Consider the following 87,639-nt stretch of genomic DNA (forward strand, 5'->3'; position numbering starts at 1 on the left):
TTTTGCTGCTTTTGATGGCAGTGTAGTTCCATGTCTGCATCCATGCTGCAAAATTGTCCGGCGCCCAGCCTGATCCAAATCCTACAGGATCACTTTCGTTATAGTAGGTGCTTGACTGTATGTGGTCTGCATAGAGCATAAATTCAGTATTTCTATCATTTGAACCTACATTGACATCATAGAAAGTAGGCTGAAGCGCATACATTCCGGGATTGTTTATTCCTTCCAGTGCAATATCATAAGCCTGCTGGAAATACCATTGTGCATTATGCCCGTCAGGATCATTTCTTGCCACCTCGGGATAAGTTGGGATATTATTGGGATTCTGAAGCCACCATCCGTAGGTAAGATACGCTTTGGCAAGCATAAGTCTTGCTACATTTTTAGTCACCCCTCCTGTTACTCTTGGTGATGAAGGCAAATTCTCTATAGCTTTTTTGAGATCGGCAAAAACAGTTTTTGTGTATACTTCCGGAACATTATTTCGTACAGAACTGGTAGATGGCAAAGTGTTATATTTCAATTCTCCTGCCCCTAGATCCAAAGGAACTCCTCCATAGGTCTGAACCAGCATGAAATAGTAAAATCCTCGGAAAAAACGGGCTTCCGAAATCATAGATTCTGCAATGCCGAATCCCGGCCCTTTTTCAATAATTCCGTTGGCTGTATTGATATACGGGAACACAGAATTCCAAACCATACTTGTAGGAAAAGTATTCGAATTGATATTTCCGTTTCCTGACATATCCAGTTCTTTAAAGTTACCATCAGCACTTTGTGCCCAGGTAGATTCATCAGTTCCGTTCTGACAATTACTCATAAAGTATCCGTTACCGTACAATAATCTCAGCTGTCTGTATAAAGCCGTAAATCCCTGATTAACGCCATCCGGTGTATTAAAATAATCAGCTGTATATATGGATCTTGGCTGCTCATCAAGAATTTCATTACAACCTGTAAACGTTAAGGATAAAAAGATGGCTCCCAATACCAGTTTTTTGTTAAAATTTATCATGACAGTACAGTTTTAAAAGGTTAAGTTAAGTCCCATTAAGTAATTTCTTGTGGATGGGTTGTTGGTTCCAATAACAAGCTGGCGGTTTTGATATCCGCTTACTGCCTGGTTTTCGTTTCCGAAAGAGTTAGGTTCCGGATCCATTCCTGAGAACTTATGATAAGGAGAAAATAATACAACAGGATTGGTTACGGTAAAGTAAATTCTTAAGCTGGTGATTTTTAAATCCTTTAAAAAATCTTTATTGACATTATAGCCTAATGTAATGGTACGAAGCTTAAGATAAGAAGCATCAAACATCGCCAAAGTAGAAGAGTACTTCGGATTATCACCACTCAGATGGCGCCCAGGACGCGGAAAATAAGCTCCTGTATTATCTTCTGTCCAGTAATCTACATCCACGTTGTTCCCTCTACCTGTTAATCTGTTAAGATAACTTGCGGATCCGTAAATGGTACTTACCAGGATTCCTCCGTGCTGAAAGGCTCCTACAGTACTCAGCTCAAAATTCTTATAGGCAAAGCGCATATTAAATCCTCCCTGGAATTTCGGGGCTGTATCAAAAATCTGTCTGTCGTCAGGTCCTATTGCCCTTACCGGTGTTCCGTCCGCATTATAGCCTCCTGTGTAGAGAACTTTAATGGATCCTATGACATCTGCTGCGGTTCCCGGCTCCAGAATATTCTGATAAGGGTCACCAGCCTGCCAAAGACCAATGTATTGATAATCATACAATGAATTAATATTATGGCCTACAAACCATAGGTTATTGACGTCACGCTCTGTTCCAGATGCAAGAGATAAAATTTTGTTTTTATTGGTATAAAAATTAACTCCTGCTTCCCATGTAAAGCCATCCGGATTATCAAAAATAACACCGTTTAAGGAAACTTCCAGCCCTTTATTTTCTGTTTCCGCTACATTGGAAACGATTGATGACCAACCGCTTGTCGCCGGAAGACTCTTCTGTGTCAAAAGGTCGAATGTATGTGTTTTGTAATATTCTACGCTTCCCGTAAGACGGTTGTTCAATAACCCGAAGTCTACTCCGTAGTTTTGTGTCTTTGAATATTCCCATCCTAAATTGGGGTTGGGCGGCTGATTTCCATAGATCCCTGTACTTCCTGCACTTCCAAAATTGTAAGGAGCTACACTAAATCGTCCCATAGTAGAATACGGATCTACCGCCTGATTGGAAGTCTGTCCCCAGCCGGCTCTGAATTTAAGGAGATTAATTGCTTTGATATTCTGCATGAAGGATTCGTTGGTAACGTTCCATCCTAATGATAATGCAGGATAAGTATGCCATTTGTTGCCTGGAGCGAGTCTGGAGGATCCGTCAGCACGAAGTGTTGCTGTCAGCATATACTTGTTATCGAAAGTATACATTATTCTTCCCATTGTTGAAAGGAGACCTGTCTTCCAATAAACCTGGTCTTCAGGTCTTACTGTAATATCAGCCTGTGGTGACTGCCCAAGGTTATAATACTGAAAAAAGTCAGCTGGGACGTTCTTTGCACTCATGTATGAGCTTGTATACTTATTCTCTTCTGCAGAATATAATGCTACGGCATTGATCTTATGTTTGCCGAATGTGCGGTCATAAGTTAATAGGTTTTCCAATACCCAGTGATAAGTCTGATTGTTACCTTTTCCCGCAGCTGACGGTCCAAGAGGGTTTGTATTAAAGACTCCTACACCGGTGTAATTTCCACTGTTTGAAGTACGGAAATCCAAACCAACATTTAACCTGTATTTCAATCCTTTAACTGGAAGGCTGGCCTCTCCGTAAAGGTTGTTATAGGATGCAAAAGATTTGGTTTCATCAATATATTTGTCTCCAAGGCCCTCTAAGCTTCTTCTGGTATAAATCCATGTCTGATCGATTCCGCCTGCGGTACTCATTACTCTCTTCGGGCTTCCGTCCGTATTGTAAGGATCGGCGATGGGAGAATATCCCAGAACGGCTCCCGGATTCACCCCGTTTCCTTCTGATACAGAATAGTTTGTATTGGTTGTAAAACCGAATTTAAAGATAGAACCCACCTTCTGGTCAATGGCCATTCGAAGGGCAAATCTTTCATAACTTTGAATAGGGATCAATGCATTTTGCTTGAAATATGACAGGCCAACATTATAATTTCCTCCTTCTGTTCCGCCTGAAACCCCGATATCGTGACTGGTCATCATCGCCGGTTTATAGTACAGGCTTTGCCAGTCTGTATTGACATTGCTGTTTTCATCAGCCCCGTTAGAATACAAAGGTGTTGTATTTCCTGCAGGAATCGCGTAAGCACGTAACTGCGCAAACTTAGGACCATCCATCATAGGATATTTTGAAAACAAGGTCTGGACTCCTGTAAATGTGTTGTAGGTGAATTTGGGTTTCTGGCCTTTTGCTCCTCTGTTTGTAGTAACGAGAATAACACCGTTTGCTCCTCTGGATCCGTAGATCGCTGTAGCAGAGGCGTCTTTCAGGATATCAATACTTTTGATATCACTTGAACTTATATCTCCCAGTGATCCCACAAAAGGAATACCATCCAATACAATCAACGGGTTATTATCCCCCGTCAGAGATCTTGTTCCCCTGATACGGATCTGCATGGTGGCACCCGGTTTTGTGGAGGTCTGTGAAATATCAACACCTGCCGTTCTTCCCTGTAGTGACTGGGTAATATTGGCAGAGGGCACTTCACGCAGAGCATCTCCTTTTACAGTGGCTACAGAACCTGTTACAGCTTCTTTTCTCTGGGTCCCATATCCTATCACAACAACTTCATCTATTTTATTTTCTTTAGCTACTGTATCTTTTTTAACCTGTGAATATGCTATGCCGGAAGGCAATAAAGTCATTGCAAAAAATAATGCCGCTCTATTGCTTTTATTGAAATAAAATCGGTTCATAATTATTATTTTAATATTAGTTGTTGAATAAAAGGCTATTTAATAATTATAATGAATAAAAATCCTTAGTGTTTACAAGCCTCTTATTTTTTTATTATATATACATATTCACGATAGCTTCAAACAATTCCTGTTTTCCGCTCTTTGGCTGTGGTTCGCCGATTTCGTGAGCTATTCTCTGAAGATCTTCCAGTGTAAGTGTCCCCTCCTCGAATGCTTTTCCGTTTCCGTTATCAAAAGAAGCATAGCGGTTTGTTCTCAGTTTTTTATAATCCGAATTTTCAAGAATGTCTGCCGCTGCAAGAAGACCTTTGGCAAAAACATCCATTCCCGAAATGTGGGAAATGAATAAATCTTCAGCATCAATGGAATTCCTTCTGATTTTAGCATCAAAGTTTACTCCTCCGGCTCCCAAACCTCCAGACGGAAGCAGTACAAGCCATGCCTGAACCATGTCATAATAATCAATCGGGAACTGATCTGTATCCCAGCCGTTCTGATAATCTCCCCTGTTGGCATCAATACTTCCTAAAAGCCCTGCATCTACAGCAACCTGAAGCTCATGCTCGAATGTATGACCTGCCAGTGTAGCATGGTTAACTTCGATATTCAGCTTGAAATCTTTGTCTAATCCGTAATGTCTCAGGAATCCGATTACTGTTTCGGAATCATAATCATACTGATGCTTGGTAGGCTCCATCGGTTTTGGCTCAATCAGGAAAGTTCCTTTAAAGCCCTGCTGACGGGCATAATCTCTTGACATAGAAAGGAAACGGGCCAGGTGGTCTTTTTCACGTTTCATATCGGTGTTTAAAAGGCTCATATATCCTTCTCTTCCGCCCCAGAAAACGTAATTCTCACCACCAAGTGCTATGGTTGCATCTATTGAATTTTTCACCTGGGTTCCTGCACAGGCCACAACGTCAAAATTCGGGTTGGTAGAGGCTCCGTTCATGTATCTTTCATGCGTGAAAACATTGGCTGTTCCCCATAAAAGCTTAATTCCTGTTTCCTGCTGCTTTTGTTTTGCATATTCCACAACAGTCTGCATATTCTTCTCGTATTCCTTCCAGTTATTGGCCGGATCTACCAGATCAATATCGTGGAAACAGTAATAATTGAAGCCCATTTTAGACATGAATTCAAATCCTGCATCCATCTTATGCATTGCTCTGGTTACAGCATCATTTCCGATATCCCACGGATGGTGGATTGTAGGTCCTCCGAACGGATCACTTCCGTTTGCACACAGGGTGTGCCACCATGCCATCGCAAATCTGGTCCAGTCTTTCATAGGTTTTCCCATTACGATCTTTTCAGCATCATAATATCGAAATGCCAACGGGTTCTTGCTTTCCTTCCCCTCAAACTTAATTTTTTCAATACCCGTAAAAAACTCTTTTGTACCTGTTAAAGTGTTCATATTTATTTGATTATTTTTAATTTGTTTTTAAATTTTTGCGTAGAGATTCCCTTCTCACTGATTCTTAAAAGTCAGTAAGAGGATGAAAATACTGTTGTAATCGTCTAGATTATTTCGTTAAGATGATGTTTCCATCTGGCATAGGCTTCTAAATATTGTTCTTGTTTTTCGTGTTCAGGCTCTATCACCGCTATTTTTTCAAGTGAAGAAAATGCTTCTCCGGAATCTGAATAAAATCCTATTCCCATTCCTGCAGCTCTTGCTGCTCCTACCGCTCCATCGGTATCATAAAGTTCAATAACTGCATTGCTGACACTGGAGAGCGACTGGCGAAAAATTGAACTTAAAAACATGTTGGCATTTCCTGCACGGATCACCTGGATATCCATTCCGATATTTCTCATGATATCCATTCCGTATTCATAAGAGAATACAATACCTTCCTGCGCCGCACGCAGAATATCTCCCTTAGCATGTATGTTGAAATTAATTCCGTGAATCGAACAGCTTGTATCTTTGTTTTCCAACACCCTTTCAGCTCCGTTTCCAAAAGGAATAATACTTAATCCTTTTGCACCAATAGGTGAAAGTGAAGCCATATCATTCATGTCACCATAAGAAGAAAGTGAGGTTGCGAAATTATGCTTTAACCAGGAATTTAAAATGCCGGTTCCGTTGATACACAGTAAAACTCCCAGTCTGATCTGTTCCGGTGTATAATTGACATGGGCAAATGTATTTACTCTTGATAACTTATCATATTCCAGCTGGTCCAAAACTCCATATACCACTCCCGAAGTTCCTGCTGTAGAGGCAATTTCTCCCGGATTAAAAACATTCAGGGAAAGAGCATTGTTGGGCTGGTCTCCTGCCCTGTATGAAATAGGTGTACCTTCTTTTAAGCCTAATTCCTCCGCTGCTGGCCTGGAAACGGTTGCCTGGATTCCAAACGTCGGGACAATTTCAGGAAAAAAGCTTTTCGGGATCTCATAGTAGTTTATAATATCTTCCGAAATACAGTTGTTTTTAAAATCCCAGAATATTCCTTCTGATAATCCCTCAATTGTCATTCCTATTTGTCCCGAAAGTCTCATTGCAATATAGTCTCCCGGAAGCATTATTTTATCTATCTTTTCAAAAATTTCAGGTTCGTTTTCTTTTACCCAGGCAAGTTTTGATACCGTAAAATTTCCTGGTGAGTTTAAAAGATGTGAAAGGCATTTTTCTTCTCCTATTGTTTTGAACGCTTTTTCCCCATAAGGCACAGCACGGCTGTCACACCAGATAATTGACGGTCTTAAAAGGTTCTGGTCCTTATCTACCAGAATCAGACCATGCATCTGCCAGGTAATTCCAATACCTTTAATATCTTCAGCATGTACTCCGGATTCATGCATAACAGCTTCATGTGCCAATTTCAGATTGGTCCACCAGTCAACCGGGTTTTGCTCTGCCCATCCCGGATTTATAGCAGTGATTTTCATCTCTTTTTTGGGAGAAAATTCAGAAGCAATCACTTTTCCGCTGGACGCCTCAACGAGACACACTTTCACAGAAGAACTGCCAATGTCATAGCCTAGTAAGTACATAATTTTTTAAAAGGGTTATTTTATAAGTTTTGTATTGTTTTTCTTGTAAATCTTAGCATCAAACCTGTAGTATCTTGCTGCGCGGTGTGATACATCTTTTTGAATTTCGTCCAAAGGAACAATATAGGGGAATGAAGATATTTTTTTATGAAAATTCTTAATATCAATATTTTTTTCATTTAAGGCACTGTAGAGCTGATAAAGCTGTCTTATGGTAAATCTTTTAGGCAGCAGCTCAAAAATAATGGAAAAATCAGATTCAATCCATTTTCTGATCTCCATCAAAGATTCATCGATAATTTTATTATGATCAAAAGGCAATGCCGGAACCTCACCGATAGGATACCAGTCTACAGTATCATATTTTGTACTGTTGATCTTATGGTCTATTTTACAAAGAGAAAGATAGGCCACTGTAATGATCCTGTCTATATGATGTTTGTATTCCTGATCCATCCATTTGATATCATGTGCATTGCTTGCTCTCATAGGATCAGCAAAGCATTTGAACTGTTTGAGAACCATTTTTTTAATCCCTGTAAGTTCATGAAGTACCCTTTGTGCAGCATCATCTACATCTTCATCACTGAAAATCAAGCTTCCTGGAAGTTTGATCTGTTTTTCCAGTGGTACATCATCAATATGGCGTTGTACTAATAATATGTTCAACCGATTTTCGTGGTCAAATCCAAAGACAACACAATCTACAGAGACATAGGTATGAATAAAGTTCTGATTCATTAGTTCGTTAACATTTTGGTAACATTACAAATATAAAAATTCATCTGAATAAAAAAAATAAATCTATCATTATCTATTGCTTATCAATACGTTACATATCGAATTTTTATGATATGAATTGAATAAAAATTATGATAAGGTTATCATTAATTTTACACTTTCTTATTTCATAAGGCATATATTCACAATTAGTTGCAATACCAGAATACCAGAAAACTGATCATTTTTTTTGAATAAATTTTATGATAAGAAGAATCGTAATTTTTTCGTTTTATCTGCAAAAAAAAATGTAAAAAACACACTTTTCATTATTAAATAGCTACTAAAACCACCCTTTTCTTTACCAATTTTCGTGGTCTATCAGAAAAAGTTTTATAAAACAATGAATTTGCAGTCAAGATTATCGTTGGTGAAGGAACGGTAAAAGTTGCTGAAAAGAAAAAGCAATTACAGAAAAATAAGGAAAACTATATTCAATTGAAGAGAAATGGATAAAGAATGAATTGACAAGGATACCTATGGCTGCTGTTATTCTATCTGCAGTGCAGAGATTATAACCCTGAAAGCAAATACTGAAAAATTGAGTGCCGATAGAAATCTTGCATTTGAAATACCGGAAAATAAATTGGATCTACAGACAGACCTATATGATTTATCAGAAACAATTTAAAAAAGGGAATTTGCTTAAAAATAAAGGAAAAGGATTGTACAAAAAAAGAGGGTCTTTTAATAAAAGACCCTCTTAGCGGAGAGAGAGGGATTCGAACCCCCGGACCTGTTACAGTCAATAGTTTTCAAGACTATCGCAATCGACCACTCTGCCATCTCTCCTGAATAACGGCTATACCGTTGTTTTCAGTGGTGCAAATATAAAACGATTTTACAGTTCTGCAAAACTTTTCCGGGAGAAATTTTAACGAAGCTTAATAATAGACTTAAAATCAGGCGAATTATTTTTAGAGCGCTTTGACTTCTTCTCTGTCTACTATGGCAATGAAACTGTTTTTTATAAGATCCGATGGATACACAAACTGATCTCCATTTTCTCCCTTTACAACAATGGCTGCCTGTTCATCGTTCAGGCATTTGTCCAGCTGGCTTTGCATTTCATTCAATCTTCCATCCGGAATTTCAATGATATAGGTTCCTGTGACGTGTTTTATTTTTATGATTTTACTGTGCATATTAATTTTTTGATTGGGATTTAAATTTAAGTATTTTCTCTGAAAATATAAAGGATTGAATTTTCAATCATAGAAAGATTTGCATTTTGCAAATTTTGATAATTGGGACATTCCCTCTCCTTCAATTTTTCCTTTTCGTTTCCCCATAATGGTATTAATTTAAAAATTTAATCAAAAATAATTACTCATTCTTCTAGTGATGGCGACTATAAATCTATTTTTAGAAAAATATTATTCAGTCTACTTTTAAATACTTAATACAAACTTAAATTAGTTAATGCTGTCTCGTTCTATTATTTAAACACAAAAGGCACAAAGCTTTTAAATTATTTAAACACTTTAGAGTACTTTAGTTTTAAAAAGTTTTACTAGTCTGAACATAAGAAGAGCACAAAAGCAGAAAATCAAAGATTTTCATAAAACTTAAGTGTACTTCCTGTACGCAATACATTCAACTTAAAATAACTAAAGTGTTTAAGAAAGCTTTTGTAACTTTTGTGGTCGATATATATCTTTTTAAACCACCCCGTCAAAAATTCTTTGAATTTTCGCCACTCCTCCAGAGGAGGGAATGTGATCCCACCAATTAAAATTTTTGTGGTAAGAATGGATAGAGTGAAATAAAAAAAGCGCACCCACCGGGTACGCTCTGTATTGTAAAAAACTGAATATTAATGTAATTCAGCCAGGTATTTCTCTGCATCCATCGCAGCCATACATCCGCTTCCTGCAGCGGTAATCGCTTGTCTGTAAATATGATCCTGAACATCTCCTGCAGCAAAAACTCCCGGAAGATTCGTTCTTGTAGATCCTTTTTCAGTAAGGATATATCCGTTTTCGTCAAGGTCAATCTGTCCTGCGAAAATATCTGTATTCGGTTTGTGTCCGATGGCGATGAAAATACCTTCTACATCAACGGTAGAGGTTTCCTGCGTTTGGTTGTTGATGATCCTTGCTCTTTCTACAAGGCTGTTTTCACCTTCAATACCAATCAGCTCATGATTGAATTTCACTTCAATATTCGGAGTGTTTTCCACTCTGTGGATCATTGCTTTAGAAGCTCTGAAAACGTCTTTTCTTACCAGCATGGTAACCTTTCTGGTAAGCTTTGCAAGATAAGTCGCTTCTTCAGCTGCTGTATCTCCTGCTCCTACTACTACCACGTCTTTTCCTCTGTAAAAGAATCCGTCGCACGTAGCACATGCCGAAACACCGCCTCCTGCATATTTCTTCTCATCGTCAAGGCCAAGATATTTTGCCGTAGCTCCTGTAGAGATAATCACTGTTTTTGCCAGAATTTCCTTGTTTCCGGCATATAATTTGTGAACACCGCCGTTTTCCTTAGAGAATTCAGCTTTGGTGATCATTTCATAATGAACTTTAGTGTCGAATCTTTCCGCCTGTTTCTGAAGGTCCATCATCATTTCAGGTCCTGTAATCCCTGCCGGATACCCTGGAAAGTTATCAACTTCCGTAGTTGTTGTTAATTGTCCGCCCGGCTCCAAACCTGTATACAGTTCAGGTTTTAAGTCTGCTCTTGCTGCATATATTGCCGCTGTGAAACCAGAAGGTCCAGATCCAACGATCACACAATCTAAAATATTTTGCTCCATAAATTTACTTTGTTCAAAAAGATTTTAATTCAGTCCGCTAATTTCGTAATTTTTAATGTTTTATTAAAGTATTTTTAATGATACTTGTCAATATCAAATATGTGAACTGTCGATAAATTGTTTGTGTTTCGGAATGCAGGTTATAATGTGCGGTTACAGATTATTTTCATTTTCTCAGTCCTAAAAACTCTTATACTCTCCCACTTTCAAACCCATCAACTCCTTACACCTTCATCTTAATTTTATCCACGTTGATAATCTTATACACCAGTTCCTTAATCAGTTCAGCTTCTCCCATATTAACGGCACCAAGTCCCTTTCCTTTCATATCAAACTCTCTTAATATGGAAATCACTCTTGTCGCATGTTTTAGAGGATACAGTCTTGCACTTTCTGCATAATCTTTAATAAAATAAGGATTAACGCCCATCTGCGAAGCAATAACCTGTGGCGGCTGCCCGGCCATTGTCTGGTAAATAATCACATTGGAAAAGTAGCTGTAAAGGCTTGCCAGCATCATAACAAAAGGATTGTTCTTTGGATTTTTACCCATAAAATGAGCAATCTTAAAGGCTGCATCAGCATTTTTGGTCCCTAAAGCCTTCTGAAGTTCAAAAACATTATATTCCTTGCTGATCCCGATATGGTTTTCCACGATTGTCCCATCCAGTATTTCACCTTCTTTAAGAATGATCTTCAACTTATTCAGTTCGTTGGCAATTCTTGAAAGATCATTTCCCAGGTATTCTGCAAGCAAATGAGAAATATTGGGAGCTGTTTTAATTTTAAGTCGTGTACATTCATCAGCAATCCATTTCGGAAGATTGGTATCTCTCACAGATTCGCTTAGGAAAAGAACCTTTGCTTTGTCCAAAGCTTTTGTGGCTTTTTTTCTGCTATCCAGTTTCTTATGCTTATGGGCAAAAACCAGCACGGTGGATGGTACAGGATTTTCAACATAGGCTTCCAGAACTCTGTTTTCCTCTTCATTAAATTTCAGATCCTGAGCTTCTTTTACAATGATCACCTGCTTGTCCCCCATCATCGGGAACTGTCTTGCCAGGGAAAGAATTTCCTGATAGGAAGTATCTTTTCCGTATACAACGGTCTGGTTAAAAGCTTTTTCATCTTCCTCCAGAAAGTCATGTTCTAACACTTTTACAACAGCATCAATAAAGTAAGGTTCTTCTCCGTGGAAAAAATAAATAGGTAAAACTTCTTTATTTTTAATATTTTTGAGGATTAAATCTAATTCTTTCATCTTATTAATGGAACTTCCAAAACTGAATTTTCAGGAAACTTTTGATTTTAAATTCAAGAAAGACAAAGATAAGTTTTTTATTTATGACTTGATCCGCAAAACTTATCTTCTCCTTACCCCTGAGGAATGGGTAAGGCAGCACTGGGTACACTATTATCTTACCGTAAAAGCCTATTCCCGGTCGGCAATTATAACCGAAAAAAAGATCCTGCTGAACGGTCTTACCAAAAGAATAGACCTGCTTGTTACCGAAAAAACAGAACCCATTATCCTGATTGAATGCAAGGCGCCACAAATTAAGCTCACAGAAAAAACATTTGAACAGACCGCGCGGTACAATTCCATTATCGGAGCGAAAGAAATTATCCTGACGAATGGGCTCCAGCATATCAATGCGTACTATGAAAACGGGCAGTATCAATTCTATAAACCGGAGTAAACTTTCTCACCACAAATTTTTAATTGCCGGGATCACATTCCCATCCTCCGGAGGGGTGGCGAAAATTCAAAGAATTTTTGACGGGATGGTTTAAAAAGATATATATTGACCACAAAAGTCACAAAAGCTTTTTTAAACACTTTAGTTATTTTAAGCTAAATGTATTGCGTACAAGAAGTACACTTAAGTTTTTATGAAAACCTCTGATTTCCCACTTTGCGCTCTTAGCACTTTCAGAATGATAAACTTTTGAAACTAAAGTGATCTAAAATGTTTATTAGTAAAAACTTTTGCGACTTTTGTGGTTAAATAAAATTTAAAAAATTTAAAAATATATATGGAAATTAAAAATATCATATTCGATTTTGGCGGCGTACTCATGGATTGGAACCCCAGGTATTTTTTTAAAGACTATTTCAATGACGATGAGAAAATGGAATACTTTCTTGAAAATATTGCCCAGTCGGAATGGAATGAAGAACAGGACCGAGGAAGAAGCCTGGCAGAAGGCACCGATATTCAGGTGAAAAGATTCCCTGAATGGGAAAAGGAGCTCAGAGCTTATTATGACAACTGGCCTGTAATGCTTAAAAGTGATATTCCACAGAACGTAGAGATTTTAAGACGCTTAGGAAATACAGATTATCAATTGTTCGGGCTTACCAACTGGTCTGAAGAAACTTTTCCTTATGCTTTGGAAAATTACGATTTCTTCAGGCTTTTTGATGGAAAGATCGTGGTTTCTGGAACAGAAAAACTGATTAAGCCGGATCCGAAAATCTGGCATGTTCTGCTGGAAAGATATGATCTTAAGGCCAATGAGTCTGTTTTCATCGATGATAATCCTAAAAATATCGAAATGGCCGATTCACTGGGGTTTATTACCATTAAAATCGATCCGGATACTGATCTGGCAAAAGAACTGGCAGATCTGGGAATTCAAGTCTGATAAGCATTTGGTTTATAATAACCTTCATCCTCAATATAAGTTATTTTCTGTAATTTAGTTGAGGATTTTTTATTCATTCTTAGTCAAAACTATTTAACATCTACTAAATTACAGAATATGATACGCAACCTATTATTAACAGCATGCATGATGAGTGCAGGGATTGTTTTTAGTCAAAAATTAAAATCCGTTTCCTATCAGGACGGTTCTCAGAAACTCAACGGCCTGGTTACTTCGAACGCCGGCAAAAAACTTCCGGGTGTGCTGATTCTTCCGGCCTGGAAAGGTATAGACGATGAAGCCAAAACCGCTGCCGCTGAGCTTGAAAAGCAGGGTTATATTGCCTTTATTGCCGATATTTACGGTGAGGGAAATATCCCGGCTGACAATGCTTCTGCCGGCAAAACGTCCGGATATTACAAACAGAATTATGACGCTTACCAGAAACGGATTTCCCTGGCTTTAGAACAATTGAAGAAAAATGGGGCAATTGCTGATAAAATTGCCGTGATCGGATACTGTTTCGGCGGAACTGGAGCTTTAGAATCTGCGAGAGGAAGTCTTCCGGTTGTGGGAGCTGTTTCTATCCACGGAAGTATCGGAAAGGATCAAACCAGAAAAAACGGACCTATTTCTACAAAGATTTTAGTGGAAAATCCGGCTGATGATAAGGGAGTAACGCCGGAAGACTATAACAACTTAATCAAAGAAATGAACGAGGGCAATGCAGATTGGCAGATCATTACTTATGCCCATTCAAAACATACGTTTACCGATCCGAAATCACCGGATTACAATGAGGTAATGGCCAAAAGAGCGTGGAACCATACGCTACTATTCCTGAAAGAGATATTGAAATAAATTCTTTTATTTCAGTGTAACAAGGTAGCAATTTAACAGTACAGCAATACTTACCAACGAATCGGATTGGTATATTGTTACACTGGCACATTGGTTGATTTGCAAATATTTTATCTTATTTAAAAAGATGCTTCGACTCCGCTCAGCATGACAACGCTAATATTAACTGTATTTTTTTTACTGTCATGCTGAGCAGAGTTAAAGCATTATATTACGTAATGTGGTGACAACAAATAAGCAAAATCCGGTAAGCATTTACTCTAGAACCCTCAAACCCTCCGACTCTCAAACTCTTTATTCTTCCCTGTTTACCAGATCCATAGAAAACGCCGGAAGGCAGATGGCAATATATTCGCAGGGTTCTGAGAAAGGGTTGCTGTAACGCACTCTTGCTCCTTTTTCTATTAAAATACTCTGTCCTTTTTCAAGAATAATGATTTCCCCATCTATCTCAAACTGTTTTTTTCCTGAGATAATAAGGGTAAACTCATCGAAATCCGGAGTCTGATGCGGCTCACTCCAGTCCGGTGGTGCTACCATGTGGGCAATGGAAACATTTGAATTTCCTGTAGAATTTCCCCAATGCTCCTCAATCAGTTTTCCGTCTGTGGTAGGAACTACAAATGGTGATTTTTGGATCTTATATTTTTTCATGAATGGTTTTCTTTTTCGATTTCATATACAAAATTAGTTCGTGTAGGCTCTGCATAATAGGCCACTTCCTCTTCTGCGATCTTTTTGCCACCAATTCTTTCCAAAGCAGTCTGGGAACGGAAATTTTCTTTCCCGATATGGAAATGTACTTTGTCTACATACTGGAAGATATAATCAAGCATCATTTTTTTTACTTGGGGATTGATTCCTTTCCCCCATGATTTTGTCCCATAGAAAGTATAGCCTATGAAAATACGGTTTTCGTTTTCATCAAAATTGTAAAAACGTGTACTTCCCAAGACATCACCGGATGATTTTTCAATAATCTTAAAAGCTCCTTCGCTTTCCATCGCTCCTTTAAAAAAGGATTCAAAAACTTCTCTTTTATAGCGGTCCGGATTCGGGTGCTGCTCCCAAACTCTGGGATCGGAGGCTACTTCGTATAAAGACTCAAAATCCCCTTGCTGTAAGGGGATTAGCTTATATTCCTGGTTTTCTAAAACAGGCTGAATTGAAAATTTCATTGTTTAGCTTTTGGTTTTTGCTGCTTCAGCTTCTATTTTCTTAATTTCTTTCAGCTTATCTGCGATCTTAATGACAGCATCTGGTTTTGCCGGTTTCAAAGCAACTTCTGCCTGAGCCATATCCCATTTAATAACAAGGTTACCCGAGTTTTCATCAGTTGGATTCAGGGTGATTTCAAACCACTCCTGCTTGTCAGCCAGTTTGTTCACCGGTACGGTTACATCTACCACATCCTGTTTCGGATCATAGGTATAAGCACCCCATTGCTGGAAATCTTTATTTAATATCACTTTCCATTCTTTTTCTGTGGGAACAATAAAAAGCCCGTACGTTCCTGCCGGAACCATTTTTCCACCAAAATTAACAGACTGTCCGAATGTGATTTTTGTAGATGAGTTCGCGCCTGCCCGCCAAACCTGTCCGTAAGGAACCAGCTCTCCGAAGATCTTACGCCCTTTCACTCCCGGTCTTCCGTAATCAATGCTGATTTTAGACATAGAAAACTGCTGTTCTACCCTCTGACGCGGACTTGCTGCCGGTACTGAGTAATCCTGAGCAAAGCTTAAAGCCGAAGCTGATAGGCAAAGTGCAAATAGTAACTTTTTCACGTGTAAATTTTTGCCTAAATTTACAAAAATCAAAATAAAATAGCCTTCTCTAATTCCAATAATTTTTGCTTTCTCCAGATTCCTCCTGCATAACCTACCAGATCTCCATTTGAACCTATTACACGATGGCAGGGTATCAGAATAGCAATTTTATTGATGCCGTTTGCTGTTCCCACTGCACGTATGGCCTTAGGATTTCCCAAAAACTCTGACTGCTGTTTATAGGTTCTGGTCTCCCCCATCGGAATTTCACGCAGAAGCTGCCAGACCTTTTCCTGAAAAGCGGTTCCGGTAATGTAAAGGGGAACATCAAAAGTTTGTCTTTTCCCTTCAAAATACTCTTCTAATTCATTTTCAAGATGTATAAAATGTTTGTGATCTCCTTGTTCAATATCAGCTTTTAATGCTTTTGATAAGAAGGTAAACTGTTTTTCAAAATTCTTCCGGTCGGTAAACTCAAGAAGGCAGATTCCTTCTTCAACGGCACAGGCCGCCATTTCTCCCAGCGGAGTCTGTATTGTTTTACGGTAAATGATTTCCATAGACCTAAAATTAATAAATATTTGGAATCTTTACTCAAAAACCTCAGCTCACTGAAAGGATTTTTTCTGCCTGACGAATATGTCTTACGTTATGATAAATCACAAAACGAAAAGTATCTCCAAGCTTCAGCCTGATGAGCTTTGAAATACTGATGCCGGTCTTAACGGTATTAAGATCAGTCTCTTTTGCTTTTTCCAGCAGTTCTATTAATTGACATTGCTGCTTTATAAACTCTTTTATGACTTCCTTATCCAGCTGGCTGTGTACCGGATTCATATTTTTGAAGGTTTTCATTTTGTTAAGCTTTTCCTTGGGAAGCATGCTTTCTGCAAAATAATTCCCCAGTATTCCCGCCTTAAAAACAGGTGCGGGAGAAGTTCTTGAAGAAGAAATTCTGTGGCTGATTTCCGGAATATAGAAATTCCCGTAACGGTTAAGATGCTCGAGGCATTCCAATACACTCCAGCTTTCATTTGAAATTCTTGAATTGAGCTTATCATCGGGTTGCCGAAGGAGATCCTCTGTGTATTGTATATGTTTCTTAGTGAGTGTTTTCAGTTCATCCAGTAGTTGTGAGGCGGAAATTTTCATTGATGATTTTTAAGCAAATTTCGGGATCATTTTTTTCTTAAATCTTGACTGAACTCAAGATTTTTTGAGCCTGGACAAAGTTTCCGGAGACATCCTGAGATAGTTGGCAATGTATTTATTGGGGACTTCCTGAAACAGCTTCGGGCTTCTTTTCAATACTCTTTCAAAACGTTCCTTTGGCGAATGGGTCAGCAGGTCTTTTTCTCTTTCGATCTGCTGCAGGACGAGATCTTCCAAAACACCGGCCCAAAATTTTAAATTCTCTTCACCGGACTGAATGAAGCTGTAGAAATCCTTTTTTGCAGCTATTTTTACAGTTGATTTTTTTATCGCCTGAATATAAAAATCTGATGGCTTTCCTGAAAGGAAGGAATCCAGCGAAACAATAATATTCCCGGTATATCCGAAACGGATGATTCTTTCCTCATTTTCGTCCATCATAAAGATCCTGACGCTTCCGTTTTCTATAAAATAAATATCGGTATCTGTACTTCCTGAAATCTTCAGAAATTCATTCCGTTTGAATTCTTTTTTCTCCCAGTGAAGACCACTGTTAAGCAGCTTTTGAATCATCTGATTTTAGTTTTTGCTGTTCCAAAGATAATGGGTAATTTTAAAATTCCGGAATTTAACCCATAATCACATCAGAATGTTCAGAAAACTAAGCATTATATTACTGCTTTCCGCAGGTCTTTTCAGCATCAATGCACAGCAGACGATCCCGTTCAGAATAACAAAACACAATAATATCATCATCAAAACCCTGGTGAATAAAAAGGACTCTCTGGATCTGATGTTCCAGATCGCTATGGAAGATGCGTCGATCTCTCCGGAAAGACACCACAAAGCAGATCATATTATTTTTGATAAGGATGATGTAAGTAATAATAACACGGTACAGATCGGGAAGATGAATTTAAATAATGTCCGTTTTTTCAATAATGAGCTGACGGGCCATGAAGCAGATGGAAAGATCGGAACAGGAATGTTCTCTGGAAAATCATTTAAAATAGATTATGACAACAGCAGGTTTGAAATTTATGATAAAAAACCGGATTTAAAAGGTTACCAAAGCATTATGCTGTTCAATGAGAATGGACAGTTTTTTATTAATGCAGATAATGTCATTGATGGCAAGCAACAGCAGGAAGCCTATTTTCTGCTGCAGTCCGGATATTCCGGGGCTATTCTTTACAGCAACGCTTTTGCAGAAGAAAAAGAGCTGGATAAGCTTTTAAAGATAACTTCGGAAAAAACCATGAAGAACTCTGCCGGAGAAAGTATTGTAACAAAACAGGGAATTCTCCCGTTCTTCAAGCTGAATAACTCTGTTCTGAGGGATGTACCTGCGGGCTTTTTTGCGGGAAAACGTAAAACGCAGGCGGTCAGTTATCTGGGGGCAGATATGCTTAAAAGATTCAACTGGATCTTCGATGCTGACAGAAAAAAAGTGTACATTAAGCCGAGCAAGTATTTTTCTGAGCCTTATTATAAAATGAATTAACGGAGTTATTTAAAATAAGATAGCTCCTTCCAGCTCCAGGAGCTTTTGCTTTCTCCAGATTCCTCCGGCATATCCCACCAGTTCGCCATTTGAGCCTATTACCCGGTGACAGGGAATAATGATCGCAATTTTATTAATTCCATTTGCCGTTCCTACAGCGCGCACGGCTTTAGGATTGCCCAAAAATTCGGATTGCTGTTTGTACGTCCGGGTTTCTCCTATGGGTATTTCAGTCAAAAGCTGCCAGACTCTTTTCTGAAAATCTGTTCCGGTGGTAAAAAGCGGCACATTAAATTTCGTTCTTTTTCCCTCAAAATATTCATTGAGCTCATCTTCCAGCTGTTTAAAGTGCTTATTCTCGCCCTGAACAATTTCTGCATTCATCGCTTTGGACAGCCGGCTGAGTTGACGGTCTATATTTTTTCGGTCTGTAAATTCGAGCAGGCATATTCCTTCTTCGGATGAACAGGCGAACATAGGACCTAATGGGGTCTCCAGCCTTTTCATATCTATAATTTTCCGGCGAACTGTATGTTTAGGTGTCGTGCCAATCACATCTTTAAAGCGTTCATTAAAGCCGCTTAAACTTTCGTAACCTGATTCCAGCGCTGCTTCCATAATGCTTCCGCCATTTTTTATTTTCTTAAATGCTTTATTCATTCTGAATTCTCTCTGAAAAGCCTGAAAAGTCATTCCATGGTTTTTCAGGAACCAGCGCCTGATGGTTACCGGCTCAATATTTCTTTTGAGAAGGTCTGCATCTTTGATTTTTAATGATTCGTTCTGCTGAAGTTCATCCAATAAATCCTGAATATACCTGGGTGTTTCATTCAGTTTTTCAAGCGGTCTGCAAATTTTGCACGGTCTGTAGCCGTTTTCTATCGCTTTTTCTGTATTGATGAAGAATTCTACATTTTCTCTTTTGGGCTTTCTGGCTGTACAGGTTGGACGGCAGAATATACCCGTAGTTTTTACAGCCATCCAGTAAATGCCTTCAAATGAGGAATCTTTTTCTAAAGATGCCTGATACATTCTTTCTTCTGTAAGCTTTATCATATCTAAAAAATTGGGGAAAAGCTCCCGGTCTCACCGATGTTTTTTAGTGCCGTTTCCAATTGTCCATAAATATAACCATTTAAGAAATTTCCGGATGAAATTCTTTTAACACCCAGCCTTTTCAGGGTATTAAAATCCGGAAGTTCAGGCATGGCCATAACACTGAACGGAAGTTTTGCGGCATCGGTAAGGCGTTGAATATCCTGTGTTTCAGTAATACAGGGAACAAAAATCCCGTCTGCTCCTGCTTGTTCTATGATTTTCATCCGCTGCAAAGCTTCTTCTGCTGCATTGTCTACACCGAGCAGAAACGGATCTATTCTGACGTTGACGAAAATCTCAGTGTTCTGTTCTTTTAGTTTTTGAATAACTGCATTTAATTTATTAAAAAAATCGTCTGCACTTAATAATTTTCTGCTACCATCAACAATAACACTATCCTCTATATTGATCCCGACAATGCCAGCCTTAGCCAGTCTGGAGATGTTTGCTGCAATCTCGTCCGTGGTTTTTCCATAACCGCCTTCCAGATCTACGGATAAAGGAATTGATATGGATTTTACAATTCTTCCAATGATATAAAAATATTCATCAAAGCTTATATTTTCACCGTCTTCGTATCCGAGGCTAAATGCTACAGCTGAACTTGAAGTTGCTACTGCCTGGTAGCCCAATTTCTCATAAACCTTAGCACTCTGAACATTCCAAACGTTTCCTATCAATAATGGCTCATTCTGCTGATGCAGTTCTCTGAATTTCTGTATTGCTGTCATTTTATTTTTTTATCAAAAGTAATATGGATGCTGCTTTTATGCAACCGAAAAACGGACAAGTATTTTTAATAAAAAACCCCGCAAGAAAACTCACGGGGTTTGAATATATTCTTTGGTTCCGAAATTACATCGTCTCCATTTTGAAACTCATGCTTTCAATGACTTTCAGGATGGCTTCTACTGTGTCCATTGAGGTTAAACAAGGAACTCCGTTTTCCACACTCATTCTTCTGATCTGGAATCCGTCTCTTTCTACCTGTTTTCCTTTGGTCATGGTATTCACTACATACTGCACTTTTCCTTTCTGGATCAGGTCGATAAGGTTCACATCGTCTTCTCCTATTTTGTATCCGATCTTGCAAGGAATCCCTTTTTCTTCAAAGAATTTAGCCGTTCCTTCCGTGGCCCAGATTCTGAAGCCAACTTCATGGAATCTTGCCGCCAGATCTGCAGCTTCCTGCTTGTGCTTATCTGCTACTGTGAACAAAATAGAGCCGTGAATCGGAACTTTTCTTCCTGCTGCGATCAGTCCTTTGTAAAGAGCTTTCTCCAATGTTGTATCTTTCCCCATTACTTCTCCTGTAGACTTCATTTCAGGTCCCAAAGAGATATCAACCTTCGTCAGCTTTGAGAAAGAGAATACCGGAACTTTTACAAAGACTCCTTCTTTATTCGGAACTAATCCGTTTTTGTACCCTAAATCTTTCAATTTCTGACCTAAAATTGCTTTCGTTGCCAGGTTAGCCATCGGTACTTCAGTGATTTTAGATAAGAAAGGAACTGTTCTTGATGAACGCGGGTTCACTTCAATCACATATACATTTCCTTCGAAAAGAACGTACTGGATGTTCATTAAACCAATCACATTCAATCCTTTGGCCAGTCTCTGGGTATAATCTACCAGAGTATCGATTTCCTGCTGCGAAACGTTCTGAGGCGGATACACAGCGATTGAATCTCCGGAGTGAACTCCCGCTCTTTCGATATGTTCCATAATTCCAGGGATAATGACTGTTTCACCATCACAGATTGCATCAACCTCAACTTCCTTTCCTGTAATATAGCGGTCTACCAAAACCGGATGTTCCGGGCTGGCATCTACCGCAAATTCCATATAATGAGCCAGTTCACTTTCAGTATAAACAATTTCCATTGCTCTACCTCCCAGAACATAACTTGGACGAACCAAAACCGGATATCCGATCTCACTGGCTATTTTAATGGCTTCTTCTTTTGATGTTGAAGTTTTTCCTAAAGGTTGTGGAATTCCCATTTCCTGAAGGGCTTTTTCAAATTTGTCCCTGTTTTCAGCCCGGTCTAAATCTTCCAGTGAAGTTCCCAGAATTTTCACTCCGTAACTTGCCAGTTTATCTGCTAAGTTGATCGCTGTCTGACCTCCGAACTGAACCACCACTCCCATTGGCTTTTCAAGATCAATGATATTCATTACATCTTCCTCCGTTAAAGGTTCGAAGTATAATTTATCTGAAATCGAGAAGTCTGTAGAAACCGTTTCCGGGTTGTTGTTGATGATAATAGCTTCGTAACCCATCTCCTTGATCGCCCAAACCGAATGAACTGTAGCATAGTCGAACTCTACTCCCTGTCCGATTCTGATAGGTCCTGAACCCAGAACGACCACCTTTTGCTTATCCGTTACTACACTTTCATTTTCTTCTTCATAGGTTCCGTAGAAATAAGGGGTTTCACTTTCAAATTCCGCTGCACATGTATCTACCATTTTGTAAACCGGTATCACCCCGTTTTCTTTTCTGAAATTATAAACCTCTCTCTGAGAAGATCCCCATAAATGAGCGATATTCTGATCCGAGAAACCTAATTTTTTAGCCTGAACTAAAGTTTCTTTATCGAGTTTATTTGCCGCAATTACTTTTTCAAAATCAACAAGCTTCTTTAATTTCCAGATGAAGAATTTATCAATTTTGCTCCATTCCACAATTTGTTCCCAATCGTACCCTCTTCTCAGAGCATCACAGATAATGAACAGTCTTTCATCGTCACAAACTCTGATTCTTCTTTCGATATCTTCGTCCGTTAAAGCGGCAGCCTGTTTTGTTTTTAATCCCAAGTGTCTTAAACCTGTTTCTAAAGAACGAACAGCTTTCTGTAATGATTCTTCGAAGTTTCTTCCGATGGCCATTACTTCTCCGGTCGCTTTCATCTGTGTAGACAATCTTCTGTCCGCTGTTTCGAATTTATCGAACGGGAATCTCGGGAATTTTGTCACCACATAGTCAAGGGCTGGTTCAAAACATGCGTATGTTTTTCCTGTTACCGGGTTCATGATTTCGTCAAGTGTTAATCCTACTGCAATTTTTGCTGCAATTTTCGCAATCGGGTATCCTGTCGCTTTACTTGCCAAAGCTGATGAACGGGAAACCCTAGGGTTCACCTCGATGATATAATAATTGAATGAATGCGGGTCTAAAGCCAGCTGTACATTACATCCTCCTTCAATTCCTAAGGCTCTGATGATCTTTAGGGAAGCGTTTCTCAATAACTGATACTCTCTGTCAGAAAGTGTCTGAGAAGGCGCCACTACGATAGAATCTCCCGTGTGAACTCCTACCGGATCTATATTTTCCATGTTACAAACCACAATTGCATTGTCGTTGGCATCACGCATTACTTCGTATTCAATTTCTTTGAAACCTGCAATTGATCTTTCAATAAGACATTGCGTCACCGGGCTGTACTTTAATCCTAATTCAGCAATTTCTTTCAGCTCAGCTTCGGTAGAGGCAATACCTCCTCCTGTTCCTCCCATCGTAAAGGCAGGACGAACAATCACCGGATATCCTATTTCTTCAGCAAAACGGATTGCTCCTTCTACTGTGGTAACGATATCTGATTCCGGAACCGGCTCGTTCAGCTCTCTCATCAGCTCACGGAAAAGATCTCTGTCTTCCGCTCTGTTGATCGCAGAAAGTGTCGTTCCTAAAACTTCCACTTTGCATTCTTCAAGAATTCCTGATTTTTCCAATTCTACCGCCATATTCAGTCCCGTCTGGCCTCCAAGCGTCGGTAACAAAGCATCGGGACGTTCTTTTCTGATGATGTGGCTTACAAACTGAAGGGAGATCGGCTCGATATATACTTTATCCGCGATTTCCACATCCGTCATAATGGTTGCGGGGTTCGAATTAATCAGAATCACCTTGTAACCTTCTTCTCTTAAAGACAGGCAAGCCTGCGTTCCTGCGTAATCAAATTCAGCTGCCTGACCGATGATGATGGGTCCTGAACCGATTACTAAAATTGTTTTTATATCTGTACGTTTTGCCATTTTTCTTTTTATTGTAGAGTCAGGATTCTAGAGCCAAGAGCCAAGATTCCAGACTTTTATTTTAAATTATTTTTAAACGAATAAATCATTCTCTGAATTTCAGAAACTTCACTTAGTAAACCATTTATTTTTTCTTCTGGTAAAAGATTTAATTCTTTAATCAAAATCAGCTGTGTCTGCAGTTCAAAAGCTGAACCCAGGGCAACTGCCAGAAAATGATTAAACTCTTTACTTCCATTTCTGCCGGAACCTTCCGCAATATTCGAAGGAATAGAAACTGCAGATCTTTTAATTTGAGACATCAAACCAAACTTTTCATCATTACTAATCTCCTGACAGATAATGTAAACATTTTTTGCCAGTACAATAGATTTCTGCCAGAAAAGTAGTTTCTCAAAGTTGTGCATCTGTAGTCTATTAATCTTGTTTTTGCGTCCTGATTCTTGATTCTTGATTCCTGATTCTTGATTCCTGATTCTTGGTTCTTATTTTTTGAATTCTTCCATTAAATCAATGAACTCATCAAACAAATAATTTGCATCTTCTGGGCCCGGGCTTGCTTCCGGGTGGTACTGAACGGAGAAGCAAGGGTGGATCTTGTGTTTCAGACCTTCATTGGTTCTGTCGTTTAGGGCGATGTGGGTCTCAATTAAGTCTGTTCCTTTAAGACTTTCCTGATCTACAGCATATCCGTGATTCTGAGAAGTGATAGATACTTTGTTTTTTTCAAGATCCAGTACAGGGTGGTTTCCTCCGCGGTGTCCGAACTTCAGCTTGAAAGTTTTTGCACCACAAGCCAAGCCTATCAACTGATGTCCCAGGCAAATTCCGAAGATCGGAACTTTCCCTAGTAATCCGCGGATCATTTCTAAAGCCTGAGGGTTATCTTCAGGATCACCGGGACCATTTGAAAGCATAATTCCGTCCGGATCCATCAATAGGATTTCTTCTGCTGATGTGTCGTGGGAAACTACAGTGATGTCGCAGTTTCTTTGAGACAGTTCTCTGATAATTCCTAGTTTGGAACCAAAATCGACCAACACGACTTTAAATCCTCTTCCCGGATTGGCGTAAGCTGTTTTTGTAGAAACGGTTTCCACCTGATTGGTTGGGAAAGTTGTCGATTTCAATTCTGCAACAACTTCATTTTCATCCGCCTCTACGTTTACAATTTTTCCTTTCACCACACCTGAATTACGAAGAATTCTGGTGAGTCTTCTGGTATCAATTCCAGAAATTCCCGAAAGGTTTTTCTTTTTAAATAATTCATCTAAAGTGATCTGAGTACGGAAATTGGAAGGAAAATCGCAAAGCTCCTTTACAATAAGTCCTTTAATCGCCGGCTCGATACTTTCATAATCATCACGGTTAATACCATAATTTCCGATAAGCGGATAGGTCATACAAACAATCTGACCGCAGTATGACGGATCGGAGATCAACTCCTGATAGCCTGTCATTCCGGTATTGAAAACTACTTCTCCGGCCGTTTCCAACTCTGCTCCGAAACCTTCTCCATGAAACACTTCACCGGACTCCAGTATTAATTTTTTCTTCATTTTATTTATCTCTTTATTCTATTTTATTCTGTTTTTAACCACCCCGTCAAAAATTCTCTGAATTTTTGCCACCCCACCAGAGGAGGGGAATTTTTGTCGGTTCAAGATCTGAAATCCGAAAGCCGAACCTTATTTAAAGGTATACCCTGCTTTTTCCAAGGTTTCTTTCAAAATTGCCATTCTTGCGAATACGCCGTTCTGCATCTGTTTAAAAATTCTTGAACGTTCACATTCTACAAGGTCTGTATCAATCTCCACACCTCTGTTGATTGGAGCGGGATGCATAATGATCGCACTCTCTTTCATTGCTTTTTCTCTTTCTTTCGTAAGACCATATTTTCTGTGGTATTCGGAAGCAGAGTAACTTATTTTTGCATCATGTCTCTCATGCTGGATCCTTAGCAGCATCAGCACATCCACTTCAGTTATTAGCTGATCAACCGGCAGGTAGGTTCCATTAATTAAAGCACCTTCATCAAACCAGTCTTCAGGTCCTGAGAAATATACTTTAGCCCCTAATTTCCTTAATGCTTCTGCATTAGAATTGGCTACACGGCTGTGCTTTACATCACCAACAATCCCTATTTTCAGTCCTTCGAATTTTCCGAATTCCTGAAAGATCGTCATCAGATCCAGCATGCACTGGGACGGATGGTTTCCTGTACCGTCTCCTCCGTTGATCACCGGAATATTGATGTTGCTTAATTCTTCAAAATACCTGTCTTTTTTATCTCTGATCACCACCAGATTTATTCCAAGGCTTTCAATGGTTTTCACGGTGTCATAAAGACTCTCTCCTTTGTTTACAGAACTGTGGGAAGCATCAAAAGGTACTACCTGCAGTCCCAGCTTTCTTTCTGCGATATCAAAACTTGTCTTTGTTCTTGTACTGTCTTCAAAGAAAAGATTTGAGCAGAAAATTTCTCCTTCAATTTTTGCAGTTTTCCCGTTGGCAAAAGCCAGTGCTTCGGTCAGTATACTGTTGATTCTCTCGGTGCTTAGTTCTGTAATCGTAAACATAATTCTTAATTTTTGAGCATAAAAAAAGCGAAGACAACATCTTCGCTAATAATAATAAATATCGTAAAGGGCGCTTTCGCCCGGTAAATCTAATGATATAAACACTCTTTTATTCATTAGGTGCAAAGATACAAAAATTTCACGAACCTACAAAACCTAAGTTTAAAATAAATTAAAACCTCTTAATCATTCCTTATTTTCATTTATAATTGATAATTTTGTTAAAACTCAAACCTGTTCTATGGATTTAAAAGACAAAATGATTCTCAGTATCATTCAGGAAGACTCTACTTTATCTGTGAAAGAAATTTCAGAAAGAATAGGTCTTACCTTCACTCCGACTTATGAGCGTATCAAACAGCTGGAGAAACAAGGTATTATTGAGAAATACGTTGGTCTTTTGAACCGTGAAAAACTGGGACTGAACATTGTTGTTTATTGTAATGTCCGTCTAAAAGAGCAATCCCAGAAAGTACTGGAAACCTTTGAGAAAAACATTATGAAACATGATGAAGTCCAGGAAATCATCAGTCTTTCCGGTGAATATGATTATATGCTTAAAATTATTGCAAAGGACATTAATTCTTATAATGATTTCGCCGTTAATGTCATCTCGAATATCCCCAATATCGGCCAGTATCACAGCTCTATCGTGCTTCACGAAGTGAAAAAATCCACTAAGTTTAAAATTGACCTGGAATAATTCTACTACAATCAAAATCCAGCATTTATCCATTAAAAAGATGCTTCGACTTCGCTCAGCATGACATTTCCAGTACTAAACATCATTTTGAAGCTGTCATACGGAATGAGGCCGAAGCATCTGATCATTTTTAATCAATCCAGTGATTAAAAACTATCAACCCAATAATTTGTTTTTCAGCTTATTAAACTGATATTCTATTTTATCCAGACAAAGATTCCCTATGCTTCCCTGATGGGTATGCTCAAGGTTTCCCATTTCAAACTCAAATTCGTTATTTTCAATCTCCTGCCCTACTTTTACATAGGCATCACGGAATGAGCTTCCCTTTTTCACTTCTTCATTGATCTTCTCTACACTGAAAAGGTATTTATACTTCTCATCTTCCAGAATCCCATCTTTTACCTGAATATTCGGAAGGGTGTAGCTTAGGATTTCCAGACATTCTTTCAAAGAATCGATGGCAGGAAAAAGAATTTCTTTTGTCAGCTGAACATCTCTGTGGTATCCTGACGGTAAATTATTGGTCAGTAAGATCAATTCATTTGGCAGAGACTGAATTCTGTTGCACCGTGCACGAACCAGTTCGAAAATATCCGGGTTCTTTTTGTGAGGCATAATGCTGCTTCCGGTGGTAAACTCCTTCGGAAAGCTTATAAAATCAAAGTTCTGGCTTAAATATAAACAGACATCATAAGCAAATTTCCCAAGTGTCCCTGCCAAAGTTGCCATGGCCATAGACAGCATTTTCTCAGATTTCCCGCGGGTCATCTGTGCATATACAGAATTATAGTTCATCGACTGAAAACCTAAGTTGTAGGTCGTACTTTCTCTGTCAATCGGGAAAGAGGAACCGTATCCAGCCGCGGAACCCAGAGGATTTTTATTGATGATATTCTTCACCGAAAAAAGCATTTCAACGTCATCTAATAATGCTTCGGCATACGCCCCAAACCATAAGCCAAATGAAGACGGCATCGCGATCTGAAGGTGGGTATAGCCCGGAAGCAGTATATTTTTATGCTGATCGGCTAATTTGATTAAAATTTGAAAAAACCCATCAGTCAAAGCTGTAATTTCACGGATCTCATCCAGTAAATAAAGCTTAATATCCAGTAAAACCTGATCATTCCGTGATCTTGCCGTATGGATTTTCTTTCCGGTATCGCCTAATTTTTCAATTAAAACAGCTTCAACCTGAGAATGAATATCTTCGGCTTCTTTATCGATTTCAAAATTTCCGTTCTCGATATCTTTTAAAATATCTGCCAAAACAGAAAGCATCTGTTCTGATTCTTCACCGGAGATAATTCCGGTTTCTGCCAACATCCGGCAATGTGCCATGGAACCTTTAACATCATATTTTGCTAAACGCTCGTCAAAGTCAAGATCTTTCCCGACTGTGAATTTGTTGACAAGTATATTGGTGGCCAGGTCGTCCTTCTGCCATATTTTTTTCATACTATTCTTTTTACAATATTCAATTCGTTTCAACCTGCCCAGCAGAGCATCCTTATTATTTAACTATAAAAAAACATCTCCACATTCAAAGTCTCTGTCTTTAATCTTCTTTTTTGCATAAATCTTTATTAAAAACTAGACTTTACTGCCTGCTGAGCCTGGTTAAAACATTTATTTTTTTTTAGATATTAGAAGTTAGAAATTAGATATTAGTACAATGTGTATATAGTTTTTTCCTATTTCTAATTTCTATCTTGTAATTTCTAATTTCTAGCATCTAACTTCTATTTACAACACTTTCTCCAAGATCCTTATATAGATCCCGATTCCTTCCTCAATCTCTTTGATATGGATGTATTCATCTGCCGTGTGGGAGCGCCTACTGTCGCCGGGACCTATTTTCACGGATGTACATGGAATAATGGCCTGGTCGGACGATGTTGGTGAACCGTAGGTTGTCCTTCCGATCTCCAGACCTGCCTGTACAAACGGATGATCCATTTCTATTTTTGAGGAATTCAGCCTGAAAGATCTCGCCGTTAATGAAGACTTCATCTGCGACTGAATGATTTCAAAAGCTTCCTTATTGGAATATTCATCCGTAACCCTTACATCCAGCGTGAAGGTGCAGGCTTCCGGAACTACATTGTGCTGAACGCCTGCATGAATACCTGACAGCGTAACTTTTACTTCCCCTAAATAGTTTGAAACTTTCGGAAATTTAAAAGCCAGAATATTGTGAAGATCTTCCATGCATTTTACAATGGAGTTATCGTCGTTCGGATGAGCAGCGTGAGAAGGAGTTCCTTTCATTTCCCCGTCTATAACCAAAAGTCCTTTTTCCGCGATCGCCAGATTCATCTGCGTGGGTTCCCCTACAATGGCGAGCTCTATGTTCGGGAGCTGTGGAAATAAGGCCTCAATTCCATCAAATCCTGAAATCTCCTCCTCGGCCGTCAACGCAATTACTAAATTATATTTTAAATCTTCTTTTTCATAAAAATGTAAAAAAACCTGGGCCATGGAAACCAGAGAAGCTCCGGCATCATTACTTCCCAGGCCGTACAGCTTTCCGTCCTGCTCAACAGGGAGAAAAGGATCTAATGTGTAGGCTTTATTCGGTTTTACGGTGTCGTGATGCGTATTCAGCAGAATGGACGGCTTCAATGCATCAAAGTTTTTATTGACTGCCCAGATATTGTTTTTAAATCGTTTTGCAGGAATATGGTGTTCCTTAAAAAATTTCTCAATTTCTACAGATGTATTGTATTCATCTTTGCTGAATGAAGGAATTGCAATCAGCTTTTTAAGCAATTCCACTGCCTGAGTCAGCAGCTCTTCTTTACTATAAACAGATTTCAGTTCCTCCATGATGATTTTCTATATGTTTTTTTAATCGGGTTTCTTTAATTAAGAATACCTTATTTACATTATTTTTTACTGCTCCGAGAGCATTTTCAAGTTTGGGCAAAATTCCTTTGTGCAGTTTTCCTGCTTCTTTCAATACAGAAAATTCTTCTGCAGATACACTTTTTATAACGGATCCGGGATCTTCAACATTTTCCAAAACTCCTTCTTTATCAAAACAATACAATAATTCCACATCATATTTTGAAGATAAAGCCTGAGCAATTACCGAAGCAACTGTATCTGCGTTGGTATTAAAAAGATTTCCCTTTTTGTCATGGGTAATGGCTGAAAAAACAGGCACCAGTTTAAGTTTAATCAATTTTGATATCAATTTCCTGTTCACACTTTTCTTCTCAATATCTCCTACAAATCCGAAATCTATTTCTGCATGTTCTCTTTTTTTGGCTTTAATCAAATTGGCATCAGCTCCGGAAAAACCTATAGCCCGGCACTTTTTCTGCTGAAGTTTTGCCACTATATTTTTATTGATACTTCCTGCATATACCATCGCCACAATATCCAGCGTATCTTTATCCGTGATTCTCCGTCCGTTGATCATTTTTTGCTCAACTCCTAATTTATCCGCCAGAGTGGTTGCCAGTTTTCCGCCTCCATGAACCAGAATTTTCTTTTCCTTAATTTCAGAAAACTGCTCTAAAAATTCGTTCAGTAATTCCTCATCATCAATTAGATTACCGCCGATTTTTATAATGTATAGTTTTTCTTTCATTGTAAATACTTTTTAAGATTCTTATCCTTGTTAAGATTTAAAACCCTGACAAGAATCGAGGACTAAAAAATTTCAGTTATTTAGAATTCAATCCATCCAAAATTTCTGAAAAAACTGCCTGAGCAGAGAAAATTCTGTTTTTTGCCTGCTGATAGATGATAGAATTTTCTCCATCCATCACTTCATCACTCAATTCTACATTACGACGGACAGGAAGACAGTGCATTACTTTTGCCTGATTGGTGTTTTCCAGTTTTTCTCCGGTCAGCATCCAGCTTTCTTTCACTTCCGGCATTGTTGCATAATCATCAAAAGACGACCAGTTTTTCACATAGATAAAATCTGCATCTTGTAAAGCTTCATCCTGATTATGAATTACTTTGATGTCTTTTGTGAAATTTTTATCCAGATCATAACCTTCAGGATTGGCGATTACAAAATCAACGTCCATTTCCTGCATCCATTCTGCAAAAGAATTTCCAACGGCCTGAGCAATGGGTTTGATATGTGGCGCCCAGGTCAGAACCACTTTCGGCTTACGTTCTTCTTTCCAGTTTTCTGTAATGGTAATACAGTCTGCCAGACTTTGCAGCGGATGGCGAGTTGCGGACTCCAGAGAAACGACAGGTACTTTTGCGTGCTGCTCAAACTGGCTGAGAATACTTTCATTGACATCATCTTCTTTTGACTTCATACCCGCAAAGCAACGCACTGCAATGATATCACAGTATTGGTTCAATACTTCTATCGCATCTTTGATATGTTCAACGGTGTCACCATTCATCACAGCTCCGTCTGCAAATTCCAGATTCCAGGCTTCTTGAGCTGCGTTTAACGTCAGTACGTTTAATCCTAAATTCTGAGCTGCGATCTGGCTGCTTAAACGTGTTCTTAAGCTTGAATTTAAGAACACAAGGCCTATTGTTTTTCCCTTTCCTTTTTCCGGTTCGGAATGAGGGTTTTCTTTAATCTGTAACGCTTTTTTTATAATTTCCTGTAAGTTTTTTATGTCGCTTACAGAGGTAAATTTTTTCATTTGATGATTTTTTTAAATTATTTGGATAATTTTAACCACAAAAGACACAAAAGTTTTTAATTTATTATTTTAACACTTTAGAACACTTTAGTTTTAAAAGTTTATTATTTTGAAAATAGTAAGTTCACATAAGATGAAAATCAAAGATTTTCAAAACTTAAGTGTTCTTCTTAAGCGTTTAGTAGTTTCTTAAAATCACTAAAGTGTTTAAATCTTTTGTGTCTTTTGTGGTTAAATCTTATCTAAAACTACTTTTAAAGCTCCGACAAAAAGATCTGTCTCCTCTTTGCCGATATTGAGAGCCGGAAGAATCCTTAAAACACTTTTGTCATTGGAATTTCCTGTAAAAATGTGATGATCGTACAGTAAACTTTTCCTCACTTCTGAACAATCCTGATCCAGTTCTACTCCAATCATTAATCCTTTCCTTCGGATGGACTTGATATGGGGAAAGTCTTTCAGTTCATTTTCAATATAATCACCCATTTTCTGAGTATTTTCGATAAGATTTTCATCTTTCATAACATCGAGAACTGCAATGGCTGCTGCACAGGCCAAGTGATTTCCTCCGAAAGTTGTTCCCAGCAAACCGTTGCTTGCCTCAAATTTCGGATGAATCAAAACACCACCGACCGGGAAGCCATTTCCCATACCTTTTGCTGTCGTGATCATATCCGGTTCTATCCCAAACTCCTGATGGGCAAAGAAATATCCGCTTCTTCCGTATCCCGACTGAACTTCATCAAGAATCAATGCTGCATCATATTTTTCACACAACTCTTTAATTTTGGATAAAAATTCTGCTGTCGGAATCATAATTCCTCCTACTCCCTGAATTCCTTCAATAATAACAGATGAAATTTCATTCCCCTGAGTTCCAAAAACCTCTTCAAGCTGTTTGATATCATTCCATTCAGATTTGATGAATCTTTCAGAGAAATTGACAGGAGCAACAATCTTTGGATTATCGGTCACAGAAACCGCTGCAGAAGTCCTTCCGTGAAATGATCCTGAGAAATAAAGCACTTTACTTTTTCCGTTGTGGAAAGAAGCCAGCTTCAATGCATTTTCATTGGACTCCGCCCCTGAATTACACAGAAAAAGGTTGTAATTCTCATAGCCTGAAAGCTTACCCAATTTTTCAGCCAGTTCAGTCTGTAATTCGTTCTGAACAGAATTTGAATAGAAAGATATTTTCTCCAGCTGCTCTTTTAATTTATGTTGATAATGCGGATGATTGTGTCCGATGGAAATCACCGCATGACCTCCGTAAAAATCAAGATATTTTTCCCCTTTATCGTCCCAGAGAAAAGAACCCTGAGCTTTTACCGGATTTATATTAAATAATGGATATACGTTGAATAAATTCATTTTTTTGTTTTTTAATTAATTTCTTTTGTCTTGAAACAAAAGAAACAAAAGTTCAAGACCTGAAAACTTCCGCTAAAAATTATTTCTATTCTCTAAAAATTCTAAAACTTGCGCGAATTTGGTATTTGTTGTTCAGCTTAATATCTGCCTCGCGCTTCAAACAGTAGAATTTTCTTAACGTTCATAGAATTAATTTTCTTAACGCTCCATTTTCCTAAGTCGGTTTTACTTTGAGTTTAAAAAATTCACTATTGACTTATTGACCATTCACTTTTAAAATGCTACCGGTTTTAAGTTCAGTCCCAGATTTTCTTCCCATCCCATAGCGATATTCATGTTCTGTACCGCCTGCCCGGAGGCTCCTTTCAACAAATTGTCAATCGCTGAGTGAATGACCGCTACATTTCCACTCTTTTCTATATGAATCACACAGCGATTGGTATTGACAACCTGCTTTAAATCAATTGCATGCTCGCTTACCTTTACAAAAGGCTCATTTTCATAAAAATCCTGATACAATTGACAGATATTTGAAAAAATTAAATCCGTTTTTACTGTTGAACTTATAAAAATTCCTCTTGCAAAATCTCCCCTCCATGGAACAAAATTCAAACTGACCTCTTTATGGTTCAATGCAACCAACTGCTGTAAAACCTCGTCCACATGCTGATGCGTCAGGGTTTTGTATGCTGAAATATTATCGTTTCTCCAGGTAAAATGGGTTGTCGCCTGTAAAGACTGCCCCGCACCTGTTGAACCTGTAATGCCGGTTGTATACACTTCATTCAGCAAGCCCTTTTCTGCCAATGGAAGTAGAGCCAACTGAATAGCCGTTGCAAAGCACCCCGGATTGGCAATACTTTTTGCTCCTGGCAGATTTTTTTTATTGATTTCAGGAAGTCCGTAGATAAAATTTCTGTTTCCAAAACTTCCATCCAGACGGAAATCATTTCCAAGATCAATTACCAAAGTCTCATCATTAACAGGATTCTGATTCAACCAGTTCTGGCTTTCCTTGTGAGGAAGACACAGAAATAAGATATCTACTTCTTCGGGTTGATCTGTTAAAACCTGCTCACAAACCGCCGTTAGGTCCGGATACAAATCTGAAATTTTTGTCCCGGAATTGGAACGGCTATATAAAAAGCTCAATGTCACATGGGGATGAAAAGCCAGCACACGGACCAATTCGCTTCCCGTGTAGCCATTAGCGCCTACAATTCCTACTTTTTTCATTTTAATTTTTTTGTTTGACAGGACTCCATCCTATCTCTGGTTAAATTGCTCCGCCGGAGCTCTTTATTTTGAATTGATCTGATGATATATATTTAAAGAATTGCTTACAATCTTTGTATAGCCTTTCACATCTTCTCCTGTCCAGGCTCTGTTTGCCTCACCATAGCTCCCGAATTTATCGGACATCAGATCATGCTTGGATTCAATTCCGTTTAAAACAAATCTGTATGGATGAAGGGTTACAAATACTTTCCCACTGACCGTTTCCTGAGAATCTGTCAGGAAAGACTCGATATTTCTCATCACCGGATCCAAGAATAATGCTTCATGAAGCCAGTTCCCGTACCAGTCGGAAAGCTGGGATTTCATTATCTGCTGATATTTTGAAAGCGTATGTTTCTCCAGTAAATGATGGGCTTTGATAATTACGGATGCTGCTGCTGCTTCAAATCCTACTCTTCCTTTGATACCAACGATTGTATCTCCAACGTGGATGTCACGGCCAATTCCGTAAGCCGAAGCCAGTTCTTCAATTTTCTGAATAGCATATACGGAATGTTCAAAATTTTCTCCATTTACAGCTACCACCTCGCCTTTTTTAAACTCAATTTCCAGTTCTGAAGGCTGGGTTTCCTTAATTTGTGACGGAAAAGCTTCTTCAGGAAGGTAATTTCTTGAGGTCAACGTTTCCTTTCCTCCCACCGAAGTTCCCCAAAGCCCTTTATTGACAGAATACTGAGCTTTATGAAATTCCATTTCGTAACCATGACTTTTCAGGAATTCTATTTCTTCTTCGCGGGACAGGCTCATATCTCGGATCGGTGTAATGATCTCCACTTCCGGACACATCACCTGGAAAATCAGATCGAAACGGACCTGATCATTTCCGGCACCTGTACTTCCGTGAGCAATGGCATCAGCACCGGTTTCAATTGCATATTTTGCAATTTCCTGCGCCTGAACGGTTCGCTCAGCACTCACAGATAGCGGATAGGTATTATTTTTCAGTACATTTCCGAAGATCAGATATTTTACACAGGAATTATAGTAATCCTCCTGAGCATCAACGCACCTGTATTCTTTCACCCCCAGATTGAAGGCTTTTTTCTCCAGTTCTTTTTCTTCTTCTTTAGAAAAACCTCCGGTATTTACAGTAACTGCATATACTTCATATCCCAGTGTTTCACTAAGATATTTGGCACAGTAAGAGGTATCCAAACCTCCGCTAAATGCTAAGACGACTTTCTTTTTCTCCATTGTAATCTTCAATTTCGGACTGCTGAATTTCAGTCCCGTTCACTTTATTATTATTTTCAGGAACAAAAAGCATTGCTGTACACAGACAGTTTTTACGTTCCTTTTTCATTAAAATTTCATAGTTCACACAGTTCTTACAACCGTTCCAGAACTCTTCATCCTGAGTAAGCTCAGAATAGATTACCGGTTTATAGCCCAGATCACTGTTGATTTTCATGACGGCAAGTCCTGTGGTTAATCCAAACACTTTAGCATTCGGATATTTTTCTCTAGATAACTGGAAAACTCTATTCTTGATCAAAGTGGCTACTCCTCTGTTCCTGTAGTTCGGAGATACAATAAGTCCTGAGTTTGCTACAAACTGACCATGCGACCAGGTCTCAATGTAACAGAACCCCACCCATTTGTCGTTTTCAGTAGCAACCACAGCATTGCCTTCTGAAATCTTTTTCGTTAAATATTCGATGGAACGTTTTGCGATGCCCGTTCCTCTACGCTGTGCAGAATCATACATTTCCTGCTGTATTTCACTCACATACATTAGATGTTCGCATGAGGAAATTTCTATTTCCATTTATTTATCTGAATTTTTTGGCAAATTTAAAGCATAATATCTTTAAAAACCAAATTAAAAAGATATTTTTTTTGTTTGAATAAAATATTCAGGTAATTTTATCTTTATTGAAAATTATAATTTTGCTAAATTATTATATATTTGCTAAAAACCTATAGCTATGGAAAATAAGTGTCCGAAATGCGGTGGCAGTAAAATTGTAAAGAGCGGAATCATCAACGAAAAACAACGTTTTCTCTGCAAAGACTGCAAGTATTATTTTACTGTAAAAAAAATAGGGAAACAGATTGATGACTATTACGTAACCAAGGCCTTACAACTCTATCTTGAAGGCTTAAGCTTCCGTGAAATAGAGCGGATTCTTGGAGTTTCCCATGTTACTATAAGCTCCTGGATTAAGAAATACAACATCACAAGACCGCCCCATTCTGAATTCCATCCTGTCTATAAAATCCTAAAACAGAATGAACTGATTGAATATATGAGTCAGGAAGAAAACATTAAAAACTCGGGGCTTATTATTACTCAGTTTGCGGATAAGTATATGCTGATTAAGTGGGAGAGGTTTAAGAAGTGAAGAAAGATTTTAGAATCAAGATTCAAGATTCAAGAGCCAAGATTCAAGACATGAGATATGAGACATGAGATTTCAGACATTAGTACATCCACACACTCAGACTCTAAAACCACTCCCTTAAAACCTTGAAATTGCAATTAAAAATCAATCAGTTAAATTAAAACTATACTATTACCACTAATATATATTAAATTTTTGTAAATAAATTATTAATTACAATTTGGCTTTCACAAAAAAAAACGCCAAAAATTGATAATTTATGAAGAAATTACTTTCATTTATTGGATTAGCCCTAATAAGCAGTTCTTTATATTCACAGGGTTCTCCTGATTACGGAGGCGGATTAAAATTAAATCTCAATCCGGAAGGAGATAAGTACATCAGATTCATTTTATGGGACCAGTTCTGGCTCAGAAATACACAAATGAATCCGGGAAGTATGGTAGCCAATGAAGCCACCGACAATTCCTGGAGTCTGGGAAACAGAAGATTACGAGCATTAATGTATGCCCAAATCTCTAAAAGATATATGATTCTGGCTCATTTCGGGATCAACAATCAGACCTTCATCAATGGCGGAGCTACAGGCACCACAGGAACAGGAGGTTACGGAAACGGGAAAAAGCCACAGTTATTTTTTCATGATGCATGGAATGAATACGCAGTTATTTTACCTGGAGAAGCGGGAAAATTCAGTTTATCTTTAGGAGCAGGACTTCATTATTACATGGGACTTTCCCGTATGACTATGGCTTCAACCCTAAATTTCCTTACTGTAGACTCCCCTATTTTTTCATGGCCGTTAATAGATAATTCGGATCAGTTTGCAAGACAGCTCGGAATGTTTGCGAAAGGAAAATACGGAAAACTGGAATACCGTTTCAGTTTAAATAAGCCTTTTGCCACCGACCTGGTTCCGGTGAACGTTACAGATCCTGCAAAAGCTGCAGCCGTAGATAACAACGGAAATCCAAGCTTTTCAAAAGCCGGATATGTGGAATACCAATTTCTGGATGAAGAGTCCAATACCCTTCCATTCAAGGTGGGTTCCTATTTGGGAACAAAGAAGGTGTTCAATGTAGGTGCAGGCTTTTATCATCAGGCTGACGGAACAAGAACATCTGTCAATTCTAATATTGAAAAACATGACATCACACTTGTAGCTGTTGATGCCTTTGCAGATATTCCTTTGGGAAATGCAAAACACAAAATGGCTGTTTCTGCCTATGCCGGATATTATAACTACAATTTCGGACCTAATTATATAAGAAACCTGGGAACTATGAACATTGCTGCCAATGATCCTAATTTTGTGGGAAGCAGAGCTATCGCAGGCCCAGGAAATTTACAGCCTATGATAGGAACGGGAAATATAGTTTATGCACAGGCAGGCTTACTTCTTCCCAACCAGTCAGAAAAACCAAAGATCAGGATACAGCCTTTCGCGGCGTATACCCATAAAAACTTTGAGGCATTCGATAAGTCGTCTTCCCAATTCGATGTGGGCGCCAACTGGTTTATAGACGGACATCACGCCAAGATCACGACACAGTATTCCACAAGACCCATATACACCAGTCCTACAGAAAGCCCTTCCTCAAAAGGCGAATTCATTGTACAATTTCAAATTTATCTTTAAACACAGGATGAACTTAATATCTTAATCCATTAACATCAAAATCAATCAACATGAGTGAAAATCACCACGAAAACTACAAGAATATGACCGACCGGCAGAAGAACCGCACTATTTGGAGCGTAATCACAGCCTCATCACTCGGCACTCTGATAGAATGGTATGACTTTTATATTTTTGGAAGTTTAGCCATTGTTTTAGCGACTAAATTTTTCCCTGCAGACAATCCTACCGCCGCATTTTTATCTACACTGGCTACTTTTGCAGCCGGATTTGTGGTAAGGCCTTTCGGAGCTTTGTTCTTTGGAAGATTAGGGGATATTATAGGTAGAAAATATACATTCCTGGTAACCTTACTGATTATGGGATTCTCCACTTTTCTGATCGGGTGTATTCCCGGATACGAAACCATCGGCTTCATGGCACCGGTTTTAGTTTTAATCTTAAGACTTTTACAAGGTTTGGCACTAGGTGGAGAATACGGGGGTGCCGCGACATATGTTGCAGAATATGCACAGCCCCACAGAAGAGGCTACTGGACTTCGTGGATCCAGACTACGGCAACCGCCGGACTTTTCATTTCATTGATCGTTATCTTAATTACTAAAAACACGTTATCAGCAGAAGAGTTTGATTCCTGGGGATGGAGAGTTCCGTTCTGGATTTCAATTTTAATGGTGGGAGTTTCTTATTTCATCAGAAAAAACATGAAGGAATCGCCACTTTTCGCCAAGGCCAAAAGTGAAGGTAAAACATCCAAAAACCCTTTAAAAGAAAGCTTCGGGAATAAATTTAATTTCAAATTTGTTTTACTGGCATTGTTCGGTGCTGCCATGGGACAGGGAGTGATCTGGTACACCGGGCAGTTCTACGCCATGAGTTTCCTGCAGAAAGTGATGAATATAGAATCGATGCAGGTTGATTACTTAATGGCTACTGCCCTATTGATGGGAACACCATTCTTCGTTTTCTTTGGCTGGCTTTCGGATAAAATCGGACGAAAGGCCGTTATGATGACAGGTATGCTGGTCGCTATTTTAGCCTACAGGCCTATTTATGACAGTATGTATAAAAGTGTAAACATCGAGGCTAAAACCATTGCAGGCGGAGGGATCAAAGAGACAAGAAGTGCCGCCATTCATAAAGACATAGCATCAGACAGTTTAATTACATTTCACAAAGAAACCACATTTACAGACGGAACTTTCATGAAGAAAGACAGCATCGTACACTGGTCTGCAGCCGGCCCTGTGATGAAAGACGGAAAAGCGGAAGAACCAAAAGTCGCAAAATCGATCACACTGAACAATAATACAAGATGGTACCTGGTATTTCTGGTTTTCATTCAGGTAATTTTTGTAACTATGGTTTACGGCCCGATTGCTGCTTTCCTTGTTGAAATGTTCCCCGTGAGAATCCGATATACTTCAATGTCATTACCGTATCACATCGGAAACGGAGTATTTGGAGGGCTTCTTCCGGCTGTGGCAACTTACCTTGTAACTCAGGGAAAAGATGCGGGACATGCCACCTGGTACCTGGAGGGACTTTGGTACCCGATTGGAGTCGCGGCAGTATGTTTAGTCATCGGATTGTTTTATCTTAAAAATAAGAATAATAATATCCACGATTAAATACCAAATCACTTAATTTTTTACTAATTTTAAAACTACTAAAATGAACGGACTAAAAAAAATATTAGGCATACTCTGGATTGCAGTAGCTCTGGTGGTGGGATATTTCGGAACTACGGTTTTAGGGATTCCAAAAATCACTTCAGGAAAGCAGGAAGATCTGGTATTCGGGATCATCATCTTATTTGTGCTGATGCCGATCATTTCGGGTGGAATGGCTATTTTCGGATACTATTCGCTGATTGGAGAATATTCAGACGATAAGATTTAATTTTATAAAAGATAGATGATAATTGATGAGCGACAGGTTACTCATCAATTATCTTTTATCAATCATCATTTATGAAAAAAAGACACGAACAAAAACTGGTTATCCTGAGCATCGGACTGATGATGGCCTTCAGCATCCCTATTTCACTGCTTTTCAACAGTGAAAAAGATGTTTTTGGCTACCCGATGATCCTGATCTACCTGTTCGCAGTCTGGATGATCTCCATCATTATTTCTTTTGTAATTGTAAAAAAGTATGATGAGTAGTTTTGCGTTATTTGTTGTTGTTTTACTCTATCTCGCCCTTTTATTCTTAGTTGCCCACCTGGCAGAGAAGAAGAGAAGCAAAAGATGGGTCAACAACCCCTACATTTACGCATTGTCACTGGCGGTATACTGCACGGCCTGGACGTACTACGGAAGCATTGGTGTAGCAGCAACAAGCGGCCTGAATTATCTGCCCATCTACATTGGTCCTGTTATGATTATTCCTGCATGGATCTACATCAATACAAGGATTGTAAGAATTTCCAGAGTTAACAAAATCAGCAGCCTGGCCGATTTTATTTCTTTACGATATGGAAACAGCAGAAGCTTCAGTGCGATTATTACGATCGTCTGCCTGCTGGCCATCGTTCCCTATATCGGACTTCAGATCAAAGCTATTTCCGAAACCTTCCATTTGGTGACCGAAACTTCGATGTCCAGCAATATCCTGACTGACAATGCAACGTTTGTGGTTATTCTAATAGCCTTGTTTTCTTCCTATTACGGAACCCGATATGTGGATGCCTCAGAAAAACGCCTCGGAATTATTTCCGCCATTGCCCTGGAAAGCTTTTTAAAGCTCTTTTTTATCATTATCCTGGGCATATTTGTTATTTACTTTGTATTTGACGGATTCTCAGACATCTATGAAAAGGCAAGTAAATTTGAGGATTTTAAAGAAAAAAATACATTCAACGGGATTGAAGGCGCCATGAACTGGATGGTCTTATGCATGATTTCCGCTACGGCCATCTGCATTCTTCCAAGACAGTTTCACACCGCTATTATCGAGAACAGACAGGAAAAACACATTAAAACAGCAATCTGGTTTTTTCCTCTGTACTTATTAATATTCACGGTATTTATTTTCCCTATTGCCTGGGGAGGAAGACTCATTTTTGACGGTGAGAAAGTAAACCCGGAGTTCTACTCTATTCTGATTCCACAACATTTTGACAATACTTTAATTACGGTTTTCGTATTCCTCGGCGGCCTGAGTTCATGTATTTCCATGATCATCATTTCGGCCATTACATTATCCATCATGCTTTCCAACAACCTCATCATTCCTTACGGTTTGCTGGGAAAATTCAAATCTGACAATGAGGTTCAGAATACAAGAAACATTACGAATATCAGGAAATTCAGCATTTTTGCTTTAATTATCATGGCTTTTGTTTTCTATAAATATTTTATTCTGAAAACATCACTCGATTCCGTAGGCCTGATTTCTTTTGTTGTGATTGCTCAATTGGCTCCTTCTTTTTTCGGAGCGATATTCTGGAGAAGAGGAAGCTATAAAGGGGCAGTAACGGGACTTCTCGCAGGATTGGCGATCTGCTATTTCGGACTGATCATTCCGCAGTATTATTTCTCGTACAACCAGGAATTCAAAGGGATTATCCGTGAAATGTATGATGCGTTTACATTTTTTAACATTCCTTATTTAAGCAGGATTTCCCAGATATTTTTCTGGTCTGTTTTCACAAATACAGCCCTGTTTACCATCATTTCTGTAAGTGTTAAAGGCAATTACCGGGAAAGAAATTTTGCTGAATTATATGTGGATATCGACAAACATATCTTAAATCATGAAAATGCTTTTGTATGGCGCGGAACCGCTTATGTTTCGGATATCAGGAATATTCTGGAAAGATTTTTAGGCAAAAATAAAACGGAGCAGGCTTTAAGGATCTTTAATTTGAAATATAATATCGATTCCAACACTGAAACGGCAGATTCAAGGTTTATCAAATTCTCAGAAAACCTTCTGGCAGGAAGAATTGGAACCGCATCGGCAAAAATTTTAATTGAAGGGGTAACCAAAGAGGATAAAATATCTTTAAGAGAAGTTTTAAACATTTTAGAAGAATCCAAAGAAAATATTATCCTTAATAAAAAGCTCACCGAACAGTCGGAAGAATTACAGAAGCTCTCCAATGACCTGAGAACAGCTAATGAGAACTTGATCGTCAAAGACCGTCAGAAAGACGACTTCCTGGATTCCGTAGCCCATGAATTAAGAACCCCAATTACCGCCATCCGCTCGGCAGGAGAAATTTTAGCAGACGATGATGATATTCCAACGGATATCAAACAGGAATTTTTAAACAATATCATCACGGAATCTGACAGACTGAGCGAAATTATCAACGATATTCTTTATCTTGATAAACTGGAACATGGTGAAATCGCTTTGAACATCAGAGAAAACCATATTATTGAAACTTACAAGAAGGCTTTAAATCCTCTACTCCATCTGATACAGCAGAAAAACATTCATTTAAGTGAAGTCAATCTCCTGAATCAAGCTGTATTTGAATATGATGAAGCAAGAATGATCCAGCTTTTCCAAAATATCCTTGGAAATGCTTTAAAATTTGCAGATGACCAGGGAACCATACAGACTAAACTGTCTGAAAAAGAAGATTACCTGATCATTACTATTTTCAATACAGGAAGACATATTCCCGAAGAGGACCTGGAAATGATTTTCGATAAATTTTATCAGTCAAAAAACCAGAATATTCTAAAACCAACAGGAAGCGGACTCGGACTTGCTATTTCAAAGAAAATTGTACAGGCACACAGCGGAATCATAAAAGCAGAAAACAGCGGTTTGGGTGTAACTTTTACAATAAGCATTCCTTACAGCATAACAAAAAATGAAGTTGAACAAAACCAATAACCATCCATGAGAAAGATCATTATTGCCGATGACGAACACAAAATATTAATGTCACTTGAATACAGCTTTAAGAAAAACGGCTACGACGTTTATATCGCAAGAGACGGAACGGAAGTCCTGGATTTCCTGAAAACAATGGTTCCGGATGTTATCCTTCTGGATATCATGATGCCCAACCTGGATGGATACAGCACTTTGGAAGCCATCAAAGAAGACGAAAGAATGAAGGATACAAAAGTGATTTTTCTGAGCGCAAAAAATAATCCTAAAGACATTGAAAAAGGCCTGAAGATGGGTGCCGATGCCTATGTCACAAAACCTTATTCCATTAAGAAGCTCATGCAGCAGATTGAAGAGATGTTTGAGTAGATGGGAAGAAAGAATCAAGAATCAAGAGCCAAGAACCAAGATTCAAGATTCAAGATGCGAGATTTAAGACATTAGTTTTAAGACTATGAGCACTGGATATTAGAAAAAAAATATACACTGTCATTGCGAGCGAAGCGAAGCAATCTCTTAATCATCTTAACTTCTGAATACATCTTAATGTTTCAATTTATAAACCATTAAGATCTTCATTAAATTTTAAGAGCATTAAGCTTTAGAGATTGCTTCGTCGCTTCGCTCCCCGCAATGACAAAAACACAAAAATTAATATGGACGCAGATATTCTGTTTAAGCAAAGCATAGAAGACAAAGAAAACTTCTGGCAAGAACAGGCCAAAGAAATAGATTGGTTTGAGTTTCCGGAGCAGATTCTTTCCAAAGATAAAAATGATTATCCGCAGTGGTATTCTGACGGAAAACTCAATATGTGCTACCTGTGCATTGACAAACATATTGAAGACGGTTTTGGAGATCAGACCGCCATAATTTATGATTCTCCAGTCACCGGTCAGAAGACAACTTATACTTTTAATCAAGCTAAAGAGGAAATATCAAAATTTGCAGGAGGACTCGTTTCATTAGGTTTAAAAAAAGGCGACACCGCCGTTATTTACATGCCGATGATTCCACAGACGCTCTTTGCGATGCTGGCCTGTGCAAGGATTGGGGTAATTCATAATGTGGTTTTTGGAGGTTTTGCCCCGAACGAATTGGTGGTAAGAATTGATGACTGTAAACCTAAAGCTTTAATCACCGCTACAGCAGGGATAGAAATAGCCAGAAGAATCCCCTATTTGCCGCTTGTAGAAAAAGCCATTGAACTGGCCCAGGATAAAGTCGATAATATTATTGTTTACAACAGAAAGCTGGTGGATAACCAACATGAAATGTTCGAAGGACTGATTGATTATGAGGAACTGATTCAAAAATCAATGCCCGCAGACTGCGTTTCCGTAGAATCAACTCATCCGTTGTACCTGCTTTACACTTCAGGAACTACCGGAAAGCCAAAAGGAATTGTAAGAGATACCGGAGGTTATGCAACAGCCTTGAAATTTTCAATGAAATACGTATACGGTGTTGAGCCCGGAGAAACGTATTGGGCAGCATCTGATTTCGGATGGGCAGTCGGACATAGCTTTAGCGTGTACGGCCCACTTATCAACCGGAATACAACCATCATTTTTGAAGGAAAACCCATTATGACTCCTGATGCAGGTACGTTCTGGAGAATTATTTCAGAATATAAGGTTTCTGCAATGTTTACAGCCCCTACAGCCATTAGGGCCATTAAAAAAGAAGATCCGAACGGAGAGCTGGTTAAAAAATACGATCTGACTCACTTCAAAAAACAGTTCCTCGCCGGTGAAAGATGCGATGTGGCGACTTTGGACTGGTTTGCAGAACATATCGGAGTTCCGGCTATTGATCATTGGTGGCAGACAGAATCCGGCTGGCCAATGCTGGGTTTAATGACCTTTGATGATCAGTATAAAATCAAAAGAGCTTCCGCCGGAAAGCCCATTCCCGGCTATGATATTAAAATCTTTGATGAGAACGGATATGAACTTGATACCCATCAGGAAGGTTATTTAATTATCAAACTTCCGCTTCCTCCTGGTGCCCTCCTCGGAATATGGAATGATCATGAACGTTTTCAGAGCAGTTATTTATCTCAGTATAAAGATTATTATTTTTCTGGAGATGGTGCTATTCGGGATGAGGACGGCTATATTTTCATTACCGGAAGAGTGGATGATGTCATTAATGTCGCCGGGCACAGGCTTTCTACATCAGAAATGGAGGAAATTGTCTCTTCTCACCCTGATGTTGCCGAATGCGCCGTCGTAGGCATCGATGACGAGCTGAAAGGACAGGTTCCGTTCGCTACTGTTGTTTTGAAAAACGGCTCATCAATTTCTGAAGAGGAAATTGAAAAAGACCTGATCAGAATGGTCCGCGAGAAGATTGGAGCTGTAGCTTTTTTAAAAAATGCAATGGTTGTTAAGCGTTTACCCAAAACCCGCTCAGGAAAGATCCTGAGAAAACTGATCAGAACCTTGCTGGATGGGAAAGATTTTCAGATTCCGTCCACGATAGATGATGAAAAAATCATTGAGGAAATTCAGGAAAAAATCAATGATTATAGGGCTTAAGCCATAAATTAAACATATATTTAATATTAATAAAATTCAAATTTCAAAAACGAAGGGATATGAGAAATTACTTAATTGAAGATCTGCCACATTATTTTGAAGAGTACAAAAAGTCTATTAAAAATCCTAAAAAATTCTGGGACAAAATAGCTGACCAAAATTTCGTGTGGTACCAGAGATGGAGCAAGGTGGTTAAGTATGATATGAATGAAGCCAAAATTACATGGTTTAAGAATGCCAAATTAAACATCACCAAAAACTGCATAGACAGACATCTTGCCGTAAGAGGAGAAAAAACTGCCATTATCTGGGAGCCTAATGACCCTAAAGAAGAAGCACAGCATATTTCCTATAATGAACTGTATAACCGCGTCAATAAAACAGCCAATGTTCTGCGCGAAATGGGGATTGAAAAAGGCGACAGAGTCTGCATCTATCTTCCCATGATCCCTGAATTGGCGGTTACCATGCTTGCCTGTGCCAAACTGGGAGCCGTACATTCTGTTATCTTTGCAGGATTTTCAGCTTCCGCCGTGGCTTCAAGGGTGAATGACTGTAATGCCAAAATGATTATTACTTCTGATGGCAGCTACAGGGGTAACAAAGTTCTGGATCTGAAAAGCATTGTAGATGAAGCACTGGAAAAAACGCCAAGTGTAGAATCTGTGCTGGTCGTGAAAAGAACAAACAACGAGATCAAAATGAAAGAAGGCAGAGATCACTGGATGGCTGATCTGTATGAAAAAGCCTCTCCGGACTTCGTAACCGTTATCATGGATGCCGAAGATCCCCTTTTCATCCTGTATACTTCAGGTTCTACCGGAAAGCCGAAAGGGATGCTTCATACTTCTGCAGGCTACATGGTGTATACAGCCTATACCTTTAAAAATGTGTTTAATTATAAAGAGAATGATATCTATTGGTGTACAGCAGATATCGGTTGGATTACAGGGCATTCCTACATTTTATACGGCCCACTTCTTAACGGAGCAACCACTGTGATTTTCGAAGGTGTTCCCACTTATCCTCAGCCGGACCGTTTCTGGGAAGTAATCGAAAAACACAAGGTTACCCAATTCTACACCGCTCCTACCGCCATCCGTTCATTAGCCAAAGAAAGTTCGGAATGGGTGGATAAGCATGATCTGAGTACCCTGAAGGTGATCGGTTCCGTTGGCGAGCCTATCAATGAAGAAGCATGGCACTGGTTCAATGATCATGTCGGAAAGAAAAAATGTCCGGTTGTGGATACCTGGTGGCAGACGGAAACGGGAGGAATCATGATCTCACCACTTCCTTTCGTTACCCCAACCAAACCCACTTATGCCACACTTCCGTTACCGGGAATCCAGCCTGTTCTGATGGATGACAAGCGTAATGAAATCACAGGAAACCAGGTAACAGGAAACCTATGCATCCGCTTTCCATGGCCCGGCATCGCAAGGACGATCTGGGGTGACCATCAGCGGTATAAGGAAACCTATTTCAGTGCTTTTCCGGGAAAATACTTCACAGGCGACGGTGCACTGAGGGATGAAGTAGGATATTACAGAATTACAGGCCGTGTAGACGACGTGATTATTGTTTCCGGACACAACTTAGGAACAGCTCCTATAGAAGACAGCATCAATGAACATCCTGCCGTTGCAGAATCCGCAATCGTAGGTTATCCGCATGACATCAAAGGAAATGCTTTATATGGCTTTGTGATCTTAAAAGAAACCGGAGAAGGCCGTGATAAGGAAAACCTTAAAAAAGAAATCAATCAACTTATATCGGACCAGATAGGGCCTATTGCCAAACTTGATAAGATACAGTTTGTTTCCGGACTTCCGAAAACACGTTCCGGAAAAATCATGCGTAGGATCCTGAGGAAAATTGCGGAAGGAGATTTCAGTAACTTCGGAGATATTTCTACGTTGCTGAACCCTGAAATTGTTGAGGAAATCAAAAACGAGAGAATTTAAAATTATTCAGTAAAAACGGGCTTCGGTCCGTTTTTTTTATTCTATTCGTAAAAATATTTATCAGTTAACCGGACGGAAAAATTGAACAGGTAACGATTAAGTGCAATATTTTATTTAGATTTTAAAGTTAAACACATGTTCAATAGACATTCTCAAACATTTTAACATTATAATATAGATAAAATGATAAATATTAAATTTTATTAAATTTATGATAATAATATTAAAAAATATTTACTATCTTTAAGTACAATTTAAAAACTATTGCTTATGTCAAATATATTAGCTGGATTATTTGCACATCACAGCGATTACAAAAAGCTTGAAGCCGATCTGGAAAATTCAGGATTTGAAAATTCAGATTACATAGTATATCTCAACAACGGCTCTGACACATCCTCTCAGTACCTGGCGAGTGTTGCGGTAAAAGATAATAACCAAACTGATGGCGTCCGGAATATTTTTAGCCAAAATTCAGTACTGAAGACCTATTTATTTGAGAATATGGGTATTGGGCAGGCAAATTATGATAATCTTAAAAGATTTATCGATGCCAGGAACAGAGCCGACATCCATAACAGCCCCGATGTGAAAATAAAGGCATCAAGCAGCGGCATGGATTCAGAAGTTAAATTCTGACAAAAAACACAAAATCTAATAACCGGAAATCCGCAGAGCGTTCTGCGGATTTTTTATGATGCAAAAGTTTAAAAAATTTTGTATTTTCGTTTAAATATAGGCATTAGCACAAATGAGTTACGATTTAGAACAGGAAAACAAAGAGATCCTTGCCCGGTATAAGGATCTGATTTCAAATACATACAGAACTCTGGATGAGGAAAATAACAAGCTCATCCGGAAGGCATTCGATATTGCATTGGATGCCCATAAGGATCAAAGGAGAAAATCCGGGGAGCCCTACATTTATCATCCTATTGCTGTTGCTAAAATTGTGGCAACAGAGATTGGCCTGGGAGCCACTTCTATCGCCTGCGCCCTGCTGCATGATGTAATAGAGGACTCCGACTATACCTATGAAGATCTTAAAAAGATTTTTGGAGAGAAGATCGCCAATATTGTGAACGGGCTCACAAAGATCTCTATTATGAATCACCAGAACATTTCCGTACAGTCTGAAAATTACAGAAAACTGTTATTGACGCTGTCTGAAGATTTTAGGGTTATTCTTATCAAGATTGCTGACCGCCTTCACAATATGCGGACACTGGAAAGCATGGCTCCTGACAAGCAGAAAAAAATTGCCTCGGAAACAGTGTACATCTACGCTCCTATGGCCCACCGTCTGGGATTGTACAATATCAAATCTGAGCTTGAAGATCTTTCATTAAAATACAATAATCCGGAAGTTTATAACGAGATCGCGGAAAAATTGGAGCTGGCAAAAGAAAGCCGTGAAAGATATATTGAGGAGTTTAAGAAAGAAGCTTCCGAAAGATTAAAAGAAGAAGGTTTAAATTTTACAATCAAAGGCCGCGCGAAAGCTATTTCTTCTATTTACAGGAAAATGCTGAAGCAGGGCGTTCCTTTTGAAGAGGTTTTCGATAATTATGCGATCAGGATTATTTATAAGTCCGATGCAAAGAACGAAAAATTCCTGGCCTGGAAGATCTACTCTATCGTAACGGATGTTTACCACAGTAATCCTTCAAGGATGAGGGACTGGATTACGCAGCCACGGTCTACCGGGTACGAAAGCCTTCATTTAACGGTTCTGGGACCGGACAGAAAGTGGATAGAGGTACAGATCCGCTCAGAAAGAATGGACGAAATCGCCGAAAAAGGGGTCGCCGCTCACTACAAATATAAAGAAGGCTACAAACAAAGCTCCGATGACCGTAATTTTGAAAGATGGGTTACTGAAATCCGTGATATCCTGGAACAGCAGCAAAACCTTTCCACATCTGAACTTTTAGATAATATTAAACTCAATTTATATTCTAAGGAAGTATTTGTTTTTACTCCTAAAGGGGAAATTAAGATTCTTCCAACGAATGCAACAGCTCTGGATTTTGCTTTTGCCGTTCACTCCGACCTTGGAATGAAGTGTCTTGGAGCAAAAATCAACGGGAAGCTGGTTCCTATTTCGTATGTTCTTCAGAATGGTGACCAGATAGATATTTTATCTTCGCAGAATCAGAAGCCCAAGTCGGACTGGCTGGAATTTGTAGTGACATCCAAAGCCAAGTCCAAGATCAAAAGTTACCTGAATTCCCAGAAAAACCAGCTGGTGGAAGATGGAAAAGAAATTCTTCAAAGGAAGCTTCGCCATGCGAAGATCAACTTTAACGATGAAGAGGTTAACAAACTTCAGAAGTTTTTCAATCTAAAATCTTCTCAGGAACTGTTCCTTAAATTTCAAAGCAATGAGCTGGATGTCAGCAGCCTGAGAAAATATATTGAAAGCAAGAACGTATTTAATAATTTACTTTCAAGATTCAGAAAATCTCCGTCAAAGAATATTCATTTTGAAGAGCCAAAAGAACAGAATCTCGATATGATCGTTTTCGGGAAAGATGAAGAAAAACTGAATTACAGCTATGCAAAATGCTGTACCGTAATTCCCGGCGATAAAATTTTTGGATTTATCACCATTTCCGACGGTATCAAGGTTCACAGCGACAACTGTCCGAATGCCATTAATCTGAGAGCACAATACGATTATCGTGTTATCCCGGCCAAATGGGTAAATGCGGAAAGCTTTAAGAACAGAGTTAAGATCGAAATTGAAGGTCTTGACAGGATGGGAATGATCAACGATATTACAACCGTGATCAGCGGAAGCATGGGAATGGATATGAAGAGTATGTCCATAGAATCCAACAACGGCATGTTTATGGGCAATATCAATCTTGAAGTTAAAAACAAAGGCCAGCTGGAAGAAACATTTAAAAAACTTAAAAGCATTGACGGAGTTTCAAGAGTGAGACGATTACAATCATAAACATGAATTTATCTTTATATTTTAAAAAATTTTTCAGCAGCAATCAGTCATCGGGAATTATACTTATTTTCTGTGTGCTTGCCTCATTATTGATCGCCAATTCGTCTGCGGGTGAAGGATTTCAGAATTTTCTGGATAAAGAAGTGGGCACCAGCCTTTTTCACCTTACCTATCCTGTGAGCATATGGATCAATGACGGACTGATGGCCGTTTTCTTTTTACTTGTAGGACTCGAGATCAAACGGGAAATGGTGGAAGGTGAACTTTCTTCCTTTAAAAATGCCTCATTGCCCATTTTTGCTGCAGTTGGAGGAATGCTGGTTCCTGCTGCTATCTATACCTTCTTCAATGCCGGAACAGAATATGGCAGCGGATGGGGAATTCCTATGGCTACGGATATTGCCTTTTCACTGGCTATCATTTCAATGCTGGGCAAAAAGATTCCCAACTCTATTAAAATATTCCTTGCAGCACTGGCGATTGTAGATGATCTGGGTGCCATTCTGGTAATTGCTATTTTTTATACTGAACAAATCCACTGGACCTATCTCCTGCTTTCGTTTGGAACAGCAGCACTGCTGTTTCTGTTAAACTTTTTGAAAGTTACCCGCATTATTTTTTATATTATTCCGGGATTATTTTTATGGTATTTCCTGCACCATTCCGGAATTCATGCAACAATAGCCGGAGTTCTGCTTGCTTTTTCCATTCCTACGAATGTATCTGATGTAGAAATTTCACCCCTTGAAAAGCTGGAGCATCAGCTTCATTTTCCGGTAAGCTTTCTGATCATGCCGATATTTGCCTTAACGAATACCAACATCACTTTTACCAGCGAAATGGTAACGGGAGTGACAAGTACATTAGGTTTAGGGATTATCTGCGGACTGATTTTAGGAAAACTGATCGGGATCAACGTGTTTTCTTTTATTGCCATTAAATTAAAGCTCAGCGAACTGCCACAAAACAGTACATGGCTACAGATGATGGGTGTTGGTTTACTCGCAGGAATAGGTTTTACCATGTCCATTTTTATTGCACTTCTTTCCTTTAAAGATGATATTCCTATTCAGGATGAAGCTAAATTTGCTATCCTGATCGCTTCTTTCTTAGCGGCAGTTTTAGGGTTTGTGATATTAAGTATGAGTTCTAAAAAAGACAGGAACGCTGTTGAAAATTAATCTTTTTTCTCTTCCAGCTTTATTTTGTGCTCTTCATCACTTTCCAGATTAGGTTCTGTAACGGATGCACGATAGTGGGCCGCTTCTCTTTTGATCTCATCAGACAGCAGCTTTTCAATCCTGAGTTTTCTTAGGGCCATATTAAGCTCGTTTCCGAACAGCAGGAGATATACATTCACATTCACCCAAACCATCAGCAGAATCATACTTCCGATGGAACCGTAAAGGACATTATATCTGGCAATATCTTTCACATAGATCGCGAAGATAAAGGTAGTGAGAACAAACAGGACCGTCGTTAAAATAGCGCCCGGTACCGCCTGTCTGAATCTGGCAATCTTTACCGTTCCCAGCCAGTAAAAAAGTGTTAAAAGGATGAAGTAAAACAGCGGAAAAGATACAAATCCAATGATCTTGGAAAGGTTATTCACAAGCCAGGAAATATCGTAAGCAGGTGTAAAGAGTTTCATTACAACCTCTACATAATACACCCCGAAAAGTGCCAGAAAGACAATGGTAATAAAGCCTATTGTGATAAAGAAAGAAAGAATAAACTCTTTGACGTCAGTGAGCTTTTCGTCTGAATTTTCATTGAATCCGTTGATAAGCGAAAAGGTTCCGTTGGTGGCAAAAACCAATGCCAAAACAATGGTTAGATTACTGATGCCTTTCATATTCGGGATGATATTGGTTTCAATATATCCCCTTACATCGCCTTCCATATTAGAAGGAAAAACGTTATGCATCAGAACTTCAAAAATATAAAACTGAAGCTTGTCATAATGCGGCATGTACGGCAAAACGGAAAGCAGGAAGAGCAGAAAAGGAAACAAACTGATGGTAAAGCTCCAGGAAATGGCGGCCGCCTTTCTTCCGATATTCCCTTTGAAAATTCCGGAAATATAGATCTGGAACATCTGCCAGAGTGATATTCCCAAAACAGGAATATGTATACCGTCAAAAAACTCTTGAATCTTCAAGATAAATTTAGGAACTTTTATACTCATCTATTTGGTGCATTTTCTCTTACTATAACAGCTTGGGTTATCTCATAAAAGAGAAACACTGCTGTTTCAAATAAGTCTTATATACAAATATAAACATTTTCTTTATCCTGCTATAAAGCTGAAACTGATTGGTCTGCATCAATGGTATAAAATAGCTATTCTCCCTTCATCTCAGGAAAGAAAATATTATCTGAAAAGTAACAGATATCAATAAAAGCTATTAATCTGTTCAATATAGATTTTAGCACTTATTTTAAGTATTAACCGCCATATTAACACTGTTGACTATAGAATACGTTTATAATTCGGGAATATGGTATTATTGAAGATTAAATCATCAATGCTGTACATTGAATACTTTATAGTTTCTGAATTGTGTCTCCTCTTTTTTAGTATTAAAAAATGGTATCTTTGTGCTTTGAAATCCTCTATACATGCGAATCAGCTTACTTTGTATCGGTAAAACAGATGACAAGGAGATCACTTCCCTGATCAGTTACTACCTTACCCGTCTTCCCAAGCACTGGAATTTTGAAATCACAGAAATTCCGGATGTAAAAAACGCTAAAAACCTCTCGCCTGAACTTTTGAAAAAGGAAGAATCTAAGCTTTTCTTAAATTATATTGATAAAAATGATCTTGTTGTACTCCTTGACGAGAAAGGCAAGCAGTTTACCAGCCGTGAATTCTCACAGAGAATTGATACCTGGATGAATTCTTCGGTAAAAAAAGTTCATATCCTCATCGGAGGTGCCTATGGTTTTTCAGAGGAGATCTATAGCCGGGCCAATGAAAAGATGTCTTTATCAAAAATGACTTTTACCCACCAGATGATCCGTCTGTTTATTGTTGAACAGTTTTACCGGGCTGATCAGATTTTACAGGGGAAACCATATCATAATGATTAAAAATCATGTATTTAAGAAAAGATCCTGCTTTATTTAACTTGTAAATTGATCTGCCTTTTGGCTTCACCAATTACAAAAGCAACGGAATTGGCAATATTGAAACTTCTGATCAATTTTGACATAGGAATTGTCAAATGATTTTCGAACTGCTCCAAGACTTCCTTACTCAAACCCACACTCTCCTTACCAAAAACCAGCCAGTCACCATCCTGGAAATCATTTTCCAGATATGATTTTTCAGCATGGGAGCTCATTAAAAAAACACGGGAAGGATCTGGGATATTCTTCATCCACTCTTCTATATTGGCATATTCAGTAACATCAAGATGCACCCAATAATCCAAGCCTGAACGTTTGAGGTTTTTATCATTGATTACAAATCCAAACGGATGAACGAGGTGAAGCTTACTTTCTGTACCCACACATAGCCTTCCGATATTCCCTGTGTTATTAGGTATTTCGGGTTCTACAAGAACAATGTTTAGCATTTATTTCTTTATTTATGACGTATTTTGTCTGATACCGCTTGATTACGGGCGCGGCATTTCATGCCGCGCCCGTAATCAAGCGGTAGTATAAATTTATTTTTTCACACATTTAGCATAATAATCCGCCAAGATCGCTTTTTCATAACCCAGGCTTACTGCTTTATCCAGATTTTCACAGGCTTCCTTTGGCTTTGCCGTATCAAATAGAACCATTGCTTTGGTTACATAAGAATGAGAAAATTTCGGATCTATGGAAATAGCTTTATTAACATCGGTAAGGGCTTCTTTAGACTTTTTCATTTTGAAATAAACATCTGCCCTGCCATTATACAGCAGTGATTCAGGTTTTTCAGAGATCAGCTGGTTGTAATCTTTTAAGGCACCATCCAGGTCGCCGTTGTTTTTCTTCAGGTTGGCCAATCCTGTTTTGGCAAATATGTTATCCGGAGCAAAGCTCAGGATCTGTTTAAGATCATTCAGGGCAAGATCTTTTTTCCCCTGGCTGTCGTAGATCTTGGAGCGGGTAAGGTAAAATTCAGGATTTTCAGCATCGATTTTGAGGCCTGTGGAAATGTATTCCAATGCTTTGGCCTTATTCCCTTTCTGACTGTTCAGTGATGCCAGATTGGCATATACCGGGGCCGATAAAGGATTTGCTTTTAAAGCAGATTCATACGATTTTAAAGCTAATGCAGACTTTCCCAGCCTTCTTTGGGCTGTCCCGAGATTATTGTAATATTCGGACTGAAATTTCTGGATTTGCTCTTTTTCCGCGAGTTTGCTGTATTGTTCTTCTGCACATTTGTAATCGGCTTTTTTAAAGCATTCTTCCGCTTTAGTTTTATCCTGTGCATAAAGACCGAATGAAGAGCATATAAATGCTGTCAGTAATAAAGATTTTTTCATGAAGCTATATTTTGTTTGTTGATGACTTTTTTGGCGAGCACTCCAAATATCACTCCCAATAAAGATCCAACAAACGCCCCTACCAAAATATCTATCGGGAAATGCACTCCTAAATATATCCGGCTGTAAGAAACTACCACAGCCCATACAAATATAGCATATGGAAACCAATTGAGCTTCTTTTTCAATAAAATACTTAAATAAGCTGCCAGGAAGAAGGTATTGGAGGCATGGGCAGAATAAAACCCGTACTGCCCGCCGCACTTCACAATCCTCATATAATGTTCTAAACTGGGATCATGACAGGGCCGGAGCCTGGCCACTCCATATTTGAAAACACTTGCCAACTGGTCAGAAACGGTAGCTCCAAGTGCTAGAAATATAAGGATAAAAATTAGGGATTTTAACTTATAATTCTTGTATAAAAAGTAAAGAAATATGATGTAAAGCGGTACCCAGATCCATGTACTGGAAATGAGCATCCAAAACTGGTCGAAGGAAGTGTCGCCCAAATTATTAAGGTATAAAAAAACCTTTTTGTCTTCCTGAATAATTTCCTCCATGAATTATCTGCTTACCGGCCCTTCGTAGGTTTCGTCGTCGGCAGGCTTTAGTTTTGGAGGTTCATTAGTAGCAGAAGGTTCTGTTACGATATCTTTTTCAATGTTCTTCATGGGGTTGAAATCTTTTGCCGCATCTTTTACCTTCTCAATTTCTCGCTTGATCTCAGAAACAGGGTTATCTGTTTCCTTCATGATCTCAGTTTTAATGTCTTCCACTGCACCACGCATCTTTCTAACGCCTGCCCCAAGGTCACGCGCTATCTGAGGAAGTTTATCCGGACCGAATAAAACAACAATCGCCACTGCGATCAGTGCCATTTCTCCAATGCTTAATTCCATGTGGTAAAATTACGAAAGTTTATACATTTATTTACAGGAAACTAAAATTTTAAACAAATTTTAAGATTTGAGAGGTTTTGTTTCGGTACGGGATACGGGAGGACGTGTTTGAGAGTTTTAGTTATACGCTCATAGATTGTTAATTTTGATGCTTAAGGTTTGACTTACGAAGCAAAATTCACAATTGATTATTCACACTTCGGTATTAAACATTCCACAACTTCCAGTTAATAAATAATTAATTCAACAAAATGAGATTTAATATTAATTTTCTTATATTTATTACACAAATCCATTAATATTTTATTATGAAAAAACTAGTAACTACTTTTAAGCTTTTTGCTGTCATATCAGTATTAACGCTTACTGCCTGTCAGGATGAAAACATCGAAACAATGCAGGAAACAACTGTCACTAAGGCATCAGCTGCTGATCTTAAAAAGGAAATGAGTCCGGGACTACAGACCGTTCCGGAAAACGTTCAGATCCAGATCAGTGATTCTAAGAAAAACCTTGAACAGTATCTTAAAAACGAACTTCAGATTACAGAGATCAATGTGTTAGGAAAGCTTTCGACACAGAAAGGTATTGAAATCTCCCGGGATTTAATTTCGGACAGAGAGCAATTTACCGCGGAAGGAAACATTCTTGCTCCGGAAACCGTAAAAGTAGGAAAAATAGGAATGTTGTTCTCCGGAGATCAATTGGCAGAAGCTCAAAAAGGACTTAAAGAAGCAGCTTCTGAGCAGATCAAAACCGGTACCGATGTTCTTGAAATTTCGTGGAACTATAAAGGTGAACAGTTTACATCGTTATGTTTTTACAATGAATCAGGAATTATCTGGGATAATGTATTTGCCGGACTTGTCATGATGGAAACAAGAGGAAATGCTGAAGCTTCTCCTGTTGATGCTCAGGCAAAGGTATCCTCAAAATGGTTCAAGGAATGGTGGACAGCCAAATGGCTTTGGGGCTCGAAAAGAGGGGAAATCGGATACAAGATTACTATTTATTATTCCGGATCTACGGTTTCAAATGTTGATGTAAGCGACTGGGGAAATATCAGTTTGGGCAAAGCAAAAAGCGAAAGCAAAATCACAAAGAAAACAGGAGCTTACGGGCAGTGCAGATATGCGCTTGGATTATGTACTCCTACGGGATCTTTAAGCTTTAACAGCAGCAATTTTTCCGTATCATTTTCGGGGCTGGGAAGCAATATCGTAAGTAATGGAACAAAATCACTTTATCCGTAAAATTCTGACACCTTATTATATTTCAATAAAAATAGGGAAGCTTCAACGCTTCCCTATTTATTTCTCTGCTAAATATTCGTAAGTATTGTTTACAGCTTTTTGATCAGTTTTTTATCTTTTTTCTGAAATGCAAAATAGGTCATTACCACGCTTATCGCCATTAAAATAAATGCCAGGAAGAATGGTGCTCCCGAAAATTCAAACGGAGCTTCGTCATGAGTAAAGAAGTAAAACAGGTTGGTCATCAACGGCGGTCCTATGATAGAAGTAGCGCTCATCAAGCTGGTTAATGCTCCCTGAAGCTCTCCCTGCTCGTTGGAAGGTACACTTTTCGTAATTACTGACTGCAATGCCGGTCCACAGATTCCTCCCAAACAGTAAGGAACCAAAAACGCAAACATCATCCAGCCTTCTGTAGCAAAGGCAAATAATAGCATTCCTAATGCATACAAAGCCAATCCGTAATAAATACTTTTTTCATCTCCCAGCTTAGGAGTTGTCCAACGTATCAGAATTCCCTGAACTAAACCTACTAAAAGGCCTACAACTCCTAATGAAATTCCAACCATTCTTTCTGTCCAGTTAAATTTATACATGGTGAAAAAGCTCCAGTTACTCTGTACCGCATGTCCTGCAATATAGATTAAAATAAGGGCAAATATCAACCCTGAAATTTCCGGGTGTTTCCCCAGAAACTTAAATGAACCCACAGGATTTGCTCGTTTCCAGTCGAATTCTCTTCTTTTATCTTTATCTAAGCTTTCAGGAAGAACGAAATAACCGTAAAGGAAATTCAAAAGGCATAAACCTGCTGCTGCATAAAAAGGCACTCTTGCACCATAGTGCCCCAGAACCCCTCCCAATACAGGTCCGATGATAAATCCAAGACCGAATGCAGCCCCGATAAGACCGAAATTCTTAGCCCTGTCTTCATCTGTAGAAATATCAGCAATATAAGCACTGGCCGTTGTTACACTGGCACCTGTAATCCCTGCAATAATCCGGCCCAGGAAAAGCCACCAGATCGTGGGTGCAAGGGCAAGAAAAATATAATCTACAGCAAATCCAAAGAGGGAAATCAGAATAATAGGCCTTCTCCCGTATTTATCACTCAGGTTTCCTACCACCGGTGAAAAGATAAACTGGGTAAATGCATAGGCAAAACCAAGCCAGCCGCCATATTTTGCAGCTTCACTGATGTCGGCATGAATAAGCTCCTCAATTAATTTGGGAACAACGGGGATAATGATTCCCCATCCGGTAATGTCAATCAATAAAGTAATAAATATAAAGCCGATGGCTGCTTTTTTCCTTGAGTTTTCCATAATGCTGCAAAATTAATCAAATCCGAAAATATAATCATTCTAAATTGTGGTTTTGGAAGAGAGTTGAGAACCAAGAGTCAAGAGTCAAGAGCCAAGAGCCAAGAACCAAGAACCAAGAACCAAGAACCGAGATAACAGACACCAGATTTTAGATGTTAGACTGGCAAATATAAATTCAAACTTTTAATTTTAAATATTATTTTTTTTAACACCAGGCCTGAATCTTAAATCTGCTAACCGGAACTCCTCATACTCTCTTACTCTCATACTCCAAAACCCCGCCACCCACAAATCGTTCCCCTATATAAAAAAGGCCGCTTCTTTCGAAACGGCCTTTACTTATTTATTGTAGTTGATATTACTTTGAAGCAAGTACTTCTTTGGTACTTGTTGTCTTACCGTGTACCTCTTCTTCTTTCCCTTTTTTAAGGAAATCGTAAGCGATAGCCGATGCAATAAAGATAGATGAATAGGTACCAAATCCGATACCGATCAACATGGCAAACATAAATCCTCTCAGGTTATCTCCACCAAAGATGAAGATCGCCAGGATCACAAGGATCGTTGTAAATGATGTGTTGAATGTTCTACCCAATGTACTGGAGATGGAATCATCAAATAATCCTGCCAGTGTTAAAGCTTTCTTCTCTCTTAAATACTCTCTGATTCTATCGAAGATAATAACGGTATCATTGATAGAGTATCCTAATACCGTAAGAATTGCTGCAACAAAATCCTGGTTGATCTCCATGTTGAACGGCATAAATTTATGAAGCAATGAATACGCTCCCAAAATAATTATCGCATCATGGAACAAAGCTACTACAGCACCCAATGAGAATTGCCATTTTCTAAATCTAAATAAAATATAGATGAAGATACCCGCCAAAGCTGCTGCTACAGCAAGCATACCGTGAGTCTGAATATCATCTGCTACCGTAGGACCTACTTTTTCAGAAGAGATAATTCCTGCATGTTCCTTATCTGCAGATTTGAAATCATTCAATGTCATGCTGGCAGGTAAGCTAGCCTTTAATCCTTCGTATAATTTCTGCTCTATAGTCTGGTCAGCTTTTAAAGATTCATCTTCAATAAGATAATCTGTTGAAATTTTCAACTGTCTGTCATTACCGAAAGTTTTAGCTTCAACAGAAGAATTTTTACCATCTTCAGTTTTGAATACTTTTACCAGATTCTGCTCAATATCTTCAGCATTAACAGCTTTATCAAATCTTACCACATAATTTCTACCTCCTGTAAAGTCGATTCCGTATTTGAATCCGTTCATTGCGATGGATATAACACAAATTACTGTCAGAATACCGGAAATAATGTATGCGTATTTTCTCTTCCCGATAAAATCGATCCAGGTATTTCTGAATAGATTCTTCGTCGGAGGAGTCCAGACAGAAAGATGTTTTCCTTTATTCAATCTTGTGAAGATCATTACTCTGGAAAGCAATACAGAAGTAAAGAATGTCATTAAAATACCAATTCCTAAAGTCAGAGCAAATCCTTTGATAGGTCCTGTTCCGAATAAGAAAAGTACACCAGCCGTCAATAATGTCGTTAAGTGACCATCTACGATCGCACTTAGTGCATGTTTGAAACCGTCTTTATAAGCTTCCAGAATGCTCTTTCCTGCAAATAATTCTTCTTTGGTTCTTTCGTAGATAATTACGTTCGTATCGACCGCCATTGCCATCGTAAGAACGATACCCGCGATACCAGGAAGCGTCAGTGTAAAGTCTCCGGAATCCATAATTCCGAAAATATAGAATAAGTTGATGATCATTGCAATTACAGCATACACACCTGCACCACCATAATAGAAGATGATATAAACAATAATAATAAGGAATGCGATAGCAAATGAGATAACCCCTGCATTAATAGACTCCTGTCCTAATGAAGGTCCTACAACTGTAGCCTGAACTACTTTTGCTCCCGCCGGTAATTTACCTGCTCCTAAAACGTCTACCAGTTCTTTAGCTTCCTCCTGAGAGAAATTACCAGAGATCTGGGTTCTACCGTTAGGAATGGCGTTCACAACGTTTGGCGCAGTATATACTCTGCCATCCAAGGTTACCGCTACCGGCCTACCTACGTTCTTCTCAGTTAATGTTTTCCATTCTTTAGCTCCTTTGGAGTCCATCTGCATGTCTACTACCACTCTGCTCAGCTCATCATAGCCAATGCTTGCCGTTTCAACAGCGCCGTCTACCGGAGCTTTTTGGTTGATGTTACCTCTGATCGCATACAATACCAAACTTTCAGCATCTGTAGCTTCAGGCTTGTAACCCCACATGAACTGTGTATATTTAATGTTAGCCGGACGTAATGACTGACCTACTTTGCTGTTCAAAATTTTGTTTACAGCAGCAGTATCTGAAAGTTTTACGCTTGCAACACCGTTTGATCTTAATTTGTCAAGGTTTAAAAGACTCATGAAGTTGATATTCTTCGCAACTCCCATAGAATCACCTTTTATACCCACCATTGTAGTCAATGTCTGGAAATATGGCGCTATTTCAGGAACCTGCTGTACTTCCCAGAACTGAAGTTTTGCTGAAGTCTGAAGCATTTTCTTCACCTTGTCGATATCTTTCATACCAGGCATTTCAACAGAAATTCTTGCCGTACCCGGTACTCTCTGAACGTTTGGCTGCACCGCACCCATTTTATCGATTCTGGTTCTGATTACTTCGAAAGCAGTACCTACAGAAAGATCAATTCTTCTTTTGATGATACTTTTTACCTGATCATCAGTCGTATTGTACTTGATCTCCGATAAATTGGTATTCCCGAAAAGTTCAGGATCAGCCAGCTTAAGGTTCGTCCCTTTTGCTCTGTTGATCGCTTCAAACTGATCGAAAAAATTATCGATGTAAGATTTTGTAGAATTCTTCTGAACTTCATCCGTTTTATTCAAAGCCTCAATAAGAACAGGATTGGTAGAATAATTCGTTAAATCATTTACCAGATCTCTTTGGTTGATTTCCAAAAGAACGTTGATCCCACCTTTCAAGTCAAGACCAAGTTTCATTTCCTTGTCTTTGGCTTTAGTGTAATAAAGTTTTGTGAATCCCAGGTTCAAAGTATCTTTAGAAAGTCTTGTAATTTCTTTCTGATACTTTTCCGGATTGTCTCCTGCAACAGCAGTCGCCTGCCTTTCAATTTTGCTGGCGTACCAAGTTGGTAATAGCTCATTTAAGCAAATTAACCCTAGTACAATAGCAACAATTGTAATAAGTCCTTTTCCTTGCATTTTGTTATAACTACGTTAAATTAAGTCGGCAAATATAATGATTTTATTATTATTTTATGAATTTTTTAACAGCAGAAACGGTTTATTTTCAGATATATCGGGGTTTTAACTTCTATTTAAGATTTAATAATTTTTCTTCCTTATCGTAATGAAATTTTCAAATTCCGATTGGTATAAAATTTTCATTCATTTATCAATACACTAAATATCAAAATATTATGAAAAAACTATTTTTTACCCTGGGCGTTTTTTCTTCTTTAATCGTTAATTCTCAAAGCATTAATTTAGTAGAATTTGCGTCCGGGCTCACCAGTCCGGTTGAAATTACGAACGCCAATGACACCCGTCTCTTCGTCGTACAGCAGAACGGAATCATTAAGATCATTCAGCCCAACGGAACAATCAACAGTGCCGATTTTATGAATATCAGCTCCAAAGTTCTTTATGGAGGGGAAAGAGGCCTTCTTGGTCTTGCCTTTCATCCTCAGTATTCAACCAACGGGTATTTCTTTGTGTATTACAACAATACCGCCGGAAATATCATTGTAGCAAGATATTCTGTAAGTTCTACCAACCCTGACGTTGCAGATCCAGCTTCCGAAAAGATCCTTCTGAATATTCCAAAACCGTTTGACAATCATAACGGCGGAAGTATTCATTTCGGTCCTGACGGAAATCTTTGGATCGTTACAGGAGATGGCGGAAGCGGCGGAGACCCCAACAACAATTCCCAAAACATAAATTCACTCTTGGGAAAGATGTTAAGGATAGATGTGAATGCTACAGGACCGTATAATATTCCACCCGGAAATCCTTTTGCAGGAACTTCAGTGACCGGAGCTGATGAGATCTGGGCCTATGGACTTAGAAATGCATGGAAATTTTCATTTGACACCAATACAGGGAATGTAATCATTGCTGATGTAGGCCAGGGAGCCATTGAAGAGATCAACAGAATGCCTGCCACCCAAGCCGGAATCAATTACGGATGGCGATGTTATGAGGGTAATAATGCGTACAATACAGCAGGATGTGCCCCTATGTCCACAATGACATTTCCGGTTGCCGTTTATGATCATTCCGGAGGAAAATGCTCCATAACCGGCGGATATGTTTACCGGGGAAGCCAGTACCCTTCTCTTCAGGGGAAATATTTCTTTGCAGATTACTGTTCAGAACAGATCGGAATTCTGAATCCGGATAATTCTATTGTGTGGAATTCTCCAAGTTCAGGAAACAATTTTTCTACTTTCGGACAGAATTCCCAGAAAGAATTGTTTGTCGCGGCGGTAAACAGCGGGAAGGTATTTAAAATCACAACAGGCGCGCTGGCAACCAATGAAACAGACCGTCTCAATTCTTTGTACATTCATCCCAATCCCGCTTCCGAAAAGGTTTTCATTGAAGGTCTGGAAGATCTGAACAGCACTGCAGATCTTATCAGTACAGAAGGAAAAATAGTTCTGGAAAAAGCAAAAATTGAAAATGACGGCAGTGTGGATATTACAGGAATTCCTGCAGGAGCTTACTACCTGATCATCAAATCGGGAGATGTGAAATCTTACAGTCAGAAGTTGATTATTAAATAATAGTAATGTAGCCTCCCTTAATGTATTCATTTAAATAAAAATTTTGTTTTGAAAGGCCCTAATAACTACATTCTAGGGAGGTTTATAAATTCAAGATCAATAACTGAAATTATTTTTGAGCCCTAACTGTCGGGAATTAAACCTGACCATTAGAGCTTTACACTTTATCTGATGACAATATCATGTATTTATTTTTAGCAATTTTACTTTCATAAAAACGCCTAACATAATCATATAATAGTAGTTCATGTGCTCTATTATTTGTAGGAATCATTCTATTAATATTCATATGTATATAACTAAAAATATACTTTTCAAAATTAATTTCTTCTTTTAAACAAATATTTTTTAAAATCTCAATAGTTTTTTTTAGTTCTGAATCTCTTTTCTTTAATAGAATTATTAATTTCTTCATTATTGGATCATCATTCAATAATCGCTTTGATTCATCAATAATATCCTCTACAAATTTCCTTTTATCCCTATACAATTCATTAAGTATTTTTGAATTGTTTATATTGTAGCCAAACTCATATCTAAAAGACTCGCTCATGCTACTTATAATCTTTAACTTATCTTCAGGACTTTCACAAAAAAAACTAAGATAAGAATCTACACTTATCAACGAAATTTTCCATTTATAGTCTTCTATTTCACTTTTATTGATAATCTTTAACATCTTAATACAATATTCACTATCAATATAGAAGAGCGATTCCGTAATATCCATTAATTTTTCGTTATAGCGTTCAAGCTCTTGTTCATATGTATCCATCTGAATTTTCCAAATAATATCATTTTCAATATACTTCTTTAATCTACTTTGAAATAAATTCAAAATAAGATTTATTGAATTGACATTTTTCAGCTTAATTCTTAATCTAATATGATAATATGGGTCAGAATATCTAATAAAAAAAAACTTTTCTATATAGTTCTCTTTTTCAACATATTTAATAATTTTAAATATGTCATCCGTTAAAATTTTATCTGAAAAGGATCTACTCATATAAAACTTTAAATATATCCATTCTGAACCAGGCACGTATTTTCCTTTCATAATTCATTTTTAAAAAAAGAAACTATAAATTCATTTGTATAAACATTATTTTGCAAGTCTCTTGCTATAGAATAGTTTGAATCAAATAAGAATTCTTTTAAAGTTATAAATTTATTTTTTTTTATTATTTCAAATAGTGACATTATACTAATCTCATTTAATAAATCTATAAACAATTCATTATCTGACTCACAAAAGACCACAAATTGTGGTATCTTATATTTTTTTCTCCAAATATTTATGCTCTCTAAATTATTCCTAAAAATATTATTCTCAATTTCTTTTTTTTCAAAAAACCAAGTTGCGGGACTTAGGATTACATTTTTGTATTTAACTCTGGGAATATACTTTAAACTCTTATTAGGAGTAAGCGATACTCCTAATAAATTTTCATTGTCATTTTGTATATCGCATAATAGCCCAAAAGCTGGAATATTGGACATTGAATGATTTAATGCATTAGTATGCGCAATTTTGACTTCACTATTAAGTGTTTTAGATTTTAAAACAATTTTTCCTTCAACAATTGATATAGTTAAATCAGAAACAGGTATGCTTTTACACGATGAGGAAGAATTGGTAAGAATTGTTAATTCATAGTCTCTCATTTGAGGTCTAATAATGACATTTCCTATTCTTGGATTAGGAATATGTACAATTTCCAAGATGGGCAGAGCAACTAATTCCTGTTCCTTTTTTGTAATTTCTCTTATAAAATCGTCTATATCAGAACTCATATGAGAGAACCTTGCCAACAAATTAGCACCTGAATTTCCTCCTGCTGAATTTAATTTTAAAATATGTTGATTTTCTTCATAACCAACTATTTCAAAACTACAGTAAAATGTAGGATACAAATCATGTAAGTTTTTATTTTCAACATCCTTATCAGTTAGTATTATTTCATTTTTACCTAATCGTAATGTTTCTATTATTTTCTCAAATAACAATTTTTGTTTATTATTCAGATTTAGGCCAGCATCATCTTGTGTATTTTTTAATGGCAACCTTAATCCTTTAGTCAAATCATTTACATATGGCTCTCCATTATAACTTACCGGGTATCCAACACCAACATCTGCATCACAAGCAAAAAGAAAATCAACTTCCCTACCCTCAAATTTTTCAGTAAAAACTTTTTTAAATAATTCTAAATTTTCATTTTTATTATTGCCATGATTTAATTTCGTTAAGAATAAAATTGCAGATAATATATCATCACATATCTCTTTATTCAAATTTGAAACACTTGATCCTTTATATAAATCAATTTGGAAAATATTTTTCTTACTGTAATTTATCTCAATTTTATCAAGTATATGTGTCACTGAATTATAACTAATTTTTGGATTTAAAGGATCATAGCCTTCAATTATACTTTTTATATTAATTAATAGAGAGACAATATCAGGTTGTACATTTCGTTGAATCAAGATATCAATTAAATAATTTAATGGATTTCCATTTGTAATAGAAGGTGTGATTTCACTTATAAGAATTTTAGAATCTATCAATTCGAAAATAAAATCTTCTGCTTCCTGATTTGATATTTCATTCTCCATTTCCGTTACAAATGAAATTATACTCTTAATTTTAGCTCCCTTTTGTGCATACTTTATAACTTTTTTTAAAATAGAAGTATTGTATACTGATGAGATTGAATATTTAAAGTGTTTATTTTCACTAAACTTTGCTTCATAATATCTAGCCTCATTAAGCACATTATATAGAGTATCATTTGGAAAGTAAAAGATATTATCCTTTACAATCTTTTCTAACTTTTCTATGATGGAACAAATAATTTCCATATCTAGTCTAATAAATCTATTGATTTTATTATTAAAGATAACTTCAGATACTTCTGATGTAATGAAACCAGCTGTAATACCAGAAAATAAGCCGTATGGAGTTGTTCTTGTTCTTATTCTTCTCCAGTATTTAAATAAAGAATTAAATATTTTTTCTTTTTCCTTTTCATTGATAATAAAATTCTCAATGTATTTTTCCATCTCATTATATAATTCAATTGAACTATTAAATATAGCTTCTTTGAAAAATAAATTATTTTCAAATTCCACTTTACTTATCTCATCTATATTAAATCCTAAGGCAGGTGTTCTTAATAGAAATTTATTGAAGTTTTTATATTTTTTGTCCATATTTAAATCAGTAAAAATTTTTGCCATTCAGATTGTATATTAAAATGAATAGTTAAAATTGCCAATGCTATGCCTATTTTCCCTTCCAATAAGCTTAGCCTCTCATGATCATATCGATTTTCGTTTACCAAATAAAACACTTTTTTTTCTCGGTATAATTCTATTGTTTTATCTAGCCAATATTTTGCAGTGTTTAGATAATGATCGTCTTTCATTTTAAGAGCTAATCTATAAAAAAACATTGCTATCCCAGAGGTACCATGACAAAGACTAGCATCCATAATAAAATTTTCTTCTAAATCTCTTCTGTTAGATGCATAATTTATTATTTGTAATGCTTTTTTTTTGATTAAATCATCATTTAATACTTCCGAAGCATTCAACAAACATAAAGCAATGCCAAGATCGCCATAGCACCATGCTAATCGACTTCTCCCAATTTCATAAGAACTTGATTTGTTCGGAAAAAAAGAACCATGCTGAGAATAATCTATTTCCTGTGATAGAATATAATTCACAGCACCTTTTAAAATAGGCAAGATATCTGTATTAAAATCAATATCCTGCCGAATTAGGTTGCATAATAGAATAATGATACTTGCCATTCCATGAGATAGTGAAATATTTGTACTTTCTTTCCATCTTAATATATTATCATTCCAAATACCTGTTTTCTTCAAATGAGATAACAATATTTCAATATTATTTTTATATTTTTCTTCATCCTTATCTTCATTTAGTCTTTCTAAGTAATAAAAAGCGATTCCTACTGATCCATGTAAAAAATCGATATTATCATCCTTTATATAGTTTACGTAGCTTAAGTCTATAAATTCTTCAACTTCATCCGAAATAAAATCAAAGATCCCATCGTCTTCAAAATTACTTTTATTCAAATAACCAATACCAAGACATGCTCCAGATATTCCAGCACAATAAGTAGAAATAGAATCATAGTTTTCAATTGAAGTAAAAATATCCTCTATATAAGCTTCAACTTCTATCTTACTTTCAGGATAAAGTTTTTTATAATCATTTATTAATATTGCTTTTCCTGTTAATCCTGACAAAAGTCCATAGTCATTTTGCAGTAAATCTTGTTTATTTTCTAAAAGGTCAACTATTTCAGTCAATATATCTTTGTACATTATTTAAATTATTAAAATATTGCAATGAAAAAGTCGGAATAATTATCCCGACTCTAGTTATTATTTGAATTTTACAACTGTATTAATAACATTTGGCTGTACTGGTATTATTTGTGGTAACTCCATTAGTACAGTTTGTTGTACAGTCTGCATTAGTACAATTAAGAATGCTCTGTAATCCACCACAGCCATCTGTACATCCTCCAGTCCAAAGTCCATTGTCTATGCCCAATTCTCCACCTTTAATTTTTGATGCTAAAGTTTGATCAAGACTTGAAATAGTTTTCTTTTTTAGTTTTAAAGTTTTTTTTTGCATTTTATTTAGCTTTTGATTCTTTGTAAAATTATATAATTCTATAATTGTGATATTATATAATTAACATTGCAATTTATACAATTTCAATGTTTACAATTCAAAACTAGTTTAACTTTTTTAGACAGCATTTTTCCTTTTATATCGTCATAGAGAAAATTCTCGTTTCAGGTTTATTCCTCATCATCCTGAGGTCAAAAACCATGGCTACATTTCTCGTAAATGCTCTTCCTTTTTCTGTAATCCTGATTTGGTTATCATAAATTTCCACCAATTCATCTTTTTGCATCTCTTCCAGCATCTCAAATGCATTTTCAAGTTCCGGGAAAGAATTTTTATCCGTAAATGTTGTTTCAAGCTGGCACATCAGATTCAAAATGTGTCTTCTTACCGTAAGATCTTCCTGGTCCAGAATATGACCTTTTACCACAGGAATTTTACCTTCTTCAATAATCTTCTGGTACTCTTCCACCGTTTTTACATTCTGCGCAAAAGCATACCAGGAATCTGAAATGGCAGACATACCAAGACCTACCATCAGTTGGGTCTTGCTTGAAGTATAACCCATAAAGTTTCTGTGAAGTTTTTTATGAATCAGGGATTGGTACAGGTCATCATGCTCAAGAGAAAAATGGTCCATGCCCACTTCTATATATCCTAATTTCTCAAGCAGCTTTTTACCGTCTTCATATAAACGGCGTTTTTCTTCACCCGTTGGAAGATCATTTTCATCAAAACCTCTCTGTCCTACTCCTTTTACCCATGGAACATGTGCATAAGAATAGAATGCAAGCCTGTCCGGCTTCAGTTCCATTGTTTTTCTGATCGTATGCTCCATAGCCTCCCAACTCTGGTGCGGAAGTCCGAAAACCAGATCATGACTGATTCCTCTGTAACCGATCTCCTTAGCCCACTCCGTTACATTTTTTACATTTTCGAACGGCTGTACTCTGTTGATCGCCTTCTGAACTTTAGGATCATAATCCTGAACTCCAAAACTTACTCTCCTGAAGCCAAGGTCGTATAAAGTCTGAAGGTGATCCCTTGTTGTATTATTCGGATGCCCTTCAAAAGAAAACTCAGGATGTTCCGCTATTTCTACGGTTTCAAAGATACCCTGTAATAATGTTTTTAAATTTGTTGGCGAAAAAAATGTAGGAGTACCTCCTCCCAGGTGAAGTTCTTTCAGCTTGGGTCTTTCTTCAAAAAGCTCCAGATAAAGCTTCCATTCCTTTAAAACACTTTCCAGATAAGGAATTTCAACGCTGTGCTGTTTTGTGATGCGCTTGTGGCAGGCACAGAACGTACACAATGCCTCGCAGAAAGGCAGGTGAATATAAATAGAAATTCCCTCCTCTGCATTACTCTCATGAAATGACCTGATCACACTCTCCCTCCACTTTTCAGGAGAAAATGTAGATTCGTCCCAATAAGGAACAGTAGGATAAGACGTGTAGCGCGGTCCGGGAATATTATACTTATCTATTAAAGAATTCATTTCAAAATTTAAAATATTATCGAATTATGAAATTTAACATAAAATAAATTTCATCCTGCAAAATTAACCATTACGAATGAATTTTAAACTATGAAATATATTAGGCCGTATTTTATAATGAGTCTAAATATGATCGTTGCTGGAATCCTTCTAATAATGATAAATTCTATCCCTAAGATTTAAAATTTTAATTTCATGACTGAAATTCTTTCTTTTCCGGCAAAGACTACCGTGTTCGCATTTATCCATCTGCAGACGAAAAATCCTTTCTCATCAGAAATTTTCTTCCAGGTTTTTCCGAAATCTGAAGAATAGCTGATATGCTTATCGCCTACAACAATGATTTCTTTTCCTTTTGATCCCGGTTTAATTTTTACGCAGGACGTCTGGCCCGGATTCTTTCCGGAAGCCTGTATCTGCCAGGTTTTCCCGCCATCATTGGTGGTGGCAATATTATTGATATTTTCATCCTGTTTGGTATAGTCTCCGCCTACTGCAATACCGAATTTATCATCATAAAAATCTATTGAATACATTCCCTGGGAAGATTCTCCCTGGATGAAAGGTGTTTCGAAAATCTCAATATTTTCTTTTTTCAGATTCATTCTCAGGATCCTAGATGCTTTTCCGCCGGTTGCAATCCACAGGAAATTTTTGGAAGAAGCAATATTGGTATTGCTGGCAGCAAAAGCAGCTTCACCACTTTTCAATTGTACATTACTTTTGAACATTTCCCACTTTCCCTTTCTGTAAACAGCTAATTTCAACATATTGTCCTTATCTGCATCACTGAAAGTATAGGCCAGCTGGTCATTCACGAAATGCAGAGCGTCATAAAAAGCAGTTTTCACTGTATCTGTAAACACAATTTCTGATTTCAGGTCTTTTTTACTGATCTTAAAAAAATAGGCTGGACTTTCAATATTAATGGTATAAAAAGAATTCTTATCCTGTGCCAGGGTTCTGAACTGAAGCTTTTTATCGGAAAGATTAATCTGCTTTCTGTTCTCTTTATTTTTAAGATCAACAAATCCGAATTTTGAGCCTGTTCCGCTGTACCAGACTTTATCACCATCAATTTCCAGAGCCCTGATGCTTATTTTATCGTTAAGAATCGTCTCAAAACTTTCTATCTGCTGAGAAAATGTAAAAATTCCTAAAAAGGAAAATAAAAATGGTATAAGCTTTTTCATAGAAACAAAAATAAAAAATCCACAGAATTCTGTGGATTTTAAGTTGATATTTTTTATAAATCTATATCAGGTTTTTCTAAAGGCTCCTGTTCTGCTTTAAAAGTTTCCCCAAAGCCTCCGTTCTGAAGCTTAGAATGCTTTTTACTGTACAGGAAATAAACAAAGAATCCGATGATCAGCCATGCAAAAGAATACATCTGTGCTTCTTTGCTCAGGTTAAAGATCAGATAAACGTTGATCGCGATACCTAAACAGGCAATAAGCGGTAAAGCAGGAACCTTAAAGTTTCTCTGTAAATTAGGTTCTTTTACTCTTAGTACCCAAACGGCCACACACACCATTGTAAATGCAAATAGTGTCCCGAAACTGGTCATATGTGCTAGATCATTAATTGGTGTAAGAGAGGCAATAATGGCAATTACCACTCCTAAAATAAGAAGGTTCTTTGTAGGTACTCCAGTTTTAGGATTTACTTTTGAAAAAGTAGCAGGGATCAATCCGTCTTTAGACATTCCAAGGAAAATTCTTGACTGCCCCATGATCATTACCATCAGTACAGAGATCAATCCTATTGTAGCGGCAATGGTAATAATGTAACCAGCCCATGCATATCCGGCAATATCAAATGCGTATGCCACAGGAGCTTTGATCGCATCCGGATATTTACCTAACGGATTAAAGTCTGTATAATGCATCATTCCTGTTAACACCAAGGAAACAAGGATATATAAAAGCGTACAGATAATCAGTGAAGCGATGATCGCAAACGGTACGTCCTTTTTAGGGTTAATAGCTTCTCCCGCCTGTGTGGAAACGGCATCAAAACCTACATACGCAAAGAAAATAGCTGATGCTCCTGCAACCACACCTGCCAGACCGTAGGCGGAATGCGAGACTCCGTTTTCGGTAATAGTGGTTGGCTCAGGAATAAAAGGCACCCAGTTTTTAAAAGGCTCAGCTGAATTTAAAATGATAAATGCTCCTGCAACGATTACAAAAATAATAGCAGAAACTTTAAGTATTACAATAAAGTTGTTGGCTTTAGCAGCCCCTTTGGTTCCTCTTACCAGAATAGAAATCACAAAGAAAACAATCAAAAATGCAGGCAAATTCATAGAAAACCCGGAGTTTCCTGCTGCAATATAAGTTTGTGGATCTGAGGTAAGATAAGCAGGAAGATGCAGCCCGAACATTTTGAGGAGCTTGGCAAAATATCCTGACCAGGATACGGCGACGGTCATAGATCCCATAGCGTATTCAAGTATCAGCCCCCATCCTATGATCCATGCAAAAATTTCTCCTACCGTACCATAAGCGTAAGCATAAGCTGAACCTTCTACAGGAAGTATGGAAGCAAATTCTGCATAACAAAGTGCTGCAAATACGCAGGCGATCCCTGCAATTACGAATGAAAGTGCCAGTGCAGGCCCTGCATTGTAATACGCACCTGTTCCTGTAAGTACAAAAATTCCCCCTCCAATGATTGCTCCGATTCCGATAGCAGTAAGGCTCCATTTTCCCAGAACGCGTTTCAGCTGACTCTTTTTGATATCAGCTTCATAAGCGCTCATTGGCTTCTTAACCCAAATTTTAGACATGTTTTTTTATTTAATTAAAGATTTACGAAAATATAAAAATTTTACAAACCTTAACGTTTATTAATAAACTTTCGTGATTTATTTTAAACAAATATATTTAAAAAACTGATTTACACATTATTTAATTTATTTTCAAAAGTGCTAATTTTTGCTTATTTTTGATCGCATGAATTTATATGATCTTTTTGTAAAGCCGTATGAAAACTACAGCGGGATACAAATTCTACTGGAAGCTACCGGTGCATTTTTCGGAATTTTGAGCGTGTATTTTTCAATTAAAAAGAATATCTGGGTATACCCTACAGGTATCATTTCTACGCTGATTTATGTTTACATTCTTTTTAATTTCGGCCTGCTCGGAGATTGCATGATTAATGTATATTATACGGCAATGAGTATTTACGGCTGGATCTTATGGTCAAAAAATTCTGAAGACCACGTTCATGTGGAGGTAAGCTGGGCAACAAATAAGGAAAGAATATTCGCAGGGATGCTTTTTATTTTAAGCATGGCACTCGTTACCTTTATTTATTATTATAAGCCTTATATTGACAATACATTTTCTATGGAAGGTGTTAATTTAGGTTTATATCACCTGGACTGGGCCAATTGGCTGGATGTCATTACAACTTCTATATTTTTAGTGGGTATGTGGTTTATGGCCAAACAGCGCATTGAGAACTGGATTTTCTGGATCATCGGAGATTTTATTTGTATCCCTATGATGATTTTTAAGGAACTCGGTATCACTTCGGTTCAATATTTGGTATTTACTATAATGGCTATCCTAGGATACCTCAATTGGAAAAAAAGTTTAAAAGAAAAAAGTACAATAAAGTCATGAAAAATTTATTTAAAATAGCATTCAGTATCGTAGCTATCAGCAGTTTAACATCATGTCTGGCATATAGTGACGGATATGCCAACAACGGTGGCTACGGAGATCCGTATTATAATAACGGATATTACTATGCACCTTCCGGATATTACGGAAACGGCGGTTATTATGGAAATGACGGCTATTATTACAGGAACGATGTCAATTACTATTATGACAACGGTGTTCCTTATTACTATTATAATTCAGGAGACAGCCGAAGAAAAGTATATGTTGAAAGAAGAACGACGGTAACTTCACAGAGACCTAATAACGGATTCCAGAATACGCGTACCAATAACAACAACGGAGGCAATTATAATAATGGCGGTTTCAATAACAACAGAGGAACCAGCACAAGAAACAACAGCAGTAATAACGGATTCAGAAATTCGAATAACACCAATTACAATAACAGCCAAAGACCACAGAGCAACCAGAACAACGGAGGCTTCAGAAATCAAAGTGGCAGTTATCAGAATACTCAGGGAACCCAGAATAACCAAAGCAGTGGTGGTTTCAGAAATACACAACAGTATAATCAAAACCAAAACAGCACCAGACCTGCGGAATCATCCAATGGCGGGTTCAGAGGAAGTACAAGTTCTCCAACCAATACTCAGCAGAACAGCAGTTCTACAAGACAGCAGTCAAGCGGAGGCGGATTTAGATAAAACGATTATAAATAAGAAAACGGACAGCTAACACTGTTCGTTTTTCATTTTAAATATGTTAATTTTGCTCGTTAATTTTAGACTAAAAATATGGAATTTTATAAATATCAAGGGACCGGAAATGATTTTGTAATGATTGACAACCGGGATCTGCAGTTCCCTAAGGAGAAAGATATTATTGAAAAATTATGTGACAGACGCTTTGGAATTGGTGGCGACGGGCTTATCCTTCTGGAAAATGATGATGCTTATGATTTTAAGATGGTATATTATAATTCTGACGGCGGAGAAAGCACCATGTGCGGAAACGGCGGAAGATGCCTGGTAGCGTTTGCTTTCTTTCTGGATATTTTTGAAGATAAATGCAAATTCATTGCTACAGATGGTGAACACGAAGCAGAAATCCATAACGGTATCATCAAATTAAAGATGATTGATGTGGATACCATCTCCCGCGATGGTGAAGATACTGTGATGGATACAGGATCCCCTCATTATGTAAAATATGTGGAAGATCTTGTGACTTACAATGTTTTTGCGGAAGGGAACGGCATCAGAAATTCCGAAAATTATAAAGAAAAAGGCATCAATGTGAATTTTGTAGAAAAAATTACGGATGATGAAATTTTCGTAAGAACCTATGAACGAGGCGTTGAGGACGAAACTTACAGCTGCGGAACAGGAGTTACGGCTTCTGCTTTAACTTTTTTGCAAAAAAATAATCTAATCTCTGTAAAAGTTAAAACTTTAGGTGGAAATCTTAAAGTGCATGCTGTAAAAAACGGAAATTCTTTCCAAAACATTTGGCTTGAAGGTCCCGCAAAGCAAGTTTTTAGAGGTAAAACAGATCTTATTTAAAAACTAAACTTTTTAATCAAATTTTTAATAATGAAAAAAACTGTTCTCATTATCGCTCTCATTATTGTTGGAGCGGCAGGATTTTTTGGTTTGAGATTTTATAATAAATATTATGGAAACAACGTAGAAAAAGACGGATATGTTCTGATTCCACATAAAGCGGATTTCAGACAGATTCTTGATTCAGTGGGTCCATATGTAAAAGATAAGGAAGCTTTTGAAGCGGTTGCCAGGGATAAAAATCTTGATAAATTTTTCAAGCCGGGCCGCTATCATTTCCAGTCAGGAGCAGGAAATACGAATCTGGTGAATATGATCAAGGCCGGGAATCAGTCGGAAAACAGTTTCAGAATCGGTGATTTTGGTGATATGTACCAAATGATAGGAAAAGTAACCAAAAAAACGGAGCTGGACTCTTTACATTTTGTAAACGACCTGAATCAGGTAGCAGCAGAAAAAGGGTACAAAAATGCAGAGGATTTAAAAAAATATTTTTTCATTGATACCTATAATTTTTTCTGGACTGTAAGCCCGAGAGAATTTTTCAAAAAATTTGATGAACAGTACAATGAATTCTGGACAGGCGAAAGAAAAAATAAGGAACAGCAGTCTGGTCTGACAAGAGATCAGATCTATGCACTGGCCTCTATTGTTTATAAGGAATCAGGAGGAAAAAAGGATGAAATGAAAACCATCGCAGGATTATATCTGAACCGCTACAGAAAAGGCATGAAACTTCAGTCTGACCCTACGGTAATCTATGCAATTAACAAGCAGACCAATTTTAAGGAACCTATCAAAAGGGTACTCTATAAACATTTGTCCACACCATCACCATACAATACATATGCTAACGCCGGAATTCCTCCGGGGCCTATCTGCGTGGTCGATAAAAGCTCTGTAGATGCGGTTTTGAATGCAGAAAACAACAATTATATATTTATGTGTGCTGATCCTGCCAGATTTGGCTATCACAAGTTTACGGCAAGCGCTGAAGAGCATGCGATTAATGCAAAAGCTTATCAGGACTGGCTGAATTCAAAAAATATAAAATAAAAAATTATTTTAACTTTTATTTAACAATACAACAATTAACTTTCAACAACTATATACGACTTATACATCTATAAATAACATATAAATCGTAATATTTGAAATCAAAGCCAATTGATGATTTCATAATATTAAATATTTATACTTTACGATTTTACCCAAAAAATACCTTATGAATCAGACGGAAATTGTCAACATTTTCACAAAAAAAACGTTAGCCCTTACTTTTGTACTTTCGGCAGCTGCAATGGCATTTGCCCAGGAGAAGGCAGGCGTTACGGGAATGATTGTCAACAAAAACAACCAGCCGGTTCCTTATGCTTCTGTGACGTTCAGCAATAAAGCGAACAAGTCATTAAGCGATGCTGTATTGACCGATGAAAAAGGACAGTACAAACTGGAACTAGCCCCTGGGAATTATGACATTACAGTAGAAGCAATCGACTATAAAAAAAGTGTAGTCAATAAAAGCATTGCCGGTCCCGGAAATATTGGTGCATTATCCATACAGCCTGAGGCAACGACTACGTTAGACGGCAAAACCCAGGAAATACAAGGTGTGGTGATTACTGCAGCGGCTACAAAACCTTACAAAGTTGAGCTTGATAAAAGGACTTACGATCCTTCACAGGATATTGTAAGTAAGGGGGGAAATCTTCAGGATGTCTTATCTAACGTTCCTTCTGTTTCTGTGGATACCGACGGTACGGTTTCGATGAGAGGTAGTTCTAATGTAAAATTTCTGATCAACGGCAAACCTTCTGCCCTACTTGGGATTGATGATGGAGCCAATGCACTTCAGAGTATTCCTGCAGACCAGATCGAAAGAATTGAAGTAATTACCAATCCTTCTTCTAAATTTGAAGCCAGCGGTACTTCAGGTATTTTAAATATCATTCTGAAAAAGAATAAAAAAATAGGCTTTAACGGAAGTGTAATCGGCACTTTAGGTTATTTGCCCAGAACGGCTCTTAATGCTAATTTAAGCTGGAGAAAAAATAACTGGACATGGTTTTTAAACGGTGGTGGTGGCTATAGTGAAAATAAAAGCAAAAATGACACGGAGACCACCTATCATAACATTGTCTTCCCTAATATATTGCCTAATGAGCAGCCTAACGATGTTCCGACATATCAATTGCAGAATTCTACCAACAAAAGTTACAATAAAAATTACAATGCCAGCGCAGGATTTACCTATGATATCTCTGATAAAACATCATTAAATCTATCCGGGGTTGTAAGAACGTTTGAAGGAGACAGTAATGAGCTACTGAATACTTTTAACAGTTTTTACCGATATAGTGATCAAAAAACATGGAACCTGATGGATTCCTATGGACAACGAGATTCTGAGGGTAGAAGTACCAATCTTGCATTCCAGGGAGATGTAGGATTGGATCATAAATTTGATGATAAAGGACAGAATTTATCTTTATCATTTAGCTTACAGAGAAACAGAAGTAATAATAATTCTAATATTCTTGAAACTGAAGACTCTGTTCCTGTACAAAAAGATATAACGCAAAGACATTCTGTTAACAAGACTATTATCGGAAAAGCAGATTATGAACTTCCCATCGGTGAGCAATCTAAACTTGAAGCAGGATACAGATTAGATGTCAATAACAATGATTATGATAATTTTGTAAGCAGCACTTCTAATAATCCATTTATTCTGGATTATAATAACAAAACGAACTATAGAGAAATGTTTAACGCCTTCTATCTGCAATTTAAAAGTAAGGTAGGAGAAAAATTTGCCTATCAGTTAGGGTTAAGAGATGAGCTGTCAAATGTTAAAATTGATTATGCTAATTTAAATCCCAGTCAACCTCCGATCAACAAAAACAAGAATTACAACAATTTATTTCCAAGCGTATTCTTAAGCTATGATATATCAAAGAATAATCAAATTCTTGTAAACTATTCCCGTAGAATTGACAGGCCGAGATCATTCTTTATGGTTCCCTTCCCTAATTACAGCAATAGTCAAAACGTTTTTGAAGGAAATATTGATTTGAATCCATCTTATGTAGATTCATATGAAGTAGGTTATAATATTACAAGGAAGAAATTCACGATTAATCCTACTCTTTACTACAGACATGCAACGGAAGATACAAAAATGCTTGTCTACAGACCGGACGAAAGCCAGGGTATTTTTTACACAAAACCCATTAACCTTGGTAATGATGATCGTTATGGTTTAGATCTAAATTTCACTTATGATCCATTTGCCTGGTTAAAAATCATGGGTAGTTTAGACATGTTTGGTTATAAAACGACTGGTATAGCCACATACGAAACAAAAGATATTTTAGGCAATACGAAATTAGGCACAATGGACTTTACAGGTGATGGCTTCTCAACAAGAGCCCGTCTGAATACAACCTTTAAACTTGATAAAACATTGAGCATACAGCTGCAAGGGTTCTACAGAGGGGCACAAAAATCGGCCAATCAGGATACCCAAGATATGTATGCCCTGAATTTAGGAGCCTCTAAAACAATATGGAAAGGTGACGGTACGATATCTTTCAATATTCAGGATATCTTTAATACCAGAACCAGAGAAGTATACAGCTATAATAGCGACTACACCCGCAGAAATTATATGCAGTGGCAGCCAAGGCAGTTCTCAATTGCTTTAACTTACAGATTTAAGCAAGGTGAAAAAATAGAACAGCCTAAAAAGAAAAAAGATATTAATGCTAATGAAAGTGGCGATGATCAGCAAGCCCCAATGTAATACACAAAAAATCCCGAAAAATATTTCGGGATTTTTTTATTTTACGGTTTCAGTGTGTTATGACTTATCCTTTTCAGCTTCATAGATTCTTCTTCTAAGGTCGCTGGTGGAAAACCTGTGATCTCTTTTATTATAAAAAATCTCAATTCCTTTCTCTTCACAATACTTTTTACCGGTGAAATCTCTGTCCATATAATCATCACCGATAATTCTTACATCAATAACAAAAGATTTTAAAATATCTTCAAGATCTTCTTCTGTGTAATACGGGACAATTTCGTCAACAGCATTTACAGCCTTTAACTGAATATATCTTTCCACAATGGTCTGGCTCGGTCTGTTCTTATTCGGACGGTCATGGGAAGGATCTATCTGAAGCCCTACAATTAAGTAGTCGCATACGGTTTTAGCTTCTTCAAGCATTTTGATGTGCCCTGCATGAAGCAGATCAAATGAGGAAAATGTAATACCTATTTTTTGTGTTTTCATACTAGTTCAATTAAAATTCCGCTACAATATTATTTTTTATCTATAATATAAAAGAATATTGAGGGGAAGGGTTTTATAATTTGTTTATAATTGTTTTAAACTTATTAAACAGTTCTGGATTCAAGATACTGCTGCCATTTCCATACTGTTCTTAAAGATTCTTCCAATGGAGTTTCGGATTTCCAGTGCAGGTCTCTTTCAGCCTTGTCAGCATTAGCATACGCAACGGTAATATCACCTTCCCTCCTGGCACAGATCTGGTAAGGAACCTCCACATGATTAGCTGTTTCAAAAGCTTTTACCACTTCCAGCACAGATGAACCTTTTCCTGTTCCCAGGTTAAATATATCAATTACTGTTTCTTCGCTGTTCTCCAATAATCTCTTAAGAGCACTTACGTGAGCCTTAGCCAAATCAACAACATAAATATAATCACGAACTGCGGTTCCGTCTTCAGTATCATAATCGTCACCCCAGATATTCAGCTTCTCACGGATTCCTGCGGCTGTCTGGGTAACATAGGGAATTAAGTTATTAGGAACTCCTAATGGCAATTCACCTAATTTTCCTGACGGGTGAGCACCGATTGGATTAAAGTATCTTAAAAGTGAAATTCTTCTGTTGTAGGCTTTTGCAAAATCAATCAGAATTTCTTCTCCCATCTGCTTTGTTTTGCCATAAACACTTTCAGGCATTTTCAATGGTGTATTTTCATCAATCGGCATTTTCTCTGCCTGTCCGTACACTGTGCATGAAGAGCTGAAAATAAAATTAGAGATTCCTCTTTCCTTAAATTCCTGAAGAATATTGATCAGCGTAAATAAATTATTCTCGTAATAATCTATCGGCTTTACCTGGCTTTCTCCAACGGCTTTGGAAGCTGCAAAATTGATGCATCCTTCAATCTGATGGGCATCAAAGACCTGGCTAAGGAGCTCTTTCCTCTTCAGGTCAAAAGGATAAAAAACAGGTTTTTTCCCTGCAACCTCCTCAATATTTTTTAAAATAAATTTTTCAGAATTGGATAAATCATCTACAATAACAACTTCATAACCATTATTGATGAGTTCTACTACGGTGTGGGAACCTATATATCCTAATCCTCCTGTAACAAGTATTGCCATTTTTTTTGTTTAATATTTTTTTTTAATCGTTGTGTTTTCCTATTTCTTCTATTTCTTCTGCTATTTTATTATTTTTTATTTTAAATACGTTTACAATAATCAAAATTAAAAGTAATAAGGTAAAAATTTTAAAATGGGGATATTCTACAGCATCAAAACCTTTTTTTAAAAAGATCGGTAAAAGATAATTACCTGTATACATAAGATATAAGAACAATCCCAGACTCAAAAATAGAACAGCTTTATCATATTTTTCAATTAAATTAATAAATGCAAATAAATTAATAGTAATTGAACCAATGATGAATATAAAACTGATTATACTAAAGTTTTCAAATATTGCAAAAATTCCAAATGCAGATATTATGAAAAGAATAAAGCTGGTCATCAATGCTAAATAATAAGCCAGTCTGTATTTAAATATCTGCTTTTTCATATTACTTCATAAACTCCAGCACAGCATCCGAAATATACTTCAGCTGCTCTTCATCCAGTTCTGTATGCATCGGAAGAGAAATTACCTGATCCAAAAGCTTGTCTGTATTCACAAAATCTGCATCATTGCTTTCCTGATAATAAGCTTTCTGCTTTCTTAAGGCTACCGGATAATAGATCATCGCAGGAATTTCTTTTTCTGTAAGGAATTTTTGAAGTTCGTTACGTTTTCCGTTCAGAATTCTTAAAGTATACTGGTGAAATACATGAGTAGAATATTCCGCCCTTTTTGGAGTTAAAATATTTTCGTTTCCTGCAAAAGCTTCGTCATAATAATCAGCGGCTTTTCTTCTTGCATCATTGTAAGAATCAAGATTCGGAAGTTTTTTTCTCAAAACCGCAGCCTGAATACTGTCTAATCTTGAGTTCACTCCCACCTCATCATGATAATATCTTTCGTACATTCCGTGATTAACAATTCCTCTTAAACGGTGCGCAAGTTCATCATTATTGGTAAAAATAGCTCCACCGTCCCCATAACAGCCTAAATTTTTAGAAGGGAAAAATGAAGTCGTTCCCACAGTTGCCATGGTTCCTGCATATTTTTCAGTTCCGTCAGAGAATGTGTATTCCGCTCCTATTGCCTGTGCATTGTCTTCAATGACGTAAAGATTATGCTCTTCTGCAATTTTTAAGATCTCTTCCATATTGGCACACTGTCCGAAAATATGTACCGGAATAATCGCCTTTGTTCTTGGCGTAATCGCTTTTTTAATTTCTTCTGTAGAAATGGTGAATGTATCGTAATCTACATCTACCAGCACTGATTTCAGTTTCAGCAGATGAATAACTTCTACTGTAGCAGCAAAAGTGAAATCTGCGGTGATCACTTCATCCCCTTCTTTAAGATCCAAAGCCATCAGCACGATCTGCAAAGCATCCGTTCCGTTAGCACACGGGATCACATGCTTTACATCTAAATAAGATTCCAATTCATTCTGGAAAGACTTTACTTCAGGGCCGTTGATAAAAGCCGCAGAATCCATTACATTTAAAACTGCATTGTCTACATCATTCTTTATTTTGTAATACTGACTTTGCAAGTCAACCATCTGAATTTTTTTCATAAATAAATATTTGTGTAAAAATAAGGAATTTAAAATCCTATCAAAAATTTTATTGATTTTGTTTTATCTTTATAAAAAATAACTTCATGAAAAAACTTTTACTCTTTTGTCTTTTAGTGGGTTACTCCGCTGTAAACGCGCAGACCGAGCTGGTTTTTGTTTATTTTACGGCCAAACCGAATAAAGCTGCTTTTTATGCAAATCCTCTTTCCGAACTGACGCAAAAATCCCTCAACAGACGTACTTCTCTGGGCATTCCGCTGAACGACCAGGATGCTCCCATTGAACAGTCTTATATACAAAATCTTCAGAACCTTGGTTTTACTGTCACAGACTATTCCAAATGGCTTAACGGAGCTGCTGTAAATGCGACTCCGGCTCAGATAGCAATCTTGCAGTCACAGCCTTATGTATCATCGGTCGGAAGTTTTGCAAGAAACAATAGTTCCGTTCCTAAAACAGCGCATCAGGATAAATGGAACTCTTCTTCTGAGACTCAAAAGACTCTGACTGTTTTTGATTATGGCTCGGGCTCTGCACAAATCGACCAGATCAATATAAGGCCTCTTCATCTTGCCGGATTTACAGGAACAGGAGTTTCCATTGCAGTTATCGATGCAGGCTTTCCTTATGTAGATACCGGATCTGCCTTTGAAAGATTAAGGAATAACAATCATATTAAAGCTGTTTACGACTTTGTCACCAAAACAAGCAACGTATACAACACTTCTATCAGCAATCACGGATCTGCTGTACTGGGAGCCATGGGAGGCTATATCGAAAACACTTTTGTAGGTTCTGCTCCGGATGCCGATTTCTATCTTTACCGTAGCGAAAATACGGTTGGTGAAATTCCGGAAGAGGAATTATACTGGATAGAAGCAGCCGAAGAAGCAGACAGGAAAGGAGTCGATATCATCACGTCTTCTCTTGGATACAATGTTTTTGACGATTCCCGGTACAATTACAGCTACTCGGATATGAATGGAACCACTTCTTTCATCGCAAGAGCTGCTGAAATAGCTGCCAATAAAGGAATTTTCGTTCTTGCAGCGGCAGGAAACTCTGGCCTGCAGCCATGGCATTACATTATGACTCCTGCAGACAATGCTAAGGTATTCAGCATAGGATCCGTAGATGATGCAGGAAATTCTTCAGGATTTTCATCATACGGCCCCAATGCCATTGGTGTGGTAAAACCTGATGGAAGTGCAAGAGGAAGTGCATCTGCTACAGTTAACAACAGCACCCTGGTTTCGGTAAACGGAACTTCTATTGCAACGCCTATTGCCGCCGGTGGTGTAGCATGTTTCCTCCAGGCTTTTCCTGCGATGGACAGGGAGCAGGTAAGGACAAAATTACGCCAGACCGCTTCACTTTATCCGGCTCACACAGACCAGATGGGTTATGGTATTCTTAATTTTGGAAACCTTTATAATCAGGTACTGAACACTTCTGAAATGGTGAAAAAACAAAAGTTTGCCATTTTCCCGAATCCTGCTAAAAATATTTTGAATGTTGCTTCTGAAAGCGAAATCCTGTCGCTGGAAGTTTATGATAATTTAGGAAAACTGATCAGAAAGAACAACAGTCAGAAATCTATAAAAGTTGAAGATTTTCCGAAGGGAACTTATTATCTGAAAATCCAGGCGAAGGATCAGATTTTTTATGAGAAGTTTTTAAAGGAATAGTTATTGGATATGTCTAATCCTGAATTTATTATCAACTACAATAACACAAATGCCACAAGTTCAAATCAATGAAAAGGATTTGAACCATTTTGTTGTCACACTTTAAAAGTGAAATGATTAAGGCTGAAAGTACAATCTAGTTATTTCATTAAACAACCAAAAATTAATCCTTGTCAAGGTTTAAAACCTTGACAAGGATTGATTCAGACTGCTCAGATTTATATCTGTGACAAGTATTCAATAGGAACGGGCTTTAGCCCGTTTCAATTATATTATCAACCAATTGGCTTTAGCCAAAATCTAAAAGCATTGTACTCATATGCTATTCGTTTTAAACAAAAGAAAACGCCTCTCTAATCGAGAGGCGTTGTTATGATCCATTAAGCTGAGTTTCTGCTCGCGTTAATATTTCCGAATAATGATCTGGTCACCAGCTTTTCATAGGTTTCCTTATTTCCTTCCCCCTTCTGGATCTTCATCAGTGCATACTGCTGGATACTCAACAGCGGAAGTACAATTTTTTCCCTGATCTTCACCGATTTTCTTGACAACGGATCTTCTTCCTGGAGCATTTTGAAGCCGGTAAGCTCAAGCATAATATCTCTTGAAAGCGTATATTCATCAAAAAGAACATTCCAGAATGCTCCGAATTTCGGATTATTTTTAATGTAATACGTCAGCGGAAAATAGGATTTGTTCATGCTCATCATCGAATTCAGAACTAAAGTTTTGAAGAAATCCGAACCTTTATACAGTTCTTTTACTTCCTCCAGCCTTCCCTGCTCTTTCATCTGCTGCATGGCAAATCCGAACCCGAAGAACCCGGGAACATTCTGCTTCAGCTGAGACCATGAACCTACGAACGGAATTGCTCTGAGATCCTCAAATTTCAGCTCAGTACCGTTTCCTCTTTTGGACGGGCGGCTTCCGATATTTGTTTTACCATAATATTCCAATGTACTCATCTCCTGAAGATAAGGAACAAACATCGGGTGAGCTTTAAGGTCTGAATATTTTTTATAACTGATATCAGCAAGCTCGGCGATCAGTTTTCTTTCTTTTTCTGTAAGATCCTTTTTAGAGTTTTTAAAGACATCATTTTCCACCCCGGCGGTCAGAAGCTGCTCAAAATTATATTTAGCCTGCTCTTTATTTCCAAAAATACTGGTGATCGTCTGTCCCTGGATGGTCAATTCTATTTTATTATTAGCAATCGTATTTCCCTGTGATGCATAGAAATCGTGGGTTTTCCCTCCTCCTCTTGCGGGTGGTCCGCCCCTGCCATCAAAAAACACTACTTTAATTCCATTCTGAACGGAAAGTTTAGTTAAGACTTCTTTGGCTTTATAAATTTCCCAATTGGCTTTCAGATATCCGCCATCTTTTGTTCCGTCTGAAAAACCAAGCATAATGGTCTGCTGATTTCCTCTGCTTGCAAGATGCTTTTTATAAACCGGATTTTGGTAAAGCTCGTTCATTACATTTTTGGAATTGGCAAGACCCTCCATGGTTTCAAAAAGGGGAACAATATCCATTTTGATGTCTTCATCCTGATATCCGCAGATCTTAAAAAATGCATATACATTCATTACATCTTTTACAGCATCGGAATTCGAAATAATATAGCGGTTCATACCTCTCTGTCCGTTCTGATTCTGAATCTCGGAAACCTGCGAAACCGTTAATAAGGTATCTTTAACGATATCTTCAAACTGATCTGCATTAACTTTATCCTTGAGCTGGATCAGCTTATTGAATTTATCTTCTTCAGAAGCGTCTGCATCTCCGTATAGTTTTGCAAAAACCTCATCTATAACTTTCTGATGGATCCTGCTGTCCTGGCGAACATCTAATGTAGCAAAGTGGGTCCCGAAAATTTTCACCCGGTCCCGGAAATTCGTCAGCAGATCTAAAAACAGAGAATTGTGTTCATTCACCAGTATTTTTTCTGCTTCATCCGCCTTTTTCAGAATATCCTCTGCTGTGATCATATTTCCGTTGAAGATTGCTCCATACAGCTCATCGCTTAATTTTGCCAATACTTCAGAAACTCCTCTGAAACTTAATCTTCTTCTGATAAATTTCAAATGGCTGTAATAAGACTTCAGGATCGCTGAACGGAGTTCTTCTGCCACTCTTTTGGTAACCTCAGCCGTCACAAAAGGATTTCCGTCCCTGTCTCCCCCCGGCCAGAAACCTAGTTGGATAATATCTTCATGAAGGTGGAAATGCCCGTTTCCAAACGTCTTTTTAATTTTGGTAAACAGCTCTCCTATGGTATCATAATAAACATATCTTAAATAGGAAATAATGCTCAGGGCTTCATCAATTGGAGTTGGTTTTTCTTTATTAACGAAAGGTGTTTTCCCCAATTGCTGCAGAAGCGTATCGATCTGGGTAACGGAATCACTGGTAATAGCTCCCCGCAAATCCTGGATAATCCTCTGTACCGAGCTTGGATAAAACTGGGTCGGGTGCGCTGTAAAAACTACTTTTACTGTAAAATCCTTCAGCTTTTCACGGACTTTTTCAAGTTTGTGATCCTGATATGAACGTTCAAAAAGATTGGTCACCGTTCCGCTGTCGCTTTCAGAATGAAGGTTTGGAAATGCAGCATCCTCTATACTGTCAAACAAAACCACCTGTCTTTCGATGTACTGTATGATCTTAAAAAGCAGTTCTACTTTCTGCTCTTCTGTTTGAAGATCTGTGTGGTTTTTAAAAAATTCTTCGACAATTTCCTCAGGGGTTTTGCCTACTTCATATCCGTTTCGGCTTTCCTCATAAAGGAAGGGAAGAAGCATACCGATATTGGTCATTTTATCATAAGGCAGGCTCATAAATAATGAATTGTAGATCTGGAATTTATTCTCCACGATCTGCCTGAATTTTTCTGCTCGTTGGTCGTGTATCATATAACAAATGTAATGGATTTTGGTTTTAAATGAATTGACAAATGACAAGAAATAAAGGGTCATGAATAAAATTATTTTACTGCTTTTTTTGAGAAAATTAAAATCGTCTTAATTGTTTTTTGCTAGTTTATTTTATTGGGTTTAACTAGGTTTATGGGTTTCTGTTTCTTCAGTTTCATCGGGGTCAATATTCAGGAGCTGTGATAATAATTTTGAATACAACCGTTTAATGATTAATTTTACTTTTTACAGAAATTAATCAGCATCCCATGAAAAATATATTTGTATTCCTTTTAATGGCTTTTATTTTTACAGGCTGTGGTGAAGATTGCTATAATGCCCCTCAGACGATAGCTTTTAAATTCGTTGATTCTAATGATGAAAATCTGATCACAAACGGAACACTTACCGTTTATTCGGTAAAGGATGAAAATCAGGTTGGCGTACAATTAACCAAAACATCTGACGATATGGTTATTTTAGAAAATGTGGGTGCGTATAATGGTACAAAAAATTATACTTTCTCTTCTAATGTTAAAGCTTTTGACTTTTCAATACAGTCTTCAGAATTTAAAGGGGGTTGTGACGGATATCAGATCAATAAATTAACATTTACAGGGGTTGGTATTGATGTAACAGACGAAAAAGGGTATTATAAAATTGTACTGCAATAGTTTAAACAGCCTTAGTACTATTTAAGAAAATAATAATTATGAAAATTATTTCGATCATTTCTTTTCTGATTCCGGGTTTATTATTTTCCCAAAATAAAATTCCCTCTGATTTCAAAAAGATTCCGGATATTCTGGACACTGCGGAATATTTATATCCGTTCATTGTTCCGGACAAAGACTATGGCTACTGGCGGGTACTTACCAATGATCCTGATCCAGAAAAGGCTGTGATCTACGAAAGCCAGATGCCGGATTTTATGACCATCAATGAGCCTCTTCCTGAGAGAGGTTTCTTCCAGCAATGTATAGGCAACCGGTGCTTCTCATACATTCTTGCCTGCAAAAAAGACCGATCCGTGTATTTCTCTAATGAGCAGCAACTGAGAGATTTCATCGGAACGGTTGACAATCTTCCGGAAGCTATTCTATTGGCTCAAACCTATGGCTTTAAAATAGATACAAGCAATAAGCTGAGTGGTTCCTATAAAATCGAAGACAGACATATGTATCTGTATGTCTCAAAGTCTAAAGGCTGCCCGGAAATTAAAGAATCTTACTTTATAAAGATCAACAGAAAAACCGGGAAACTGGTATCTCAAAATAACGGTACTTATTTCAAAAGTGATAAATGCAACCAGACTTCTGAATAATGCTCTCGCATTCTATGTTAAAAAGCAAGTAAAATTTATTAAAAATTAAGATGCAAATTTGTAAGTGTTTACAAAAGGA

The 87,639-nt window shown here is 37.7% G+C and carries 75 protein-coding genes and 1 tRNA gene (1 of these 76 running past the window's edge); 28 read left to right on the top strand and 48 right to left on the bottom strand.

All coding sequences use genetic code 11. The features are described from left to right. The 9 genes from AC4IFE_RS12630 to holA form a co-directional block, all read right to left on the bottom strand. Positions 1–1,015: the 5' portion of a RagB/SusD family nutrient uptake outer membrane protein gene (locus AC4IFE_RS12630; protein ID WP_490757540.1), read on the bottom strand. The gene continues 944 nt to the left of window position 1, outside the view; only the first 1,015 of its 1,959 coding nucleotides appear in the window; the start codon lies at positions 1,013–1,015; its stop codon lies beyond the left edge, outside the window. Positions 1,016–1,027: 12 nt separating this feature from the next. Further along, positions 1,028–3,922, bottom strand: a complete 2,895-nt coding sequence (locus tag AC4IFE_RS12635; protein WP_490757541.1) for a SusC/RagA family TonB-linked outer membrane protein — start codon at positions 3,920–3,922, stop codon at positions 1,028–1,030. 94 nt (positions 3,923–4,016) lie between these two features. Then, a complete protein-coding gene (gene xylA, locus AC4IFE_RS12640) occupies positions 4,017–5,345 on the bottom strand; it encodes a xylose isomerase (RefSeq protein WP_490757542.1) in 1,329 nt (442 codons plus the stop codon). A gap of 104 nt (positions 5,346–5,449) precedes the next feature. Further along, the gene (locus AC4IFE_RS12645) at positions 5,450–6,934 is read right to left on the bottom strand and encodes a xylulokinase (RefSeq protein ID WP_490757543.1); all 1,485 of its coding nucleotides are present in this window, start codon (positions 6,932–6,934) and stop codon (positions 5,450–5,452) included. Between the two features lie 15 nt (positions 6,935–6,949). After that, positions 6,950–7,675: an NUDIX hydrolase gene (locus tag AC4IFE_RS12650; RefSeq protein WP_490757544.1), complete on the bottom strand. Its 726-nt coding sequence runs from the start codon at positions 7,673–7,675 to the stop codon at positions 6,950–6,952. Between the two features lie 746 nt (positions 7,676–8,421). After that, positions 8,422–8,506, bottom strand: a tRNA-Ser gene (locus tag AC4IFE_RS12655). Positions 8,507–8,631: 125 nt separating this feature from the next. Further along, a complete protein-coding gene (locus AC4IFE_RS12660; RefSeq protein WP_490757545.1) occupies positions 8,632–8,859 on the bottom strand; it encodes a glyceraldehyde-3-phosphate dehydrogenase in 228 nt (75 codons plus the stop codon). A 671-nt stretch (positions 8,860–9,530) separates the two neighbouring features. Beyond that, on the bottom strand, positions 9,531–10,472 hold the full coding sequence (gene trxB, locus AC4IFE_RS12665; RefSeq protein WP_490757546.1) for a thioredoxin-disulfide reductase: 942 nt from the start codon (positions 10,470–10,472) through the stop codon (positions 9,531–9,533). Positions 10,473–10,695: 223 nt separating this feature from the next. Continuing rightward, a complete protein-coding gene (gene holA, locus AC4IFE_RS12670) occupies positions 10,696–11,733 on the bottom strand; it encodes a DNA polymerase III subunit delta (protein WP_490757547.1) in 1,038 nt (345 codons plus the stop codon). 7 nt (positions 11,734–11,740) lie between these two features. Between holA and AC4IFE_RS12675 the strand changes: the two genes are divergently transcribed. The 3 genes from AC4IFE_RS12675 (at position 11,741) to AC4IFE_RS12685 (ending at position 13,982) form a co-directional block, all read left to right on the top strand. Beyond that, positions 11,741–12,172 (top strand): type I restriction enzyme HsdR N-terminal domain-containing protein, encoded by a 432-nt coding sequence (locus AC4IFE_RS12675; RefSeq protein WP_306845863.1) that lies wholly within the window; start codon positions 11,741–11,743, stop codon positions 12,170–12,172. 337 nt (positions 12,173–12,509) lie between these two features. Next, positions 12,510–13,121, top strand: coding sequence for an HAD family hydrolase (locus AC4IFE_RS12680; protein WP_490757548.1), 612 nt, complete (start codon positions 12,510–12,512; stop codon positions 13,119–13,121). Between the two features lie 117 nt (positions 13,122–13,238). Continuing rightward, positions 13,239–13,982 (top strand): dienelactone hydrolase family protein, encoded by a 744-nt coding sequence (locus AC4IFE_RS12685; RefSeq protein ID WP_490757549.1) that lies wholly within the window; start codon positions 13,239–13,241, stop codon positions 13,980–13,982. Between the two features lie 294 nt (positions 13,983–14,276). Here the strand turns inward: AC4IFE_RS12685 and AC4IFE_RS12690 are convergent, their stop codons facing one another. The 6 genes from AC4IFE_RS12690 to AC4IFE_RS12715 are packed head-to-tail and all read right to left on the bottom strand — an operon-like array spanning position 14,277 to position 17,476. Continuing rightward, positions 14,277–14,636: a cupin domain-containing protein gene (locus tag AC4IFE_RS12690; protein WP_490757550.1), complete on the bottom strand. Its 360-nt coding sequence runs from the start codon at positions 14,634–14,636 to the stop codon at positions 14,277–14,279. Then, entirely contained in the window at positions 14,633–15,160 is a 528-nt protein-coding gene (locus AC4IFE_RS12695; protein WP_490757551.1) for a GNAT family N-acetyltransferase, read from the bottom strand. The genes AC4IFE_RS12690 and AC4IFE_RS12695 overlap by 4 nt, the downstream gene beginning before the upstream one ends. A 3-nt stretch (positions 15,161–15,163) precedes the next feature. Continuing rightward, on the bottom strand, positions 15,164–15,769 hold the full coding sequence (locus tag AC4IFE_RS12700; protein WP_490757552.1) for a DUF2911 domain-containing protein: 606 nt from the start codon (positions 15,767–15,769) through the stop codon (positions 15,164–15,166). A 29-nt stretch (positions 15,770–15,798) separates the two neighbouring features. Next, positions 15,799–16,311 (bottom strand): methylated-DNA--[protein]-cysteine S-methyltransferase, encoded by a 513-nt coding sequence (locus AC4IFE_RS12705; protein ID WP_490757553.1) that lies wholly within the window; start codon positions 16,309–16,311, stop codon positions 15,799–15,801. Positions 16,312–16,354: 43 nt separating this feature from the next. After that, entirely contained in the window at positions 16,355–16,903 is a 549-nt protein-coding gene (locus AC4IFE_RS12710) for a DinB family protein (protein ID WP_490757554.1), read from the bottom strand. Between the two features lie 54 nt (positions 16,904–16,957). Beyond that, positions 16,958–17,476 carry a Crp/Fnr family transcriptional regulator gene (locus tag AC4IFE_RS12715; protein WP_490757555.1) on the bottom strand — a complete coding sequence of 173 codons (519 nt, stop codon included), beginning with the start codon at positions 17,474–17,476 and terminating at the stop codon, positions 16,958–16,960. A gap of 76 nt (positions 17,477–17,552) precedes the next feature. On the opposite strand from AC4IFE_RS12715, the gene AC4IFE_RS12720 reads away from it, so the two are divergent. Next, positions 17,553–18,407, top strand: a complete 855-nt coding sequence (locus AC4IFE_RS12720) for a hypothetical protein (protein ID WP_490757556.1) — start codon at positions 17,553–17,555, stop codon at positions 18,405–18,407. A gap of 9 nt (positions 18,408–18,416) precedes the next feature. On the opposite strand, the gene AC4IFE_RS12725 is transcribed toward AC4IFE_RS12720, so the two are convergent. The 6 genes from AC4IFE_RS12725 to AC4IFE_RS12750 all read right to left on the bottom strand — a co-directional run bounded on the left by AC4IFE_RS12725 (position 18,417) and on the right by AC4IFE_RS12750 (position 26,122). Continuing rightward, positions 18,417–19,463, bottom strand: coding sequence for a bifunctional transcriptional activator/DNA repair enzyme AdaA (locus tag AC4IFE_RS12725; protein ID WP_490757557.1), 1,047 nt, complete (start codon positions 19,461–19,463; stop codon positions 18,417–18,419). A gap of 2 nt (positions 19,464–19,465) precedes the next feature. Beyond that, entirely contained in the window at positions 19,466–20,236 is a 771-nt protein-coding gene (locus AC4IFE_RS12730) for an isocitrate lyase/PEP mutase family protein (protein ID WP_490757558.1), read from the bottom strand. Positions 20,237–20,360: 124 nt separating this feature from the next. Next, on the bottom strand, positions 20,361–23,543 hold the full coding sequence (gene carB, locus AC4IFE_RS12735; RefSeq protein WP_490757559.1) for a carbamoyl-phosphate synthase large subunit: 3,183 nt from the start codon (positions 23,541–23,543) through the stop codon (positions 20,361–20,363). Between the two features lie 56 nt (positions 23,544–23,599). Continuing rightward, positions 23,600–23,950: a four helix bundle protein gene (locus AC4IFE_RS12740; protein ID WP_490757560.1), complete on the bottom strand. Its 351-nt coding sequence runs from the start codon at positions 23,948–23,950 to the stop codon at positions 23,600–23,602. A gap of 78 nt (positions 23,951–24,028) precedes the next feature. Then, complete coding sequence (locus AC4IFE_RS12745) at positions 24,029–25,102, bottom strand: carbamoyl phosphate synthase small subunit (RefSeq protein WP_490757561.1); 1,074 nt, start codon at positions 25,100–25,102, stop codon at positions 24,029–24,031. A 129-nt stretch (positions 25,103–25,231) separates the two neighbouring features. Beyond that, positions 25,232–26,122, bottom strand: coding sequence for an aspartate carbamoyltransferase catalytic subunit (locus tag AC4IFE_RS12750; RefSeq protein WP_490757562.1), 891 nt, complete (start codon positions 26,120–26,122; stop codon positions 25,232–25,234). A gap of 241 nt (positions 26,123–26,363) precedes the next feature. Between AC4IFE_RS12750 and AC4IFE_RS12755 the strand changes: the two genes are divergently transcribed. Beyond that, entirely contained in the window at positions 26,364–26,825 is a 462-nt protein-coding gene (locus AC4IFE_RS12755) for an Lrp/AsnC family transcriptional regulator (RefSeq protein WP_073334824.1), read from the top strand. A 156-nt stretch (positions 26,826–26,981) separates the two neighbouring features. Here AC4IFE_RS12755 and argH read toward each other — a convergent pair whose 3' ends face one another. The 8 genes from argH to AC4IFE_RS12795 all read right to left on the bottom strand — a co-directional run bounded on the left by argH (position 26,982) and on the right by AC4IFE_RS12795 (position 35,900). Continuing rightward, positions 26,982–28,286 carry an argininosuccinate lyase gene (gene argH / locus AC4IFE_RS12760; protein ID WP_490757563.1) on the bottom strand — a complete coding sequence of 435 codons (1,305 nt, stop codon included), beginning with the start codon at positions 28,284–28,286 and terminating at the stop codon, positions 26,982–26,984. A gap of 288 nt (positions 28,287–28,574) precedes the next feature. Beyond that, positions 28,575–29,657, bottom strand: coding sequence for a M20 family metallo-hydrolase (locus AC4IFE_RS12765; RefSeq protein WP_490757564.1), 1,083 nt, complete (start codon positions 29,655–29,657; stop codon positions 28,575–28,577). Next, positions 29,632–30,426: an acetylglutamate kinase gene (gene argB / locus AC4IFE_RS12770; protein ID WP_490757565.1), complete on the bottom strand. Its 795-nt coding sequence runs from the start codon at positions 30,424–30,426 to the stop codon at positions 29,632–29,634. Before argB ends, AC4IFE_RS12765 begins: the two co-directional genes overlap by 26 nt. 76 nt (positions 30,427–30,502) lie before the next feature. After that, complete coding sequence (locus tag AC4IFE_RS12775; protein WP_490757566.1) at positions 30,503–31,462, bottom strand: Rossmann-fold NAD(P)-binding domain-containing protein; 960 nt, start codon at positions 31,460–31,462, stop codon at positions 30,503–30,505. Positions 31,463–31,693: 231 nt separating this feature from the next. Continuing rightward, the gene (locus AC4IFE_RS12780; RefSeq protein ID WP_490757567.1) at positions 31,694–32,833 is read right to left on the bottom strand and encodes an aspartate aminotransferase family protein; all 1,140 of its coding nucleotides are present in this window, start codon (positions 32,831–32,833) and stop codon (positions 31,694–31,696) included. Between the two features lie 273 nt (positions 32,834–33,106). After that, positions 33,107–34,069, bottom strand: a complete 963-nt coding sequence (gene argC, locus AC4IFE_RS12785; RefSeq protein WP_490757568.1) for an N-acetyl-gamma-glutamyl-phosphate reductase — start codon at positions 34,067–34,069, stop codon at positions 33,107–33,109. A gap of 63 nt (positions 34,070–34,132) precedes the next feature. Continuing rightward, entirely contained in the window at positions 34,133–35,326 is a 1,194-nt protein-coding gene (argG, locus tag AC4IFE_RS12790) for an argininosuccinate synthase (RefSeq protein ID WP_490757569.1), read from the bottom strand. After that, positions 35,295–35,900 carry a GNAT family N-acetyltransferase gene (locus tag AC4IFE_RS12795; RefSeq protein WP_490757570.1) on the bottom strand — a complete coding sequence of 202 codons (606 nt, stop codon included), beginning with the start codon at positions 35,898–35,900 and terminating at the stop codon, positions 35,295–35,297. Before AC4IFE_RS12795 ends, argG begins: the two co-directional genes overlap by 32 nt. 160 nt (positions 35,901–36,060) lie before the next feature. Between AC4IFE_RS12795 and AC4IFE_RS12800 the strand changes: the two genes are divergently transcribed. The 12 genes from AC4IFE_RS12800 (at position 36,061) to nhaA (ending at position 51,626) form a co-directional block, all read left to right on the top strand. Next, entirely contained in the window at positions 36,061–36,477 is a 417-nt protein-coding gene (locus tag AC4IFE_RS12800; RefSeq protein ID WP_490757571.1) for a transposase, read from the top strand. 259 nt (positions 36,478–36,736) lie between these two features. Then, on the top strand, positions 36,737–38,116 hold the full coding sequence (locus tag AC4IFE_RS12805; RefSeq protein WP_490757572.1) for a porin: 1,380 nt from the start codon (positions 36,737–36,739) through the stop codon (positions 38,114–38,116). A gap of 50 nt (positions 38,117–38,166) precedes the next feature. Continuing rightward, positions 38,167–39,747 (top strand): MFS transporter, encoded by a 1,581-nt coding sequence (locus AC4IFE_RS12810; protein ID WP_490757573.1) that lies wholly within the window; start codon positions 38,167–38,169, stop codon positions 39,745–39,747. A gap of 43 nt (positions 39,748–39,790) precedes the next feature. Further along, positions 39,791–40,018, top strand: coding sequence for a DUF6814 family protein (locus AC4IFE_RS12815; protein ID WP_034743685.1), 228 nt, complete (start codon positions 39,791–39,793; stop codon positions 40,016–40,018). 71 nt (positions 40,019–40,089) lie between these two features. Then, the gene (locus tag AC4IFE_RS12820; protein WP_034706376.1) at positions 40,090–40,284 is read left to right on the top strand and encodes a hypothetical protein; all 195 of its coding nucleotides are present in this window, start codon (positions 40,090–40,092) and stop codon (positions 40,282–40,284) included. Further along, positions 40,277–42,973 carry an ATP-binding protein gene (locus AC4IFE_RS12825; RefSeq protein WP_490757609.1) on the top strand — a complete coding sequence of 899 codons (2,697 nt, stop codon included), beginning with the start codon at positions 40,277–40,279 and terminating at the stop codon, positions 42,971–42,973. The genes AC4IFE_RS12820 and AC4IFE_RS12825 overlap by 8 nt, the downstream gene beginning before the upstream one ends. Positions 42,974–42,979: 6 nt before the next feature. Beyond that, on the top strand, positions 42,980–43,342 hold the full coding sequence (locus AC4IFE_RS12830; RefSeq protein ID WP_490757574.1) for a response regulator transcription factor: 363 nt from the start codon (positions 42,980–42,982) through the stop codon (positions 43,340–43,342). A 287-nt stretch (positions 43,343–43,629) separates the two neighbouring features. Beyond that, entirely contained in the window at positions 43,630–45,516 is a 1,887-nt protein-coding gene (locus tag AC4IFE_RS12835) for an AMP-binding protein (RefSeq protein WP_490757575.1), read from the top strand. 29 nt (positions 45,517–45,545) lie between these two features. Further along, a complete protein-coding gene (gene acs / locus AC4IFE_RS12840; RefSeq protein ID WP_490757610.1) occupies positions 45,546–47,483 on the top strand; it encodes an acetate--CoA ligase in 1,938 nt (645 codons plus the stop codon). A gap of 270 nt (positions 47,484–47,753) precedes the next feature. Continuing rightward, on the top strand, positions 47,754–48,122 hold the full coding sequence (locus AC4IFE_RS12845) for a hypothetical protein (RefSeq protein ID WP_490757576.1): 369 nt from the start codon (positions 47,754–47,756) through the stop codon (positions 48,120–48,122). Positions 48,123–48,234: 112 nt separating this feature from the next. Continuing rightward, the gene (locus AC4IFE_RS12850) at positions 48,235–50,445 is read left to right on the top strand and encodes a RelA/SpoT family protein (protein WP_490757577.1); all 2,211 of its coding nucleotides are present in this window, start codon (positions 48,235–48,237) and stop codon (positions 50,443–50,445) included. A 2-nt stretch (positions 50,446–50,447) separates the two neighbouring features. After that, entirely contained in the window at positions 50,448–51,626 is a 1,179-nt protein-coding gene (gene nhaA / locus AC4IFE_RS12855; protein WP_490757578.1) for a Na+/H+ antiporter NhaA, read from the top strand. Here nhaA and AC4IFE_RS12860 read toward each other — a convergent pair. Further along, entirely contained in the window at positions 51,623–52,633 is a 1,011-nt protein-coding gene (locus tag AC4IFE_RS12860) for a YihY/virulence factor BrkB family protein (RefSeq protein WP_490757579.1), read from the bottom strand. The two genes, nhaA and AC4IFE_RS12860, sit on opposite strands and share 4 nt — an antisense overlap. 434 nt (positions 52,634–53,067) lie before the next feature. Here AC4IFE_RS12860 and AC4IFE_RS12865 point away from each other — a divergent pair, with 434 nt between their 5' ends. Beyond that, complete coding sequence (locus tag AC4IFE_RS12865; RefSeq protein WP_490757580.1) at positions 53,068–53,541, top strand: 23S rRNA (pseudouridine(1915)-N(3))-methyltransferase RlmH; 474 nt, start codon at positions 53,068–53,070, stop codon at positions 53,539–53,541. A gap of 29 nt (positions 53,542–53,570) precedes the next feature. Here the strand turns inward: AC4IFE_RS12865 and AC4IFE_RS12870 are convergent, their stop codons facing one another. From AC4IFE_RS12870 to AC4IFE_RS12885, 4 genes are all read right to left on the bottom strand, one after another. Further along, on the bottom strand, positions 53,571–54,029 hold the full coding sequence (locus tag AC4IFE_RS12870) for a tRNA (cytidine(34)-2'-O)-methyltransferase (RefSeq protein ID WP_490757581.1): 459 nt from the start codon (positions 54,027–54,029) through the stop codon (positions 53,571–53,573). 93 nt (positions 54,030–54,122) lie between these two features. Continuing rightward, the gene (locus tag AC4IFE_RS12875; protein WP_490757582.1) at positions 54,123–54,935 is read right to left on the bottom strand and encodes a tetratricopeptide repeat protein; all 813 of its coding nucleotides are present in this window, start codon (positions 54,933–54,935) and stop codon (positions 54,123–54,125) included. Beyond that, entirely contained in the window at positions 54,932–55,498 is a 567-nt protein-coding gene (locus AC4IFE_RS12880; protein WP_490757583.1) for a phosphatase PAP2 family protein, read from the bottom strand. The genes AC4IFE_RS12875 and AC4IFE_RS12880 overlap by 4 nt, the downstream gene beginning before the upstream one ends. A gap of 3 nt (positions 55,499–55,501) precedes the next feature. Beyond that, on the bottom strand, positions 55,502–55,837 hold the full coding sequence (locus tag AC4IFE_RS12885) for a Sec-independent protein translocase subunit TatA/TatB (protein WP_490757584.1): 336 nt from the start codon (positions 55,835–55,837) through the stop codon (positions 55,502–55,504). A 308-nt stretch (positions 55,838–56,145) separates the two neighbouring features. On the opposite strand from AC4IFE_RS12885, the gene AC4IFE_RS12890 reads away from it, so the two are divergent. Further along, complete coding sequence (locus AC4IFE_RS12890; RefSeq protein ID WP_490757585.1) at positions 56,146–57,090, top strand: hypothetical protein; 945 nt, start codon at positions 56,146–56,148, stop codon at positions 57,088–57,090. Between the two features lie 89 nt (positions 57,091–57,179). Here the strand turns inward: AC4IFE_RS12890 and AC4IFE_RS12895 are convergent, their stop codons facing one another. Both AC4IFE_RS12895 and secD read right to left on the bottom strand, forming a co-directional pair. Further along, on the bottom strand, positions 57,180–58,415 hold the full coding sequence (locus AC4IFE_RS12895) for a TCR/Tet family MFS transporter (RefSeq protein WP_490757586.1): 1,236 nt from the start codon (positions 58,413–58,415) through the stop codon (positions 57,180–57,182). Between the two features lie 358 nt (positions 58,416–58,773). Further along, entirely contained in the window at positions 58,774–61,683 is a 2,910-nt protein-coding gene (gene secD / locus AC4IFE_RS12900) for a protein translocase subunit SecD (RefSeq protein ID WP_490757587.1), read from the bottom strand. Between the two features lie 218 nt (positions 61,684–61,901). Here secD and AC4IFE_RS12905 point away from each other — a divergent pair, with 218 nt between their 5' ends. Beyond that, positions 61,902–63,272, top strand: a complete 1,371-nt coding sequence (locus tag AC4IFE_RS12905) for a PQQ-dependent sugar dehydrogenase (protein WP_490757588.1) — start codon at positions 61,902–61,904, stop codon at positions 63,270–63,272. A 157-nt stretch (positions 63,273–63,429) separates the two neighbouring features. Here the strand turns inward: AC4IFE_RS12905 and AC4IFE_RS12910 are convergent, their stop codons facing one another. From AC4IFE_RS12910 to AC4IFE_RS12940, 7 genes are all read right to left on the bottom strand, one after another. Continuing rightward, on the bottom strand, positions 63,430–64,332 hold the full coding sequence (locus AC4IFE_RS12910) for a thiopeptide-type bacteriocin biosynthesis protein (protein ID WP_490757589.1): 903 nt from the start codon (positions 64,330–64,332) through the stop codon (positions 63,430–63,432). Next, positions 64,329–66,518, bottom strand: coding sequence for a lantibiotic dehydratase family protein (locus tag AC4IFE_RS12915; protein ID WP_490757590.1), 2,190 nt, complete (start codon positions 66,516–66,518; stop codon positions 64,329–64,331). Before AC4IFE_RS12915 ends, AC4IFE_RS12910 begins: the two co-directional genes overlap by 4 nt. Then, a complete protein-coding gene (locus AC4IFE_RS12920) occupies positions 66,494–67,639 on the bottom strand; it encodes a lanthionine synthetase LanC family protein (RefSeq protein WP_490757591.1) in 1,146 nt (381 codons plus the stop codon). Before AC4IFE_RS12920 ends, AC4IFE_RS12915 begins: the two co-directional genes overlap by 25 nt. An 82-nt stretch (positions 67,640–67,721) precedes the next feature. After that, positions 67,722–67,955 (bottom strand): hypothetical protein, encoded by a 234-nt coding sequence (locus AC4IFE_RS12925; protein WP_490757592.1) that lies wholly within the window; start codon positions 67,953–67,955, stop codon positions 67,722–67,724. A gap of 136 nt (positions 67,956–68,091) precedes the next feature. Then, positions 68,092–69,450 (bottom strand): oxygen-independent coproporphyrinogen III oxidase, encoded by a 1,359-nt coding sequence (gene hemN, locus AC4IFE_RS12930; protein WP_490757593.1) that lies wholly within the window; start codon positions 69,448–69,450, stop codon positions 68,092–68,094. A gap of 179 nt (positions 69,451–69,629) precedes the next feature. Continuing rightward, the gene (locus AC4IFE_RS12935) at positions 69,630–70,643 is read right to left on the bottom strand and encodes a WD40/YVTN/BNR-like repeat-containing protein (RefSeq protein WP_490757594.1); all 1,014 of its coding nucleotides are present in this window, start codon (positions 70,641–70,643) and stop codon (positions 69,630–69,632) included. Positions 70,644–70,696: 53 nt separating this feature from the next. Beyond that, positions 70,697–72,241: an APC family permease gene (locus AC4IFE_RS12940; protein ID WP_490757595.1), complete on the bottom strand. Its 1,545-nt coding sequence runs from the start codon at positions 72,239–72,241 to the stop codon at positions 70,697–70,699. 166 nt (positions 72,242–72,407) lie between these two features. On the opposite strand from AC4IFE_RS12940, the gene pnuC reads away from it, so the two are divergent. The 5 genes from pnuC to AC4IFE_RS12965 all read left to right on the top strand — a co-directional run bounded on the left by pnuC (position 72,408) and on the right by AC4IFE_RS12965 (position 78,455). Next, entirely contained in the window at positions 72,408–73,085 is a 678-nt protein-coding gene (gene pnuC, locus AC4IFE_RS12945; protein WP_490757596.1) for a nicotinamide riboside transporter PnuC, read from the top strand. Then, positions 73,082–73,792 (top strand): hypothetical protein, encoded by a 711-nt coding sequence (locus tag AC4IFE_RS12950; protein ID WP_490757597.1) that lies wholly within the window; start codon positions 73,082–73,084, stop codon positions 73,790–73,792. The genes pnuC and AC4IFE_RS12950 overlap by 4 nt, the downstream gene beginning before the upstream one ends. A 90-nt stretch (positions 73,793–73,882) precedes the next feature. Beyond that, on the top strand, positions 73,883–74,650 hold the full coding sequence (gene dapF / locus AC4IFE_RS12955) for a diaminopimelate epimerase (RefSeq protein WP_490757598.1): 768 nt from the start codon (positions 73,883–73,885) through the stop codon (positions 74,648–74,650). A gap of 30 nt (positions 74,651–74,680) precedes the next feature. Beyond that, positions 74,681–75,706 (top strand): endolytic transglycosylase MltG, encoded by a 1,026-nt coding sequence (mltG, locus tag AC4IFE_RS12960; protein WP_490757599.1) that lies wholly within the window; start codon positions 74,681–74,683, stop codon positions 75,704–75,706. A gap of 169 nt (positions 75,707–75,875) precedes the next feature. Next, the gene (locus tag AC4IFE_RS12965; RefSeq protein WP_490757600.1) at positions 75,876–78,455 is read left to right on the top strand and encodes a TonB-dependent receptor domain-containing protein; all 2,580 of its coding nucleotides are present in this window, start codon (positions 75,876–75,878) and stop codon (positions 78,453–78,455) included. Between the two features lie 57 nt (positions 78,456–78,512). Here the strand turns inward: AC4IFE_RS12965 and AC4IFE_RS12970 are convergent, their stop codons facing one another. From AC4IFE_RS12970 to AC4IFE_RS12985, 4 genes are all read right to left on the bottom strand, one after another. Further along, positions 78,513–78,944: an adenylyltransferase/cytidyltransferase family protein gene (locus tag AC4IFE_RS12970; protein WP_490757601.1), complete on the bottom strand. Its 432-nt coding sequence runs from the start codon at positions 78,942–78,944 to the stop codon at positions 78,513–78,515. A gap of 104 nt (positions 78,945–79,048) precedes the next feature. Beyond that, on the bottom strand, positions 79,049–80,068 hold the full coding sequence (gene galE, locus AC4IFE_RS12975; protein ID WP_490757602.1) for a UDP-glucose 4-epimerase GalE: 1,020 nt from the start codon (positions 80,066–80,068) through the stop codon (positions 79,049–79,051). A gap of 22 nt (positions 80,069–80,090) precedes the next feature. Further along, positions 80,091–80,504 carry a hypothetical protein gene (locus AC4IFE_RS12980; RefSeq protein WP_490757603.1) on the bottom strand — a complete coding sequence of 138 codons (414 nt, stop codon included), beginning with the start codon at positions 80,502–80,504 and terminating at the stop codon, positions 80,091–80,093. 1 nt (position 80,505) lies between these two features. After that, positions 80,506–81,630 (bottom strand): DegT/DnrJ/EryC1/StrS family aminotransferase, encoded by a 1,125-nt coding sequence (locus AC4IFE_RS12985; RefSeq protein WP_490757604.1) that lies wholly within the window; start codon positions 81,628–81,630, stop codon positions 80,506–80,508. 86 nt (positions 81,631–81,716) lie between these two features. Between AC4IFE_RS12985 and AC4IFE_RS12990 the strand changes: the two genes are divergently transcribed. Next, the gene (locus AC4IFE_RS12990) at positions 81,717–83,321 is read left to right on the top strand and encodes a S8/S53 family peptidase (RefSeq protein ID WP_490757605.1); all 1,605 of its coding nucleotides are present in this window, start codon (positions 81,717–81,719) and stop codon (positions 83,319–83,321) included. 380 nt (positions 83,322–83,701) lie between these two features. On the opposite strand, the gene AC4IFE_RS12995 is transcribed toward AC4IFE_RS12990, so the two are convergent. After that, positions 83,702–86,236, bottom strand: a complete 2,535-nt coding sequence (locus AC4IFE_RS12995; protein WP_490757606.1) for a phosphoenolpyruvate carboxylase — start codon at positions 86,234–86,236, stop codon at positions 83,702–83,704. Positions 86,237–86,505: 269 nt separating this feature from the next. Here AC4IFE_RS12995 and AC4IFE_RS13000 point away from each other — a divergent pair, with 269 nt between their 5' ends. Both AC4IFE_RS13000 and AC4IFE_RS13005 read left to right on the top strand, forming a co-directional pair. Beyond that, positions 86,506–86,910, top strand: coding sequence for a putative periplasmic lipoprotein (locus tag AC4IFE_RS13000; RefSeq protein WP_490757607.1), 405 nt, complete (start codon positions 86,506–86,508; stop codon positions 86,908–86,910). Positions 86,911–86,948: 38 nt separating this feature from the next. Further along, entirely contained in the window at positions 86,949–87,560 is a 612-nt protein-coding gene (locus tag AC4IFE_RS13005) for a hypothetical protein (RefSeq protein ID WP_490757608.1), read from the top strand. Positions 87,561–87,639 lie beyond the last annotated feature (79 nt).

It is taken from the genome of Chryseobacterium sp. UF-81, assembly GCF_058245105.1.

Bases quoted from the DNA above. Each gene is read 5' to 3' on its own strand.
- AC4IFE_RS12695 (WP_490757551.1), bottom strand. From the start codon at position 15,160: ATGAAATTTTCAATTCAGCCTGTTTTAGAAAACCAGGAATATAAGCTA.
- AC4IFE_RS12845 (WP_490757576.1), top strand. From the start codon at position 47,754: ATGTCAAATATATTAGCTGGATTATTTGCACATCACAGCGATTACAAA.
- AC4IFE_RS12765 (WP_490757564.1), bottom strand. From the start codon at position 29,657: ATGGAGGAACTGAAATCTGTTTATAGTAAAGAAGAGCTGCTGACTCAG.
- AC4IFE_RS12935 (WP_490757594.1), bottom strand. From the start codon at position 70,643: ATGAAAAAGCTTATACCATTTTTATTTTCCTTTTTAGGAATTTTTACA.
- AC4IFE_RS12865 (WP_490757580.1), top strand. From the start codon at position 53,068: ATGCGAATCAGCTTACTTTGTATCGGTAAAACAGATGACAAGGAGATC.
- hemN (WP_490757593.1), bottom strand. From the start codon at position 69,450: ATGAATTCTTTAATAGATAAGTATAATATTCCCGGACCGCGCTACACG.
- AC4IFE_RS12720 (WP_490757556.1), top strand. From the start codon at position 17,553: ATGTTCAGAAAACTAAGCATTATATTACTGCTTTCCGCAGGTCTTTTC.
- AC4IFE_RS12895 (WP_490757586.1), bottom strand. From the start codon at position 58,415: ATGGAAAACTCAAGGAAAAAAGCAGCCATCGGCTTTATATTTATTACT.
- AC4IFE_RS12870 (WP_490757581.1), bottom strand. From the start codon at position 54,029: ATGCTAAACATTGTTCTTGTAGAACCCGAAATACCTAATAACACAGGG.
- AC4IFE_RS12850 (WP_490757577.1), top strand. From the start codon at position 48,235: ATGAGTTACGATTTAGAACAGGAAAACAAAGAGATCCTTGCCCGGTAT.
- AC4IFE_RS12685 (WP_490757549.1), top strand. From the start codon at position 13,239: ATGATACGCAACCTATTATTAACAGCATGCATGATGAGTGCAGGGATT.
- AC4IFE_RS12835 (WP_490757575.1), top strand. From the start codon at position 43,630: ATGGACGCAGATATTCTGTTTAAGCAAAGCATAGAAGACAAAGAAAAC.
- AC4IFE_RS12915 (WP_490757590.1), bottom strand. From the start codon at position 66,518: ATGGCAAAAATTTTTACTGATTTAAATATGGACAAAAAATATAAAAAC.
- AC4IFE_RS12885 (WP_490757584.1), bottom strand. From the start codon at position 55,837: ATGGAATTAAGCATTGGAGAAATGGCACTGATCGCAGTGGCGATTGTT.
- AC4IFE_RS12740 (WP_490757560.1), bottom strand. From the start codon at position 23,950: ATGCACAACTTTGAGAAACTACTTTTCTGGCAGAAATCTATTGTACTG.
- AC4IFE_RS12680 (WP_490757548.1), top strand. From the start codon at position 12,510: ATGGAAATTAAAAATATCATATTCGATTTTGGCGGCGTACTCATGGAT.
- AC4IFE_RS13005 (WP_490757608.1), top strand. From the start codon at position 86,949: ATGAAAATTATTTCGATCATTTCTTTTCTGATTCCGGGTTTATTATTT.
- AC4IFE_RS12810 (WP_490757573.1), top strand. From the start codon at position 38,167: ATGAGTGAAAATCACCACGAAAACTACAAGAATATGACCGACCGGCAG.
- AC4IFE_RS12830 (WP_490757574.1), top strand. From the start codon at position 42,980: ATGAGAAAGATCATTATTGCCGATGACGAACACAAAATATTAATGTCA.
- AC4IFE_RS12965 (WP_490757600.1), top strand. From the start codon at position 75,876: ATGAATCAGACGGAAATTGTCAACATTTTCACAAAAAAAACGTTAGCC.
- argG (WP_490757569.1), bottom strand. From the start codon at position 35,326: ATGGAGAAAAAGAAAGTCGTCTTAGCATTTAGCGGAGGTTTGGATACC.
- mltG (WP_490757599.1), top strand. From the start codon at position 74,681: ATGAAAAAAACTGTTCTCATTATCGCTCTCATTATTGTTGGAGCGGCA.
- AC4IFE_RS12750 (WP_490757562.1), bottom strand. From the start codon at position 26,122: ATGTTTACGATTACAGAACTAAGCACCGAGAGAATCAACAGTATACTG.
- AC4IFE_RS12920 (WP_490757591.1), bottom strand. From the start codon at position 67,639: ATGTACAAAGATATATTGACTGAAATAGTTGACCTTTTAGAAAATAAA.
- AC4IFE_RS12705 (WP_490757553.1), bottom strand. From the start codon at position 16,311: ATGGAAATCATTTACCGTAAAACAATACAGACTCCGCTGGGAGAAATG.
- holA (WP_490757547.1), bottom strand. From the start codon at position 11,733: ATGAAAGAATTAGATTTAATCCTCAAAAATATTAAAAATAAAGAAGTT.
- AC4IFE_RS12970 (WP_490757601.1), bottom strand. From the start codon at position 78,944: ATGAAAACACAAAAAATAGGTATTACATTTTCCTCATTTGATCTGCTT.
- AC4IFE_RS12675 (WP_306845863.1), top strand. From the start codon at position 11,741: ATGGAACTTCCAAAACTGAATTTTCAGGAAACTTTTGATTTTAAATTC.
- AC4IFE_RS12690 (WP_490757550.1), bottom strand. From the start codon at position 14,636: ATGAAAAAATATAAGATCCAAAAATCACCATTTGTAGTTCCTACCACA.
- AC4IFE_RS12950 (WP_490757597.1), top strand. From the start codon at position 73,082: ATGAAAAATTTATTTAAAATAGCATTCAGTATCGTAGCTATCAGCAGT.
- galE (WP_490757602.1), bottom strand. From the start codon at position 80,068: ATGGCAATACTTGTTACAGGAGGATTAGGATATATAGGTTCCCACACC.
- argH (WP_490757563.1), bottom strand. From the start codon at position 28,286: ATGAAAAAAATATGGCAGAAGGACGACCTGGCCACCAATATACTTGTC.
- AC4IFE_RS12995 (WP_490757606.1), bottom strand. From the start codon at position 86,236: ATGATACACGACCAACGAGCAGAAAAATTCAGGCAGATCGTGGAGAAT.
- AC4IFE_RS12725 (WP_490757557.1), bottom strand. From the start codon at position 19,463: ATGATAAAGCTTACAGAAGAAAGAATGTATCAGGCATCTTTAGAAAAA.
- AC4IFE_RS12990 (WP_490757605.1), top strand. From the start codon at position 81,717: ATGAAAAAACTTTTACTCTTTTGTCTTTTAGTGGGTTACTCCGCTGTA.
- AC4IFE_RS12860 (WP_490757579.1), bottom strand. From the start codon at position 52,633: ATGAGTATAAAAGTTCCTAAATTTATCTTGAAGATTCAAGAGTTTTTT.
- AC4IFE_RS12710 (WP_490757554.1), bottom strand. From the start codon at position 16,903: ATGAAAATTTCCGCCTCACAACTACTGGATGAACTGAAAACACTCACT.
- AC4IFE_RS12905 (WP_490757588.1), top strand. From the start codon at position 61,902: ATGAAAAAACTATTTTTTACCCTGGGCGTTTTTTCTTCTTTAATCGTT.
- AC4IFE_RS12815 (WP_034743685.1), top strand. From the start codon at position 39,791: ATGAACGGACTAAAAAAAATATTAGGCATACTCTGGATTGCAGTAGCT.
- AC4IFE_RS12780 (WP_490757567.1), bottom strand. From the start codon at position 32,833: ATGAATTTATTCAACGTATATCCATTATTTAATATAAATCCGGTAAAA.
- argB (WP_490757565.1), bottom strand. From the start codon at position 30,426: ATGAAAGAAAAACTATACATTATAAAAATCGGCGGTAATCTAATTGAT.
- secD (WP_490757587.1), bottom strand. From the start codon at position 61,683: ATGCAAGGAAAAGGACTTATTACAATTGTTGCTATTGTACTAGGGTTA.
- AC4IFE_RS12715 (WP_490757555.1), bottom strand. From the start codon at position 17,476: ATGATTCAAAAGCTGCTTAACAGTGGTCTTCACTGGGAGAAAAAAGAA.
- AC4IFE_RS12880 (WP_490757583.1), bottom strand. From the start codon at position 55,498: ATGGAGGAAATTATTCAGGAAGACAAAAAGGTTTTTTTATACCTTAAT.
- AC4IFE_RS12795 (WP_490757570.1), bottom strand. From the start codon at position 35,900: ATGGAAATAGAAATTTCCTCATGCGAACATCTAATGTATGTGAGTGAA.
- dapF (WP_490757598.1), top strand. From the start codon at position 73,883: ATGGAATTTTATAAATATCAAGGGACCGGAAATGATTTTGTAATGATT.
- AC4IFE_RS12730 (WP_490757558.1), bottom strand. From the start codon at position 20,236: ATGACAGCAATACAGAAATTCAGAGAACTGCATCAGCAGAATGAGCCA.
- AC4IFE_RS12800 (WP_490757571.1), top strand. From the start codon at position 36,061: ATGGAAAATAAGTGTCCGAAATGCGGTGGCAGTAAAATTGTAAAGAGC.
- AC4IFE_RS12940 (WP_490757595.1), bottom strand. From the start codon at position 72,241: ATGTCTAAAATTTGGGTTAAGAAGCCAATGAGCGCTTATGAAGCTGAT.
- AC4IFE_RS12985 (WP_490757604.1), bottom strand. From the start codon at position 81,630: ATGAAAAAAATTCAGATGGTTGACTTGCAAAGTCAGTATTACAAAATA.
- AC4IFE_RS12645 (WP_490757543.1), bottom strand. From the start codon at position 6,934: ATGTACTTACTAGGCTATGACATTGGCAGTTCTTCTGTGAAAGTGTGT.
- AC4IFE_RS12825 (WP_490757609.1), top strand. From the start codon at position 40,277: ATGAGTAGTTTTGCGTTATTTGTTGTTGTTTTACTCTATCTCGCCCTT.
- AC4IFE_RS12805 (WP_490757572.1), top strand. From the start codon at position 36,737: ATGAAGAAATTACTTTCATTTATTGGATTAGCCCTAATAAGCAGTTCT.
- AC4IFE_RS13000 (WP_490757607.1), top strand. From the start codon at position 86,506: ATGAAAAATATATTTGTATTCCTTTTAATGGCTTTTATTTTTACAGGC.
- trxB (WP_490757546.1), bottom strand. From the start codon at position 10,472: ATGGAGCAAAATATTTTAGATTGTGTGATCGTTGGATCTGGACCTTCT.
- pnuC (WP_490757596.1), top strand. From the start codon at position 72,408: ATGAATTTATATGATCTTTTTGTAAAGCCGTATGAAAACTACAGCGGG.
- AC4IFE_RS12650 (WP_490757544.1), bottom strand. From the start codon at position 7,675: ATGAATCAGAACTTTATTCATACCTATGTCTCTGTAGATTGTGTTGTC.
- carB (WP_490757559.1), bottom strand. From the start codon at position 23,543: ATGGCAAAACGTACAGATATAAAAACAATTTTAGTAATCGGTTCAGGA.
- AC4IFE_RS12755 (WP_073334824.1), top strand. From the start codon at position 26,364: ATGGATTTAAAAGACAAAATGATTCTCAGTATCATTCAGGAAGACTCT.
- AC4IFE_RS12875 (WP_490757582.1), bottom strand. From the start codon at position 54,935: ATGAAAAAATCTTTATTACTGACAGCATTTATATGCTCTTCATTCGGT.
- AC4IFE_RS12980 (WP_490757603.1), bottom strand. From the start codon at position 80,504: ATGAAAAAGCAGATATTTAAATACAGACTGGCTTATTATTTAGCATTG.
- AC4IFE_RS12820 (WP_034706376.1), top strand. From the start codon at position 40,090: ATGAAAAAAAGACACGAACAAAAACTGGTTATCCTGAGCATCGGACTG.
- AC4IFE_RS12660 (WP_490757545.1), bottom strand. From the start codon at position 8,859: ATGCACAGTAAAATCATAAAAATAAAACACGTCACAGGAACCTATATC.
- AC4IFE_RS12910 (WP_490757589.1), bottom strand. From the start codon at position 64,332: ATGAAAGGAAAATACGTGCCTGGTTCAGAATGGATATATTTAAAGTTT.
- AC4IFE_RS12635 (WP_490757541.1), bottom strand. From the start codon at position 3,922: ATGAACCGATTTTATTTCAATAAAAGCAATAGAGCGGCATTATTTTTT.
- AC4IFE_RS12775 (WP_490757566.1), bottom strand. From the start codon at position 31,462: ATGAAAAAATTTACCTCTGTAAGCGACATAAAAAACTTACAGGAAATT.
- xylA (WP_490757542.1), bottom strand. From the start codon at position 5,345: ATGAACACTTTAACAGGTACAAAAGAGTTTTTTACGGGTATTGAAAAA.
- AC4IFE_RS12745 (WP_490757561.1), bottom strand. From the start codon at position 25,102: ATGAAGAAAAAATTAATACTGGAGTCCGGTGAAGTGTTTCATGGAGAA.
- nhaA (WP_490757578.1), top strand. From the start codon at position 50,448: ATGAATTTATCTTTATATTTTAAAAAATTTTTCAGCAGCAATCAGTCA.
- argC (WP_490757568.1), bottom strand. From the start codon at position 34,069: ATGAAAAAAGTAGGAATTGTAGGCGCTAATGGCTACACGGGAAGCGAA.
- AC4IFE_RS12925 (WP_490757592.1), bottom strand. From the start codon at position 67,955: ATGCAAAAAAAAACTTTAAAACTAAAAAAGAAAACTATTTCAAGTCTT.
- AC4IFE_RS12890 (WP_490757585.1), top strand. From the start codon at position 56,146: ATGAAAAAACTAGTAACTACTTTTAAGCTTTTTGCTGTCATATCAGTA.